At 69.9% G+C, this 115,343-nt stretch carries 98 protein-coding genes, 6 rRNA genes and 1 pseudogene (1 of these 105 cut by a window edge); 38 read left to right on the forward strand and 67 right to left on the reverse strand.

Annotated features, from left to right (window positions below; all coding sequences use genetic code 11):
• Window positions 1–724, forward strand: the 3' portion of a protein-coding gene (locus ACY3FI_RS13415; RefSeq protein ID WP_462548058.1) for an ABC transporter permease. 353 nt of this gene lie to the left of the window's left edge; 724 of the gene's 1,077 nt are visible here — the last part of the coding sequence; the start codon falls outside the window, past its left edge; it ends in the stop codon at window positions 722–724.
• A 25-nt stretch (window positions 725–749) separates the two neighbouring features.
• Here ACY3FI_RS13415 and ACY3FI_RS13420 read toward each other — a convergent pair whose 3' ends face one another.
• Window positions 750–1,802, reverse strand: coding sequence for a YeiH family protein (locus ACY3FI_RS13420; protein ID WP_462548059.1), 1,053 nt, complete (start codon window positions 1,800–1,802; stop codon window positions 750–752).
• A 201-nt stretch (window positions 1,803–2,003) separates the two neighbouring features.
• On the opposite strand from ACY3FI_RS13420, the gene ACY3FI_RS13425 reads away from it, so the two are divergent.
• From ACY3FI_RS13425 to ACY3FI_RS13435, 3 genes are all read left to right on the forward strand, one after another.
• Window positions 2,004–2,351: a hypothetical protein gene (locus tag ACY3FI_RS13425; protein WP_462548060.1), complete on the forward strand. Its 348-nt coding sequence runs from the start codon at window positions 2,004–2,006 to the stop codon at window positions 2,349–2,351.
• A gap of 151 nt (window positions 2,352–2,502) precedes the next feature.
• A complete protein-coding gene (locus ACY3FI_RS13430) occupies window positions 2,503–3,147 on the forward strand; it encodes a hypothetical protein (RefSeq protein WP_462548062.1) in 645 nt (214 codons plus the stop codon).
• A gap of 233 nt (window positions 3,148–3,380) precedes the next feature.
• Complete coding sequence (locus ACY3FI_RS13435; protein WP_462550366.1) at window positions 3,381–4,733, forward strand: flavin monoamine oxidase family protein; 1,353 nt, start codon at window positions 3,381–3,383, stop codon at window positions 4,731–4,733.
• Between the two features lie 27 nt (window positions 4,734–4,760).
• On the opposite strand, the gene ACY3FI_RS13440 is transcribed toward ACY3FI_RS13435, so the two are convergent.
• From ACY3FI_RS13440 to ACY3FI_RS13470, 7 genes are all read right to left on the reverse strand, one after another.
• Complete coding sequence (locus ACY3FI_RS13440) at window positions 4,761–6,128, reverse strand: MFS transporter (protein ID WP_462548063.1); 1,368 nt, start codon at window positions 6,126–6,128, stop codon at window positions 4,761–4,763.
• Between the two features lie 173 nt (window positions 6,129–6,301).
• Window positions 6,302–6,469, reverse strand: coding sequence for a hypothetical protein (locus tag ACY3FI_RS13445; protein ID WP_462548064.1), 168 nt, complete (start codon window positions 6,467–6,469; stop codon window positions 6,302–6,304).
• 107 nt (window positions 6,470–6,576) lie between these two features.
• Window positions 6,577–7,170, reverse strand: a complete 594-nt coding sequence (locus tag ACY3FI_RS13450; RefSeq protein ID WP_462548065.1) for a TetR/AcrR family transcriptional regulator — start codon at window positions 7,168–7,170, stop codon at window positions 6,577–6,579.
• A 131-nt stretch (window positions 7,171–7,301) separates the two neighbouring features.
• The gene (locus ACY3FI_RS13455) at window positions 7,302–8,237 is read right to left on the reverse strand and encodes a family 16 glycosylhydrolase (protein ID WP_462548066.1); all 936 of its coding nucleotides are present in this window, start codon (window positions 8,235–8,237) and stop codon (window positions 7,302–7,304) included.
• A 301-nt stretch (window positions 8,238–8,538) separates the two neighbouring features.
• Window positions 8,539–9,462 carry a hypothetical protein gene (locus tag ACY3FI_RS13460; RefSeq protein WP_462548067.1) on the reverse strand — a complete coding sequence of 308 codons (924 nt, stop codon included), beginning with the start codon at window positions 9,460–9,462 and terminating at the stop codon, window positions 8,539–8,541.
• The gene (locus ACY3FI_RS13465; protein ID WP_462548069.1) at window positions 9,459–10,013 is read right to left on the reverse strand and encodes an RNA polymerase sigma factor; all 555 of its coding nucleotides are present in this window, start codon (window positions 10,011–10,013) and stop codon (window positions 9,459–9,461) included. Before ACY3FI_RS13465 ends, ACY3FI_RS13460 begins: the two co-directional genes overlap by 4 nt.
• A 64-nt stretch (window positions 10,014–10,077) precedes the next feature.
• Window positions 10,078–10,296, reverse strand: a complete 219-nt coding sequence (locus tag ACY3FI_RS13470) for a hypothetical protein (protein ID WP_462548070.1) — start codon at window positions 10,294–10,296, stop codon at window positions 10,078–10,080.
• An 89-nt stretch (window positions 10,297–10,385) separates the two neighbouring features.
• Here ACY3FI_RS13470 and ACY3FI_RS13475 point away from each other — a divergent pair, with 89 nt between their 5' ends.
• Window positions 10,386–10,931: an RNA polymerase sigma factor gene (locus ACY3FI_RS13475; RefSeq protein WP_462548071.1), complete on the forward strand. Its 546-nt coding sequence runs from the start codon at window positions 10,386–10,388 to the stop codon at window positions 10,929–10,931.
• Between the two features lie 76 nt (window positions 10,932–11,007).
• Entirely contained in the window at window positions 11,008–11,733 is a 726-nt protein-coding gene (locus tag ACY3FI_RS13480) for a hypothetical protein (RefSeq protein ID WP_462548072.1), read from the forward strand.
• 9 nt (window positions 11,734–11,742) lie between these two features.
• On the opposite strand, the gene ACY3FI_RS13485 is transcribed toward ACY3FI_RS13480, so the two are convergent.
• Window positions 11,743–12,294 (reverse strand): hypothetical protein, encoded by a 552-nt coding sequence (locus tag ACY3FI_RS13485; protein ID WP_462548073.1) that lies wholly within the window; start codon window positions 12,292–12,294, stop codon window positions 11,743–11,745.
• Between ACY3FI_RS13485 and ACY3FI_RS13490 the strand changes: the two genes are divergently transcribed.
• Together ACY3FI_RS13490 and ACY3FI_RS13495 are read left to right on the forward strand one after the other, a co-directional pair.
• Entirely contained in the window at window positions 12,293–12,592 is a 300-nt protein-coding gene (locus ACY3FI_RS13490; RefSeq protein ID WP_462548074.1) for a hypothetical protein, read from the forward strand. The two genes, ACY3FI_RS13485 and ACY3FI_RS13490, sit on opposite strands and share 2 nt — an antisense overlap.
• Window positions 12,589–12,903: an SdpI family protein gene (locus ACY3FI_RS13495; RefSeq protein ID WP_462548075.1), complete on the forward strand. Its 315-nt coding sequence runs from the start codon at window positions 12,589–12,591 to the stop codon at window positions 12,901–12,903. The genes ACY3FI_RS13490 and ACY3FI_RS13495 overlap by 4 nt, the downstream gene beginning before the upstream one ends.
• A gap of 141 nt (window positions 12,904–13,044) precedes the next feature.
• On the opposite strand, the gene ACY3FI_RS13500 is transcribed toward ACY3FI_RS13495, so the two are convergent.
• Window positions 13,045–14,274 (reverse strand): endo-1,4-beta-xylanase, encoded by a 1,230-nt coding sequence (locus ACY3FI_RS13500; RefSeq protein WP_462548076.1) that lies wholly within the window; start codon window positions 14,272–14,274, stop codon window positions 13,045–13,047.
• Window positions 14,275–14,445: 171 nt separating this feature from the next.
• Between ACY3FI_RS13500 and ACY3FI_RS13505 the strand changes: the two genes are divergently transcribed.
• Window positions 14,446–16,509 carry a glycosyltransferase family 39 protein gene (locus ACY3FI_RS13505; RefSeq protein WP_462548077.1) on the forward strand — a complete coding sequence of 688 codons (2,064 nt, stop codon included), beginning with the start codon at window positions 14,446–14,448 and terminating at the stop codon, window positions 16,507–16,509.
• Between the two features lie 24 nt (window positions 16,510–16,533).
• Complete coding sequence (locus ACY3FI_RS13510) at window positions 16,534–16,917, forward strand: VOC family protein (RefSeq protein WP_462548078.1); 384 nt, start codon at window positions 16,534–16,536, stop codon at window positions 16,915–16,917.
• Window positions 16,918–16,974: 57 nt separating this feature from the next.
• Here ACY3FI_RS13510 and ACY3FI_RS13515 read toward each other — a convergent pair whose 3' ends face one another.
• Window positions 16,975–17,364 (reverse strand): hypothetical protein, encoded by a 390-nt coding sequence (locus ACY3FI_RS13515; protein ID WP_462548079.1) that lies wholly within the window; start codon window positions 17,362–17,364, stop codon window positions 16,975–16,977.
• Window positions 17,365–17,515: 151 nt separating this feature from the next.
• Between ACY3FI_RS13515 and ACY3FI_RS13520 the strand changes: the two genes are divergently transcribed.
• Both ACY3FI_RS13520 and ACY3FI_RS13525 read left to right on the forward strand, forming a co-directional pair.
• Window positions 17,516–18,970, forward strand: coding sequence for an MFS transporter (locus ACY3FI_RS13520; protein ID WP_462548080.1), 1,455 nt, complete (start codon window positions 17,516–17,518; stop codon window positions 18,968–18,970).
• Entirely contained in the window at window positions 18,963–19,949 is a 987-nt protein-coding gene (locus ACY3FI_RS13525) for an alpha/beta hydrolase (RefSeq protein WP_462548081.1), read from the forward strand. The genes ACY3FI_RS13520 and ACY3FI_RS13525 overlap by 8 nt, the downstream gene beginning before the upstream one ends.
• A 206-nt stretch (window positions 19,950–20,155) precedes the next feature.
• Here the strand turns inward: ACY3FI_RS13525 and ACY3FI_RS13530 are convergent, their stop codons facing one another.
• Complete coding sequence (locus ACY3FI_RS13530) at window positions 20,156–21,784, reverse strand: MFS transporter (RefSeq protein ID WP_462548082.1); 1,629 nt, start codon at window positions 21,782–21,784, stop codon at window positions 20,156–20,158.
• A gap of 139 nt (window positions 21,785–21,923) precedes the next feature.
• Here ACY3FI_RS13530 and ACY3FI_RS13535 point away from each other — a divergent pair, with 139 nt between their 5' ends.
• The 6 genes from ACY3FI_RS13535 (at window position 21,924) to ACY3FI_RS13560 (ending at window position 26,648) form a co-directional block, all read left to right on the forward strand.
• Window positions 21,924–23,516 carry a phospholipase D family protein gene (locus ACY3FI_RS13535; protein WP_462548083.1) on the forward strand — a complete coding sequence of 531 codons (1,593 nt, stop codon included), beginning with the start codon at window positions 21,924–21,926 and terminating at the stop codon, window positions 23,514–23,516.
• A 297-nt stretch (window positions 23,517–23,813) separates the two neighbouring features.
• Complete coding sequence (locus tag ACY3FI_RS13540; protein WP_462548084.1) at window positions 23,814–24,635, forward strand: ornithine carbamoyltransferase; 822 nt, start codon at window positions 23,814–23,816, stop codon at window positions 24,633–24,635.
• Between the two features lies 1 nt (window position 24,636).
• Window positions 24,637–25,419, forward strand: coding sequence for a hypothetical protein (locus ACY3FI_RS13545; protein WP_462548085.1), 783 nt, complete (start codon window positions 24,637–24,639; stop codon window positions 25,417–25,419).
• Window positions 25,420–25,428: 9 nt separating this feature from the next.
• Window positions 25,429–26,022 (forward strand): TetR/AcrR family transcriptional regulator, encoded by a 594-nt coding sequence (locus ACY3FI_RS13550; RefSeq protein WP_462548086.1) that lies wholly within the window; start codon window positions 25,429–25,431, stop codon window positions 26,020–26,022.
• Window positions 26,019–26,477 (forward strand): anthrone oxygenase family protein, encoded by a 459-nt coding sequence (locus ACY3FI_RS13555; RefSeq protein ID WP_462548087.1) that lies wholly within the window; start codon window positions 26,019–26,021, stop codon window positions 26,475–26,477. The genes ACY3FI_RS13550 and ACY3FI_RS13555 overlap by 4 nt, the downstream gene beginning before the upstream one ends.
• Window positions 26,478–26,501: 24 nt before the next feature.
• On the forward strand, window positions 26,502–26,648 hold the full coding sequence (locus ACY3FI_RS13560) for a hypothetical protein (protein ID WP_462548088.1): 147 nt from the start codon (window positions 26,502–26,504) through the stop codon (window positions 26,646–26,648).
• Between the two features lie 259 nt (window positions 26,649–26,907).
• Here ACY3FI_RS13560 and ACY3FI_RS13565 read toward each other — a convergent pair whose 3' ends face one another.
• Window positions 26,908–30,060 carry a CLIPPER-2 domain-containing protein gene (locus ACY3FI_RS13565; RefSeq protein WP_462548089.1) on the reverse strand — a complete coding sequence of 1,051 codons (3,153 nt, stop codon included), beginning with the start codon at window positions 30,058–30,060 and terminating at the stop codon, window positions 26,908–26,910.
• A gap of 333 nt (window positions 30,061–30,393) precedes the next feature.
• Between ACY3FI_RS13565 and ACY3FI_RS13570 the strand changes: the two genes are divergently transcribed.
• Complete coding sequence (locus ACY3FI_RS13570) at window positions 30,394–31,950, forward strand: helix-turn-helix transcriptional regulator (RefSeq protein WP_462548090.1); 1,557 nt, start codon at window positions 30,394–30,396, stop codon at window positions 31,948–31,950.
• Between the two features lie 299 nt (window positions 31,951–32,249).
• On the opposite strand, the gene ACY3FI_RS13575 is transcribed toward ACY3FI_RS13570, so the two are convergent.
• Window positions 32,250–33,191: a LysR family transcriptional regulator gene (locus ACY3FI_RS13575; protein ID WP_462548091.1), complete on the reverse strand. Its 942-nt coding sequence runs from the start codon at window positions 33,189–33,191 to the stop codon at window positions 32,250–32,252.
• Between the two features lie 119 nt (window positions 33,192–33,310).
• Between ACY3FI_RS13575 and ACY3FI_RS13580 the strand changes: the two genes are divergently transcribed.
• The 4 genes from ACY3FI_RS13580 to ACY3FI_RS13595 all read left to right on the forward strand — a co-directional run bounded on the left by ACY3FI_RS13580 (window position 33,311) and on the right by ACY3FI_RS13595 (window position 37,164).
• Window positions 33,311–34,315, forward strand: coding sequence for a putative oxygenase MesX (locus ACY3FI_RS13580; protein WP_462548092.1), 1,005 nt, complete (start codon window positions 33,311–33,313; stop codon window positions 34,313–34,315).
• 20 nt (window positions 34,316–34,335) lie between these two features.
• A complete protein-coding gene (locus tag ACY3FI_RS13585; RefSeq protein WP_462548093.1) occupies window positions 34,336–35,385 on the forward strand; it encodes a methionine synthase in 1,050 nt (349 codons plus the stop codon).
• A 227-nt stretch (window positions 35,386–35,612) separates the two neighbouring features.
• Window positions 35,613–36,602, forward strand: coding sequence for a carboxypeptidase-like regulatory domain-containing protein (locus ACY3FI_RS13590; protein ID WP_462548094.1), 990 nt, complete (start codon window positions 35,613–35,615; stop codon window positions 36,600–36,602).
• 136 nt (window positions 36,603–36,738) lie between these two features.
• Window positions 36,739–37,164, forward strand: a complete 426-nt coding sequence (locus ACY3FI_RS13595) for a PRC-barrel domain-containing protein (RefSeq protein ID WP_462548095.1) — start codon at window positions 36,739–36,741, stop codon at window positions 37,162–37,164.
• Window positions 37,165–37,286: 122 nt separating this feature from the next.
• On the opposite strand, the gene ACY3FI_RS13600 is transcribed toward ACY3FI_RS13595, so the two are convergent.
• A complete protein-coding gene (locus ACY3FI_RS13600; protein ID WP_462548096.1) occupies window positions 37,287–37,916 on the reverse strand; it encodes a TetR/AcrR family transcriptional regulator in 630 nt (209 codons plus the stop codon).
• A gap of 91 nt (window positions 37,917–38,007) precedes the next feature.
• Here ACY3FI_RS13600 and ACY3FI_RS13605 point away from each other — a divergent pair, with 91 nt between their 5' ends.
• The gene (locus ACY3FI_RS13605) at window positions 38,008–38,754 is read left to right on the forward strand and encodes an SDR family NAD(P)-dependent oxidoreductase (RefSeq protein ID WP_462548097.1); all 747 of its coding nucleotides are present in this window, start codon (window positions 38,008–38,010) and stop codon (window positions 38,752–38,754) included.
• A gap of 1,145 nt (window positions 38,755–39,899) precedes the next feature.
• On the opposite strand, the gene ACY3FI_RS13610 is transcribed toward ACY3FI_RS13605, so the two are convergent.
• The 7 genes and pseudogenes from ACY3FI_RS13610 to nrdH all read right to left on the reverse strand — a co-directional run bounded on the left by ACY3FI_RS13610 (window position 39,900) and on the right by nrdH (window position 46,304).
• The gene (locus ACY3FI_RS13610; RefSeq protein ID WP_462550401.1) at window positions 39,900–40,199 is read right to left on the reverse strand and encodes a hypothetical protein; all 300 of its coding nucleotides are present in this window, start codon (window positions 40,197–40,199) and stop codon (window positions 39,900–39,902) included.
• 27 nt (window positions 40,200–40,226) lie between these two features.
• Window positions 40,227–40,526 (reverse strand): annotated as a pseudogene (locus ACY3FI_RS13615) (HNH endonuclease); the annotation flags it as partial.
• Window positions 40,523–41,905, reverse strand: a complete 1,383-nt coding sequence (locus ACY3FI_RS13620) for an AAA family ATPase (protein ID WP_462548098.1) — start codon at window positions 41,903–41,905, stop codon at window positions 40,523–40,525. The pseudogene ACY3FI_RS13615 and the gene ACY3FI_RS13620, both read right to left, overlap by 4 nt.
• Before the next feature lie 442 nt (window positions 41,906–42,347).
• Window positions 42,348–43,349 (reverse strand): class 1b ribonucleoside-diphosphate reductase subunit beta, encoded by a 1,002-nt coding sequence (gene nrdF / locus ACY3FI_RS13625; RefSeq protein ID WP_462548099.1) that lies wholly within the window; start codon window positions 43,347–43,349, stop codon window positions 42,348–42,350.
• A gap of 94 nt (window positions 43,350–43,443) precedes the next feature.
• Window positions 43,444–45,549 (reverse strand): class 1b ribonucleoside-diphosphate reductase subunit alpha, encoded by a 2,106-nt coding sequence (gene nrdE / locus ACY3FI_RS13630; RefSeq protein ID WP_462548100.1) that lies wholly within the window; start codon window positions 45,547–45,549, stop codon window positions 43,444–43,446.
• Window positions 45,550–45,566: 17 nt separating this feature from the next.
• Entirely contained in the window at window positions 45,567–45,983 is a 417-nt protein-coding gene (gene nrdI / locus ACY3FI_RS13635) for a class Ib ribonucleoside-diphosphate reductase assembly flavoprotein NrdI (RefSeq protein ID WP_462548101.1), read from the reverse strand.
• An 87-nt stretch (window positions 45,984–46,070) separates the two neighbouring features.
• The gene (gene nrdH / locus ACY3FI_RS13640) at window positions 46,071–46,304 is read right to left on the reverse strand and encodes a glutaredoxin-like protein NrdH (RefSeq protein WP_058769310.1); all 234 of its coding nucleotides are present in this window, start codon (window positions 46,302–46,304) and stop codon (window positions 46,071–46,073) included.
• A 401-nt stretch (window positions 46,305–46,705) separates the two neighbouring features.
• Here nrdH and ACY3FI_RS13645 point away from each other — a divergent pair, with 401 nt between their 5' ends.
• Window positions 46,706–47,911, forward strand: a complete 1,206-nt coding sequence (locus tag ACY3FI_RS13645; RefSeq protein ID WP_462548102.1) for an MFS transporter — start codon at window positions 46,706–46,708, stop codon at window positions 47,909–47,911.
• On the opposite strand, the gene ACY3FI_RS13650 is transcribed toward ACY3FI_RS13645, so the two are convergent.
• Window positions 47,908–48,369 carry an SdpI family protein gene (locus ACY3FI_RS13650; protein WP_462548103.1) on the reverse strand — a complete coding sequence of 154 codons (462 nt, stop codon included), beginning with the start codon at window positions 48,367–48,369 and terminating at the stop codon, window positions 47,908–47,910. The genes ACY3FI_RS13645 and ACY3FI_RS13650 overlap by 4 nt on opposite strands.
• A gap of 53 nt (window positions 48,370–48,422) precedes the next feature.
• On the opposite strand from ACY3FI_RS13650, the gene ACY3FI_RS13655 reads away from it, so the two are divergent.
• Window positions 48,423–49,241: an aldo/keto reductase gene (locus ACY3FI_RS13655; RefSeq protein ID WP_462548104.1), complete on the forward strand. Its 819-nt coding sequence runs from the start codon at window positions 48,423–48,425 to the stop codon at window positions 49,239–49,241.
• 7 nt (window positions 49,242–49,248) lie between these two features.
• Here ACY3FI_RS13655 and ACY3FI_RS13660 read toward each other — a convergent pair whose 3' ends face one another.
• The gene (locus tag ACY3FI_RS13660) at window positions 49,249–49,587 is read right to left on the reverse strand and encodes a hypothetical protein (protein ID WP_462548105.1); all 339 of its coding nucleotides are present in this window, start codon (window positions 49,585–49,587) and stop codon (window positions 49,249–49,251) included.
• Window positions 49,588–49,682: 95 nt separating this feature from the next.
• Here ACY3FI_RS13660 and ACY3FI_RS13665 point away from each other — a divergent pair, with 95 nt between their 5' ends.
• A complete protein-coding gene (locus ACY3FI_RS13665) occupies window positions 49,683–50,513 on the forward strand; it encodes a hypothetical protein (protein WP_462548106.1) in 831 nt (276 codons plus the stop codon).
• 59 nt (window positions 50,514–50,572) lie between these two features.
• A complete protein-coding gene (locus ACY3FI_RS13670; RefSeq protein ID WP_462548107.1) occupies window positions 50,573–51,094 on the forward strand; it encodes a ribonuclease H family protein in 522 nt (173 codons plus the stop codon).
• 100 nt (window positions 51,095–51,194) lie between these two features.
• On the opposite strand, the gene ACY3FI_RS13675 is transcribed toward ACY3FI_RS13670, so the two are convergent.
• Genes ACY3FI_RS13675 through ACY3FI_RS13685 form a run of 3 tightly spaced genes read right to left on the reverse strand, consistent with a single transcriptional unit; the run spans window position 51,195 to window position 54,627 of the window.
• Window positions 51,195–51,446, reverse strand: a complete 252-nt coding sequence (locus ACY3FI_RS13675) for a DUF6458 family protein (RefSeq protein WP_462548108.1) — start codon at window positions 51,444–51,446, stop codon at window positions 51,195–51,197.
• Between the two features lie 59 nt (window positions 51,447–51,505).
• Window positions 51,506–52,030: a GNAT family N-acetyltransferase gene (locus tag ACY3FI_RS13680; protein ID WP_462548109.1), complete on the reverse strand. Its 525-nt coding sequence runs from the start codon at window positions 52,028–52,030 to the stop codon at window positions 51,506–51,508.
• Between the two features lie 41 nt (window positions 52,031–52,071).
• A complete protein-coding gene (locus ACY3FI_RS13685) occupies window positions 52,072–54,627 on the reverse strand; it encodes a DEAD/DEAH box helicase (protein WP_462548110.1) in 2,556 nt (851 codons plus the stop codon).
• Window positions 54,628–54,746: 119 nt separating this feature from the next.
• Here ACY3FI_RS13685 and ACY3FI_RS13690 point away from each other — a divergent pair, with 119 nt between their 5' ends.
• A complete protein-coding gene (locus ACY3FI_RS13690; RefSeq protein WP_462548111.1) occupies window positions 54,747–55,763 on the forward strand; it encodes an LLM class flavin-dependent oxidoreductase in 1,017 nt (338 codons plus the stop codon).
• 435 nt (window positions 55,764–56,198) lie between these two features.
• Here ACY3FI_RS13690 and ACY3FI_RS13695 read toward each other — a convergent pair whose 3' ends face one another.
• Complete coding sequence (locus tag ACY3FI_RS13695) at window positions 56,199–58,679, reverse strand: beta-glucosidase H (protein WP_462548112.1); 2,481 nt, start codon at window positions 58,677–58,679, stop codon at window positions 56,199–56,201.
• A gap of 150 nt (window positions 58,680–58,829) precedes the next feature.
• Between ACY3FI_RS13695 and ACY3FI_RS13700 the strand changes: the two genes are divergently transcribed.
• Window positions 58,830–59,420 carry a TetR/AcrR family transcriptional regulator gene (locus ACY3FI_RS13700; protein ID WP_462548113.1) on the forward strand — a complete coding sequence of 197 codons (591 nt, stop codon included), beginning with the start codon at window positions 58,830–58,832 and terminating at the stop codon, window positions 59,418–59,420.
• Here ACY3FI_RS13700 and ACY3FI_RS13705 read toward each other — a convergent pair.
• Complete coding sequence (locus ACY3FI_RS13705) at window positions 59,417–61,144, reverse strand: AMP-binding protein (protein ID WP_462548114.1); 1,728 nt, start codon at window positions 61,142–61,144, stop codon at window positions 59,417–59,419. The genes ACY3FI_RS13700 and ACY3FI_RS13705 overlap by 4 nt on opposite strands.
• Window positions 61,145–61,272: 128 nt before the next feature.
• Between ACY3FI_RS13705 and ACY3FI_RS13710 the strand changes: the two genes are divergently transcribed.
• Window positions 61,273–62,139 carry an NAD-dependent epimerase/dehydratase family protein gene (locus tag ACY3FI_RS13710; RefSeq protein ID WP_462548115.1) on the forward strand — a complete coding sequence of 289 codons (867 nt, stop codon included), beginning with the start codon at window positions 61,273–61,275 and terminating at the stop codon, window positions 62,137–62,139.
• Window positions 62,140–62,184: 45 nt separating this feature from the next.
• Here the strand turns inward: ACY3FI_RS13710 and ACY3FI_RS13715 are convergent, their stop codons facing one another.
• Together ACY3FI_RS13715 and ACY3FI_RS13720 are read right to left on the reverse strand one after the other, a co-directional pair.
• Window positions 62,185–63,762 carry a DUF7059 domain-containing protein gene (locus tag ACY3FI_RS13715; protein WP_462548116.1) on the reverse strand — a complete coding sequence of 526 codons (1,578 nt, stop codon included), beginning with the start codon at window positions 63,760–63,762 and terminating at the stop codon, window positions 62,185–62,187.
• Entirely contained in the window at window positions 63,759–64,124 is a 366-nt protein-coding gene (locus ACY3FI_RS13720) for an ArsR/SmtB family transcription factor (RefSeq protein ID WP_462548117.1), read from the reverse strand. Before ACY3FI_RS13720 ends, ACY3FI_RS13715 begins: the two co-directional genes overlap by 4 nt.
• Window positions 64,125–64,217: 93 nt before the next feature.
• Between ACY3FI_RS13720 and ACY3FI_RS13725 the strand changes: the two genes are divergently transcribed.
• Window positions 64,218–65,504 carry an MFS transporter gene (locus tag ACY3FI_RS13725; RefSeq protein WP_462548118.1) on the forward strand — a complete coding sequence of 429 codons (1,287 nt, stop codon included), beginning with the start codon at window positions 64,218–64,220 and terminating at the stop codon, window positions 65,502–65,504.
• Between the two features lie 17 nt (window positions 65,505–65,521).
• Here ACY3FI_RS13725 and ACY3FI_RS13730 read toward each other — a convergent pair whose 3' ends face one another.
• Complete coding sequence (locus ACY3FI_RS13730) at window positions 65,522–65,974, reverse strand: TIGR02611 family protein (protein WP_462548119.1); 453 nt, start codon at window positions 65,972–65,974, stop codon at window positions 65,522–65,524.
• Between the two features lie 195 nt (window positions 65,975–66,169).
• A complete protein-coding gene (locus ACY3FI_RS13735; RefSeq protein WP_462548120.1) occupies window positions 66,170–66,502 on the reverse strand; it encodes a TraR/DksA family transcriptional regulator in 333 nt (110 codons plus the stop codon).
• Between the two features lie 56 nt (window positions 66,503–66,558).
• Here ACY3FI_RS13735 and ACY3FI_RS13740 point away from each other — a divergent pair, with 56 nt between their 5' ends.
• Complete coding sequence (locus ACY3FI_RS13740) at window positions 66,559–67,590, forward strand: LLM class flavin-dependent oxidoreductase (RefSeq protein ID WP_462548121.1); 1,032 nt, start codon at window positions 66,559–66,561, stop codon at window positions 67,588–67,590.
• Window positions 67,591–67,629: 39 nt separating this feature from the next.
• Here ACY3FI_RS13740 and ACY3FI_RS13745 read toward each other — a convergent pair whose 3' ends face one another.
• Window positions 67,630–68,109, reverse strand: a complete 480-nt coding sequence (locus ACY3FI_RS13745) for an ASCH domain-containing protein (RefSeq protein WP_462548122.1) — start codon at window positions 68,107–68,109, stop codon at window positions 67,630–67,632.
• A gap of 135 nt (window positions 68,110–68,244) precedes the next feature.
• Here ACY3FI_RS13745 and ACY3FI_RS13750 point away from each other — a divergent pair, with 135 nt between their 5' ends.
• A complete protein-coding gene (locus tag ACY3FI_RS13750; protein ID WP_462548123.1) occupies window positions 68,245–68,691 on the forward strand; it encodes a DUF2510 domain-containing protein in 447 nt (148 codons plus the stop codon).
• Between the two features lie 7 nt (window positions 68,692–68,698).
• On the opposite strand, the gene ACY3FI_RS13755 is transcribed toward ACY3FI_RS13750, so the two are convergent.
• The 10 genes from ACY3FI_RS13755 to ACY3FI_RS13800 all read right to left on the reverse strand — a co-directional run bounded on the left by ACY3FI_RS13755 (window position 68,699) and on the right by ACY3FI_RS13800 (window position 79,021).
• Complete coding sequence (locus ACY3FI_RS13755; RefSeq protein WP_462550367.1) at window positions 68,699–69,694, reverse strand: site-specific tyrosine recombinase XerD; 996 nt, start codon at window positions 69,692–69,694, stop codon at window positions 68,699–68,701.
• Between the two features lie 130 nt (window positions 69,695–69,824).
• Window positions 69,825–70,424, reverse strand: coding sequence for a DUF1349 domain-containing protein (locus ACY3FI_RS13760; RefSeq protein WP_462548124.1), 600 nt, complete (start codon window positions 70,422–70,424; stop codon window positions 69,825–69,827).
• Window positions 70,421–71,020, reverse strand: coding sequence for an NUDIX domain-containing protein (locus tag ACY3FI_RS13765; protein WP_462548125.1), 600 nt, complete (start codon window positions 71,018–71,020; stop codon window positions 70,421–70,423). The genes ACY3FI_RS13760 and ACY3FI_RS13765 overlap by 4 nt, the downstream gene beginning before the upstream one ends.
• A 222-nt stretch (window positions 71,021–71,242) precedes the next feature.
• Window positions 71,243–72,964 carry a CTP synthase gene (gene pyrG / locus ACY3FI_RS13770; RefSeq protein ID WP_462548126.1) on the reverse strand — a complete coding sequence of 574 codons (1,722 nt, stop codon included), beginning with the start codon at window positions 72,962–72,964 and terminating at the stop codon, window positions 71,243–71,245.
• A gap of 542 nt (window positions 72,965–73,506) precedes the next feature.
• Window positions 73,507–75,198, reverse strand: a complete 1,692-nt coding sequence (recN, locus tag ACY3FI_RS13775; protein ID WP_462548127.1) for a DNA repair protein RecN — start codon at window positions 75,196–75,198, stop codon at window positions 73,507–73,509.
• A complete protein-coding gene (locus ACY3FI_RS13780) occupies window positions 75,195–76,115 on the reverse strand; it encodes an NAD kinase (RefSeq protein WP_462548128.1) in 921 nt (306 codons plus the stop codon). The genes recN and ACY3FI_RS13780 overlap by 4 nt, the downstream gene beginning before the upstream one ends.
• Window positions 76,112–76,921: a TlyA family RNA methyltransferase gene (locus ACY3FI_RS13785; RefSeq protein WP_462550368.1), complete on the reverse strand. Its 810-nt coding sequence runs from the start codon at window positions 76,919–76,921 to the stop codon at window positions 76,112–76,114. The genes ACY3FI_RS13780 and ACY3FI_RS13785 overlap by 4 nt, the downstream gene beginning before the upstream one ends.
• Window positions 76,922–76,970: 49 nt before the next feature.
• The gene (locus tag ACY3FI_RS13790; protein ID WP_462548129.1) at window positions 76,971–77,174 is read right to left on the reverse strand and encodes a hypothetical protein; all 204 of its coding nucleotides are present in this window, start codon (window positions 77,172–77,174) and stop codon (window positions 76,971–76,973) included.
• A 10-nt stretch (window positions 77,175–77,184) separates the two neighbouring features.
• The gene (locus ACY3FI_RS13795) at window positions 77,185–78,156 is read right to left on the reverse strand and encodes an HAD-IIA family hydrolase (protein WP_462548130.1); all 972 of its coding nucleotides are present in this window, start codon (window positions 78,154–78,156) and stop codon (window positions 77,185–77,187) included.
• Between the two features lie 31 nt (window positions 78,157–78,187).
• Window positions 78,188–79,021 carry a tetratricopeptide repeat protein gene (locus ACY3FI_RS13800; protein ID WP_462548131.1) on the reverse strand — a complete coding sequence of 278 codons (834 nt, stop codon included), beginning with the start codon at window positions 79,019–79,021 and terminating at the stop codon, window positions 78,188–78,190.
• Between ACY3FI_RS13800 and ACY3FI_RS13805 the strand changes: the two genes are divergently transcribed.
• Window positions 78,962–80,482: a hypothetical protein gene (locus tag ACY3FI_RS13805; protein ID WP_462548132.1), complete on the forward strand. Its 1,521-nt coding sequence runs from the start codon at window positions 78,962–78,964 to the stop codon at window positions 80,480–80,482. The genes ACY3FI_RS13800 and ACY3FI_RS13805 overlap by 60 nt on opposite strands.
• Here ACY3FI_RS13805 and rrf (ACY3FI_RS13810) read toward each other — a convergent pair.
• From rrf (ACY3FI_RS13810) to infC, 21 genes are all read right to left on the reverse strand, one after another.
• Window positions 80,483–80,599: ribosomal RNA gene (rrf, locus tag ACY3FI_RS13810) — 5S ribosomal RNA — on the reverse strand. It abuts the gene before it with no gap.
• 140 nt (window positions 80,600–80,739) lie between these two features.
• Window positions 80,740–83,868, reverse strand: a 23S ribosomal RNA gene (locus ACY3FI_RS13815).
• Between the two features lie 432 nt (window positions 83,869–84,300).
• Window positions 84,301–85,822: ribosomal RNA gene (locus tag ACY3FI_RS13820) — 16S ribosomal RNA — on the reverse strand.
• Window positions 85,823–87,669: 1,847 nt separating this feature from the next.
• Window positions 87,670–87,786: ribosomal RNA gene (gene rrf, locus ACY3FI_RS13825) — 5S ribosomal RNA — on the reverse strand.
• 140 nt (window positions 87,787–87,926) lie between these two features.
• A 23S ribosomal RNA gene (locus ACY3FI_RS13830) occupies window positions 87,927–91,055 on the reverse strand.
• 432 nt (window positions 91,056–91,487) lie between these two features.
• A 16S ribosomal RNA gene (locus ACY3FI_RS13835) occupies window positions 91,488–93,009 on the reverse strand.
• The 16S, 23S and 5S rRNA genes sit together here, the layout of an rRNA operon.
• A 566-nt stretch (window positions 93,010–93,575) precedes the next feature.
• The gene (gene tyrS / locus ACY3FI_RS13840) at window positions 93,576–94,889 is read right to left on the reverse strand and encodes a tyrosine--tRNA ligase (RefSeq protein ID WP_462548133.1); all 1,314 of its coding nucleotides are present in this window, start codon (window positions 94,887–94,889) and stop codon (window positions 93,576–93,578) included.
• Window positions 94,890–94,930: 41 nt separating this feature from the next.
• Window positions 94,931–95,623: a DNA-3-methyladenine glycosylase gene (locus tag ACY3FI_RS13845; protein ID WP_462548134.1), complete on the reverse strand. Its 693-nt coding sequence runs from the start codon at window positions 95,621–95,623 to the stop codon at window positions 94,931–94,933.
• Window positions 95,620–97,071 carry an argininosuccinate lyase gene (gene argH / locus ACY3FI_RS13850; protein ID WP_462548135.1) on the reverse strand — a complete coding sequence of 484 codons (1,452 nt, stop codon included), beginning with the start codon at window positions 97,069–97,071 and terminating at the stop codon, window positions 95,620–95,622. Before argH ends, ACY3FI_RS13845 begins: the two co-directional genes overlap by 4 nt.
• 125 nt (window positions 97,072–97,196) lie before the next feature.
• Entirely contained in the window at window positions 97,197–98,393 is a 1,197-nt protein-coding gene (locus ACY3FI_RS13855; RefSeq protein WP_462548136.1) for an argininosuccinate synthase, read from the reverse strand.
• A gap of 16 nt (window positions 98,394–98,409) precedes the next feature.
• A complete protein-coding gene (argF, locus tag ACY3FI_RS13860; RefSeq protein ID WP_462548137.1) occupies window positions 98,410–99,336 on the reverse strand; it encodes an ornithine carbamoyltransferase in 927 nt (308 codons plus the stop codon).
• Entirely contained in the window at window positions 99,333–100,586 is a 1,254-nt protein-coding gene (locus tag ACY3FI_RS13865; RefSeq protein ID WP_462548138.1) for an acetylornithine transaminase, read from the reverse strand. Before ACY3FI_RS13865 ends, argF begins: the two co-directional genes overlap by 4 nt.
• Window positions 100,583–101,608, reverse strand: a complete 1,026-nt coding sequence (gene argB / locus ACY3FI_RS13870) for an acetylglutamate kinase (RefSeq protein WP_462548139.1) — start codon at window positions 101,606–101,608, stop codon at window positions 100,583–100,585. Before argB ends, ACY3FI_RS13865 begins: the two co-directional genes overlap by 4 nt.
• On the reverse strand, window positions 101,608–102,807 hold the full coding sequence (gene argJ, locus ACY3FI_RS13875; RefSeq protein WP_462548141.1) for a bifunctional glutamate N-acetyltransferase/amino-acid acetyltransferase ArgJ: 1,200 nt from the start codon (window positions 102,805–102,807) through the stop codon (window positions 101,608–101,610). Before argJ ends, argB begins: the two co-directional genes overlap by 1 nt.
• Complete coding sequence (locus ACY3FI_RS13880) at window positions 102,804–103,901, reverse strand: N-acetyl-gamma-glutamyl-phosphate reductase (RefSeq protein WP_462548142.1); 1,098 nt, start codon at window positions 103,899–103,901, stop codon at window positions 102,804–102,806. Before ACY3FI_RS13880 ends, argJ begins: the two co-directional genes overlap by 4 nt.
• Before the next feature lie 77 nt (window positions 103,902–103,978).
• Complete coding sequence (gene pheT, locus ACY3FI_RS13885) at window positions 103,979–106,471, reverse strand: phenylalanine--tRNA ligase subunit beta (RefSeq protein ID WP_462548144.1); 2,493 nt, start codon at window positions 106,469–106,471, stop codon at window positions 103,979–103,981.
• Window positions 106,471–107,511 carry a phenylalanine--tRNA ligase subunit alpha gene (pheS, locus tag ACY3FI_RS13890; RefSeq protein WP_462548145.1) on the reverse strand — a complete coding sequence of 347 codons (1,041 nt, stop codon included), beginning with the start codon at window positions 107,509–107,511 and terminating at the stop codon, window positions 106,471–106,473. Before pheS ends, pheT begins: the two co-directional genes overlap by 1 nt.
• Before the next feature lie 89 nt (window positions 107,512–107,600).
• Window positions 107,601–108,446 carry a TrmH family RNA methyltransferase gene (locus ACY3FI_RS13895; protein WP_462548147.1) on the reverse strand — a complete coding sequence of 282 codons (846 nt, stop codon included), beginning with the start codon at window positions 108,444–108,446 and terminating at the stop codon, window positions 107,601–107,603.
• A 71-nt stretch (window positions 108,447–108,517) separates the two neighbouring features.
• On the reverse strand, window positions 108,518–108,901 hold the full coding sequence (gene rplT / locus ACY3FI_RS13900; RefSeq protein ID WP_462548148.1) for a 50S ribosomal protein L20: 384 nt from the start codon (window positions 108,899–108,901) through the stop codon (window positions 108,518–108,520).
• Between the two features lie 27 nt (window positions 108,902–108,928).
• Window positions 108,929–109,123, reverse strand: a complete 195-nt coding sequence (gene rpmI / locus ACY3FI_RS13905; RefSeq protein ID WP_022903519.1) for a 50S ribosomal protein L35 — start codon at window positions 109,121–109,123, stop codon at window positions 108,929–108,931.
• Between the two features lie 76 nt (window positions 109,124–109,199).
• Entirely contained in the window at window positions 109,200–109,859 is a 660-nt protein-coding gene (gene infC, locus ACY3FI_RS13910; RefSeq protein WP_462548150.1) for a translation initiation factor IF-3, read from the reverse strand.
• A gap of 282 nt (window positions 109,860–110,141) precedes the next feature.
• On the opposite strand from infC, the gene ACY3FI_RS13915 reads away from it, so the two are divergent.
• The gene (locus tag ACY3FI_RS13915; protein WP_462548151.1) at window positions 110,142–110,495 is read left to right on the forward strand and encodes a DUF1844 domain-containing protein; all 354 of its coding nucleotides are present in this window, start codon (window positions 110,142–110,144) and stop codon (window positions 110,493–110,495) included.
• Window positions 110,496–110,585: 90 nt separating this feature from the next.
• Here ACY3FI_RS13915 and ACY3FI_RS13920 read toward each other — a convergent pair whose 3' ends face one another.
• Window positions 110,586–111,848 (reverse strand): phosphotransferase, encoded by a 1,263-nt coding sequence (locus ACY3FI_RS13920; RefSeq protein WP_462548152.1) that lies wholly within the window; start codon window positions 111,846–111,848, stop codon window positions 110,586–110,588.
• A 108-nt stretch (window positions 111,849–111,956) separates the two neighbouring features.
• Between ACY3FI_RS13920 and ACY3FI_RS13925 the strand changes: the two genes are divergently transcribed.
• Both ACY3FI_RS13925 and ACY3FI_RS13930 read left to right on the forward strand, forming a co-directional pair.
• Window positions 111,957–112,412: a MaoC/PaaZ C-terminal domain-containing protein gene (locus ACY3FI_RS13925; protein WP_462548153.1), complete on the forward strand. Its 456-nt coding sequence runs from the start codon at window positions 111,957–111,959 to the stop codon at window positions 112,410–112,412.
• Between the two features lie 80 nt (window positions 112,413–112,492).
• On the forward strand, window positions 112,493–114,352 hold the full coding sequence (locus ACY3FI_RS13930) for a glycoside hydrolase family 2 protein (protein WP_462548154.1): 1,860 nt from the start codon (window positions 112,493–112,495) through the stop codon (window positions 114,350–114,352).
• Window positions 114,353–114,385: 33 nt separating this feature from the next.
• Here the strand turns inward: ACY3FI_RS13930 and ACY3FI_RS13935 are convergent, their stop codons facing one another.
• The gene (locus ACY3FI_RS13935; RefSeq protein ID WP_462548155.1) at window positions 114,386–115,234 is read right to left on the reverse strand and encodes an alpha/beta fold hydrolase; all 849 of its coding nucleotides are present in this window, start codon (window positions 115,232–115,234) and stop codon (window positions 114,386–114,388) included.
• Window positions 115,235–115,343: the final 109 nt, after the last annotated feature.

The raw sequence follows: 115,343 nt of genomic DNA on the forward strand, positions 1-115,343 counted from the left end.
CTCGGCGCTGAGCGTCACGCCGCGGGTCGACCTGCTCGATCCGGACGCGCTCCCCGGTGGACTCGTCTACCTCGTCGCGATCGCGTTCGGCGTCGTGTACTTCGCCTCGGCGGTGACGTTCGGACAGTCGATCGCGCAGAGCGTCGTCGAGGAGAAGTCGACCCGCGTGGTCGAGATCCTGATGGCGGCGATCCCCGCGCGGGCCCTGTTGGCCGGCAAGGTCCTCGGCAACAGCGTCATGGCGTTCGCGCAGATCGTGGCCGTCGCCGTGGCCGCGGCGGTCACCCTGGCGGTCACCGGGCAGGACAACATGTACTCGATGCTCGGGCCGAGCATGCTCTGGTTCATCGGCTTCTTCGCCGTGGGCTTCGTGCTCATCGCGGCCCTGTTCGCGGCCGCCGCGGTGCTGGTGTCCCGCCAGGAGGACGTCGGCAGCGTCACCACCCCGGTGATGATGCTCGTGATGATCCCCTACGTGCTGATCATCGTCGCGTACGACAACCCGACGATCCTCGGCGTCATGTCGTACGTGCCGTTCAGCGCGCCGATCGGCATGCCGATGCGGATCTTCCTGGGGACCGCCGAGTGGTGGGAACCGTTGCTCTCGCTCGTGGTCGTCGTGGCCTCGGTGGTCGTGGTCGTCCTCGTCGGCGCTCGCGTCTACGAGAACGCGCTGCTCCGCACCGGTGGGCGCGTGAAGCTCACCGAGGCGCTGCGCGGCTGAACCGCAGGCGGCGTCCGGGTGACCGTCAGAGGAGCCCGAACGCCGCCTGCGCCCCGAGGCTCGTCCCCGCGACCAGCACCCAGAGCGCGATGCCGAGCAGCATCGGCCGGAAGCCCGCCCGGCGGAGCGCACCGAAGTCCGTCGAGAGCCCGATCGCCGCGAGCGCGACCGTGATCAGGAAGGTTGCCGCCTCGGCGAGGCCGGGCGCGGCCGCCGCGGGCAGCACCCCGATCGTCCGCAGCAGCACGACGACCAGGAACCCGACCAGGAACCACGGGACCAACCGCAGCACACGGCCCACGCCCCCGGCGCGACCCGGCACCGGGGCGGCGGTGGGATCGGTGCGGGCGGTGCGGCGCGCCTCCAGACCGGCCAGGCCGACCACGATCGGGATGATCATCAGCGTCCGGACCAGCTTCACGACGACGGCGGTGTCGGTCGCCTGGCGACCGTAGACCGTCGCCGTGGCGACGACCGAGGACGTGTCGTTGACCGCGGTGCCCGCGAAGACGCCGAAGGCGTGCTGGCCGAGGCCGAGCGCGTGTCCGAGGAGGGGGAAGACCAAGACCGCCGCGATGTTGCAGAGGAAGATCGTCGACATCGCGTAGGCGACCTCCGCGCTCGCGGCCCCGATCACGGGCGTGACCGCGGCGATCGCGGAGGCGCCGCAGATGCCGGTGCCGACGCCGATCAGGGTGCGCAGGGCGCTCGAGACCCGGAGCAGCCGCCCGAGCCCCCACGCCGCCACGAGGCACACGACGAGGGTCGTCAGCATGACCGGGAGGGTCTCGCCGCCGATCCGGAGCACCTCGGCGATCGAGAGCTGCGCGCCGAGCAGGACCACGGCCGCCTGCAGGACGCGGCTCGACGCGAACTTCACGCCGGGCTGCAGCGCTCCGAGGCCGCCCTCGCCCCGCCGCCGCAGGAGCCAGCCGAGGACCCCGCCGAGCACGACGGCCGGCACCGGGCCGCCCACGACCGGGACGGCGCGACCGACGAGCGTGGCGACGAGCCCGACGAGGACGGCGAGCGCGACACCGGGCAGGGCCGACCGGACGGCCGGGACGGAGAGGGGCACCGCCCCAGCATCGCACCTCGGCGGCCCGCTCCCCCGCCCGCCAGCGCCCCGCACTCCGTACCGTCTGATCCGGGGGACGCGGTGTCCTGTGCGGCACGGGGCTCTCGGCGTACTCTGGGGTTCGGAAACAACGACGCTTCCCCACCAGGCCTCGTCGTGTTCCCTGCCACGGCGAGGGTGACCCGCGACCAAGAGCCTCACGTGTCTGAACACCTCATCGAGTACGTCGCCCGTGACCGGACGGGCATCACCGCCGTCGTCACCGAGACCAGCGTGATCGACGTCGACACCGTCATCCGTCACATCCGTGCCGGTCACGCCGGGTACTACGTGGCGGGCGACACGTGGAAGCGCACGCCGGTGCGGAGCATGTCGTTCGTCGGCGGCTCGTACCTCTTCGCGAACTGGGACGGGTCGAAGCGGAACATGCTGCACGACCTCGCCTTCCGGGCGCCGACCCGGGCGGTCGAGACCGTCGTGGCGCCGGAGTCCGGGTTGTCCCGGCTGCTCGGCGCGCTGTTCGGGCGGCGCCGGGCCGTCCGGCGCTGACGCGCGTCGCGGTGCGCGCCGCGCCGCGCGGTGCTGCGCCGAGTCTCGGCCTGGGCGACACTGCGCGCGCTCGCGGGCCCGTGATCCGTCGCTGAGCGCGAGACTCGGGCGATGCCGGCCCACCCGCCGGTCCGCCCGGCAGGATGGGCCGGTGGAGTACGCGGCTGACCGGTGGGTGCAACGGCTGCGCGACGGCGTGCCGCCGCGGCCCTGGCGGGTGATCGTCGGGAGCGTCGTCTCCGCAGCGATCGGCATCGTGGTCCTCGTCCTCGAGTTCACCACGCCCGGCTTCTTCGACCGGGTCACCGGCAGCCGGGCCCAGTCGAGCGCACTGCTCGGACCCGCGGTGCTCGTGTTCATCGGGATCGTCGCGCTCGTCGGCTCGTGGTCGAACGGTCGCCGTGACCGCCGCACCCTGGCCCGGATCCGGCAGAGTGGGACGACGCCGGCGTTCTTCCTCCCGGTGACCGGGACCGGCATCCGCGCCTCCGAGGACACCCCGAACCCGCACGCGACGATGTGGACCGTCGACGCGGACGGCCTGCACGAGTGGTCGCCGGAGCGTGCGACACCGACGCGGACGCTCGCGTGGTCCGCCATCGAGCGCATCGGCCTCGCCACGAGGGACGTCCAGGGGCAGCGGGTGGACTCCGCGCTCTGGCTCGACCTCACGGGCGGCGGCGTGCTCGTCCTCACGCCGCGCGCGGCGATCGGGCGTCCGTTCGAGGCCGGACAGACGAAGCTCGACGTCCTCATGCGTGTGCTGCGGTCCCTGCGGCGGGAGCTGCACCGCTGACGGACGGGAGGCGCGTGGCGGCCCTGTCCCGCGCCTCCCGTCCGCCCCGTGGCTGGCCCGGCTCACCGACCTGCGCCCGGGTTTCGGGCTCAGCGACAGTTCACGGGCCGAGCGGCGCGTGAACTGTCGCTGAGCCCGAGGATCGGGGCACCAACCGGGCCGCCCGGCCCGCCGGGCCGCCGGCCGGCCCGCCGGCGTGCGTGCGTGCGTGGCACGCTGGCACGGTGAGCGGGATCGAGGACACCGACGTCGTGGTCGTCGGCGCCGGCGTCGCCGGACTGACCGCAGCGCGCCTGCTGGTGGACGCCGGGCGCCGCGTCGTCGTGCTCGAGGCCCGCGACCGGATCGGCGGACGCGTGCACACCGACCGGTCCAGTGGCACCGTCGTGGACCTCGGCGCGTCGTGGATCCACGGCGTCGAGGACAGCCCCGTCGCCGCCGCTGCCGAGGCCTTCGGCATGCGGACGGTCGAGTTCACGGTGGGCGGGTACCAGGTCGACAGCCGCCCGATCGCCTACCGCGGCCCCGACGGCACCCGCCTGGACGCCGACGCCACCCGACGCTTCGCGACCGACGTGCGTGCCGTCGACCGGGTCCTCGTGCAACAGATCGAGCGGTCCGCGGCGGACGACACCTTCCGCGACGTCGTCGAGCGTGCCGTCGCCGTGCAGGACTGGGACCCGGAGCGCGCCGAGCGGGTGCTCGAGCACCTGGAGCACCGGAGCGAGGAGCAGTACGGCGTCCCCGCGGACGAGCTCGCGGCGCACGGCCTCGACGACGACGCGATCGCCGGCGACGAGGTGGTGTTCCCGGACGGCTACGACGTCCTGCCGGCGCGGCTGGCCGAGGGGCTCGACGTCCGCCTCGGGCACGTCGTCACCCTCGTCCGACTGGAGGAGGGCGGTGTCGCCGTGACGAGCGACCGCGGCACCGTCCGCGCCGAGGCGGCGGTCGTGACCGTGCCCGTCGGGGTCCTCCGGTCGGGCGACCTCGTGTTCGACCCGCCGCTGCCCGCCCGACACCGCGAGGCCCTCGGCCGCCTCCGGATGAACGCGTTCGAGAAGGTCGTGCTCCGCTTCCCCGAGCGGTTCTGGGACGAGGACGTGTACGCCGTCCGGCAGCTCGGGCCGGAGGGGCGGTGGTGGCACTCCTGGTACGACCTCACCCGGCTCGACGGTGTGCCGACGCTGCTGACCTTCGCCGCGGGACCGGCTGCACGGGCCATCAGGGGATGGAGCGATGCAGCGGTGTCCGACTCGGTGCTCGCGCAGCTCCGTCGCTTGTACGGCGATCATGTGCCCGCGCCGACCGCCGTACGGGTCACCCACTGGCAGGACGACCCGTTCGCTCGGGGCTCCTACGCGCACATGGCACCCGGGTCGGTGACCGCCGACCACGACGACCTCGCGGTGCCGGTCGGCGGCCGGCTCCACCTGGCGGGCGAGGCGACCTGGACGGACGACCCGGCCACGGTGACCGCGGCGCTGTGCTCCGGCCACCGGGCGGCGTGCGCGGTGCTGGGACACGTCGTCCCCGTCGAGCGGCTCTGGGCCGCTGCGACGGGGACGACGGTGGTCGAGCGCTGACGCTGCGTCAGCGCGGGCGGACGGCTGTCAGCGCACCTTCTTGATCGGCAGGATCACGAGCGCACCGAGGAGCACGGCGACGCCGGCACCCCAGAGCATGAGCGTGTAGTTCTGCCCGCCGCCGAGGCCGAGCAGGAACAGGCCGGCCGCCGGAGCGAGGGACTGCGGCAGGGCGTTGGCGATGTTGATCACGCCGAGGTCCTTGCCCGGACGCTCCGGGTCGGGCAGCACGTCCACGACGAGGGCGGTGTCGATGGCCGCGTAGATGCCGAAGGCGAACCCGAGGACGATCTCCGCGAAGTAGAACCCACCGACGCTGTCGACGTGCGCGAGGATCACGAGGCCGACCGCGGTGAGGGCAGTGGAGCCCCAGACGAACACCTTGCGGCGGCGGATCCGGTCGGACACCCAGCCGGAGATCGACGCGCTGACGAGCAGGGCGACCGTGTAGAGGAGCACGCCGAACGCCACGGCGGCGACGGCCTGCGCCTCGGGCAGGCCGATGCGGTCCTGCATGTAGAGGACCCGGTAGGTCGTGAACATGAACGTGCCGAACGTGATCAGGAAGCGACCCCACCAGGCGAGCCCGAAGTCCGGGTGCTTGACCGGGTTCGTCCAGAACGAGGCGATGAGGGTGGTCCAGCTGAAGGGCTTCGTCGGGGTCGACGGCAGCTCGTCGCGGGCGATGACCGAGTAGACGAGGATGACGACGACGGCCAGCACACCCGGGGCGATGAAGAGCACCGGCAGGTTGCCGACCAGGTACACCGCGAGGTAGAGACCCGCCAGGATCGCGATGTTCTGCGCGAGTGCGATCACGCTCGAGGCCTTGCCGCGCTGGAACTCCGGCACGTTGTCGGCGAAGCTCGCGGTCAGCGTCGCCAGGACGGCGTTCGCGGAGACCTGTGCGAGGACCCATGCGAGGGTGAGCTGGAGGACGTCCGGCGAGAACGCCAGCCAGGCGAGCGCGCCGATGAAGACGACCACACCGCCGATCATCCACGGGCGGCGGCGACCCCACCGGGTGCGGGTGCGGTCCGACAGGGCACCGAAGAGCGGATTGGCGAAGAGTGCGCCGAGCGCGCCGAACGGCAGGACCGAGCCGACGATCGTCTCGGGGCTCGTCGGGTTCAGCTCCTGCGCCTTGAGCGACATGCTCACGAACACTGGGGTGAGCAGGGCGGCGAAGAGCCCGAACTGGGCGAGGCTCAGCGCCCACATGTACTTCGGGCCGACCCGGACGGTGCTGACGGACTGTGTGAGGCCCTCGACCGAGAACGCACGCGATGCGGTCGCGGGGTCGGAGCTCGTCGCGCCGGCGGCCGCGGTGACCGGCGGGGTTGCGGTACCGGCGAGACCGGACTGCGGTTCTTCCTTCGACGTCGGTGTCGACATGACTCCTCCTCGAGCCATCGGGGGCGTGGGGCCCTCTGAATCCCTAGTGCTGCTAGGTGATGGGGACTGTAGCACCAGAAACCTGCCGTCGGAAGCTTTTCGACGAACGACGACGCTCCGGCTGTCCGAGCCTGTGCTCGAGCAGCCGGAGCGTCGTGGAGGACGAGGCGGGGTCACTCCTCGCCGGCGTCCTCCTCCGGGTTGAAGTGCGAGTCGTCGCCGACGTGCCCCGCGGCCAGGCCGTCGGGCTCGTTGGGGATCGTGCCGTCCTCGCCGAGGCCGTCCGGCTTCGGGGTGCCCTCGGGGTCGTTCTCGGGCGTGGGGTTCGTCGTGTCGCTCATGGCTGCTCCAGTGCAGAGGTCGACCCGGGACCGGCTGCCCCGGGGTGCTGGACCTCGGACGCTACGTGCCGCTGCTCGGAGATCCCCGGCAGCGGACGCGCAGCGGATCAGCGCGCCGAGCGCGTCGAACCCGCCAGCAGCGCCGTGACCGCGTCCACCACGGTCTGTCGACGTCGCGCCGGCGTGACCGCCGTGACGAGCGCCTCGTACTCGGGCGCCGCACCGTGCCACGTGCCGGTGAGCTGCAGCACGAGGCCGAGCAACACCGGGGCACGCATCGTCCGCGGCAGCACACCGGTGCGCTGCGCACGTTCGACGGACTCGGCCATGTCGCGGTACTCGTCGGCGAGGACGGTGAGGGGCGCCCCGTCGCCGCGCTCCAGCCGTCGCCACGCGAGCAGCCGCGGCAACCACGGCCGTTCGAGCGCTGCGTCGTGCAGGCGTCCGGCCCAGGCGGGCAGGTCGTCGGTGTCGATCGGCACGGCGTCGAGGAGGGCGCCGCACTCCTGCACGAGGACCGCGTCGAACAGGCCCTCCTTGCCGCCGAAGTAGTGGAAGACCTGCGCCTTGTTGCTGTCCGCTGCGGCGGCGAGACGCTCGACGCGCCCGCCGGCCAGGCCGACGGCGGCGAACTCGTCACGAGCCGCGAGCAGCAGGCGGGTGCGGACCGCATCCGCGGCGGGCGGCGTGAAGGGAGCCATGCCGTCCACGGTACCGGGCTGACGAGGACAGCTCGCGCCGTGCGGTGGGCGGGTACGACGACGGACTGGAGGCGCGGTGCCAGCCGGCACCGCGCCTCCAGTCCGTCAGTGGGTCACGTCGGACCCGACGCTCACTCGGTCGTGGAGACCCAGTCGATGAGCAGGTTGCCGGAGGCACCCCAGTTGCCTGTCTGGAACATGAAGCGGTGCGGCTTCGTCGGCACGTCGTGCGTGATGGTCTGCAGCACCTTGCCGTCGACCTTGTACGTCACCGACTTCCCCGGGTCCCAGTCGACCGTGTAGGTGTGCCAGTCACGCCACGAGACACCCGAGTCGATCTGCACGCGCTCGGCCTCGTTGCCCGGGGTCATCGAGTGGTGGAACGCGAACGGGTTCGACTCGAAGTTGCCCTCGGGGAAGTCGATCTCGCCGTCCGACCACACGTTCGAGGTCGGCCAGAGCATGAAGGCCGCGCCGTTGCCGTCGCCGCCCGTCGCCTTGGCGCGGACCGAGAACGAGCCGCCGACGTGGTTCCACGCACCGGCGGAGGTGCCGAAGGTACCCGCGGCACCCGCACCGCCGAGCTGCACGTCCATGACGCCGTCGTGGACGGAGACGGTCTTGCTCGGCTCGTAGATGCCGGACGTGCCGTCGGGGTAGGGCTGCCAGGCGTTGCCGTAGGCGTTGCCGAGGCGACCGACGGCCGCAGCGGTGTCGAAGTTCTCGACGAACGACGCACCGGAGGGTGCGGCGGACCCGTCGGCGACCGGGGCGGCCTCCTGCACGGGAGCGGGGGCGGGTGCCTCCTGCTCGGGTGCCGGGGTCGCCTCGATCGGGGCGGCGTCCTGGGTCGGCTCAGCCGTCGGCGTGGCCGTGGGCTCGTCCGCCGGGGTCGGGTCGGCCGTCGGCTCCTGGGTGGGAGTCGGGGTCGGGTCGGCCGGGGCGTGGTGCCCGTGCCGCCAGCCCCAGTCGCACCAGGATGCGGCGGAGGCGGCGGTCGGGACGCCGAGGACGAGGACGCCCGCGGTCAGCGCGACGAGCGTGGGACGGGAGAAGCGGGGGCTCATCGGGTACCGCCTTCGATCGAGGCGACCGACGAGACGCTGGCGGCCGTGCGGGCCGCCGCGTTCGCGGGGTTCGTGGGGATCGCGCGACGCAGGGCGCGCGGGGATGGGGTGTTGATGTCGTGCTCCTCGGGGGGCTCGGGTGGGGCTCGAGTCGGTGCTCGGAGAGGTGACGACACGTCCGGATTGGTGACGCGTCCCGGACATCATGCCTCATCTGTGCCCCGTTCGGGGGGTCTTCGCGGAGAACGGCATCTGAACGAGCGCGGAGACCGGGCCACCACGGGCCGGTCTCCGCCTCGGATCATCCGGCGGCGGGCGGCACGACCGGGTCGACCGGCGGGTCCTCCGGCTGCGGGTGCTCGGACTGCCAGATGCTGTCGACGTCGCTGAACTCGCGAGGGTAGCACTGGGTGTCGAACACCTCGCTGCCCTCGGAGGGCGTCGCGTAGAGGTACCACGGGCCGGTGCTGCCCGGTCGTGCGGACGGCACCCACAGCCCGTCGGCGTACCAGGTCAGCGGCACGTTCCCCATCGGCTGCTTCGCCTGCGCCTGGCACGCGAGGAGCCGGTTGAACGCCGTCGTGTACTCGACGAGGGTGATCGTGCCGTCGGCCGTCTCGGCGTCCTGCTGCGGCGAGGGCTCGGCGACGGACGCACCGCGGGCGTAGGTCGCCCACACCACGTAGTGCGCCCCGCCGGAACCGGTCACGGTGATGGTCGTCGCGTCGTGCCCGTCGGCCTCGATGCCCTGCAGGACCCAGTGGATCCCGCCGCCGGACGCCGCGTCGGTGTCCTCCGGCCCGCATGCGTCCAGGCCCTCGACGGCGGTGTCCCCGATGTGCACCGTCACCGACCCGGCGGTCGTGCACGCCCACGCGACCGAGACCCGGTCGGCGCCCGCAGGACGCGCGCCGAGTCGCAGCTCGCTCTCGTCGTGCCCGGCCGTTGCGCCGGGCGTACCGAGCACGACGCCGTAGTTCGCGTCCTCGACCATCGACCGCGAGTACGTGGACAGTTCGCCCTGCAGCACGGCATCCGGGTCCGAATCCGGCAGCGCCGCCGCCGTCAGTCCACCGGTCAGTCCGCCACCGACGAGGAAGGCCGCGACCACCGCAGCGACCGTGCCACGGCTGGGGCGGCGGCGCCGGACCACCGGAGCGGCGTCGACCTCGGCGACGAGCGCGTCGCGCATCGCGGTGAGTCGGGGAGAGAGGTCGTCGTTCACAGGGCACCTCCGAGGGGTGTCGTCGTCGCGGTGTAGCGCTGGTGGAGCCGGGTCTTCGCCCGGTGCAGTCGGGACTTCACGGTGCCGGGGGCGACGCCGAGCGCCGTCGCGGCCTCGCGCTCGCTGAGCCCCTCGATCACGCAGAGGGTGAGCACCCGCTGGTCGGCGACCCCGAGCGACCGGAGGGCCGAGACGGCGTCGCCGTCGGTGAAGCCGTCGGCCGGGTCGGGCGCGTGCCCGTCGACCGGGAACCGACCGAGGAAGAGCCGGTGCCGCCGGGTGGAACGCGAGGCGTTGTGCGCGGTGTTCGTCGCGGTGACGAGCAGCCACGGCAGCAGCGAGTCGTCGACGAAGCGGACGCGCTCGCGCTTCCGCCACGCCTCGAGGAAGGTGAGGCCGACGACGTCGTCGGCATCGTCCGGAGTCGGGACGAGTCCCGCCGCGTGCCGGCGGAGCCTCGGGGCGTGCCGGTCGAACACCCGGCCGAAGGCCCGCCCGTCCCCCGCGAGGACGAGGGCCCACTCGGCCCGGTCCCCCGTGATCTGGTTCATGCCTGTGATGTCCGCAGGCGGGCGATCGGTTCCCGCCCCGGCCGCTGTCGGCGTGTCGCGGCGGTCAGCGGCGGGAGCGCACCAGCCCGAGGCGCCCGTCCCGCAGCCCGACGGTGGTCATGATCGCGCCCGCGACCAGCCAGAACAGCGCCATCAGCGCGCGGAACCAGCTCGGGTCCGCCAGGGCCATGGCGAGCCAGACGACACCGAGCGCCACCCACACGATCCCCAACCACACCATCGGCCGTCCCCCGGTCCGCCGGGAGGCCCCCTCGTCGCTCATGCCGAGAGCCTACGGCGCGACACGCCCGAGGCGCATCCCTCTGTGAGGATGGGCGGTCGTCGCACACTGCTGCAAGTGAGGGGGTGGACATGCACCGGACACCGGAACCACCGGACGCGGCACTCGTCCGAGCAGCCGCGGACGGGGACCGTCGCGCGGTCACGACGTTGTTCGACCGGCATGCCGAGACGATGGCGCGCTACACCTGGGCACTCGTCGACGGACGCCGCATGGACGTCGAGGAGATCGTGCAGGACGCGTTCGTCACGCTGTGGCAGAAGGCGGACACCGTCGCGGTGCCGACCGAGTCGCTGCTGCCCTGGCTGCTCGTCGTCTGTCGGAACCACGCGGCGAACCTCCGGCGAGCGCGCCGCCGGCACGAGAGCGTCGAACTCCCGGAGGAGCTCGCCACGCCGGAGCGCGACGACGAGGCGCGGGACCGGCTGCGGTCGGTGCGAGCGGAGATCGACGCGCTCGCTCCCCTCGACCGCCAGGTGTGCGAACTCTGCCTCGTCGAAGGCCGGTCGTACGCCGAGGCAGCCGAGTTGCTCGGGTTGAGCGTCGGCGCCGTCACACAGCGGGTGTGGCGGTCTCGAGCACGCATCAGGAAGGCGGTGACGAACGGTGAACGCTGATCGATCGACGGGGCAGGGGCCCTCGTCCGGACCGCAGCCGCCCGCGGGCGACGACATGCGGCAGATGCTGAGCGGGATGCGCGCGAACGTGGAGTCGCGCCTGCACGACCGCCCACGTCCGGTCTCCGTCGGGCGTCGGGTCGGCATCGGGGTGGCGATCGTCGCCCTGCTCGGCCTCGGCACCGCGAGTGGCGCACTGGCCCTCGGCATGATCCCGCACCCCTTCGCCGCCGCTCCGGTGGCGTCGCCGACGGCCGCGCCTCCGGCGCCGACGACCTCGCCGTCGCCGTCGTCCGCGCGCATCACGCCGAAGCCGACACCGACGCCTGCCGCGACCGCGGCGACGACGGCGTCGATCCCGACCTCCTGCGCGGCGGCGGTGTCGGCGGGCGACGGTGCCCGGATCTTCGGCGACCTCGTGCGGACGCAGCACCGACCGGGCAACGACGAGTACTGGATCGACCCGGAGCAGCCGTTCAAGGAGGACGCCTCGCTCGTCTGCCGGTGGTCGGAGAGCGGGAGCACCGAGGACCCGGACAACCTGTTCCTCGAGGAGGGCACGGCCGACCCGGCGGCGCTCGCCGCACGACTCGACGTGCTCGCTGCCCGGGGCCAGTCGTGCAGCGACCGGCTCGGCGGCCGCGTCTGCCAGCTGACCGAACCGGGGAGGTACTACGACGAGGAGCTCTCGACCACGTTCACGTTCTTCGTCCGGGGCGACACCTACGTCGCGATCACCCAGACGAACATCCCCACCGAGGGCCTCCTCGCGGCGATCGTGCAGCAGACCTGGGGCGACTGAGGGTCCGACTCAGGACACGATCGACCCCTCGGGGTCGGTCGTGCCCTGCGTCTGCTCACGGCGACGCAGCTCGTCCCGCATGCCCTCGACCTTCCGCAGGCTCCGCGGCGTCGTCGCCAGGGTGAGCACGCCGAAGGCGACGAAGAGTGCCGCCATGGCCCACCACACCGGTTGGTCGGGCAGGGCGAGCCAGACGCTCAGCACGGTCATCAGCCCGAAGAAGGCCGGGCCGAACCAGCGGTTCAGCCGGAGTTGCCGGTGCTGCCGCTCGACGACCGCGGACCACGTCGGCAGGTCGGCGTCCGGCGGGACGACACCGGTCCGGTACGCCCGACGCATCCGTTCGAGCCCCTCCGGGCCACCAGCGCGGCGCCGAGCGCGCGCGATCAGGACGGCGAAGGCGGCTGCCATGCCGAGCGCGTAGGACACCGAGGCGACGAGCTGTCCGACCAGCGGCTGCTCCGGGTCGATCACCAGGCGCAGGGCGAAGAACAGCCCCCCGAACACGACGAACAGCACGGGAACGAGGGCCCAGATCGGGAGGGTGCGGAGGACGCGCATGACGAGAGCCTCCCAGATCGGGTGGGTCGGCTTCCAGGATGTCTCCGGCGTCGATATGCTGTACATCAGTGACAGGGAGGGGGTGCTGATGCACGGGTGGTCCGTGCGGAAGCGGGTGGTCCTACCGGTCTCGGCAACGCTCGTCGTCCTCGGGGTCTGGGGCTGGACAGCACTCTCGACCTCCGACTTCGCTTGGCTCGGGCACGTGATCCAGATCGCGTGCATGGTCGTGGCCTCGACGTGGAGCGGCACCGCCCTCCGGCCCGCGGGGAACGCCGATCGGAAGGATGCATCGTGATCACGATCCTGATCGTGGGCGCCGTCGTCGCCCTCGTCGTGACGGTCCTGCCGGCCCAGGGTCGGATGGGGCGGAACGCTCTCGCCGGCATCCGCACCCGCTCGACCATGCGCGACGACGAGTCCTGGCGCCGCGGGCACCAGGCCGCCCTGCTCCCCACCGCGATCGGGGCCGGCGTCACGATCGCCTGGTCGATCGTCGCGCTCGCGGTCGGACACGGCAACGACAGCGTGTGGATCCTGCTCGGCGCGGGGATCCTCGTCGCGGGGACGATCTGGGGCGTGTGGGCGGCGGAGCGCGCGCTCCGCTGATGCTCGGGCCGGACCGCCCGACGGGAGGCACGGTGCCGGCCCGCACCGCCACCCGCGCCCGCCGACGGGGCCGGCCCGCACCGCCGCCCGCGTGCGCCGACGGGGCCGGGCCGCACCGCGCCTCCAGACGGTGCAGGACGGCTAGGCGCCGATCCGCACCTCCGCCGGCACCGTCCCGACGGCGAACGCCGTCGACGCTCCGCGCACCGAGGCGACGTAGCCACCCCGGAACCCGCGCACCCGCACCTGCCCGCGCTCGTCGGTGGTGAACGTCGTCGGGGCCAGCCACCACTCCTCCTTGACGAGCCGGCGGAGCGCCTCGTACGACGGCTTCGGGCTTCCGTCGGCACGGACGAGCCCGATCGGCGCTCCGAGCCAGGCCCCCGCGTCGGTGATGCCCCAGTAGGTGATCGCCTCCACCGCCGGGTGCCCGACGAGACTGCGGTAGTGCCGCTCGACCTCGTCGGCCTGACGCGCCTCACCCTCGGGGGTCGAGGGCCACGAGGGAACCTGGAAGTCGTTGAGGTCGACGATGTCGGCGGGCATCAGGTCACCCGACACGAGCGAGGTCTCGGTGAGGTGGAGCGGCAGCCCGTAGCGGGCGAACCGGTCGACCATCGCGAGCATGGTCTCCTCACCCCAGTACCCCTGGTGCATGTGGGTCTGCAGGCCGATCGCGTCGATCTGCACGCCGGCCTCGAGCACGCCCTCGATCAGGCACTCGTACGCGCTCGACAGGTCGAAGTCGTTGAGCAGCAGGGTCGCACGGGGGTTGGTGGCCCGCGCTTCCTCGAACGCCATCCGGATCGTCGGGATGCGCCCCTTCGCCCGGGCGAGCGGCGTGATCGCGTTGTCGCCGTTGTCGAACACCGGCATGATGACGACCTCGTTGATGGCGTCCCACGTGTCGACGAGCCCGGCGAAGTCGCCGACCTCGCGCTGGATGCGCTCGCGCTGCAGCCGCTCCACCTCGTCGAGCGGCAGGTCGAGCAGCCAGTCGGGCTGCACGGTGTGCCAGACGAGCGGGTGCCCCTTCAGCGCCACGCCGCGGTCGCGGAACCAGCGCGCCGTGGTCTGCAGCCGTGCCGTGTCGGGTGCGCCCCGCTCCGGCTCGAAGCGTCCCCAGTAGAACGGCAGCGTCGCCGTGGTGAAGACGTCGCTGTAGAGGTCGGCGAGGTGCTCGGCAGCAGCCGCCTCGGCGCCCGACAGCTCGCCGTTCGCCAGCTCGATGAAGTCGAAGCCGATGTTGCCGAAGCCGAACGCGTGGCGGGTCTGTTCGACGGTGACCTCCACCCCGGCCTGCGGCTCCCCCGCGGCGTCCACGACGGTGATCGTCGTCTCGCCCTCGCGGTGCGTGGTGTCCTGCGTCATCGCATGCTCCTCGACGTCGTCGTCCGGATTTGTTGTGCGCCCGAACATAGCATTGCGCCGGCGGTGCGGAGCGGTTCAGCCGGAGACCGCGGCCCGCGCTCCTGAGCGGATCCGCTGCTGCTCCGACCTGTTCCCCGGCTGCTTCTTCGACGGAGCGACGAGTCTCCCGCCATGACCGACCACGACGGCCCGCTCCTGCGCTGGCGTACCCAGTCACGCGGACAGCGTGCGACCCTCGCCCTGGTGGTGCTCCTCGGTGCGGTGCTCACGAGCTGGAACCTCGCACGCGGCGGCGACTCGGACTTCTACGCCGCTGCTGCCCGCTCGATGTCCGAGTCGTGGCCGGCCTTCCTCAGCGGCTCGTTCGACCCCGGCGCCACCGTGACGCTCGACAAGCTCGCCGGGTTCGCGGTCCCCCAGGCGATCAGCGTCCACCTGTTCGGCATGTCCACCGCGGCGCTCGCGCTCCCCCAGGTGCTCGAGGGCGCGGTGACGACCCTCGCGGTCGCCGTCGTCGGGCTCCGCTGGGCGGGCCCGCGGGTCGGCCTGGTCGCAGCCGCCCTCGCCGCCGGCACCCCGATCTTCGTGTCGATGTTCGGCCACCCGATGGAGGACGGGCTCCTCACGATGTCCCTCGCCGTCGCCCTGGTCTGGTGGCAGCGCTCCGCGATCACCGGCGCGTGGTGGCCGCTCCTGCTCGCGGGTCTCGCCGTCGGGATCGGGTTCCAGGCGAAGATGCTCCAGGCCTGGTTGATCCTCCCCGCCCTCGTCGTGGGCACGGTCGTCGCCGCATCGGCAGAGCGGACCGGGCACCGCGGTCGTCGCGCGCTCCTCCACACGTCGGCCCTGCTCGGTTCCGCGCTCGTCGCGAGCCTCGCGTGGTCCGTCGTCGTCGACCTCCTGCCCGCGAGCGGCCACCCGTACGTGGACGGATCGACCGACGACGACGTCTTCGCGATGGTCTTCGGCTACAACGGCGTCGACCGCTTCCTGCCGGGCGCCTGGCCCGGCGCGGTCGGCGCCCTCGGCCGAGCGGTCGTGCACACCGGGACCCACGCCGCGCAGGCGTGGCGGAGCGTGTCCGGCGGACGCGGCACGCACGACTTCGCGCAGCTCTTCACCCCGCGGTACGCCTCGCAGGTCGGCTGGTCCTGGCCTGCTGCACTCGTCGGCATCGGGACCGGTGCGGTCCGCTGGTGGCGGGGTCGTGGCCGCTCCGGACTGGAGGCGCGGATCGCCGCCGCCACACTCCTCGCCGTCGTCGTGTGGCTGGCCACCGCGGTCGTGGTGCTGTCGGTCCTGCGGCTCCCGCACACCGCCTACGTCGCCGCCGTCGGCGTCCAGCTCGCGGTCCTCGCGGGGATCGGGTGGTCGGGCGCTACCGGCCTCGTCGACGCCGCGGATCACCGGCTCCGGCTCGTCCCCGTCGGGCTCCTCGTCGCGCAGGGCGTCTGGTGGGCCTGGCTCGCTCGCGCGTCCTCGGAACCGGTATTCCTCGGCACCGTCGCCGTCGGCGCCACGCTCGCCGCCCTGATCGCGCTCGTCGTGCGGTGGGGCGGCGCTGGCTCGCCGCGCGGTGCCGGCCCGGACGCCTCGGTCCGTGCCCGCCGGACCGCCGCGGCGCTGCTCGTCACCGCGGTCGTCGCCGGCCCGGCGTGCTTCTCGGTGCAGGTGCTCGACGCAGCTCGGGACGGCAGCGGCGGCGACGCCTCGGTCGGCCTCGGCACCGGGGCCTTCGCGGTCGACGGGCGCTCCCCGGCCCGGATGTTCGCTCTCGCTCGGTCCGGCGCCGGACCGGCCGCCGTCCCGTCGAGCACGTTCCACCTCTCCTCACCGGACTTCTGGGGCGGCCACACCCGGCTCCCGGCCGCCGAGGCGCAGCTCGTCGCCGATGCCGAACGCGCCGGCGGGGGTCGCGACGGCGCACCGCTCTTCCTCAGCGACTCGTGGCGGGTCTCCGCGGCGGTGATCGACGCCACCGGCCGCGAGGCCCTCACCGACGGCGGGTTCTCCGGGCAGGTGCCGGTCTTCACGACCGCACGGATCGAGGCGATGGTGCGCGCCGGGCAGGAGCGGTTGTTCGTCGTCGCCGCGAACGCTCCCGCCTCGGACCCGGTCCGGCGGGCGACGACGGCGCTCGACTGCTCGGTCGTGCAGTCGTGGGGCGCGCCCTCCACAAGGTCGTCCTGGGCCTTCGGCGGGAACCAGGCGTTCTCGCTCGAGCGCTGCGACTGACCCGTCGCCTGCGACGATGGAGCCGTGACCGACGCCCTCGAACCCGCCCTCGTGCCGGAGCTGCTCGTCGCGGACCTCGACCGGAGCACGGCCTTCTGGTGCGACCTCTGCGGCTTCGTCGTCCGCTACGACCGACCCGAGGAGCGATTCGCCTACCTGACGCTCGGCTCCGCGCACCTGATGCTCGAACAGGCCGGTGTCGGCCGGAACTGGGTGACCGGGCCGCTCGAGCACCCGCTCGGCCGGGGCGTGAACTTCCAGGTGTCCGTGCCGGATGCCGGTGCGCTCGCTGCCACGATGAACCGCGCCGGCGTGGAGCTCTTCATGCCGCTCGAGACGAAGTGGTACGGGGTCGTTGCCGAGCAGGCGGGTGTCGCGCAGTTCCTCGTGCAGGACCCGGACGGGTAGCTCGTGCGGTTCCAGTCCTCGATCGGACGCCGTCCCACCTCCCGAGACTGAGCGACCTCAGCCCGCCGGGTCGTCCTCGGCTCGCCCGACCCAGGACCGGTCGAACCCCCGAGCGTCGTACCGCGCGAGGAAGCGACTCGTGCCCGCGAGGAACGCCGGGAGCTCGGCCAAGGGCAGCCACGTGCCGTCGACCGGGACCGGCGCGAAGACCCCATCGTGGCCACCGCGCGTCAGCTCGTCGACCGGAGCACCTGACGGCTGGAAGGACTTCGACACGTGCACGTCACGGCCGCCGAGGGCACGGACCCGCTGCAACGCGTCGGCCTTGTCCACGGCGACGAGCACCACGGTCACGAGGAACGGGTCGTACACGGTGACCTCGACCGCCCGCCGGCCGTCCGGGAGCGCACACGAGTACTGCGAGAACGGCTTCCCCCGGCGTGACACGGCTCGATGGTAGCGACCAGGAGCACGCCGCACGGCGTGCGCCGGGCGTGCTACTGTCCGGGCAGAGGGAAAAATCCCGTCCTGCTCGCAGGGCGGAAGCGCGCACGCGGTCTCATGGGAGTCGCCACTTCTTCATCGAAGGAGTGCGCCCGTGTCCGCCTCACCCTCCCGTCTCCGGGACGCCTGGCTCGCCCTCGCCGGCCTGTCCGCGGTCTTCCTGTTCGAGATGCTCGACAACTCGGTCCTGAACGTCGCGCTGCCGACGATCGGTCGGGACCTCGCCGCGTCCACCGCCGCCCTGCAGTGGGTCTCGGGCGCCTACTCGGTCGCGTTCGGCGGCCTCATGCTGCTGTTCGGCGCGGTCGCCGACCGGTACGGACGCCGCCTGACGATGCTCGTCGGGCTCGCGCTCCTCGCGGTCGCGAGCGTCCTGACCGTCGGGGTGACCTCGGTCGGCGAGCTCATCGCCGTCCGGGCGCTGATGGGGGTCGCAGCGGCGATGACGACCCCGGGCTCGATGGCTCTCGCCTTCCGGCTCTTCGACACCGACGACCTCCGGGTCCGCGCCCTCACCGTGGTCTCGACGGCCGGGCTCGTCGGGCTCGCGGTGGCACCGACCATCGGCGGGTTCGTCCTCACCGTCGCCCCGTGGCAGGTGCTCGTCCTCGCGAACGCGCCGATCGCCGCGGTCGCATCCGTCGGCATCGTCGCCGGGATCGCAGCGGACCGACCCGACGACCTGCACCCGCACCCCGTCGACGTCCTCGGCGCGGTGCTCGGCACGGTGGGCACCGTCGGGGTGCTCGTCACGCCCACGCTCTTCGTCACCGCGGTCCCCGTGGGCACCGCCTGGGCAGCGGTGGGCGCGACCGTCCTCGCGGCTGCGGGCTTCGTCCTGCGTGAGCGCACCGCTCGGCACCCGCTCGTGGACCTCGGACTCGTCGCCCGACCGCTCGTCGCCAGCGGGCTCGCGTACAAGGCCGCTGCCGGACTCGCCACCGCGGGACTGTCCTACCTCGTCACCCTGCAGCTGCAGTCGGCGTGGGGGTGGCCGCCCGCCCTCGCCGCCGTCGGCGCCCTGCCGCAGGTCGTGGTGCTGCTCGCCGGCGGGCGCTTCGTCGGTCCGTTCGTCCGCCGGGTCGGCCTCGACCGCGCAGCGTGGACCAGCGCGGCCTCGGTCGTCGGTGGGATGATCGTGTTCGCCGCCCTCGGCCGGTACGGCTACCCGTTCGTCGCGGTCGCCCTCGTGCTGGTCGCGGCGGGCATGCGCGTCACCGGTGCGGTCGCCGGTGCCAACGTCCTCAAGGGGCTGCCCGAGGACCGCGTCTCGGTCGGCGCCGCCCTCGTCGACACCGCGAGCGAACTCGCCACCGCGCTCGGCATCGCGGCGTCCGGCACGATCCTCGCCGCCCTCGTCGCGGGGAGCGTCGCCGCCGGTGCGCGGACCGCGGCCGAGGTCGTGTCGCTCTCGTCCGGCCTCGCCGTCGCGGGGGCCGTCGTCGCCGCGGTCGCCGCCGCACTCGTCACGCTGGGAGCCCTCCGCGCGCGACCACGCACCACCACCACCACGTCCGTCACCCCCGTCCAGGAGCCCGCCGATGTCTGAGTCCACCGTCCGCCCGCCGTTCGACCCCGAGCTCGCCGTGTTCCTCACCGCGCTCGAAGCCCGTGGCCCCTTCACGCTCCGCACCGAGATGCTCCCGTGCATGCGCGCGCTCGAGGTCACCGAGGACGAGCTCGACGCCCGGCTCCGCGCACGCGGCTACGAGCGGCGCAGTGTCACCGTCCCCGGGCACCTCGGTGACCCGATCTCACTCGCCGTCGTCCAGCGCATCGGCCGCTCGGGACCGACGACCGGCGTCTACACGATCCACGGCGGCGGCATGATGTTCGGTCACCACCTCGGGAACCTCGACTCGTACGACGACTGGCTGCTCGACCACGACGTCGTCCTGGTCAGCGTCGACTACCGACTCGCCCCGGAGCACCCCGACCCGTACCCGGTGGAGGACTGCTACGCCGGCCTCGTCTGGGTCGCCGAGCACGCCGACGAACTCGGCATCGACCCGGAGCGGATCGTGCTCGCCGGACAGAGCGCCGGCGGCGGGCTCGCTGCCGGCACCGCGCTCCTCGCCCAGGACCGTCGTGGTCCGGCGATCCTCGCGCAGGTCCTCGTGTCCCCGATGCTCGACGACCGCGACGACACCGTGTCGACCAGGCAGATCGACGGCGTGGGCGTCGCCGACCGGCAGATGACCCGGTTCGGGTGGGACGCGTACCTCGGCGAGCGCCGCGGCACCGCGGACGTCTCGCCGTACGCCGCGCCTGCCCGGGCCAACGATCTGAGCGGCCTGCCGAGGACCTACGTCGACTGCGGCAGCGCCGAGGTGTTCCGGGACGAGACCGTCGCGTTCGCGAGCGCACTCTGGGCGGCGGGCGTCGACGCCGAACTCCACGTGTGGCCAGGGGCGTTCCACGGGTTCACGAGCATGGTGCCCGACGCCACGATCTCGCGGACGGCGGTCGCCGCCCTGGCCGACTGGACGACGCGCTTGCTCGGCGAGCCGGAGCCGGTCCGGCGGTGACGCCGGCGCGGTGAGCGGCGGGGTGGAGGTGCCCGCCCGCCCGTCGCTCGCGACGGGGCGGACCGGGCACCGCGCCTCCAGGCCGCCCGTCAACCCGTCGTTCGCGACGGGGCGGGACGGGCACCCCGCCTCCAGGCCGCCCGCCCGCTCGTCGTGGGAGACGAGGCGGGCGGGCACCGCGCCTCCAGGCAGGTGCCCACCGACCGTCAGACGGAGGCTTCGGTCCCCCGCACCTTGCCCACCACGACGTCGACGATGCCGGCGACCAGTGCCGCCGCGACGAACGCGAGCGACACACCCAGCGCGAGGGGCAGCCCCTCCGAGTAGTCGCCCTTCGAGCTGGCGAGCGACGAGTAGAAGACGCTGCCGACCGCCGCGATGCCGATCGCGGACCCGACCCGCGCGCCGACCTGGATGAGACCGCCCGCGGAGCCGCCCTGCTCGACCGGCACCTCGGAGAGCGTGAGGGTCTGGTTCGGCGAGATCGTCAGCCCGGAGCCGATGCCGGCGACGAGCAGCGGCAGCACCAACCACCAGCCGAGGTCCGACTCGTAGTGGTTCGCGACCACCCAGATGACGCCGCCCAGGCCGAGCAGCACCAGGACCGTGCCGACCACGATGAGCTGGCGACCGAACTTGTGCACGATCCGGCCACCGATCGTCGATGCGATGCCGGAGCCGACCGCGAACGACACCGACGACAGGCCTGCCAGGAGTGCCGAGTACTTCAGTCCGGACTGCAGGGCGAGCGTCAGGACGAAGAACAGCGGGGTGAAGCCCGCGAAGTACACCGTCGCCAGACCGACGCCGAGCGAGAACGACCGACGACGGAACAGCCGGAGGTCGATCACCGGCTCCTTCGTGCGCTGGTAGCGGCGCTCCCACAGCACGAACAGGACCGCGAACACCACCGCGGCGACGATGAGCCACCACTTCGCGTTGCTCTTCCACTGCTCCGACTGCACGAACGGCAGGAGCAGCGCGACCACCGCGGCGCCGAGCAGCGTGATCCCGACCGGGTCGAAGTCGTGGCGCTTGCTGCGGTCGGCCTTGGCCGTCGTCGGCAGGTAGCGGAAGGCCAGGAGGATCGTGACGAGTCCCACGGGCAGGTTCACGAAGAAGACGAAGCGCCAGCCGTTCTCGGTGCCGAACGCCGCGATGAGCAGACCGCCCACGAGCGGGCCGATCGCGGTCGCGATGCCGACCGTCGCGCCGAACAGCCCGAACGCCGTGCCCCGCTCCTTGCCGCGGAAGAGCTGCTGGATCAGTGCCGTCACCTGCGGGGTGAGGAGACCACCCGCCAGGCCCTGCACGAGGCGGGCGATCACCAGGACGATGCCGTTCGGGGCGAACCCGCAGAGCGCACTCGCCAGGGTGAACAGCGCGACGCCGACGACGAACATGCGACGGCGGCCGATGGCATCGCCGAGACGACCACCGGGGACGAGGAGCAGGCCGAAGGCGAGGGCGTAGCCGGAGAGGATCCACTGCACGGCCTCGGGTGAGGCGCCGGGGAGACCGCTCGAGATCGACTGCAGGGCGACGTTGACGATCGAGACGTCGAGCAGGACGATGCCGCCGCCGAGCAGGCAGATGACGAGGGCCTTCCAGCGGTTCGGGTCTGGCTGGTCGCCGCCACCGGAGTCGCGGCCGCCGCCACGGGCGTCGCGGTCGGTGCCCTCGCCCTGGCCGGCGCGGTCGCGCGGAGCGGCGTCGTGGTCTCGGTCGTGCTGCGTGCTCGGGGCTGCCTCGGTGGTGGCGGCGTGGTGCGCGCCGTGGTGTGCGACGGCGGGAGCCGCGTCGGGCTCGGCAGGCTTGCGGTGTTCGGCTGTCATGGCCCACCTCACGGTAGGCGCGGGCCGGTCGGTGTCGTGCAGGTGGGCGCGCTTCCTGTCCCCCGGCAGGTGAGGGGCCGTTCAGACCGGATCGCATCGTCGCCGAACCGGCCGCGCCGTCGCGCCGTAGTCTGCGACCGTGCCCACCGACCCGCGTCACTGGTTCCTGGCCCGCGACGAACGCGGCAACACCGCCACCACCGTGCACGCCGGTGCCGGTGCCGACGGCGACGACGACACCCCTGCCTGGTCGGCGGGCAACACCGTCCGCCCCCTCGTCCACGGCGCCCCGTACTTCGCCCGCCTGCACGAGGAGCTGTCGGCGCTCGGCCCCGGCGACCGCGTCTGGTTCACCGACTGGCGGGGCGACGCCGACGAGCGCCTCCTCCCCGACGGCCCGACGATCGGCGACCTCCTCGCCGACCGTGCCCGTGCCGGCGTCGAGGTGCGTGGGCTCATCTGGCGCTCACACGGCGAGCGCGTCTCGGCGTCCCTGAGCGCTCGGTCGAACGAGCTGCTCGGCCGGAAGATCAACGACGCCGGCGGTGAGGTCCTGCTCGACCAACGGGTCCGGGTGTTCGGTTCGCACCACCAGAAGTTCTTCGTGATCCAGCACCACGACGACCCCTCGCGTGACGTCGCGTACGTCGGCGGGATCGACCTCTGCCACAGTCGCCGCGACGACGCCGGACACGAGGGCGACCCGCAGCACGTCGCGATCGACCCCCGCTACGGCGAGCGCCCGGCCTGGCACGACGCGTCGATGGAGCTGCGCGGGCCGGTCGTCGCCGACGTCCTCGCGGTGTTCGCCGAACGGTGGGACGACCCGCACCCGCTGGACCGGAGCCTGCCGTACCGGATGCTCCTGCAGCGCCTGACCCGGATGCCCCGGCACCCCGAGGCACTGCCCGAGCGCACCGCCCCGCCGCCGCCCGCCGGCGACCACGCCGTGCAGCTCCTCCGCACTTACGGCGTGAAGCGCCCGCCGTTCCCGTTCGCCCCGCAGGGTGAGCGGAGCGTCGCGCGCGCCTACGCGAAGGCGTTCCGCAACGCCCGGTCCCTCATCTCCATCGAGGACCAGTACCTGTGGTCCCGCGAGGTCGCCTCCGGCATCGCGGACGCCCTCGAGCGCAACCCGGACCTGCACGTCATCGTGCTCGTCCCGCGGTACCCGAACTCCGACGGTCCACTCGGTGGCCCTCCGGCCCGGCTCGGGCAGATCGACGCGATCCGTGAGCTCCAGCGCACCGCGCCCGACCGGGTCGGTGTGTTCGACCTGGAACACGAGTCCGGCCGTCCGATCTACATCCACGCGAAGGTGTGCATCGTCGACGACACGTGGTTCACCATCGGGTCGGACAACTTCAACCGCCGCTCGTGGACGACCGACAGCGAGCTGACGTGCGCCGTGGTCGACGGTCGTGAGGGCGAGGGGTCGCTCGCGCGGGAACTCCGCCTCGAGCTGTGGGCGGAGCACCTCGCGACGACGCCGGACGACCCTCGGCTGCTCGGGTCAGGCGCGGAACTGCTCGCGCTGTGGAAGCAGCATGCGCGTGCGCTCGACCACTGGCACGAGGACGGCGAGCCCGGTCCGCGTCCGCCGGGTCGGATCCGGCAGCACGTGCCGGAGCCGGTGTCTGCGCTGCAGCGTCTGTGGGCGGCACCCGCGGCGCGGCTCGCGGTCGATCCGGACGGCAGGCCGCGTCGCCTCCGCGGGACCACCCGGTTCTGAACCGGGACGCGGACGAGCCGGCGCCCGATCGGTCAGCGGCGCCGTGCTCGCGCCAGGACCGCCACCACGACCAGCCCGAAGGCCACCGCTCCACCCCAGATGATCGCCGTCATGTCTCCCCCTCGTGCCACACTCGGCTCGCGGCGCCATCGCCGGAGCACGGCCAGTCTGCCATGCGGCTCACGGTCTGAGACGGGCGGCGGAGCGGACGGGAGGCGCGGGGCGGGCCCGCCCCGCGCCTCCCGAGCGCATCGAGCCGGTCCAGTGCGCGGGCCGCACCGCCCCTACGGTGTTGAGATGCGATCCCTCACGCGACTCCACGGCTGGACGGCCGACGACGTGCAGGCGGTCTTCGCGCTCGCCGACGCGTACCGCGAGGGCCGCGGCCCCGTGACCACGGGCGCGGCGGTGCTGTTCTTCCCGCCGACCAGCCTGCGTACCCGGGTGACGTTCGAGCGCGGCGCATCGCTGATGGGCCTGCAGCCGATCGTGTTCCCGGAGACGACGCTCGACAAGCCCGAGGCGCTGTCCGACGTCGCCGGCTACCTCGGGCTGTGGGCGGACCTGCTCGTCGTGCGACACCGGGAGCTCGGCGTGGTCGAAGCGTTGGCCGCGGCGAGCGCCGTCCCCGTCGTCAACGCGATGACCGACGAGAACCACCCGTGCGAGGTCCTCTCCGACCTGTACGCGCTCCGGCAGCGGGGCGACCTCGGGTCGCTGCGGTTCCTCTTCGTCGGCGCCGACGGCAACATCGCGCGGGCGTGGCAGGAGGCCGCCCGGGTGCTCGGGCTCGACCTCGCGCAGTGCTGCCCGGCCGGGCTCGAGACGTCAGGGGCGACGTGGACGGACGACCTCGTGGAGGCGATCCGATCGGCTGACGTGGTCCTCACCGACGGGCCTGGACAGCACGCGTCGGCGCTCGAGCCCTTCCGGATCACGGCGGCGTTGCTCGACACCGCTCCCCCCGGAGTGCAGTTCGCGCCGTGCCCGCCGTTCGTGCGCGAGCGCGAGGCGACTGCCGACGCGATCGAGCACCCGGCGTTCATGGGGTACGGGTTCAAGGCGGCGCTGTTGCCGGTGCAGCAGGGCGTGATGGCGCACTGCCTCGGGCTGGGCTGACGTGCCGACCGTCAGCGAGCTCGTCCGTCAGGCGGAGGAGACCGCGGACCCGGCGATCCTCCGCGAGCGCAGCGCGCACCGGTCGAAGACCGTCCGGTCCGCCGTCGCCGACAACCCCGCGGCCGACGACGGCACGATCGCCGCCCTGCTCGACGACCCGTCGTCCATCGTGCGCCTGGCCGCCGCCGGGAACCTCGCGGAGCGACCGGACCTGCACGAGCGCGCCGCGCGGTCGTCGGACGAATGGGTCCGGGCGATCACCGCGCACACGTACGCAGGTCAGGACGACCGGTCGCTGGCACTCGACGTGCAACGCATCCTCGCCGATGACTCGTTCGCCGAGACGAGGGGGCGCATCGCCGAGACGACGAACGACCTCGACCTGTTCGAGCACCTGATGCGGGACGGCTCTCCGAGGGTGCGCGGACGGTGCGCGTCGAACCCCCGCATCACCCACGGACAGATGGAGCGGCTCGTCTCGGACCGACGTCTCGAGGTGCGGGCAGCAGCGGCGGCGAACGGCCTGCGCTACCCCGACGACGAGCAGCTCCTCCGGCTCGCGCGCGACCGATCCTCCGAGGTCCGCTGGGCGGTGCTCTTCAACGGCGAAGGTGCGATCACATTCGCGCGGGCGGAGCGGGAACGCGTCGACCGCGTGCTGAGCTTCACAAGGAAGCGGACGACGCCGGGCGGCCCGCCTGACGGACTGGAGGCGCGGTGCCAGCCCGCCCCGCGCCTCCAGTCCGTCAGTCCTGTCCTTGCCTCCCTACCTACCGGTCGGTAGGTTTGCGGTATGATCCCTTCCCGCACGGGTTCGCGCCGGCCGGACACCCGACAGCGCGCCCGGCAGGTCGCGCTCGACCTGTTCACCCGACAGGGCTACGAGGCGACCTCGCTCCGACAGATCGCCGACGAGCTCGGCATCAACAAGGCCTCGCTGTACCACCACTTCGCCAGCAAGGAGGCGATCCTGCAGTCGCTCTTCGACGACCGCGGCACTGAGGCGTCGGACCTCCTCGACTGGCTCCGCGCACAGCCGTCGAGCCCGGCACTGGCCGAGGAGACCGTGCTCAGATGGGTGGACTCCTTCACCGGTGAGAAGCTCGCCGCGATCCGCTTCATGCTCGCCAACCCGATCGTCGTCCGACAGGTCGCCGACACGAGCGGGGACCGCATCGGCGCACCGCTCAACGCGATCGCCGACGAGCTCGTCACCCGCGTGCCGGATGCGTCCGGGCAGGACGTCGTGCTCGTCCGGATGGCCCTCCTCAGCATCAACGCCGCGGTGCAGGCCGCCGCGCAGACGGACGTCCCGGATGCCGAGGTCATCGCAGCAGCCCGACGAGCGGCACGGTCGCTCGTCAGTGCGATCGGCGGTGCCCGGTGAGCGTCCTCCTCGTGGTCCAGCTCGTCCTCGTCGGGCTGCTCGCGGGTGAGGAGTTCGTCGTCCGCTGGGGCGTCCAGCCCGCGATGGCGCGCCTGCCCGACGACGCCCACGTGCGGACGCGGATCGCGCTCGTCAAGTCGCTCAAGGTCGTCGTCCCGGTCCTGATGCTGCCGGCGGTGCTGGCATCGATCGCGCTGCTCGTCGTGCTCGGGACCGGCGACGGCTTCGCCTGGCGAGTGGCAGCGGTGGCCGCACTCGTGGTGTTCGTGCTGGCGTCGTTCCTCGGGACCGTGCCGATCAACATCGGTGTGAACGACTGGGACCCGGTCGATCCACCGGCGGATTGGAAGCGGGTCGTGGCGCGATGGGAGCGGATCGACGTGCTGCGATCCAGCGCGGCGGTGGTGGCGTTCGTGTTGTTCGTGGTCGCGACCGTGCAGCTCGTGGCGCCCTAGCGCCGGCGACCGCGGGACAGGATCGTGAGGAGTCGGTTCCCGAACAGCGCCGCAGCGCGCGCCATGGTGGCGTTCTCCGTGGCGAGCCGAGACCGGCTGCGGGCCGTCCGCAGTGGCCTCGACGAGCTCGAGCGCGCCGGGCACCTGTCGTACGAGACCAGTTGGCGCTGAGGGGTGCATCGCGGCGCGCGCCGGAGCTGCAGTGCGGTGCTCGTGGCGGGGACGGCCGCACCGCGGGTGACCTGACCGTCACCCGGACGGGCACCTTCCTCCGCCCGCTGCCACCGGCGGGATGACGGACGGGAGGCGCGGTGCCACCTGGCACCGCGCCTCCCGTCCGTCGATCGGTCGCCCTCACCGCACGACCGGCCTCCGCAGGCCCGGACCGGTCCGCCGCATGGTGCGACGGGCCGGTCCGACCCCAGACTCGCTACGCGTCGTCCAGCGACTCACCGTCCCGACGGCGCCGACGCACGATCAGCAGTCCCGCGCCGAGGACGAGGAGCAGAACCGCGACCACGATGCCGGGCGCGACGAGCGCCGTGCCCGTGAAGGCCAGCTGCCCGGGCCCCGGTGCGCCGGCAACGGGGGCTGCCGGCGGGTCGGCGCGGACCGTCGAGGTCGACGGGTCCGAGGTCAACGACCCACCACCGGGGACGTCACCGGTCACCGTGGCGGTGTTGGTGAGCTTCCCGGACCCGGCGGCGAGGTCGGCCGCGACCACCCGGTAGGTGGCGGTGCAGGTGACCGAGTCACCCGGATCGAGGGTGGTGTCGTCGGACGGGCAGGTGATCGCCGAGAGCGCGCCGTGGCCGGAGAAGTCGCCCTCCCGGACCGTGGGGTCGGTGACGGTCACGTTGCCGGTGTTGGTCACGAGGAACGAGTACGTCACCTCCTGGCCCACCGTCGTGATCGTCGTCACGTCGGCGGTCTTGAGGACGGACAGCGCCGGCTTCGGGTCGGTCACGACGACGACCGTCGACGGCGGCGTCGGGGGCAGGTCCGTCCCCGGCGGCGTGTCACCGGTGGCGGTCGCGGTGTTCGACAGCTTCCCGGAGTCCACGTCCGCCTGCGTCACCGCGTAGGTGGTCGTGTACGTCACCGACTGCCCCGGGCGGAGCGTCACCGTGTCCGGGTAGGTGATCGGCGCGAGCTGACCGGTCCCGGAGAAGGTGCCCTCGTCGACACGGGGGTCCGTGACCGTCACGTTGCCGGTGTTGGTCACCAGGAACGAGTAGGTGATCGTCTGACCGACGGCAGCGGCCTCGGCGTCGGAGCTCTTGACGATCGCGAGCCCCGGCGTGCGGACGATCGGGACGGTCGACCGGGACGGGGTGGACACGACGGGGTCGCCCGTCGGCGGGGTGCCGCCAGCGGTCGCCGTGTTCGTCAGCGCGCTCGCACCGTCGACGTCGGCCTGCGTGACCGTGTACTCGGCGGTGCAGGTCTCGGACAGGCCGGCCGCGAGGGTGGTCTCCGGGCAGGTGATCTCGCCGAGGGCGCCGGTGCCGGAGAAGTCGGAGTCGGTCACCACGATGTTTCGCATGGTGACGTTGCCGGTGTTCGTGACCTCGAACGAGTAGGTGACCTTCTGGCCGGCCTTCGTGATCTGTCGCACGTCGGCCGTCTTGTCGACCGACAGGCCGGGCTGCGGCGGGACGGGGATGGTGATCTCCGACGGCGGGGTGGTCACCGGCGGGGTGCCGTCTCCGGGCGGGTTGCCGGTGGCGGTCGCGGAGTTCCGGACGGAACCGGCGTCGACGTCTGCCGCGGTCAACGTGTAGGTCGCGTTGCAGACCATGTTCCGGCCTGCGGCGAGGGACGTCGCCGGGCACTCGACTGAAGAGAGGTCACCCGTGCCGGTGAAGTCGCCCTCGTCGATCGTGATGTCGTCCATCGGCAGGTTGCCGGTGTTCGTGACGGAGAAGCGGTAGGTGATGACCTGGCCCGGGCGGAAGCTCTCCGGACCGGACGGGTCGGCCGACTTCACGACCTGCAGGCCGGGACGAGCGGTCACCGCCGGCGTGTTCGTCGACGACGGCAGGGACGTCACCGTGCCACCGGTCGGGGACGTGCCGGTCGCGGTGGCGGTGTTGTCGACCGATCCGGACGCGGCGTCGGCCGCCGTGATCGTGTACGGGGAGTCCGCGGCGCAGGTGGTCGAGTCGCCCGGGGCGAGCGTCGTCGCGTCGCAGGTGACCGCACCGGCCTTCGCATCGTTGACTGCGATCCCGCTCACCGCGACGTCACCGCTGTTGGTGACGGTGAAGGTGTACTGGATCGTGTCCCCGGCGTCGGTGATGGTGTCGCCGTTGGCGTCCACCGGCGTGCCGGCCCGCTTGACGACCGTCAGCGCCGGACGCTCGAAGGTGACCGACGTCTCGCCGGGCGCGTTCAGGCCGTTCGTCGTCACGTTGTCGGGACCGTTGGTGTAGGTCCCGGCGGTGTCCGAGGTGACGGGGACCGTGATGGTGCAGGACGTCTCACCCGCGGTGAGGTTCCCGTTCGTGATCGCGAGCGTCCGCGTCCCGGCCGGTGCCGCGGTGTCCGCGTCACACGTGCCGCCGACGGCGCCGCCGGTGGCGGTGAGGCCCGCGGGCAGCGCGTCGGTGAAGCCCCAGCCGGCCTTGGAACCGAGCTCGCTGGTGTTCGTCACCGTGAAGGTCAGCGTCGCCGTGCCACCGGTCGCCACGACGGCCGGGCTGAACGACTTGTCCAGCTGCGGCGTCACGTCGAGGATCCGGATGTTGTCGAAGGCGTGGTCGTTGCCGAAGGAGTCGCCGACGACGTTGACCATCCGGATGCCGACCGAGGAACCCGAGAACAGCACCGCGCCGTTGGAGGTGTAGGTCCCGACGTTCGCCGTGGTCTCGGGCTGGTTGCCGAGGGCGGGCGTGGTGACGGCTCGTCCTGTCGCGCAGGCGTCGACGGGCGTGCCGGCGTTCGTCGCGGTCCCACCCTGGTCGAGGAGCTGGAACTGCAGCACCGGGTGTCCGGCGTTCGCGACGGTGCAGTTCACGGCGGCGACGTCGACGCTGAACGCGAGGAAGCGGTTGCTCGCGGTGAACGGCACGTTGGTCGTCGTCTGGAACTCGGTGAGGTTCGCCCCGACGTTCGGCGCGTTCGAGGTGTACGCGCTGTTGGCGAAGTTGTTCACGGACGCTGCGGCGGACTGCCCCTGGTAGAGGCCGAGCGACTGGGAGAGCTGCTGGGCCTTGTTCCAGTTGCCCTGGCTCGGCGCCCCGGTGTCCTGTGATCGACAGATCTGCAGCCCGCGCGCATCGGTCGTGGACTGCGCGGCGGACGCGATCAGGCCGTTGCAGTAGTCCAACCAGCCGGGCGCTGCGGTGTACCGCTGCCCCGTCGCGCCGGTGTACTGGTCCAGCGACTGCACCGGCGACACCGTCGCGTTCTGGAAGTCCTCTGTGAACACCGTCGTGCCCGCGGAGGGCGTGCCCGGGGTCCCGGGTGCAGCCTGCGCGGGGGCGGCGGGCCCGGCGAGCAGCGCCGTCGCCGTGAGCGTGGAGACCATCAGGGCGAGCGCCCCGATGCCGGCGACGACCCGCAGGGGCCGTGCGCGCAACGGCAGCACCCCCTTCCGCGCGGTCGTGCGTGTGGAGCGGCGTTCCGCTCCTGGCCAGTGCAGCTTCACTCTGATCCCCTCAGTGTGTCCGACGACCGCGTCCTCGCGGCACGCTCCGGTTCGAGCGCTCTTCCGCCTCATCCAAACCTGAGAGCAACCTCCGAACCAGGGGAGACGAGTGCTTTCCACCCCGGGCGCATCCGTTTCCACCCCGGCCGAGGCACAGCGCACCCCCCGGACGAGGGGGACGGCGGCACGGTGGCAACTCCTCGACGGAAGGCATCGGCCCTGGCACGCTGGTGGTGCGATGGACACGACGACAGGTGATGATCAGTGAAGCCCGCCGACCTCCCCGCCGCGGTGACGAGGACCGCCCGGACGGACAGCGCGGCGGCCGCCGCTGCGTTGGTCGAGGAGCACTGGGACACGGTCGCCGCGACCGCCCCCGAGCATCTCCTCGCGGCCCTCAAGGCGCTCCCCGGTGAGGCCTTCATGCGCAATCCGGGTCTGATCGTCGCGGCGACGCACCTCGAGCACGTCGTCGCCGGGGGTGATGCCGGCCGGGTCCATCCCGCCCTGCAGCACCCGCCGGTCACGCCGCCCGGGCAGTCGGCCATGCAGGACCTCATCCAGCTCACCGCCGACTCCGCCGCCGCTCGGACGCGCGACGACCCCGGAGAAGCGGCCAGGATCGCGCAGGACGCCCTCGCGCGAGCCGCGGCGGCCCCGTTGAACGAGGTGCCCGACGTCGCGAAGTCGATGGCGCACCTACGGATGCAGTGGGCCCGGTCCCTCGACGCCGCCGCGTCACCCGCTGCGGCAGTCGAGTACGAACGCGTCTACACGCTCGCCCGCGCCACCGGGCAGCCCTACGTCGCCCGTCGTGCCGCCGCGTCGGCCGGGTGGCTGCACGGCGAACGCGGCCGGACCGACCTCGCCCGCACCTGGGTCCAGCGAGCTCTCGACGAGGGCGTGACCGACAGCCGCTACGACGCCGTCCTCCTCGTCACCCGGGCGCTGCTGCACACCGACCGCGACGAGCTCGACGAGGCCGCAGCGCTCCTCGACCAGGCGGAGGAACTCGGGTTCGGCGAGTACTGGGCGCCGGCGATGTGGGTGCGGTCGCTGCACGCCCACAACGTCGCGGACGCCGCGGTCACCGAGTCCCGTCTCGAGCTGCACCTGCAGGCACACCCCGTCCTCGACTCCGCTGGCGTCGACGGTCGACTCGCACGCGCCGCCCGCGTCCGGGTGCAGCTGCTGCGCGGACGGATCGCCGACGACCTCGACGAGTTCACGGACCTCTCCGCATCGGACCGGGTCATCACGGCGGCGGTCGCCCACGTCCAGCGTCGGCACCGCGTAGCGCTCGACCTCAGCGAACCGGTCACGCACGACGGGATCGAGCCGCGTCTGCAGGCGAACGCCCTGCTCGTCCACGCGGCCGCCGCCCGGGCACTCGGCTACCCCGACACCGCCGCTCACGCGTTCCTGCGGGCGGACGCGCTGATCCAGCACGCCGGGCTCCACACCAGCTACGAAGCGATCGCCCCGGGCGAACTCGAGCAGCTCGTCGCAGCCACGGGCAGCGCGGCCCGAACCGCGACGCGGATCAGCTCCGTGCGGCGGGACCTCCCCCAGCTGACGAAGCGGGAGAACGACATCCTCGCACTCCTCACCACGGAGCTCACCGCGGCGGAGATCGCGTCGACGCTGTTCATCAGCACCAACACGATGAAGAGCATGACCCGGCTGCTCTACCGGAAGCTGCAGGTCAGCTCGAGGGCACAGGCCGTGGACCACGCCCGTCGGGCCGGCTTCCCGAGCAACAGAGCCGGCCAGGAGCACCGGCACGATTCCACCCCGCGACGGACGAGCTCCACCCCGTGAAGACCTCCGGCTGAGCCGGTGGTCGCCGTACGGTGGCTGACGGGGCCCTGCTCCCCTCCCGACCGGCGCCCCTGGGAGCCGTTCCCTGGTCGCAACCGGGGTCGCCGGTCCCGGCAGGGGGCGGACCGGCCGCATGGGGGGCGGACGGGAGGCGCGGCGCGGGCTGGCACCGCGCCTCCCGTCCGGCAGCCGGTCTCGACGCGAGGCGCGGGGCGAGCTGGCACCGCGCCTCCCGTCCGGCAGCCGGTGGGCGGCCCACCCAGCCGGTCCTGGCAGCGCCCTTCCCGACGGGGCGTTGCCTACCCGAGCGGCTCGACGCCGTAACTGCTGACCACCGCCCGCAACTCCTCCAGGTACGTCTGCGCCTGCACCGTCAGCGGTACCGAGGCGTGCGCGATCCAGCCGATCTCGATCCGCTCCTCGACGTCGAGCGGGATGGCGACGATCTCGGGGTCGAGGTCGTCGCTGATCAGCCCGGTCGAGATCGTGTACCCGCCGAGACCGATCATCAGGTTGAAGATCGTCGCCCGGTCCGAGACCCGGATCTCCCGCTTGCTCGACATCGTCGACAGGATCTCCTCGGCCAGGTAGAAGGAGTTGTTCGCGCCCTGGTCGAACGTCAGCCGGGGCAGGTCCGCGAGGTCCTCGAGCGTCGCGCGCTCTCGTGCGGCGAGAGGGTTCCGCCGGGCGACGAAGATGTGCGGCTGCGCGACGAACAGCGGCGTGAACACGACCCCGGCGTCACGCATCAGCTTCCCGAGCACCTGCCGGTTGAAGTCGTTGCGGTAGAGGATGCCGACCTCGCTCCGCAGGGTGCGGACGTCCTCGATGATGTCCCACGTCCGCGTCTCACGGAGCGAGAACTCGTACTCGTCCGCCGCCGCGCCCTCGACCATCCGGACGAAGGCCTCGACGGCGAACGAGTAGTGCTGGGCGGACACCCCGAGCAATCGCCGCGACGCCTGACGACCGACGTAGCGCTGCTCGAGGAGGGAGACCTGCTCGATGACCTGTCGGGCGTACCCGAGGAACTCGACGCCGTCGACGGTGAGCACGACCCCGCGGGCGGAGCGGGTGAAGAGCGGGCGTCCGATCCGCGTCTCGAGGTCCTTCATCGCGGCGGACATCGTCGGCTGCGAGACGTAGAGCAGGTCAGCCGCCGCGCTGATCGAGCCCTCCGACGCTACCTCGATGAAGTACCGGAGCTGCTGGAGGGTGATGTCGTTCGAGACCCGAGCCATAGGGCGAGGCTATACCGGCGCATAGCGTCTCGGTATTACCTGATGGCCTGCGTTCCCCGTCATGATCGAAGGACACCTCCCCCAGTGCCCACGGGCGCTCGACGTACGGACTGCGGACCATGGCGAACGACCCCACCTTCAGCGTCACCAGGACGCGCTTCGATGAGGACTACTCCCCCTCGGACAGCTCCCGGCTGACCACGAACTTCGCGAACCTGGCCCGCGGCGAGCACCGCCAACAGAACCTCCGCAACGCGCTCGCCCTGATCAACGACCGCTGCAACGACCTCGCGACCGGAGCGGACGGCGCAACCGGAGCGGACGAGACGAACGGCGACCGCTACCGCGTCGAACTCGACATCGTCTCCGTCACACTGCACTTCGAGGACGCCGGAGCGGCCGAGTCGTTCCCCCTGATCGAGGTGCTCGACGTCACGATCCTCGACCAGCACACCGGCGAGCGCCACCAGGGCATCCTCGGCAACAACTTCTCGTCGTACCTCCGCGACTACGACTTCGCGGTGCTGCTGCCGTCCCTCGACACGAGCGCCGGCATCCCGGACGACTTCGGGCAGCTCCACGGACAGCTCTTCCAGCGCTTCCTCGAGTCCCCGGCGTTCCAGGACCACTTCGCCGCGGAGCCCGTCGTCTGCATCAGCGTCTCCACGAGCCAGACCTACCGCCAGACGGAGTACGTCCACCCGGTCCTCGGCGCCGAGTACACGCACGAGCACTCCTCGCTCACCGATGACTACTTCGGCCGGATGGGGATGCGGGTCCGCTACTTCATGCCCCCGGGGTCGAAGGCGCCGCTCGCGTTCTACACGCGCGGTGACCTGACGAGCGACTACTCGAACCTCCAGCTGATCGGCACGATCAGCACCATGGAGACGTTCCAGAAGATCTACCGTCCGGAGATCTACAACGCGGACACCGTCGCGCCGAGCACCTTCCGACCGAGCCTCGATCAGACCGACTGGGCGTCGACCGGCATCGCCTACGACCGCGAGGAGCGCAGCCGCCTCGGCGTCACGCAGGGCCGCTACACCGAGGAACACCTCGTGCAGCCGCACCGTGCACTCCTCGAACGCTGGACCGCCGACCGCACCGCCCTCACCCACTGACCGACTGGACCTCCACGCGCATGAGCACCCTCCTCCCCACCTCGATCGTCGGCAGCCTGCCGAAGCCGTCCTGGCTCGCCGAGCCCGAGCGACTCTGGTCCCCCTGGCTGCTCGACGGCGACGCACTGGTCGAGGGCAAGCAGGATGCCCTGCGGTCGGCCGTCCACGAGCAGGAGCGCCACGGGATCGACATCGTCAGCGACGGCGAGCAGACCCGGCAGCACTTCGTCACGACGTTCATCGAGCACCTCGACGGCATCGACCAGGAGCGCAAGGAGACCGTCCGGATCCGCGACCGGTACGACGCCGCCGTCCCGACCGTCGTCGGTGCCGTCAGCCGCCCGAAGCCGGTGTTCGTCGAGGACGCGAAGTTCCTCCGCGCGCAGACCGACCGCCCGATCAAGTGGGCGCTCCCCGGCCCGATGACCATGATCGACACGCTCTCCGACCAGCACTACAAGAGCCGCGAGAAGCTGGCGTGGGAGTTCGCCACGATCCTCAACCAGGAGGCCCGGGAGCTCCAGGACGTCGGCGTCGACGTCATCCAGTTCGACGAGCCCGCCTTCACCGTCTTCCACGACGAGGTGCAGGACTGGGGCGTCGCCGCTCTCGAGCGTGCTGCCGAGGGTCTGCGCGCCGAGACCGCCGTCCACATCTGTTACGGCTACGGCATCGAGGCGAACAACAAGTGGAAGGAGACCCTCGGCGCCGAATGGCGGCAGTACGAGCAGTCCTTCCCGCTCCTGCAGCAGTCGTCGATCGACATCGTCTCGCTGGAGTGCATCCACTCCCACGTCCCGCTCGAACTCGTCGAGCTCATCCGTGGCAAGAAGGTCATGCTCGGCGCGATCGACGTCGCGACCGAGACCGTCGAGACGCCGGAGGAGGTCGCGGAGGTCCTCCGCCGCGCACTCGAGTTCGTCGACGCCGACAAGCTCATCCCCAGCTCCAACTGCGGCATGGCTCCCCTTGCGCGGCGTGCGGCGCTGGACAAGCTCGGCGCGTTGTCCGCTGGTGCGGACATCGTGCGGGCCGAGCTCGCCAGCGTCACCGTGCAGGTGTCGCGCTAGCCGCGCGGCTGCACAGGACGGCCCACCTCGACAACGGGGCGGGCCGTCTCCCGTGTCGCGTCCGCCGAGAGCTCGGGTCTCAGCCCGGCCTGGAGGCACGGGTCAGCCCCGCCAGGCACATCGCGTCGGCAGGGACGCACCCGTCGCGGGCCTGGCCCGCGGTCAGCAGTCCGCAGGACGCGTACAGTCCCAGCCAACGCACCACTGCCGGAGGATCGGGGAACGCGATGCGATTGATCACGGGGACGACACTGGTCGTCGCACTGGCAGCGGGAGCGCTGATCGGGCTCGCACCGCCCGCGACGGCGGCCGGCTCGGGAACGATCACCGTCCAGCTCACGACGCCGGACGGCACTCCGATCCGCCTGGCGGACGTCGAACTCGCGGCGAGCAACACAGACACCCTCGTCGGTGAAGTCACCACGGATGACGACGGCGCCGCGACGTTCAGCGGCATCCCGGCACCGGACACCATCACGGTGGGCACGCGGCGGTTGCCGCCGCACGGAACCGGGACCTACGCGCCCGCGCTCCGTTCAGGCATCGCGGTCCGCAGCGGTTCGACGGTCGTGGTCGACCTGCCGCTCGTGATCGGCGCCACCGTCCAGGGAGGCGTGGTCGACCCCACAGGACCCGCCGTCGGACGACTCATGTACGCATCGGACGTGGACACCGGCCGCGTTTTCCGCACGACGACCGACAGCGCCGGCCACTACCAGTTCGTCGGACTGAGCACCGGGAAGTACCGCATCGAGGCGTACGTCAGCGGGAACGCGTCACCGGCCGTCTGGAAGACCCGGGTCTACCAGCAGCGCGGGACGCTCCCGGCTTCGCAGGTGACGTTGTCACGGCACTACGCGCACGACGACTACGACCTGATCGTCTACGCCTCCGCGGCGTCCCGCGCCCCGTCGGCCCAGCTGAGCGGCGCGACCATCACGGTCGCGAACGTGACGACCGGAGCATCGTTCTCCACCCGGTTCTCCACGCTGCTCGACGACGAGCAGACAGCGCAGTTCCAGATCCCCTCCGGGCAGTACCTCGTGGAACTCCGCACGGCGCCGACGTCCGCGACACCCGCACGGCTGCTGTGGCTCGGACGTCCCGGTGGCGTGTACCGGTACGTCGCCGACCGGTCGAACGCCATCCCGGTGCAGGTCGTGTTCGGCGGTCACGAGTTCACGGGCGGGTCGTTCTCAGAGACGGCGTCCCGCTGAGTACCCCGAGGTCGCCGGACCCAGGCGGCTCGCCACGAGGGGGCGTGCGAGCTCCTGCTCCCGCCGACAGGGCTGGTGACGGCCTTCGCGCGACCACTGACACAAGCGGATCAGGCCAGGAGCGTTGACTACGCCCATGATCACCAAGAACACGATCCACGAGGTCGAGAACGCGACCGTCCGAGACCGCAACGGCGCCTCCGTCGGCAAGGTCGTACAGGTCTTTCCCTCCGACGAGGACGGCAGCGCCGCGTTCGTCAGCGTCGCGACGGGCCTCCTCGGTGGACATCCCGCGCTCGTCCCGGTCGAGGACGCCACCTTCGACGGAACGGACCTCCACGTCGGGTACACGAAGAGCGCGATCAAGGGCGCACCCTCCCCGGGAGCCGGGAACACGTTGTCCTCCACCGAGGTGAACGCCGTCCGCGGGCACTTCGGGCTCTCACCCGCCGGCAAGGCGACCGGCGACATGGGCGACCCGCACGAGAACCTCGACCAGGCCGGCACCGGTCCGGCTGGCGCAGACGACACCGAGGGCGCGGGAACGACGCCGCCGGCTTGAGCGGTCCCGGAGCGCGCCGTCGCGCCCGCTGGATGCGCGCCTCCAGACCCGTCCTGGAGGCGCGGCGACGGCCCGCCCCGCTGGTCACGTCGCCGCGGCGTCACCCTGGTGCGTGACGACGCTCAGTCCCAGGGACCGTCCGCGGTGCCGAGGTGCTCCTCACCGAGCGCGGTGATCGGCAGGGCCGCGAGGCTCGCGATCCCCACCTGCAGGAGCGCCGCCCGCGAGGTCCCGACGCGCCCGATCGCCCCCATCCCCTCGATGACCGCGCAGAAGTAGGTGCCGAGCGCATCGGCGTCGGCGTCTACCTCGACCTCACCAGCGGCCTGCGCGTCCTGGATGCAGGCCGTGTAGCCCGCGCGGATCGTGTCGAAGGCCTCGGAGACGGTGGCGGCGACCTCCGGGTCGCGGGCGGACAACTCCACCGCTGCGCGGAGCAGCAGGGAGGGCGCCCCCTGCGCCGCCCCGTGCTCGACCGCAACGGACACCAGCTGCGTCCGGATCCGGGCGATCGGGTGCTCGGAACTCCGCAGGACGCCCTGCACGACCTCGACGGCTTCGGCGGTGTCGCTGAGGAAGGCGCGCATGAAGAGTTCCTTCTTGCCGCCGAACGTGTTGTAGAGGCTCTGCCGCCCGATCCCCGTGGCCTCGAGCAAGTCGTCGAGGGACGTGCCGTCGAACCCGGACTCCGCGAAGGTGCGTCGGGCGCGCTCGACGACGTCGGCCTCGTCGAACTTGCGCGGTCGGGGCATGTGCACTCCTCGGAAGTCGTTGTTGACTGATCAGTCAAGCACGGAGTACCGTTCTGGACCAAGCAGTCAACAACAGTTCCAGGAGGACACCATGGTCGGAGCACTGCAGGACAAGACCGCGCTCGTCACGGGCGGGACGTCGGGCATCGGCCTCGCGGTCGTGCGCCGCTTCATCGACGAGGGCGCACACGTCTTCGTCACCGGTCGGCGCCAGGTTGCGCTCGACGCGCTGCGCGACGAGTTCGGCGACGCGGTCACGCCCATCCGTGCCGACGCCGCCGAGCCCTCCGACATCGCGACGCTCTTCGCCGCGGTCGCCGAGCGCGGTCGCGGGCTGGATGCGGTGCACGCGAACGCCGGCGGCGGGGAGTTCAAGCCCCTCGACGCCGTCACCGCCGAGGACTTCGAGGCGACCTTCGGCACCAACGTCCGCGGGACCACCCTCACTGTGCAGGGCGCGCTGCCGTTCCTGCACGAGGGGTCCGCCGTCGTCGTGAGCGGTTCGACGGCCGCGTCAGGCACCGAGCCGTCGTTCGGCCTGTACGGGGCGTCGAAGGCCGCGATCGCCGCACTCACCCGCACGTGGGCGGCCGAGCTCGCACCGCGCGGCGTCCGGATCAACACGGTCGTCCCCGGGCCTACCGAGACGCCGGGTCTCGCGGGCCTCGCCCCGGGCAACCCCGACGCGATGCTCGAGCAGATGGCGAGCGGGCTCCCGTTCGGCCGACTCCTGCGTCCCGACGAGGTCGCCGCCACGGTGCTCTTTCTCGTGACGGACCAGAGCTCGGGGATGACGGGGAGCGAGCTCCTCGTCGACGGCGGCAGCAGCATCGCCTGACCCTGCCGACATGTCCGGTCTCGCCCTCCCGCCCCGCCCCGCACGGCTCCCCCGACGGCGGCAGGCGCAGGATGGCGCGGTGACCATCCGACCCGAGCCGCCGGCCTCGACGCCCTGCATGAGTTCGTCCCGCACGCCGGCGCGGACTACCGCCGTGACCGCAGCCACGACCTCGGCCCCTCGCGGACGAATGTCTCCGGGCTGTCGCCGTACATCCGGCATCGCCTGGTCACCGAGCAGGAGGTCGTCGACGCCGTCCTCGCCCGACACGACCTGCACGCCGCGGAGAAGTTCGTGCAGTAGGTGTTCTGGCGCACCTACTGGAAGGGCTGGCTCGAGCAGCGGCCCGAGGTGTGGCGGCGGGTACCGCGGACGCGCTGCAAGCGCCTCACCGGGTGTCGGTTCCCGCTGGGCTCATGCCGCCGTGGCTTCGTGGGGCCCTGGCCGGTGGGTCATCGCCGGCATACCACCCGCCGGTCGTAGGTGCGGCGTCGTCGCTGGTCGAGGACCCGGGAGCTGCCAGGCCCCCCTCGCCGTTGCTCGCTGCCGGTCGCGCCTGGGTGTTATCGCGCCTGTCGCTGCTCGGCTCCAACCCGCGCGTGCTCGTCGACGGCGACCTGCACGGGTTGAATAGCATCGTCGGCGACGGACAGGTCACGGGGTTGATCGACTCTGCCGAGGCCGTGGCGCAGCCGGCGGACGTCGAGCTCGACGCGATCCTGCAAGGGTGTGCGCGGCCGGAAGAGTTCCCACCGACGTCCTCATCGCCCGGGCTCGATCCGGCGTCACTGGCTCCGGTGCCGGGATGGTTGGAGGAGGCGTATCCGAGCTGTTTGCGCGGCCGTCGCTTCCGGCGCGGCTGCCGTTCTACGACCTGTGGGTGGAGCTGGCGATCCTCAGGCGCCATCCCGATGCAGAAGTGTGTGCGGTGGCGAAGGGGCGGAATGTGCGGACGGCCGGCGGAGACGGCCGATAGGCCGCACCATAGTCAGGACGTCTCACCCGGCCTCAACGATTGCACTCATTGCCATTCGCACAGGGGTACTTGCTTCCCGGCCGCTGACAGCATCGCACAGGAACGCGAGGGACCGGGAAGGAAGCTCTGCCCTTGCGACTTTTCACTACACGGTGCACCTGTCGAATCCCTAGAGTTTGGAACGCAACACATTGGAGATGGCCTGAACGGACAAATCATCGCCCGCATCGGCACGATCGACTTGCTCCTCAAACTCGTCCTCTTCAACTGGATCTGGCCAACCGATGTTCAACTGCGCGAATCTCCCCAGATCGCACGCTTCTATCGTCCACTCACCTTTCTCCGATCCCTTCACGGCAGCATAGACTAGGCCCGCCACCACAATATGGTCAAAGTAGTAATCGAAATGCGGGTGAACAATCAGGAATTCAGACCCGGAGCTTGGGTAGACCAATGCGCTCGGATCCACCAGGGTTTCCTCATCTCGCTTAGGACCATTACAATCCGGGCACGATAACGCTAGATTCGCTGGTGTGAACATGAACTGAGGGTGAAGCCGCCTCGGGACGATATGCTCGGCATCCCAAGCTCGCATGTGTCTTATGGGAAAAACCTGTCGGCAGTAGCAACACTGGAAGCCTTGTGCTGCCTGGTAGTGACGCTTGATAGCGGCTCGAACTGGCTTCGCATCAACATGCGACCAGTACCGGTGATCGCTGGACCCACTCGAGTTGAACGAATCAACGACTTTGAGGACATCCCCACTATAGACAACCGGGGGTAGATAGCGTGTCAATTCACCTCCCTCGCTCGCGCCACAGCTGCGTCGAGGTCTTCGATCACACGCCTGACTCCTAATGAGAGGTCATCCGCCGTGAGAGCGCTCCTCAGGATCTCAAGAAGGTCGTCAAACTCTGTCCCCTCATAGGCCCCTCGCGTTGCAAGTCGGAGCGCCCGAACCAGCGTATGTTTGATGTACAAATTATCCGGGCCCGAAATGCGGAACGTATTAAGCAGCACAGCGTCGAGGGAACTCGCAGGGTCATCTACTTCGATAGCCGATGTCTCCACCGATGCCCCAGAGTCGCCCGGAGCAGGAGACTCGATCGCCTCGAGGGAAACGATCGAACCCAAATTCTTTCCCATACCAGCCACCAAGAGAGGCGAGTGCGTCGCAATAATAAAATGACATCCGGTGAATTCACTGAATGCGGCCCTCAGCCTCCCAATATATTGCGACTGCAGTTCGGGGTGTAGGCTAATCTCCGGCTCATCCACCAGTACCAGGCTTCCATCATCAATAGACGATGCAATACCAAGCATGGTTGTGATGAATGACAATTCGCCCGAACTTGCCGACTGCACGTCTATCGGGCTCTCGGCACCGATGGGGAATAAATCAACGCTCCTGATACGGATCATCCCAGCCCGCCTGAGTCTTTGAGCCGCGCGCAAATGCTCGACGCGAGTACTGACCTCCTCCGCGAAGTCTGCACGGAGGCGAATTGTCCCGCGCTCGACTACCTCCGCGATCAATGCAACTGCGGACTGGAGATTGTCAATCTGCTCGGTCGTTATCTCCTTCCAACTAGGGTCGAATCTTGCAGGAACCTCCTCGCTACGCAGTAGCGTCTCAAAAGCGACTCTGCCCGCAGCAGCTCCTGCTCCGAGCAACGCCCGCCCCATACTGGTCCAGTCATACAGAACCACCACACGAGGTTCGTATTTGAGATCAACAAACACGTCGCCGATTCTGCTCCTGCGATAGCTATCTTCGCCAAGGCTGTCGAAGATGGCTTCTAGACCCCTGTATAGGCCGGCGGTGCCTGATATACGGCCGCGAGAGTCCTTCAAGCCGAGATACCTGTAATTGGACATTTTTCTATCGAGGTTGTCGCTGTCTAGAACCCGTGGCAGTGCAAATTTATCGAACGCACTCGCAGTCGTTGCAATCACACGTCGTGGCCCAGGAGCTTGCGACGATCCGAGCCTGATCGTGTTCAGGTTATACGTAAGACGGCCTCGGTCAATCTCCGCATCGACGCTATAGCCGTTCACCTCAAAGTTGACGACGGCAGATATTCCTTTACGAGGGCGCTCGCCCCCTAGTGCTGCGAATACCGTAGCGATTGTTGCGAGGAGCCGAGATTTACCTACTCCGTTTCTGCCGGTCACTATAGTAAGGGAGTTGGCAGATCGGTCCCGCGCTCGCCCAAAGGCAACGCGGACTCCAGGAGCATCGTCCTGCTGCACGAATACGGAGCGGAGTCGAAACGAGTCGGGCACGCTCTGAGCTTATCCAGACCTGACCGGTTGGGAAGCGCACCGATGCAACTTCGAGTTGGAACGGGCCCGCGCCCAGCTGAATGAACCTATCGGGTCGCACCGAGAGAGCCGCCCCGCTTGCACGTTCGGATGTGTCGCGCTCGCGGACAGAGGAGGGAAGGGTCAGCTTTCAGTTGGATTGAGCGCCTGAAAAAAGCGCCGGCGCTGGAGGTCATCGGCGTATTAGCGCTTCCAACTCGCGCGATGCCGCCTACATCGGCCGCGTGCAGCAAAGCCTTATGACGCCCCGCCAGCCGAAGCCGACGGGGCGCCCCCACGAGTCAGACCAGACTCAGAAGTCCCAGTCCTCGTCCTCCGTCACGACGGCCTTGCCGATGACGTACGACGACCCCGACCCCGAGAAGAAGTCGTGGTTCTCGTCAGCGTTCGGCGACAGCGCCGACAGGATCGCCGGGTTCACGTCCGTCGTCTCCTTCGGGAACATCGGCTCGTAGCCCAGGTTCATCAGCGCCTTGTTGGCGTTGTAGTGCAGGAACTTCTTGACGTCCTCGGTCAGCCCGACACCGTCGTAGAGGTCCTGCGTGTACTGGATCTCGTTCTCGTAGAGCTCGAACAGCAGGTTGAACGTGTAGTCCTTGATCTCCTGCTTGCGCTCCTCGGAAGCGCCCTCGAGGCCCTTCTGGAACTTGTACCCGATGTAGTACCCGTGGACGGCTTCGTCGCGGATGATGAGGCGAATCAGGTCAGCGGTGTTCGTGAGCTTCGCACGCGAGGACCAGTACATCGGCAGGTAGAAGCCGGAGTAGAACAGGAACGACTCGAGCAGCGTCGACGCGACCTTGCGCTTCAGGGGGTCGTCGCCGGTGTAGTAGTCGAGGACGATCTGGGCCTTCTTCTGCAGGTTCACGTTCTCGGTGGACCAGCGGAAGGCGTCGTCGATCTCGGGCGTCGAGGCGAGCGTCGAGAAGATCGACGAGTAGCTCTTCGCGTGCACCGACTCCATGAACGCGATGTTCGTGTAGACGGCTTCTTCGTGCGGGGTGATCGCGTCGGGGATCAGGCTGATCGCGCCGACGGTGCCCTGGATGGTGTCGAGCAGCGTCAGGCCGGTGAAGACCCGCATGGTGAGCTGCTGCTCCTCCGGCGTGAGCGTGTTCCACGACTGCACGTCGTTCGACAGCGGCACCTTCTCTGGCAGCCAGAAGTTGTTGACCAGACGGTTCCAGACCTCGACGTCCTTGTCGTCCTGGATGCGGTTCCAGTTGATCGCACTGACCGCGCTGATCAGCGGGATGGACTTGCCCGTGGCGTGGACCGGGTCGGTGAGGGTCATGGGATTGTCTTCCGGATTCGAGATGGTGATCTGATGACGGTCTGGAGGCGCGGGGCGGGGCCCGCCCCGCGCCTCCAGGAAGAGAGCAGCGGCTCTACAGCATGCAGCTGACGCAGCCCTCGACCTCGGTGCCCTCGAGGGCGAGCTGGCGCAGACGGATGTAGTAGATCGTCTTGATGCCCTTGCGCCATGCGTAGATCTGCGCCTTGTTGATGTCGCGCGTCGTGGCGGTGTCCTTGAAGAACAGCGTCAGGGACAGGCCCTGGTCGACGTGCTGGGTCGCCGCGGCGTACGTGTCGATGATCTTCTCGGCACCGATCTCGTACGCGTCCTGGTAGTAGTCCAGGTTGTCGTTCGTCATGAACGGCGCCGGGTAGTAGACGCGGCCGAGCTTGCCTTCCTTGCGGATCTCGATCTTCGACGCGATCGGGTGGATCGACGACGTCGAGTGGTTGATGTACGAGATCGAGCCCGTCGGCGGGACAGCCTGCAGGTTCTGGTTGTAGATGCCGTACTGCTGGATGGACGCCTTCAGCGCCTTCCAGTCATCCTGCGTCGGGATCGTGATGTTCGCGTTGTCGAACAGCGACGCGACGCGCTGGGTCGCCGGCGTCCACGCCTGGTCGGTGTACTTGTCGAAGAACTCGCCCGACGCGTACTTCGAGTCGCGGAAGCCGTCGAAGGTCTCCCCCGTCTCGATCGCGATGTTGTTCGACGCTCGCAGGGCGTGGAACAGCACCGTGTAGAAGTAGATGTTTGTGAAGTCGATGCCCTCTTCGGAGCCGTAGTAGACGCGCTCACGAGCGAGGTAGCCGTGCAGGTTCATCTGGCCGAGGCCGATGGCGTGCGACTTGTCGTTGCCGTCCTCGACGGAGCGGACCGACGTGATGTGCGACATCTGCGACACCGAGGTCAGGCCGCGGATCGCCGTCTCGATCGTCTTGCCGAAGTCCGGCGAGTCCATCGTCAGCGCGATGTTGAGCGAGCCGAGGTTGCAGGAGATGTCCTTGCCGATCTCGTTGTACGAGAGGTCCTCGTTGAACGTGGTCGGGGTGTTGACCTGCAGGATCTCCGAGCAGAGGTTGGACATGTTGATCCGGCCCTTGATCGGGTTGGCCTTGTTCACCGTGTCCTCGAACACGATGTACGGGTAGCCCGACTCGAACTGGATCTCGGCGATCGTCGTGAAGAAGTCACGCGCCTTGATCTTCGTCTTCTTGATGCGCGGGTCGTCGACCATCGCGCGGTAGTTCTCGGAGATCGGCACGTCGCCGAAGGGCATGCCGTAGACCTTCTCGACGTCGTACGGCGAGAAGAGGTACATGTCCTCGTTGTTCTTCGCGAGCTCGAACGTGATGTCAGGCACGACGACGCCGAGGGACAGCGTCTTGATGCGGATCTTCTCGTCGGCGTTCTCACGCTTGGTGTCGAGGAACTTCATGATGTCGGGGTGGTGCGCCGACAGGTAGACGGCACCGGCACCCTGTCGCGCACCGAGCTGGTTCGCGTAGGAGAAGGAGTCTTCCAGCAGCTTCATCACGGGGATGATGCCCGAGGACTGGTTCTCGATCTGCTTGATCGGGGCGCCGGCCTCGCGGATGTTGGAGAGGAGCAGGGCCACGCCGCCGCCGCGCTTCGAGAGCTGCAGCGAGGAGTTGATGCCGCGCGAGATCGACTCCATGTTGTCCTCGATGCGGAGGAGGAAGCAGGAGACGAGCTCGCCGCGCTGGGCCTTCGCCGTGTTGAGGAACGTCGGGGTCGCGGGCTGGAAGCGGCCGGCGATGATCTCCTCGACCAGGTCGATCGCGAGCTGCTCGTTGCCCTGCGCCAGACCGAGGGCGGTCATCACGACGCGGTCCTCGAAGCGCTCGAGGTAGCGCTTGCCGTCGAACGTCTTGAGCGTGTAGCTCGTGTAGTACTTGAACGCACCGAGGAACGTCTGGAACCGGAACTTCTTCGAGTACGCCAGGTCGTTCAGACGCTGGATGAAGTCCATCGAGTACTGCTCGATCGTCGCCGCTTCGTAATACTCGTTCTCGACCAGGTAGTCGAGCCGCTCCTTCAGGTTGTGGAAGAAGACGGTGTTCTGGTTGACGTGCTGCAGGAAGAACTGCTTCGCGGCCTCACGGTCCTTGTCGAACTGGATGTTGCCGTCCGCGTCGTAGAGGTTGAGCATCGCGTTGAGGGAGTGGTAGTCCATCCCCGTCTGCGGCGACGTCAGATCGACGTCTGCAACTGCTGCGTCCAAAATGCTTCCAATCCAGTGGTGACTGCGTGCACGTCGTCCGGCGTGCCGAAGAGTTCGAAACGGTAGAGGACGGGGACGCCGCACTTCTGCGAGATGACGTCCCCCGCGAGACCGTAGGCCTCGCCGAAGTTCGTGTTGCCCCCGACGATCACACCGCGGATGAGCGAGCGGTTGCGTCCGTCGTTCAGGAACTTGATGACCTGCTTGGGGACCGCCCCCTGCCCGTTGCCGCCCCCGTAAGTGGGCAGGACGAGCACGTACGGCTCGTCCGCGTGCAGGAACGGATCGGTCGGGTAGAGCGGGATCCGGTCGGCCGGCAGTCCGAGCTTCTCGATGAAGCGGGCCGTGTAGCCGGACACGCTCGAGAAGTAGACGAGGCGACTCATGTGCGCTCCTGGGTCAGAGGTGCGGACAGCGGATCGGAGGTGTCGGTGTGTTCCCCGGCGGAGAGGCGGGGGAACACACCGACGACGTCACGCGAGTTCGGCGCTGAGCGTCGCGATCTTGTCGGGACGGAAGCCCGACCAGTGGTCGTCGTCGGTCACGACGACGGGGGCCTGCATGTAGCCGAGGCTCTTGACGTGCTCGAGCGCGGCCTCGTCCGTCGAGACGTCGTGCACCTCGTACTGGATGCCCTTGTTGTCGAGGGCCCGGTACGTCGCGGTGCACTGGACGCAGGACGGCTTGGTGTAGACGGTGACGGCCATGGTCTCCCCTGGTTTCTTGCTGGTTGGTACTGGCTCTGGAAGTGGTGCTGAGCCAGGTGTTGCTGATGCCTGTGCAGCCGGTTCCGGGAGGGGCCGCTGCGATGCCTCCACACTACATCTAGTGGCCGGTCGCGTCACCGACCACAAGAGGAAGTGTTACAGCCGTGTAGTTCTCCACAAGCTCTCCACAGTGTGAACAGCTGCGGGAGGCCCGTGATTCCGCCATTCTCCGGCCCACCACCGACACTTCCCCACACCCGTGGACAGGTTCGATCCACATGTGTGGAATCGGCGCATCGGCGTGTCGCGAGCAGTGTCCACAGGACCGCCCGAACACCCTCTCGTCCACACCACCCCCGGACGGGTGACGGCCCCGACCGGCCGGTCCGTACACTCGACACGTGAGTACGTACGGGCCCCTGCTGAAGACCCCCGGAGTCGGTCGCGTCATCGCCGCGCAGCTCACCGCACGCTTCCCGTTCGGCATGCTGTCGCTCGCCTACCTGCTGCACGTCGAGCACATCTTCGGCTCGTACGGCGCCGCCGGTCTGGTCCTCGCGACCACGAGCATCGGCCAGGCCATCGCGGGCCCGCTGACCAGCCGGTGGATGGGCAGCTGGGGCATGCGGCCCGTCCTCATCCTGACCAGCACCGTCGCACTGGTGAGCATGGGCGTCATCGCGTTCTTCGTGATGCCCCTGTGGGCGTACGTGGTCGTCGGGTTCCTCGGCGGCCTCGCCGTCCCGCCCGTGCAACCGGCCGTCCGCACGATCTACCCGAAGATGGTGACGTCGGCGCAGCTCACCCCGCTGTTCTCGCTCGACGCCAGCGCGCAGGAGCTCATCTGGGTCGCCGGCCCAGTCATCACCACCTTCGTCGCGACGCAGATCGGTACGGTCCAGGCGATCGTCGTCGCGATGGTGTTCCTCGTCGTCGGTGGCGTGTGGTTCATCGCCTCCCCCGAGCTCGGCCGCGTTCGCATCCCCCGCTCGAAGCGCGCGTTCGGCGTCGTGCTGAAGCGACCGTCAGTCGTCGTCGCCACCCTCACCGGCCTGCTCCTCATCGGCGCCTGCTCCGCCGTCGAGGCCAGCGTGACGAGCGTCTTCGGCGAGGGCAGCCCGAACGCCGGCATCGTGCTGGCGGTCTTCGCGGTCGGCTCACTCATCGGCGGCCTGGCCTTCGGTCACCGCCCGATCTCCCCGAACACCCTCTGGGCGCGGATGGCCGTCGTCTTCGTCGGCCTCGCTCTCGCGGTCGGCGGGACGGACTTCTGGTGGCTGTGCCTGGCCCTGCTCATCGCGGGCGGCGGCATCGCGCCGGCCCTCGCGGTGATGTTCGGCTCGGTGTCCGCGACGGTCAAGTTCTCCGACACCGCCGAGGCCTACGGCTGGATGGGCACCGGCCAGCTCATCGGCGCGGCCGGCGGGTCCGCCGTGGCCGGGTTCCTCATCGACGCCGAGGGCCCGACCGGCGGCCTGATGGTCGGCGCCGCGATGGCCGCTGCGGGCGTGGTGCTGCCGCTCGTCACGAAGCGCTGGCTCCCCGACCTGCGCGGTCGCGACGCGAGCCCCATCCCCGACACCGAACCGGTCAACATCCCCACCTAAGACGGCCGCTCCCCACCGGCGGGAGCGCTTCGCGGCGACCCCGCCTGCGCTCCTGCCGCGGCGTCGTCCGTGCGACCTGCCGCGCGATGTGCGACCACAGCTCCACTGATCAGGAGGAAGAGGCCGCTCGCCATCCCGATGAGGACGAACGGTTCAGCGATGCTCGGCGGCGCGAACATGTCCGACAGCCCCGCTCCGCAGAACCCCGCGGCCGCGCCGTGGAGCCACGGACGCGCCGCCCGATGGCCGGCTCTCCAGGTCGCCTCCGACCGCATGACGGACGAGATGCGGATGCCGACACCACCGTTCCGCCGCACGACCCCTAGCGATGCGAGCTCTCCGACGAGGGACACGATGACGCCACTGCAGGTCAGGGCGACTCCGGACAAGATCATGCCGAAAGCCAACAAGCCCGGCACGACCGTGTCAAGTACCAGATTGTGCATATCAGCAAACATTGCTCTGGCCTGGAGGCGCGACGCACGCCCGCCCCGCCCGGCAGGATGGGCGCATGGTCACCTCCATCCCCCTCCGCGACGGCCGCAGCATCCCCGCCGTCGGCTTCGGCGTCTACAAGGTCGACGACGACCAGGCGGCCACGGCGGTCGGCCTCGCGCTGGAGGCCGGGTACCGCCACGTGGACACGGCCGAGATGTACGGCAACGAGACCGGCGTCGGGAAGGCGATCCGCGCCTCCAGGCTGGAGCGTGACGACGTCTTCGTGACGACCAAGGTGTGGAACGACCACCAGGGGCGCGACGCGACCCTGCGGGCGTTCGACGCCAGCCTCGGCCGGCTGGGACTGGACGCGGTCGACCTCTACCTCATCCACTGGCCGGCCGCGGTGAACGACCGGTACGTCGAGACCTGGCGGACGCTCGTCGAACTGCGGGAGTCGGGCCGCGCACGGAGCGTGGGCGTCTCGAACTTCCAGGTGCCGCACCTCGAGCGGGTCATCGGCGAGACGGGCGAGGTGCCCGCGGTGAACCAGGTCGAGCGGCACCCGTGGCTGCCGCAGCACGAGCTGATGGCCTTCCACGCCGAGCACGGCATCGTGACCGCGGCGTGGTCGCCGCTCGGGCGCGGTCGGCTCGTCGACGAACCGGTCCTCGTCCGCATCGCCGAGGCGCACGGGGTGAGCGTGGCGCAGGTGCTCGTGCGGTGGAACGTGCAGCAGGGGGTCGTGGTGCTGCCGAAGTCGGTCACGCCCGAGCGGATCCGGTCGAACCTCGACGTGGGGGGTTTCGTGCTGACGGACGAGGACCTCGCGGCGATCGCGACGCTCGAGTCCGGGCAGCGGACGGGCTCGCACCCGGACTCGGTCGCGTAGTCGAGCGTCAGCCCCGGCGGTCCTCCTCGGACTGCCACGGCAGGTGCAGGTCGCCCGGCTCCGGCTCGACGTCGCCGGCGTCGTCGGCTCCGCCGGTCCCTGGTGCGGCGATCACCTTCGAGGGGTCGATGCCGTCGGCTTCGAGGTCGGCGTCGTCACGCTGCTCGGTCTGCGACGCCACCATCTCCCGCTCGCTCGACGGGCTGTAGGACGTGTCGGCGGCCCGCTGCTCGCGCTCGCTCACACCGTCGGTGCCCTCGTGGTGGGCCGCGTCGCGCAGGGCGTCGTTGCGTGCACGGTCATCGGACGGTTCGGGGCCGGGGGCCTGCGGGGTGTTGTCGCTCATGCCCCGGACAGTAGGCGGGGCACCCTGGTACCGGTTCGGTCACGCTCGCCCTGATCCGCTTCCCGCTCCCCTACGCTCACTCCGAGGGGGAACACATGCGCCACATCCGCACGACCACGACCACGACCGCCGCCACCGTCGGCACGATCGTCGCCGCGCTGCTGCTCACGGGTTGCACGGCCTTCGGTGGTGACGACACCGTGCCGGAGCCCAGCCGCACCGCGACCGCCGAATCGCGCACGCCGGTCGACGCGGACGCCGCGCCGGACACGACGGCCACGCCGACGAAGCAGCCCGTGCCCACCGGCACGGTCGTCGCCGAGACCGACGTGGTGTCGAAGAGCCGGAAGACGTCGATGCACGTCCGCGTCGTCGCGAACGAGGACGGCGGCTACGACGCGGCGTTCTCCGACTACCGCACGACCGACCCACAGCCGATGACCGTCGAGTTCCGCCGCTCCGCAGACTACGGCGACCCGCGGGACAGCGCGGTCGGTCAGGTCACGTGGACGAAGGACACCGATGTGCCTGCAGGGGTCGGGCTCTCGCAGGCGGGCGCGTACCCGGACTGGCTGCACGCCGTGGTGCTCGTCCCTGCTGCCTCCGCAGACGGTCAGAGCGACGCCGACCGCCCCTGGGTCGGCACGGTGCTCGCGCTGGGCACGCTGCGGTGGAACCTCCCCCAGCCGTACCCGGACCTGGAGGTGACGGCCGGCAAGGACCGGCCCGGCGCGTACGGCGCCGTGTCGGACCGCGCCGGGCGACCGGCCACCTACCGCGTGGTGGAGGGCGACGAGACGGCCACCGTGGCCGAGCGCTTCGGCATCACGCAGGACGAACTGCAGTGGCTCAACCCGACGCTCACCCTCACGGGCAGCCGGCTCTACGAGGGCAGCGCGCTCAACCTCGACCCCGCCGCGCGCTGACCCCGGGTCGCGGTCCGTTACGGTTGAGCCGCACACCGCACCACCCTGGAGGTCCTCCCGTGACGATCGTCGCCGCCGCAGACGGCTCCGCCCTCGGCAACCCCGGCCCGGCCGGTTGGGCCTGGTACGTCGACGACGACCGGTGGGCCGCCGGCGGCTGGCCGAGGGCCACGAACAACATCGGGGAGCTCACCGCCGTGCTGCAGCTCCTCCGCGCGACGAAGGACACCGGCGAACCGCTGCACATCCTGTGCGACAGCCAGTACGCGATCAAGGCGTGCACCGAGTGGCTCGCGGGCTGGAAGCGGAAGGGCTGGCGGAAGGCCGACGGCAAGCCGGTCCTCAACGTCGAGATCATCAAGGAGCTCGACGCCGAGCTGCAGGGCCGCGAGGTCACGTTCGAGTGGGTCCGTGGGCACGTGGGGCACGAGATGAACGAGGCGGCGGACGTCCGTGCCCGTGGCGCAGCGACCGCGTACCAGAACCGCACCGAGGTGCCGACCGGGCCGGGCTGGCCGGGCACGGACGTCGAGCCCGCACCGGAGCCCGTGCAGGTCGAGCCGCCCGCCACCCTGTTCTAGCGAGCGAGCGAGCGAGCGAGCACGCACGCACGGCAGCGAGCGAGCGAGTCCAACGACTACGGGCCCGGACGACATGTCGTCCGGGCCCGTCGTCGTTCGCTCAGTAGGTGCCGTCGCGGCGGTCCTGGCGGGTGATCTGCTCGCCCGACGCCGGGTCGACGCCGGAGCGCGTCGTCGTGGTGGTGCGGCGACCGCCGAACGCCACCGCGAGGCTGATGATGAGCAGCACGACACCGGCGGCCATCAGGATGTACCCGATCAGACGCAGGTCGATGCCAGCCACCTGGAAGTTCAACGCGAAGGCGACGATGGCGCCGATCACGATCAGCGCGATGCTGGATCCGATACGCATGGGGGTTCCTTCTCGACGTGCCCGGCCGGTCCGGGGCTGCCGTCGAACGTACCCGTCCGTCAGAGCGGGCGTTCCCACAGCGTGACGGTGGTGGTCAGTCGGGCGTACCGGTGGGGCTTCGTCTCGCCGGTCGGGGCGTACCCGAGCGCACGCCAGAAGGGCTCGGCGACCTCGGCGTTCGTCGCGACGATGCCCAGCCGGAGCCGCACGACCCCGGAGGCGGCAGCGGCACCGGCACCGGCACCGGCACCGGCACCGGCCGGCATCTCGCCCCGCAGCCACGCCACCACGGCCTCGTGCATCGCCCGCCCGAGTCCGCTCCCCTGCCGGTCGCCATGGACGACGAGCAGCCCGACGAACGCGCACGCCGCGTCCGGGTACCCGACGAGCACGTCGGCGAACGCCACGAGCACCTCGCCGTCCCACAGCCCGAGCCCGTGCTTCCCCGTCGGGTCGAACCCGTCCGGCACCGAGATGAGTGCGCTCAACCCGTCGGACGGCCCGGGCGGGTACCCCGTGATCCGCTCGGCGTAGGACGGCACCGACTCCAGCAGACCCTGCAGCGCGTCGACGTCGTCCGCCACCAAGGGCCGGAACGACGACGAGGACGACGAGGACGACACGATCAGTCCACGTCCACCTCGGACCAGCCGTCGAACCGGCCGATCTCGGTGACCCGGACGACGGCCTCGCCCGCCTCGTCGGAGGCATCGAGGTCGATCGTCGCCGAGAACCCGAAGTCCTTGTCCCCTTCCGGGTCGGCGAAGATCTGCCGCGCCCGCCACGTCCGCCCCTCCTCGGACAGCACCAGGTACTGCATCGACCGGGCGTCCGCGTCGGTGCCGATCGTGTCGTGCTCCTCGTAGTACTCCTCGAGCACGTCGTCCCACGCCGACCGGTCGAACCCGTGCACGGCGTCGAGCTGCCCGAGCCCGGTCGGGTCGTCCGCCGCCGCGAGGAGCACGCGCTGGAACAGGGCGTTCCGCACGAGCACGCGGAACGCCCGCGGGTTGCCGGTGAGCCGCGCGGGCTGCGGCGGTGCGATCTCCTCGTGTTCGGCCTCGGCACGAGCGACGTCGCCGTTGACCAGCGCCTCCCACTCGTCGACGAGCGAGGAGTCGGTCTGCCGGACGACCTCGCCGAGCCACTCGATCAGGTCGTCGAGCTCGGGGGTGCGTTGCTCGTCGGCGATGGTCTGCCGCATGGTCCGGTACGCGTCGGAGAGGTAGCGGAGGACGAGGCCCTCGGAGCGGGTGAGCTCGTAGAAGCGCACGAAGTCGCCGAACGTCATCGCCCGCTCGTACAGGTCACGGACGACGGCCTTCGGCGACAGCGCGAAGTCGAGCACCCACGGCTGTTCTGCCGCGTACGCCTCGTACGCGGCCTCGAGCAGTTCGGCCAGCGGCTTCGGCCAGGTGACCTCCTCGAGCAGCTCCATGCGCTCCTCGTACTCGATCCCCTCCTGCTTCATCCGTGCGACTGCCTCGCCGCGCTCCTTGAACTGCTGTTGCGCGAGGATCGCCCGCGGGTCGTCCAGGGTCGCCTCGACGATCGACACCATGTCCAGGGCGTAGGTCGGCGACTCCGGGTCGAGCAGCTCGAACGCCGCGAGCGCGAACGGCGACAGCGGCTGGTTGAGCGCGAAGTTCTGCTGCAGGTCGACGGCCAAGCGGTACACGCCGTCGACCTTCTCGATGACGCGCGCGTTGATCAGCGTCCGGGCGATCGTCAGCGCCCGTCGTGCCATCGCGAGCTGTCGTGCGCGGGATTCGTGGTTCTCGAACACGAGGGCACGGACGTCGTCGAACGGGGAGACCCCGCGCGCCACGACGGCGAGCACCATCGCGTGCGTGATCCGCATCCGCGACACCATCGGTTCCGGCTCGGCCGCGATGAGCCGCTCGAACGAGGCCTGCCCCCAGGACACGAAGCCCTCCGGTGCCTTCTTCCGCTTGATCTTGTTCTTCTTCTTCGGGTCGTCCCCGGCCTTGGCGACGGCCCGGGCGTTCTCGATGTCGTGCTCGGGGGCCTCGGCGACGACGTCACCCTCGGTGTCGTACCCGGCGCGGCCGGCCCGTCCGGCGATCTGGTGGAACTCGCGCGCCGAGAGCTGGCGCATCTTCGTGCCGTCGAACTTCGTCAGCCCGGTGAAGAGCACCGACCGGATCGGCACGTTGATCCCCACGCCGAGGGTGTCGGTCCCGCAGATGACGGGCAGGAGCCCGCGCTGTGCGAGCTGCTCGACGAGCCGCCGGTACTTGGGCAGCATGCCGGCGTGGTGGACGCCGATGCCGGCCCGGATGAGCTTCGACAGGATCTGCCCGAACCCGGCGCTGAACCGGAACCCGGCGATCGCCTCCGCGATCTCGTCGCGGCGCTCGCGACTCGCGACCTTCGCGGACAGCAGCGACTGCGCCCGTTCGAGCGCCGCCGCCTGGGCGAAGTGCACGATGTAGACGGGCGCCTTGCCCTCCTCGAGCAGGCGTTCGACGGTCTCCTGCACGGGCGTCATGACGTACTCGTAGGCGAGCGGCACCGGCCGGTTCACGCCGGTCACCCGGGCCGTGGGTCGGCCGGTGCGCCGCGACAGGTCGTCGGCGATCGTCGTCACGTCGCCGAGCGTCGCGGACATCAGGAGGAACTGCGCGCGCTCCAGCACGAGCAGCGGCACCTGCCACGCCCACCCGCGGTCGGGGTCGCCGTAGTAGTGGAACTCGTCCATCACGACGACGTCGACCTCGGCCTCCGGGCCCTGCCGGAGTGCGAGGTTCGCGAGGATCTCCGCCGTGCAGCAGACGATCGGCGCGTCCGCGTTGACACTCGAGTCGCCGGTCACCATGCCGACGTTCTGCGGGCCGAACAGGTCGACGAGCTGGAAGAACTTCTCGGAGACGAGCGCCTTGATCGGCGCCGTGTAGTAGCTGCGCTTCCCCTCGGCGAGCGCCGCGAAGTGCGCCGCCGCGGCGACGAGGGACTTGCCGGTGCCGGTCGGTGTGCTGAGCACGACGTTCGCGCCGGACACGAGCTCGATGAGCGCTTCGTCCTGCGCCGGGTAGAGCGGCCGGCCGCCGACCTCCGCCCAGTCGGCGAAGGCCTGGTAGACCGCGTCCGGGTCGACGGCGCCGTCGACGGCCGCCGGCAGGGCGGCGACGAGCGGCGGGGCGGTGGTGACGTCGGTCATGCCCCCATCCTCCCAGGTGGGTGGTGACCAGGAGACGGACGGGAGGCGCGTGGCCGGGCCGCCACGCGCCTCCCGTCCGTCCCCTGTCCCCTTTCAATGCATTCGCATACGATTGCGGTGTGCGCGAACTCGGCTTCCTCTCCTTCGTCCCGAACCACGGCGGCACCGCTGGTGCCGTGTCCGCGCTGGAGGACGGCCTGCGCCTCTTCGAGACCGCGGAGGCCCTCGGCTACGGCACCGGGTGGGTGCGCGGGCGACACTTCGAGCCGTACCTCACGAGCCCCATGACGTTCTTCGCCGCCGCGGCGCAGCGCACCAGCACGATCGGCTTCGGCACCGCCGTCCTCGGCATGCGGTACGAGGACCCGGTCCGCCTCGCCGAGGACGCCAGCACGGTCGACCTGCTCAGCGGCGGCCGCGTGCAGCTCGGCATCAGCACCGGGATCGCGGGCTACGGGCCGATCCTCGACCCGGTGTTCGGCGCGTCCGAGCGCAGCTTCCGCGACGAGGCCGAGGGCCGTGCCGCACGGCTCCTCGAGGTCCTCCGGGGCGAACCGCTCGGCACCTCCGGGAAGGGCTACGAGAGCATCCCCGGCGGCACCGACCTGACCCTGCAGCCGCTCAGCCCTGGCCTGCTCGACCGCGTGTGGTGGGGCGGCGGCAGCATGGGCACGGCGGTCCGGACCGCCGAGAAGGGCCTGCTGCTGCACTGCTCGACGCTGAACACCGAGGACACCGGGGCACCGTTCGCCGAGGCCCAGGCCGACCAGATCGCCGCCTACCGCGAGCGCTTCGCCGCACTGCACCCCCGGCGGACGGCGAAGGTCGCGGTGGGCCGGATCGTCGTGCCGCTGCTCGACGACCACGACCGCGCCGTGCACGAGGAGTTCCTCACCGGCTACGCGTCGGGCATGGACGACGAGGGCCGGCCGCTGTCGGGCACGCCGCCGTTCCGCTTCAGCAAGGTGGTTTCGGGCGAGCCGGCCGCGATCGCGGACGCCCTGGCTGCCGACCCGGCCGTCGTGGCAGCCGACGAGCTCGTGATCACCCTGCCGGCGAACGGCGACGCCGCATCGCACGAGCGCATCCTCCGGATCGTCGCCGAGGACGTCGCTCCGATGGTCCGCACGGCCTAGCGCGCGCTTCCTCGACGGCACGCACCTGGGCGACACTCCCCGAGGGCATCCGGTCGGGCTCGTACCGGGGTGGTGAGGCTCCGGGAGCCCCGACCGGATGACCATCTCGTCCCTGATCCGCACGGGATGGTGCACTCATCGTTCCACTCCGCCGAGGCGCTGTCACATCCGGTTGCGGGTTCTGGCCGAAATCGTTGACGGTCCTTCACTCACTCGTGCGGATCGGCCGGAGACGACGAATGCGCCCCCGCGCGGGCGCGGGGACGCATTCTGGACGCACCGGGGCCACCAGGGCTCCATCGGCCGGATCAGGAGACCGTTGTCGCTCACATGGCGACCCCGTCTCGGTGCGTGCGCCGACGGTAACCAGCCGCCTGGCGCAGATCGATGCTACTGAATGAACATCGCATCCGTGCGGAAACCGGAGGAATCACCTCACTCCAGTTCGAGGGTCGCCCTCCCGGCCTCGTCGACGACCGAGGCGCCGACGTGCAGCGTGAACGTGCCGGGCTCGTACGCCCACCGGCCGGACTGGTCGCCCTCCCAGTGCGCGAACGCCCGCGCCGGGACCTCGATCGACACCTCGGTGGACGTCCCCGCGTCGAGCCGGACCGGCGCGAAGCCGACGAGCCAGCGCACGGGTCGGTCGACGGAGGACGTCTCCCGCGAGGCGTAGACCTGCACGACGTGCTTGCCCCGGCGCTGCCCGGTGTTCGCGACCGTGGCGGTGACGATCACGGCGTCGCCCTCGCGGACGGAGGGCGTCGCGGCGACGCCGTCGATCGTCCACGTCGTGTAGCCGAGGCCGTGCCCGAACGGGTACGCCGGTGCCGTGCCCGCCCGCAGCCATGCCCGGTAGCCGACGTGCACGCCCTCGTCGTACGCCACCTTCCCGTCGACCGGGGTGACGTTCGCGACGGGGACGTCCGCGAGCGCGGCCGGCCAGGTGGTGGGGAGCCGACCGCCCGGCTCCTGCGCACCGGTCAGCACGTCGGCCAGGGCGTTGCCGTACTCCTGGCCGCCGAACCAGGTGAGGAGCACCGCTGCGACGTCGTCCCGCCACGGCATCTCGACCGGGGACCCGGCGTTGACGACCACGATCGTGTTCGGGTTCGCGGCGGCCACGGCACGGACGAGCTCGTCCTGGTGCCCGGGGAGCGCGAGCGAGGAGCGGTCGTAGCCCTCCGACTCGACCTTGCTGTTCGTCCCGACCACGACGACGGCGACGTCGGCGCCCGTGGCGGTCTCGACGGCCGCGGCGATGAGCTGCGCCGGGTCGTCGTCGCTCGGCTCGGTGCCGAACTGGTACGCGAGCACCCCGCCGAGCGTCTCGTCCTGCACGACGTCGTACTCGATGCGGACCTGGAGCTGCTGCCCCTCGGTGACCGACACCGGCACCGAGCGGGCCGGCGGGTTGAGGAACGCGGCGCCGAGCTGGTCGCCCTCGAAGCCGACGACCTCGTCGAGCACGAGCTCGCCGTCCACCCACATGCGGGAGTGCCCGGCGGCGCCGATGCCCATCCGGACGGTGCCGGTGCTGGGCGCGGTGTAGGTCGTGGTGATGTCGAGCCGGTCGGCCTCACGCGTCGGGGCGTCGCCGCCGAACCAGAACAGCGCGGTCGCCCGGCGGTCCTCGACGTACAGCTCCTCGCCGTCCTGCACGAACGCCACGCGGGCGCCGGGCTCGCCGGTCGCCGGGTTCGTGATGGTCGACAGCGGGTACTCGGCGATGCCCTCCTGCACGACCGCGCCGATCGCGTAGCTGATCGACGCGTCCGGGAACGCGGTCCGCAGACCGTCGAGCGGCGACACCACCGACGAGGGCACGACGGTCGCCGACCCGCCGCCCTGGGTCCGGGCCTGGTCGGCGTTGTGCCCGATGACGGCGATCCGCGACACGGCGGACGGGGCGAGCGGCAGCACACCCGTGTTGCGGACGAGCACGGTGCCCTCGGCCTCGGCCTCGCGTACGAACGCGACGCCGTCCTCGACGTGCACCGGCTGCGCGGCGACGGGCTCGAAGCCCTCGAGTGCGCCGACCCGGGCGGCCAGCGTCAGGATGCGCCGGACCTTCCGGTCGATCGCCGTCTCGGGTACCTCGCCGGAGCGCACGGCGGCGAGCAGCGGACCCTCGCTCCACCACGGGTTCGGCCCGGGCATCGCGACGTCCTGCGACGCCTTCGCCGAGTCGACCGAGCGCACGCCCGTCCAGTCCGAGACGACGATGCCGTCGAAGCCCCACTCGGTGTTCAGCGGCGTCTCGAGCAGGTCGTTCTCCGACGCCGTCACGCCGTTGATCGCGTTGTAGGACGACATGACGGCCCAGGCGTGCGCCTCGGTGACGGCCTTCTCGAACGCGAGCAGGTACAGCTCGCGGAGCGCCCGGTCGGACACCTCGGTCGACGCGGTGAAGCGGTCGGTCTCGTAGTCGTTCGCGATGAAGTGCTTCGGCGTCGCGGCGACACCGTTCTCCTGCACGCCGTCGACGTAGGCCGCCGCGAGGTCGCCGGTGAGCACGGGGTCCTCGCTGAACGCCTCGAAGTGCCGGCCGCCGAGGGGCGAGCGGTGCAGGTTGATGGTCGGGCCGAGCACGACGTCGACGCCCTTGCGCCGGGCCTCGACCGCGGCGGCGGCGCCGTAGCGCTTCGCGATCGCACGGTCCCAGCTGGCCGACAGGGCGGTGGCCGACGGCAGGTTCAGCGACGGGTCGCGCTCGTCCCAGACCTCGCCGCGGACACCGGACGGACCGTCCGACATGAGGATGCGCCGCAGCCCGATCTTCTCGATCGGCCAGGTCGTCCAGAAGTCACGGCCGGTGAGCAGCTGCACCTTCTCCTCGGTCGTCAGCTGCGCCAGGAGCGCCTCGATGCGCTCGGCCAGCGGCGACGCACTGGAGGCGCGGGTCGTCTCGTCCACGGTGGTCACGATGGTCGGTCCCTTCGGTCAGCGACGAGCGGCTGCGGCAGGACCTCCACACGCCCTCGTCGGCGGTGGCGCCAGCGTAGCACCAATACCTATCGTGAGTAGGTTTTCTTGCTCCCACCCGACGGGCGGTACGGTTCTCGCATGGCACGACGGGGTTCGTACGCGAAGGGCATCGCGAAGCGCGAGGAGATCCTCACCACCGCACTCGACCTCGTCGCCTCGCAGGGCTTCCGCCGGACGAGCATCAAGGACATCGCCGACGCGGTCGGGCTCACCCAGGCCGGACTGCTGCACTACTTCGACTCGAAGGACGAGCTCTGGGTGGAGATCCTCCGCCGCCGCGACGCCGTCGACCTCGCCCAGGACTGGCAGGCCGACGACCCGGGCGCCCTGCTCGCCGCGATCGTGCGGCACAACACCGAGGTCCCCGGGCTCGTGCAGATGTTCGTGAACCTGTCCGCAGCGGCCGCGACCGACGCCGAGCACCCCGCGCACGAGTACTTCCGCGAACGCTACGAACGCAGCCGGGCCGACTTCGCCGCCGACTTCCGGCTGATGCAGGAGGACGGGCGGCTCCGTGGCGACGTCGACCCCGATCAGCTCGCCAGCGTCCTGCTCGCCATCTCCGACGGCATGCAGATCCAGTGGCTGTACGACCCGACGCGGGACATGGCCGACCACGTCGAGCTCGTCGCGCGGCTGGCCATCGCCCAGACGGTGCGAACGGACTAGCTCCGGGGGCCCTGGGCTCCGCGCAGCTCGGGGAAGTCGCCCTCACGCCACTCGCCCTCGACCGGCGTCCCGCTCGCGGCTGCCTGCTCCTCGCGCTCCCGCAGCTCGACGCGGCGGATCTTGCCCGAGATCGTCTTCGGCAGCTCAGCGAACTCGACCCGGCGGACCCGGGCGTAGGCCGGCAGCGCCGTCCGGGCGTGCTCGAGCACGGCGCGGGCGGTGTCGGCGGTCGCCTCCCACCCGGCGGCGAGCGTGACGTACGCCTTGACGATGTTGAGCCGGGCGTCGTCCGGTGCCGGCACCACTGCGCTCTCGGCGACGGCCGGGTGCTGGAGCAGCGCGCTCTCCACCTCGAACGGCGAGACCTTGTAGTCCGAGGACTTGAACACGTCGTCGGTCCGGCCGATGAAGGTCAGCTGCCCGTCGGCGTCGCGCGCGGCGATGTCGCCGGTGTGGAACACCCCGTCGCGCATCGCGTCCGCCGTCCGCTCCGGGTCGCCGAGGTAGCCCGACATCAGGTTCACCGGCCGCTCGGTGAGGTCGAGGCAGACCTCGCCCTCGTCGGTCCGCTCGCCGGTCCGCGGGTCGAGGAGCACGACCGAGACGCCGGGCAGCGGCGTCCCCATCGCGCCGGGCGTCACCGGGTCCCCCGGGGCGTTGCCGATGATCGCGGTCGTCTCGGTCTGGCCGTAGCCGTCGCGGATCGTCAGGCCCCAGGCGGCCTCGACGCGCGCGATCACCTCGGGGTTGAGCGGCTCACCCGCCGACACGACCTCGCGCAGCGCACGCGGTCGCGGTCCGAGGTCGGCCTGCAGCATCATCCGCCACGCGGTGGGCGGCGCACAGAACGTGCTCACCTCGGCGGCGTCGAGCTGGGCGAGCAGTGCCGCCGGGTCGAAGCGCGGGGTGTTGTGCACGAAGACGGTGGCCTCGGCGATCCACGGCGAGAAGAAGCAGCTCCAGGCGTGCTTGCCCCAGCCCGGCGAGCTGATCGCCAGGTGCACGTCGCCGGGGCGCAGCCCGAGCCAGTGCATGGTGCTGAGGTGACCGACCGGGTAGGACACCTGCGAGTGCACGACCATCTTCGGCTTCGAGGTGGTGCCGGACGTGAAGTAGACCAGGCACGGGTCGTCGGTGCGCGTCGTCACGACCGGCCGACGCTCGTCCGCCGGTGCGGGCTCGCCGAGGTCGGTCGGGTACGCGGTCCAGCCCTCGGCCGCCCCACCGACGACGGTCCGCGTGAAGTGCCCGCGGACGCCGTCGTACTTCGTGGTGTCCCCGACGTTCGTCACCACGTGTGCCACCCCGCCGCGGTCCACGCGGTCCTGCAGGTCGGCGGTGTCGAGCATGGTCGACGTCGGCAGGATCACCGCGCCGAGCTTGATGACGGCGAGCATGGTCTCCCACAGCTCGAGCTGGTTGCCGAGCATGACGAGCACGTGGTCGCCCTTCCGGACGCCCTGCGCGTGCAGCCGCACGGCCAACCGGTCGGAGCGCGCCGCCATCTCGGCGTAGGTCAGGCGCTGCTCGGTGTCGCCCTCGACGATCCACAGCGCGATCCGGTCGTTGTCCGCGGCGATGACGTCGAACCAGTCGTCCGCCCAGTTGAACGTGTCGCCGAGGTCCGGCCACGTGAAGCCCGCTCGGGCGTCGGCAGCGGTCTCGGCGGCGAGGAGCTGGTCGCGGGCGGCACGGTAGGCGGCGGTCACGTTCGGGGAGGACACGGGTCGATCATGCCGCACGAGCCTGCGCCCGTCGGACAGGTACCGCCAGTGCCTGGTCCCGCGTCCGGCACCCGCGGCAGGATGGACGTGGCCGACCAGGCCGTCCGACGACGATGTGGAGTGACGCGATGACGCGTGTTGTGGTGACCGGAGGCAGCGGCAAGCTCGGACGGGCGGTCGTGCGTGACCTCGCCGAGCACGGGTACGACGTGGTCCTGGTGGACCGGGTGCCCTCCCCCGACCTCCCCGAGGGTGTCCAGTTCGTGCGGACCGACCTCACCGACCACGGCCAGGTCCTGAACGTCCTGCTCGGTGTCGACGACCGGTACGACCACGTCGACGCGGTGGTGCACCTCGCAGCGGTGCCCGCGCCGGGTCAGGTGCCCGACGTGGCCCTCATCACGAACAACGTGACCGCCTCGATCAACGTCTTCCACGCCGCCCGCGCCGCGCGGATCAAGAACGTGGTGTGGGCCTCGAGCGAGACCCTGCTCGGCATCCCGATGGGCGAGCACCACCCGCCCTACCTCCCCGTCGACGAGGAGTTCGCGGTCCGCCCGCAGTCGTCCTACTCGCTCGGCAAGGCCGTCGAGGAGGAGATGGCCCGCCACTTCACCCACTGGGACCCGGAGCTGAAGATGATCGGCCTCCGCTTCTCGAACGTGATGGACGAGACCGACTACCCGGCCTTCCCGTGGGACGCCTCCCCCGAGGCGAAGACGTTCAACCTGTGGTCGTACATCGACTCGCGGGACGGCGCGCAGGCGGTGCGGAAGTCGCTCGAGGCCGACCTCACCGGCTTCGAGGCGTTCGTCATCGCGAGCCCGGACACCGTGATGGACACGCCCACGATCGAGCTCGTCGAGCGCTTCGTGCCGGACATCGAGCGCCGCGCCGACATCGACGGCACGAGCTCCCTGCTGTCGAGCGAGAAGGCACGCGAGCTCCTCGGCTACGCCCCCGAGCACACCTGGCGCAACCACCGCACCAGCTGACCGGGCACGCTGGTCGCGTCGACCGGACGGGAGGCGCGGACCACCTCACGACGTCGGCGCGAGCAACAGGCCGTCCAGCACCAGGTCACGGGCGCGCGGCAGCAGGTCCTCGCGCAGCGCCTGCTCCGACGCTCCCGTGATCTGGGCGAGCGCGCCGACGATCGCCCCCACGGACAGGTCGCCGTCGCACGCCCCGACGAACGCGGCGAGCGCCGTGTCCGCGTCCACGCGCCGGCCGTAGCCGCCGCCCTGCACGAGGGTGATCACCGTCGGGTCGTCGTTACCGGGCCAGTAGTACCGCTCCTCGGTGACGTCCCCGGCGACCCGGAGGTGCGCCGCGGCGAGCGCCGCGTCGTCGGTCGCGGCCAGCCAGGCGGCCGCGTCGAGGACCCGCGCGACCGTCGCGCCGAGCCCCGCGGGGTTGGAGCCGAGCGTCTCGGGGACGCGCTCGAGACGACGGAGGTGCGCCGCGCCTCCCGGCTGTCCCTGCGCCTGCGCAGCTCGACGCACCACGACGTACCCAAAGCCGACGCCGGTCACGCGGCGCGAGGCGAAGTCGTCGAGCCAGGCGGTGACGAGCCGCTCGTGCTCCGGTGTGCCGGGCTTCGTGCCGCCGTCGCGGATCCACGTCTCGGCGTAGGCGTACGGGTCCTGCCGCTCGCGTTCGACGACCCACACGTCGAGGTCGGTGTCCGCGAACCAGCCGCGCACGCGGTCCAGGCCGTCCGCGCCCCAGTGGTACTCCCAGTTGCCGAGCAGCTGCGCGGTCCCGCCGGGCGCGAGGTGCTCGTCGAGCCCGCGCAGGACGGTCTCGACCAGGGCGTCGCCGACCATGCCGCCGTCGCGGTACTCGTAGGCGGGGACGCCCTCGGTGCGCGGGGTGATCACGAACGGCGGGTTCGAGACGATGCGGTCGAAGCGCTCCCCGGCAACGGGCTCGTACAGTGAGCCGAGACGGAACTCGACGCCCTCGATGCCGTTGAGCTGCGTGTTGAACCGGGCGATGTCGAGCGCGCGACGCGAGATGTCGGTGGCGATCACCTCGTCGGCGAAGCGCGAGGCGTGCATGGCCTGGATGCCGCACCCGGTGCCGAGGTCGAGCACCCGGCCGACGGGCACCGGCACCTGCAGCCCGGACAGCGTCGTGGTGGCGCCGCCGATGCCGAGCACGTGCTCCTCGTCGAGCGCGGTGCCGAGCGCCAGCTCGCCGAGGTCGGACACGATCCACCAGCTGCCGGCACCGAGGTCGTCGACGAAGCCGTACGGGCGGAGGTCCACCGTCGGCGCCACGCGGTCCCCCTCGACGCGGAGCAGACCGGCGTCGACCAGGGCCGGCACCCCGGTGGTGGGGAAGGCCGCGTCGGCGGCGTCCCGCGCGACGGGCAGGCCGAGCACGAAGAGCGTGGCGATCGTGTGCCGCGGCCGGAGCGCGTCGGTCAGCCGCTCACGGGCGGCCCGGACCGCCGCGGCCCGGTTCCCTCGGTGCAGTGCCGCGGCGGCGTCGGTGCCCCAGAGCGCGTCGACACCCTCGACCGTGAAGCCCGCTGCGTCGAGGTCCTGCCGGAGCGCGTCGGTGACGACCGCGTCCGCAGCGACGGTCGGCAGCGTGTGCGTGGCGCTCACGCGGGGACGTCCGCGCGCATGAGGGCCGCGGGGACGGGCCAGTCGAGCACGAGGTCGAGCAGTCCGGGGAACCGCTGCTGCACGTCCTCGACGCGGGCCCGGCTCGACCGCGTCAGGCCCTCCTGGTGCTGCTCGAGCAGCCCGGCCTCGCGCAGGACGCGGAAGTGGTGCGTCAGCGTGGACTTCGGTCGGTCGATGCCGACCCACCCGCAACTCCGGGTCCCGCCGGCCGCGTCGACGAGGTAGCGGTGCAGGATCGCCAGCCGGATCGGGTCGCTGAGGGCGTCCAGCACGACCGGCAGGTCCATCTCGTCGACGGTCGGCTGCGGCAGGCGTTCGGGGGCATCCACGTGCGCGGGCATGGACCGGACGCTACCACCGTTCACCCCGTAGTACGACTTGCGTCGTACTGGCAGGCTGCGGTACGAATGCAGTCGTACAGCGAGCACCGTCCGGTGCCCGACACCGAACGGAAGGAGCAGCCGATGGCGCAGTCAGCCCGCTCGGTCGCCGGGTTCTGGATCATCGCGGCGATGCTGCTCGCCTCCGTCGCCTCCTCGGCGGTCCCGTCCCCGATCTACCCCGTGTACGCGGCGGAGTGGCACCTCACCCCGCTCATGCTCACCGGCGTCTTCGCGATCTACGTCGCCGGGCTCCTCGTGAGCCTGCTGGTCGCCGGTCGTCTCTCCGACCACGTCGGCCGGAAGCCCGTGCTCGTCGTCGGCGGCCTCGGCGTCGCGCTGTCGCTCGGCCTGTTCGCCGTCGCCGACGGTGTCGGTGCGCTGATCGTCGACCGCATCGTGCAGGGCGTCTCCGTCGGCCTCCTCATCGGCGCCCTCGGTGCCGCGCTCATCGACCACTCCCTCGAGCGCCACCCCGCCCTCGCCGGCGTGCTCAACGGCGCCGTCCCGCCGATCGCCCTCGCCACCGGTGCCCTGTCGAGCGGCGCCCTCGTCGAGTGGGGTCCCGCGCCCGAACAGCTGGTGTACCTGGTCTTCGGGGCGCTCCTCGTCCTGATGGTCGTCGCCCTGGTGGTCGTCCCCGAGCGGGTCGTCCGCCGCCCCGGCGCCCTGCGGTCCCTCCGCCCGACCATCTCGGTGCCGCGGTCCTCGCGTCGGCTGTTCCGCAGCGTCGCCGGCTCCCTCGTCGCGAGCTGGGCGCTCGGCGGCCTCTTCCTGTCCCTCGTGCCGTCCGCCCTCGGCGCCGTGTTCGGCATCACGAACCACTTCGCCGCCGGCGCCCTGATCGCCGTCGTCACCGGCGTCGGCGCGCTGACCGGCCTCGCGATCCAGCGGATGGACACCCGGAAGGCCGTGCTGGTCGGGCTCGTGGCGCTCGTCGCCGGGCCGGTCGTCACGGTGTCCTTCCTCGCCGCGCACTCGCTGCCCGGCCTCGTCGTCGGCAGCGCGATCGCCGGCGTCGGCTTCGGCGCCGGGTTCCAGGCGCCGCTCCGGATGCTGCTCGCGACCGCCGCACCGACCCACCGGGCCGGGCTCCTGTCGACCATCTACGTCGTGAGCTACCTGGCGTTCGGGGTCCCCGCGGTGCTCGGCGGCCTGCTCGAACCCCTCGTCGGGCTCGTGCCGGTCATCGCCGGGTACGGCGCGTTCATCGTCCTCGCTGCCGTCGTGGCCCTCGTGCTGCAGGTCACGTCGAAGGAGGCAGCCACCGTCGAGGGGGCCGCGGCCGAGGTCGTCGAGCGCACCGCCACCGGGTCGATCCGGGTGGCCTCGGCCGAGTAGGGCCGCGCCCGCTCGGGTCAGTGCCCGGGTCGCGCCCGCTTCGGCCCGTGCGCGCGGACGCCCGTGCTCCGGTGCGCATCCGCATGGGCGGCGTCGACGTCCGCCTTGCCCCGGTCGGCGGCCTTCCGGAGCCACTGCGGGCCGTGCGCCTTCGCCCAGTCCCAGAAGCGGTGCAGCTGCGCGCGGAGCCACGTGATGATGCGGTGGAAGAAGTGGAACTCGCTCGCCAGGATCGTCAGGCCGATGAACACCACGAGCCACCCGGGTCCGGGGAGCGGCACGAGGATCAGCCCGATCACCACGACGAGGCCGCCGACGATCCCGACGAGCACCTTGTAGAACAGGTGCACGTGCGGCCGGGCGTGGATCCAGGCGCGGAGGTCGCGGAACCACTGGAAGCGTCGGCGCTGGCCGTCGGCGGGCTCGGCGTGCTGCAGCTCGCCGTGTCGGTCGTCGCTGTCGCCCTGCATGCCGGAACGGTAGGGCGCGCGGCTGGGAATCAGCGGCACAGGCGTTGGACGCGGGGTGCGCGGTCGGGAGGCGCGGCGCGGTGCCGCCACGCGCCTCCCGACCGCTCCGTGACCAGCTGTCGGACGGGAGGCGCGGGTCGGGTCCGTCCCTCCCCTCGTGCCGCACGCATCACGACCTGTCGGAACGCCGTCGCGTCACGCGTGGGCGACGCAGGTCGCCGCCCACGGGACGGCGGCGAGGCGCGCCTCCGGGATCGGTTCGCCGCCGACCGCGCACCGGCCGTAGGTGCCGCGGTCCAGCCGCGCGAGCGCGGCGTCCACCTGCCGGAGCCGCTCTCGAGCGCCGTCCCGCACCGCGCCGAGCGAGCCGCGCTCCCACGCGAGGGTCGCGCCCTCCGGGTCGTGCTCGTCGTCCGAGTTCGCGTCCTGCCGCGCATCGCTGACGTCGCGCATGCTCCGCTCGACGTCGGCCAGCAGGCGTTCGTTGCGCTCCCGCTCGGCGAGCAGTGCGGCGCGGGGGTCGTCCATGCCGGACACCGTAGTCCCCGCGGAATGCCGTCGAGCGGTCATGCGTTCCCGTCGACATGACCAAGATCGGGTTCCTGTCGTTCGGACACTGGCGCGACGTGCCGGGGTCCAAGGTGCGCAGCGGCCGCGAGGCCCTCGTCCAGGCGATCGACCTCGCCGTCGCCGCCGAGGAGGCGGGCGTCGACGGCGCCTACTTCCGCGTGCACCACTTCGCACCGCAGCAGGCCGCGCCGTTCCCGCTGCTCTCCGCCATCGCCGCGAAGACCAGCCGCATCGAGATCGGCACCGGCGTGATCGACATGCGCTACGAGAACCCGCTGTACATGGCGGAGGAGGCCGCGGCCGCCGACCTCATCTCCGGCGGTCGACTGCAGCTCGGTGTCTCCCGGGGCTCACCCGAGACCGCGCTCGCCGGGTACCAGCAGTTCGGCTACGTACCGGACGCCGGTGACGAGAACGGCGGCGACCTGGCCCGGGCACACACCTCGGTGTTCCGCCGGGCGATCGCCGGCGAGCCGATGGCGAACGCGAACCCGCAGATGACCGGCTCCGTCGGGTCGCTGGCGATCTCGCCGCTCTCCGACTCGCTCGGCGACCGCATCTGGTGGGGTGCCGGCACCCGCGCGACCGCCGAGTGGACCGCCGAGCAGGGCATGAACCTGATGTCGTCGACCCTGCTCACCGAGGACACCGGCGTGCCGTTCGACCAGCTGCAGGCCGAGCAGATCCAGCGCTTCCGCAACGTCTGGGAGTCGATGGGGTGGGAGCGGACGCCGCGAGTCTCGGTGTCCCGCAGCATCATCCCGATCATCGACGACGAGTCGCGGCACTACTTCGGGGTGCGGGCACAGGTCGAGGGGCAGGACCAGGTCGGGCACCTCGACGGTGGGCTGGCCCGCTTCGGCCGGTCGTACATCGGGTCGCCGGAGGACCTGGTGGCGGAGCTCGCCGCGGACGAGGCCGTCCGTGCTGCCGACACCGTGCTCGTGACCGTGCCGAACCAGCTCGGGGTGGACTTCAACGCGCGGCTGCTCGCGGCGGTCAAGGACGTCATGCGCGAGGTCGACGCGGCGCCCGTGCCCGCCTAGGTCGCGCAGCAGTCGACGCAGCGCCCTTCCCCGCCTGGATCAGGCGCTGGCGAGCGGTTCTGGCTGCAGCAGGCGGAACCGCTCGCACAGCACGGGCATGTCCGGCTCGAAGCCCCGCGGGTTCTCCGAGTGCGTCCGCCAGTACCGCTCGTGCGCCTCGCGCCAGTACGCCAGCGTCCGGTCCCCTTCGCCCTCGGCCCGCGCGTGCTCCTCGCCGACCTGGTCGAACGGCACCACGGCGAGCGCCGTCGTCTCGATGACCGCGCGCGGTTCGCCCTCGCCGTCGAGGATCACGCTCAACTCCCCGACCTCCGGCAGGGCGTCCCCCGTCGCCTCGTAGTCCCACATCGACGACGCCGTGCCGTCCTTGATCCCGCGCAGCACCAGGTCGAGCAGTTCGTCGGCGTGCTCCGGCGTCGCACCGAAGGCCCACGCGAGCGGGACGGCCTCGGGCAGAGCCGGGTCGTCGGCACGGCGGGCTTCCCAGAACACGGGCAGGGACGACGACGCGGCGATCACCCGACGACGGTAGCGCAGGAGGTCCGGGCAGCCACCGGTCCCCCTTCCTGCCGACACCCGGCCGGGGACTGTGGCGGCCGCCTCCGCTGCCGTAGCGTCGAGGGGTACCACCCGCGATCCGCTGAGGAGCACCCCGTGACACTGCCGGCCGCCGGCTGGTTCCCCGATCCGCAGGACCCGACCCGCCTCCGATGGTGGGACGGGGGCGCGTGGGGTGCTGCGACACGCGTGCTGCCGGACCGTGCGGAGCCCGTCGTGCCGGTCGTCGTCGCTCCCGTCGGGCCGTCCTTCTCGGTACAGACCGGCTCCGTACGCGCAGCGTCGTGGGCGTCGGGAGTCCCGGCGACCCACCGATTCAGCGTCGTCACCGCGGTGGCCGTCCTGTTCGCCGTGGCCTCGGTCGTGGTGAACCCGTGGGGCGTCCCGAGCGCGATCGCGGTCGCTGCGGCCGTCGTCGGCGTGGTCCGGCCGGGCGTCACCGGCGCGTGGAAGGTCGTCGCACGGAGCCTCGCGGCGAGCGCCCTCGTCCTCGGGGTCGCGACGGCCGCGGTGGCCGCCTCCGCCCAGTACCACCTGTTCTGAGCGGCTGCTAGCGCCGGGCCCGTGGGTGCGAGGTCTGGTAGACGTCGCGGAGCATGTCCGCCGTCACCATCGTGTAGATCTGCGTCGTGGAGACGCTCGCGTGCCCGAGCAGCTCCTGCACGACACGCACGTCGGCGCCGCCCTCGAGCAGGTGCGTCGCGAAGGAGTGCCGGAACGTGTGCGGGGAGACGTGCGCCGTCAGGTCCGCCCGCTCCGCGGCCGCCTGGATGACGAGCCAGGCGCTCTGCCGTGAGAGCCGACCGCCGCGTGCGCCGAGGAACAGCGCCGGTGATCCCGCTCCCCGCGCGGCGAACAGCGGACGGGCGCGGACGAGGTACGCGTCGATCGCGGCCCGCGCGAAGCTGCCGAGGGGGACGATGCGCTGCTTGTTGCCCTTGCCGGTGACCCGCACGACCGCGAGCCCGTCGCCGCCGGCGTCGTCCTCGTCCGGGTCGGACAGTGTGGTGACGTCGTCGACGCTCAACCCCACGGCCTCGGAGATCCGCGCTCCCGTGGCGTAGAGCAGTTCGAGGAGCGCCCGGTCCCGCAGCCGCACAGGGTCGTCGTCCCCACCGACCGCGGCGAGCAACCGCTCCATCTCGTGCACGCTGACGGCCTTCGGCAGCCGCATCGGGGCCTTCGGCGGTCGGACGGCCGCGCCCGGGTCGAGCTGCAGCCACCCCTCCCCGACCGCGAAGGCGGTGAACGACCGGACCGAGCTGAGCATCCGGGCGACGGACCGTGGCGCGAGCGGTCCCTCGGCCCGGGTCGTGAGGTGGGTGACGAAGCCCGCGAGGTCTGCACGGGCGATCCGCCCGACGTCGTCCAGCACCGCGCGGCCACCGGCGCGGTCCGCGCCCGCGGAGTCGACGGGCTCGCAGGTCGCGACCCACTCCCGGAACGCCGCGAGGTCGCGCCGGTACGCGGACAGGGTGTGCTGAGAGAGGCCCCGCTCGATGGCGATGTGCCGGAGGTAGGTCTCCGCGGCACGGTCGAACGGGATCACCCGACGAGGCTAACCGCCGAGCGGCATCGCGCCGTGCGACGCCCCGCACGGGCAGCACCTGCGCGCGCAGCAGCTGCGCGCACCGACCGGCACGCGCAGCACCTGCGCACCGACCGGCGCGTGCAGGTCAGTGCAGCGTCGCGTCCGGTTCCCCGACCCGGAACCCGGTGAACGTGACCGTCAGCCCCGCCCGGGTCGGCGCCGCACAGAAGAGTCCGGCCGACACCACCGCGTCTGCGTCGAGCGGCGCGACCCGCACCAGCCGAGGAGTCTCGTCGTCCGCCCAGGCCCGGACCGTCACCGCGTCACCGGCCCGGCTCGCCCGGACCGTCACCGTCCGCCCGACCCATTCCGTGACGGGCGCGACCGACCAGTCCGAGACCTCGCGCGTGACGACGGCCCCGAGCTGCGCCCGCCCGTCGGAGTGCTCCACACCGGCCTTGGTCCACGTGCGCTCGTCGACGCGGAGGAACACCCCCGCCTGATCGAACTGCTCCGCGAAGTCGAGCACGAAGGACACCTCGACCGAGAAGGGACCGTCGAACCGCTGCACGAGCGCGTGCTCGGAGTCGTGCACGAACCCGTACGAGGTCGTCCGCCACGCGTCACTGCCCTCGCCCGCCGTCACGCGGAGGATGTCACCGTCGAGCTCGGCGGTCAGCGGCTCGTGCGTCCACGTCCCTGCGGCGAGCAGACCAGCGAGCCCGGAGGCCCCCGCCGTGCTCACCGTCCGGCGCGCCGCTCGATGGTCTCGACCGCGAGCGTCGCCGCGACGAGCGCCGAGTTGTGCAGCCGCCCCTCGAGGATCGCGTCGACCAGTTCTTCGCGCGGCACCCACCGCGTCACGATGTCGGCTTCCTCGGCCTCGCGCTCGAACGCGCTCTCGGTCGCGCGGACGCCCCGGGCGCGGAAGATCTCGATGAACTCGTCGCTGCCGCCCGACGAGGTGTTGTACGTCAGGAGCGGCTCCCAGTGCTCCGCGACGAGGTCGGCCTCTTCGCCGAGCTCGCGCTGCGCCGCCGAGAGGTGGTCCTCGCCCTCCTGGTCGAGCAGCCCCGCCGGCAGCTCCCAGTCCCGCAGCTGCACCGGGTGCCGGTACTGCTGGATGACGAGCACGCGGCCTTCGTCGTCCTCGGCGTAGACGGCCACGGCACCTGTGTGGTCGATGTACTCGCGGACCATCTCGTGTCCGTCGTAGTCGACGGTGTCGCGGCGGACGTCCCAGACCGCTCCCTCGTACACGACCGTCGAGTCGGTGACCTCGTACGAGGCGTGGTCGTCGGCGATGGGGGCGTCGTCGATGGGGGCGTCAGCGGCAGTCATCGCCCCATCCTGGCACGCCCCTCCTTCGGAACCAGGTTCCGGACACAGCACCGCGCCCTTCCACGGTTCCGTGCCCGGAACCAGGTTCCGGGCAGGACCCGCAACGGACGGGAGGCGCGGCGCCAGCTGGCACCGTCCTCCCTCGCAGGCTCGGTCGGCGCGCCCCACGCGACGCTCCGCGTCACCGCTGAGCGGGGCGCGCCAGACCGTCGATCGGTCGCGTTACGCGACGACCTCCGCCTGCTCCTCGGCCGGGTCGAAGAGGCTCGACGCCTCGTGCCGCGCGATCGCGGCGTCGACCAGCCCGGCGAACAGCGGGTGCGCGTTCGTCGGCCGGGAGCGCAGCTCGGGGTGCGCCTGCGTGGCGATGTAGAACGGGTGCACGTCGCGCGGCAGCTCGACGTACTCGACGAGCGTGCCGTCGGGCGAGGTGCCCGAGAAGACGAGCCCGGCGTCCGCGATCTGCTCGCGGTACGTGTTGTTCACCTCGTAGCGGTGACGGTGCCGCTCAGACGCCTCGGGCGCACCGTAGAGCGACGCCGCGAGCGACCCGTCGGAGAACTTCGCCGGGTACAGGCCGAGGCGCATCGTGCCGCCCAGGTCGCCGCCGGCGATGATGTCGACCTGCTCGGCCATGGTCGCGATGACCGGCGTCGAGGTCTCCGGGTCGAACTCGGTGCTCGACGCGTCGATCAGGCCGGCCTCGTGGCGGGCGTACTCGATGACCATGCACTGCAGGCCGAGGCACAGGCCGAGCGTCGGGATGCCCTGCTCACGCGCGAACTTCAGCGCGCCGAGCTTGCCCTCGATGCCACGGACGCCGAAGCCGCCCGGCACGCAGATGCCGTCGACGTCGCCGAGGTGCTTCGCGGCGCCCTCGGGCGTGGTGCAGTCGTCCGACACGACCCACTTCAGCTTCACCTTGGCGTTGTGCGCGAAGCCGCCCGCACGGAGCGCCTCGGTCACCGACAGGTAGGCGTCCGGGAGGTCGATGTACTTGCCGACGAGGGCGATCGTGACCTCCTTCTTCGGCTCGTGCACCGCGCGGAGGACGCCGTCCCACCGGGACCAGTCGACACCGTCGGCCTCGAGCCGGAGCGCGTCGATGATGACCTGGTCGAGGCCCTGGTCGTGCAGCATCGTCGGGATGTCGTAGATCGACGGCACGTCCACCGCGTTCACCACGGCGTTCTCGTCGACGTCGCACATCAACGCGATCTTGCGCTTGTTCGACTCCGACACCGGGCGGTCGCTGCGGAGCACGAGGGCGTCCGGCTGGATGCCGATCGACCGCAGCTGCGCGACGGAGTGCTGCGTCGGCTTGGTCTTCTGTTCGCCGGACGCGTTCATGAACGGCACGAGCGAGACGTGCACGAAGAACACGTTGTTCCGGCCGAGCTCGTGACGCACCTGGCGGGCCGACTCGATGAACGGCTGCGACTCGATGTCGCCGACCGTGCCGCCGACCTCGGTGATGATGACGTCGGGCTGCGGGTCGTTCTCCGCCTGCTCCCGCATCCGACGCTTGATCTCGTCCGTGATGTGCGGGATGACCTGGACCGTGTCGCCGAGGTACTCGCCGCGACGCTCCTTGGCGATGACCGTCGAGTAGACCTGCCCGGTCGTGACGTTCGCCGACTGCGCGAGGTTGATGTCGAGGAAGCGCTCGTAGTGCCCGATGTCGAGGTCGGTCTCGGCGCCGTCGTCGGTCACGAAGACCTCGCCGTGCTGGAACGGGTTCATGGTGCCCGGGTCCACGTTGAGGTACGGATCGAGCTTCTGCATGACGACCTTGAGGCCGCGTGCCGTGAGCAGGTTGCCGAGGCTGGCCGCCGTCAGGCCCTTGCCGAGAGACGAGACGACCCCGCCGGTCACGAAGATCTGCTTCGTGACCTTCGGGGTCGAGGTCGAAGAAAGTGTTCCGCCGCTGAGAGTGTCCGCCACGGGGTTCCATCGTACGTCAGAACTGCCGGGAGGCGCGACCTCGGTTCGCCGTGGGCGTTGCGCCCGGTGGGTGGCGGGCGCTGGGCCCGCCTCGTGGCGCGTCCGCCACGGGCGGTTGCGCCCGGCGTCGCGCCCATCGATCCGTGCTCGCCGGTCCGGGTCGGCCAGCCCGGGTCCGGCAGCTGGGTCCGCTGGTCCGTGCCCGCCGGCCAGCTCCGCCGGTCCGTACCCATCCGCCAGCTCCGCCGGTCCGTGCCCGCCGGCCAGGTCCGCCGGTCCGTGCCCGCCGGCCAGGTCCGCCGGTCCGTGCCCGCCGGTCAGCTCCGCCCGTCCGCACCCCCCGGCCAGCTCCGCCCGTCCGCACCCCCCCGGCCTCCGCCCGTCCGCACCCCCCGGCCTCCGCCCGTCCGCACCCCCCGGCGAGCTCCGCCCGTCCGCACCCCCCGGCGAGCTCCGCCCGTCCGCACCCGCCGGTCCACGTCCGCCCGTCCGTACCCGCCGGTCCACCCGCGCTGGCTGGGTCGGCCCGGTCCGCCGTCGGGCTACGCGCGCTGGCCGGCGACGTCGAGCAGCTCGCGCGCGTGCTCCATGCCGCTCGCACTGTCCCCGAGCCCGGAGAGCAACCGCGCCATCTCCTGCAGCCGGTCCTCCCCCTCGAGCCGCCGGACGCTCGAGGAGGTCACCGCACCGCTGGCGTCCTTCACGACGTTGAGGTGGTTGTTCGCGAACGCCGCGACCTGCGCGAGGTGCGTCACGACGATGACCTGGGTCCGCTCTGCGAGCGCCGCGAGCCGCCGTCCGATCTCGATCGCCGCCGCACCGCCGACGCCGGCGTCCACCTCGTCGAACACGAACGTCGGCACCGTCGTAGTGCCTGCCATCACCACCTCGATCGCGAGCATCACACGCGAGAGCTCGCCGCCGGAGGCTCCCTTGCCGATCGGCCGAGGGTCCGTACCGGAGTGCGGCTGCAGCAGGATCGCCACCTGGTCGCGCCCGTGCCGTCGGTACTCGCCGGCGTCGGCCACCTCGACCACGAGGGTCGCACCGGCCATCGCGAGCGTCTTCAGCTCGGCGGTCACGCGCTTCGCGAGGTCCGCCGCGGCCTTCGTCCGAGCTGTGGTCAACGTCGACGCGGCCGCCGCGAGGGCCTGCTCGTCCTGCTCGACGGCCTGCTGCAGCGCCACGATGCGGTCGTCGTCGCCGTCGAGCTCGAGCAGACGGTCGCTCGCCCGCTGCCCGTACGCGATGACGTCGTCCACGGAGTCGCCGTACTTCCGAGTGAGGTTCGCGAGCAACGCGCGCCGCTCGTTGATGAGTTCGAGGTCGTGACCGGCGTCCGGCTCGAGCGAGCCGAGGTAGCTCGACAGGCTGGCGGATGCCTCGGACGCCTGGATGCCCAGCTCGGTGAGCTGCTCGAGCACCGGCTGCAGCGTCGCATCGGAGCCGGCGACCCGTTCCACCGCGCGACGGGCCGACTCGACGAGTCCGACGACGTCGACGCCGTCCAGCGACTCGCTCGACAGGGCCTCGTGGGCCAGGCCGGCGGACAGCCGGAGCTCCTCGAGGTTCCCGAGCCGCTCGGCTCGCTCGGCGAGTTCGACGTCCTCGCCGGGCTGCGGGTCGGCGGCCTCGATCTCGTCGGACGCGGCGCGGATGCGCTCGGCCTCGGCGACGCGGTCGTCCCGGTCGCGGACGAGGGTCTCGAGGTCGCCGCTGTGCTGCTGCCAGGTGTCGTACGCGGCGACGTACCGAGCGAGCGCCTTCTCGAGCGCGGCGCCGCCGAACCCGTCGAGGGCGGCACGCTGTGCGGTCGCAGAGGTCAGACGGATCTGGTCGGACTGGCCGTGCACGGTGACGAGCTGGTCGGCGAGTTCCCCGAGCACCGCGACCGGCGCGCTGCGTCCGCCGACCGTGGCGCGGCTGCGACCCTCGGCCGACACGGTGCGCGTCAGGATGAGTTCACCGTCCTCGACGGTGCCCCCGGCGTCCTCGACGCGTTCGGCGACGGCGGCGTGTTCCGGGACGTGCCACCGGCCCTCGACCACGGCGCTCGCTGCACCGCGGCGGACCGCGGCCGCGTCGGACCGGGCGCCGAGCAGCAGCCCGAGTGCCGTGACGATCATCGTCTTACCCGCGCCGGTCTCGCCGGTGACCACGGTGAAGCCGGGGCCGAGTTCGAGCGTGGTCTCACCGATGACGCCCAGGTCGGAGATCTGGATCTCCTCGATCACTGGTCGCCCTCCCGGTCCGGGCCCCGCCAGCCGGCGACCGGCAGACGGAACTTCGCGACGAGTCGGTCGGCGAAGGGCGCGTCCTTCAGCCGTGCCACACGGACCGGGTCCGCCGAGCGACGGACCTCGACCCGTGCACCCGGCGGCAGGTCGTGGGTGCGGCGGCCGTCGCACCACAGCACGCCGACGCCGCTCGTGCGCCGGAGGACCTCGACCGCGAGGACCCGGTCCGGACCGACCACGATCGGCCGCGAGAAGAGGGCGTGCGCGCTGAGCGGCACCATGAGCAGCGCGTCGACGTCGGGCCACACGATCGGGCCGCCGCCGGAGAAGGAGTAGGCGGTCGAGCCCGTGGGGGTGGCCACGACGACGCCGTCGCAGCCGAAGGAGGTGAGCGGACGGCCGTCGACCTCGGTCACGACCTCGAGCATGCGCTCGCGAGAGGCCTTCTCGATCGTCGCCTCGTTGAGCGCCCATGACGTGTAGACGACCTCGTTGCCGACCACCACGTCGACCTGCAGGGTCACGCGTTCCTCGACGTGGTACTCCCCCGAGAGGGCGCGCTCCACCGTGGCGCGCAGACCGTCCCGCTCGCTCTCCGCGAGGAAGCCGACGTGTCCGAGGTTCACGCCGACGATCGGCGCACCGGTGCCCCGGACCAACTCGGCGGCACGGAGGATCGTGCCGTCACCGCCGAGGACGATGACGATCTCGAGCTCGCTTGCCTGCACGTCCACCCCGAGGATGTCGACCTGGCCGACAGACGCCTCGGCGCGCCGCACGTCGGCGTACTCGTCGAAGGGCATGACGGGGTTCAGGCCGGCGGCGTGCAGCAGGTCACACACCTCGACCGCGGCGTCGATCGAGTCCTGGCGGCCCGTGTGGGACACGAGGAGGATGTGCCGATCGTCGCTCATGCAGCCCCTTCCGACAGTGCGCTCGCGCGGTCGATCCATTCTGTCGGATTGGTACCGACATCACGCTGGAAGCGCGCCAGGTACTCGTGATTACCGTGCGTGCCGACGATGGGCGACGCTGCCAGGCCACTCGTCCCGAGACCGAGGTCCCACGCCACCCAGAGCACGTTCATGAGCGCGTCGTGGCGGAGGCCCGCGTCGCGCACGATGCCCTCCCGCACGCCACCACGACCGACTTCGAACTGCGGCTTCACGAGCAGCACGAAGTCGTCCGCCGGTACCGCGGCAGCGAGGGCCGGCAGCACGAGCCGGAGGGAGATGAAGGAGAGGTCGCCGACCACCAGGCTCGTCTCGGGGGCAGCGTTATCGAGCGCCGCGTAGTCCTCGGCCGTCAGGTTCCGGGCGTTGACCCCCTCGACGACCGCGACCCGCGCGTCGATGGCGATCGTGGGGTCGAGCTGGCCGTGCCCGACGTCGAGTGCGACGACCCGGCGGGCCCCGCGCGCGAGCAGCACCTGCGTGAACCCACCCGTGCTCGCACCGACGTCGAGGACGACCCGTCCGGCGGGGTCCACGTCGAACGCGTCGAGCGCGGCGACGAGCTTGAGCGCCGCTCGGGACACCCACGCGTCCGCGGTGTCGACCACGATGTCCGCGGTCGGCAGGACCGGAGTCGACGCCTTCACGACTGCCACGCCGTCGATGGTCACGCGGCCGGCCTGGATCAGCTTCGCAGCGGCCGTCCGGGACCGGACCGTCCCCCTGGCCGCGAGCAGTGCGTCCAACCGGACGGGCGCGACGGACAGCGTCGTGGGAGCCGGCGTCTCCTCGGGGTGGGACGTGGGCGAGAGGTCGTCACGCACTCGCGCTGCCACCGCTCTCGAGCCGCGTCCGCAGTTCGTCGTGGAGCGCCGAGAACCCGTCGGCCCGGTCCTCGAGCGGACGGTCCTCGACCGCGGCCACGCGCTCGGCGAAGTCCTGGCCCTCCCCGTCGCTGCGACCGCCGTACCCGGACTCGCCGCCGCGGGGCGGCTGGGGCGTCGGGTGATCGGTCGGCACGTCGGTCACGCTACTCGCCGCCGTACAGCTTCGGGTCCACGTCGAGGCCGTAGATGGCCAGGCCGGACTCCCAGATCAGCGTCGCGCCGGCGCGGAGCACGTCGAGGCCGTCGCCCTCGTCGAGGACACGGACCACGTGCCCGCGCATCGCGACCGTCGCGTCGTTCATCGTCACGTAGCGTGTGCCGTCCGGGTCCTCGCGCCGCACCGCGACCGGGTACGGCTGGGACAGCCCCCGCAGGTCGCGCAGGATGTAGGTCGGACGCGAGCGCTGGTCCGCCGCGAGCACCTGCTTCTCCTTGTCGATCCCCGTCAGCACGAGCACGCTCGGGATGCCGGCGTCGTTCGCGCCCTTGATGTCGGTGTCGAGCCGGTCCCCGATGAACAGCGGGTGCTCTCCGCCGAAGCGAGCGATGGCCGCGTCGAAGATCGGCCGTTCGGGCTTGCCCGCCACCACCGGCATCCGGCCGACGGCCTGGTGCACGGCGGACACGAGCGTGCCGTTGCCCGGCGCGATCCCGCGCTCCACCGGGATCGACCAGTCCATGTTCGTGGCGACCCACGGCACGTCCGGATCCGCGAGCGCGAAGGACGCCTCTGCCAGGTGCGTCCACCCGAGGTCGGGCGAGAAGCCCTGGATGACGGCTGCCGGGGAGTCCTCGGCGCTCGACGTCACCGTGAAACCGGCTTCCTCCACGATCGCAGTGAGACCGATGCCACCCGTGACGAGCACGGTGGCACCGGCAGGCACGAGGGTCTCGAGGAGCCGCACCCCTGCCTGCGACGAGGTGACGACGTCGTCCGCCGACACCTCGAGCCCGTAGCGCTCGAGGTGCTCGGCGACGTCGGACGGCCGACGCGAGGCGTTGTTCGTGATGTACCCGACGCGGGCGGACAGCGACGCGCGCGTCAGTGCCTCGACCGCGTGCGGGATGGAGTTCCGCCCGCGGTAGACCACGCCGTCGAGGTCCGTGAGGACCACGTCGACGCCGTCCGTCGGCGCCCGCGGCGACTCAGTCGGCTGCGGATCCGTCGACGTCGACGGGGTTGTCGTCGTCGATCTCGCCGGGCTCGTCGCCGGGCTCGTCGTCTCCGGGCTGGCCGTCGCCGGGCTCGTCGAGTTCGTCGTCGCCGAGCTGGTCGGTGTCGTCGATGCCGTCGGCTCCGTGCGCAACGACGGCGGGGTCGACGACGTCGTCTCCGGGCTCTTCGACCTCGAGCGTTTCCTCGACCACATCAACTGTCTCCCAAGCGTTCTCGTCGGCGACCTCGGCGAGGGCCTCGGTGGCACGGTCCACCCGCGCCCACCACTCGTCGGCCTCGTCCTGGCGGCCGAGCTCCTCGAGCGTGGCCGCGTAAGCACTGTAGAGCGCCGGGGACCACGAGTACGCCGTGGAGGGGTCGAGCTGTGGAATCTCCAGCTCACCCAGTGCCGCTGTGGGATTCCCGAGGTCGAGGCGGGCGCCGGACATCGCGATCGCGAGCTCGACCTGCACGGGGATCTCAAGCGCCGCCCGTTCGACCGAGCGGCCGAGCTCGAGTGCCCGCTCGGGACGCCCGAGCCCACGCTCGCAGTCGACCATCATCGGGAGCTGGTCGTTCCGGCCCGAGATGCGTCGGTACGTCCGGAGTTCCCGGAGCGCCGTCGCGAAGTCGCCGAGGCGGTAGGCCGTGATGGCAGCGGTCTCCCGCACGACCCCGACGCGGCCGGCGCGACGAGCAGCGCTCAGCGCGTGCTGGTTCGCGAGCTCCGGGTCCTCGTCCACGAGCATCGCCGCAGCAACGAGGTGACGGGCGACCCAGTCGGCGTTGTCCTTGCTGAGCGTCTTCAGCTCCGAACGCGCCACCTTGTCGAGGTCGCGTGCGGTGATCTCCTCGGGGATCTCCGGGTCGTCGTGACGCGGGCGGATCGACTTCGTGCCGTAGGGGTCGCGGTCCTCCCAGTCGTCACGCGCAGCCTCGCCGAACCGAGCGCCGGCGTGCCGGCTGCCGTCACCGAAACGCTGCCGGTCGTCACGGCCGCCGCGCTCGTCGCGGCCGCCTCGGGTATCGCGGTCCGCACCGCCACGGAACGGACGGTCCCCGTCGCGACGCGGACGGTCGTCCCCGCCACGGAACGGACGGTCGGACGACGGGCGGAACGGACGGTCCCCATCACGGCGCGGACGGTCATCCCCGCCACGGAACGGGCGGTCCCCATCACGGCGCGGACGGTCATCCCCGCCACGGAACGGACGGTCCCCATCACGACGCGGACGGTCATCCCCGCCACGGAACGGACGATCACCATCACGACGCGGACGGTCATCCCCGCCACGGAACGGACGATCACCATCACGACGCGGACGGTCATCCCCGCCACGGAACGGACGATCACCATCACGGCGCGGCCGGTCATCCCCGCCACGGAACGGACGATCCGACGACGGGCGGAACGGACGATCACCATCACGACGCGGACGGTCATCCCCGCCACGGAACGGACGATCACCATCACGACGCGGACGGTCATCCCCGCCACGGAACGGGCGGTCCCCATCACGACGCGGACGGTCATCCCCGCCACGGAACGGACGATCACCATCACGACGCGGACGGTCATCCCCGCCACGGAACGGGCGGTCCCCATCACGACGCGGACGGTCATCCCCGCCAAGGAACGGGCGGTCCCCATCACGACGCGGCCGGTCGTCCCCGCCACGGAACGGACGATCCGACGACGGGCGGAACGGACGATCACCATCACGACGCGGACGATCTGCACCGCGCGGACCATCACCACGCGGCGGGCGTCCCGAATCGTCACGGTCACTCCGCCAGGCCGGCCGACGCCCGCCGTCACGGGACGAGCGGTCACCGTCGCGGAACGACCGGCCCTCGCGGGACGAGTCTCCGCGACGAGCCGGACGGCCGCTGTCGCGCTGCCCACCGTCACGCCGGTCGCCGTCCCGACGGTCGCCCTCGCGACGTTCGAAGTCGCGGGGCCCGGACGACCAGCGGCTTCCGCCGCCGTCACGACGAGGACGATCGCCGCGATCACCTCGATCGCCGTCGTTCCGCCGCTGCTCGTCGTCGTTCGCCACCGTAGCTCCTCATCGCGTGCCCAGCCTTCGCCGGGCGATCGTCCGCTGTGTCGTTGTAGTGCCGCACCGGTTGCCCGACGCGCGCCGCACCAGTCCACCACGGACCGGCGCGCGAGTCGAGCGACCTGCGGCAGAAACAGATGTAGCCACCGGTCTCCGCCGAGAACGAGGGTCTCCCCTACGAGTTCTCGATGGAGGGCCGATGGCCACATCTTTCTTGTTTGAGTCCGGCGGCGTCCTACTCTCCCACAAGGTCCCCCTTGCAGTACCATCGGCGCTGAGAGGCTTAGCTTCCGGGTTCGGAATGTGACCGGGCGTTTCCCTCTCGCTATGACCACCGGAACACCTTCGACTTGACCCTTGGATCAAGAAAGCTGTTCCCGCATGCATTGCGGTGTTCAGTTCTCGTGTTCCCGATCGTCTGTCGGGAACCACAAAGTGGACGCGAGCCCCACACCACGGATGGTGTGGGTAAAAAGTGTGTTGTCAAGTCTTCGGCTTATTAGTACCGGTCAGCTCCACGGGTCGTTAGTCCCCGCTTCCACATCCGGCCTATCAACCCAGTAGTCTGCTGGGAGCCTCTCACACTCAAGGTGCATGGAAATCTCATCTCGAAGACGGCTTCCCGCTTAGATGCTTTCAGCGGTTATCCGGTCCGAACGTAGCTAATCAGCGGTGCCCTTGGCAGAACAACTGACACACCAGAGGTTCGTCCATCCCGGTCCTCTCGTACTAGGGATAGATCTTCTCAAATTTCCAACGCGCGCAGCGGATAGGGACCGAACTGTCTCACGACGTTCTAAACCCAGCTCGCGTACCGCTTTAATGGGCGAACAGCCCAACCCTTGGGACCTACTCCAGCCCCAGGATGCGACGAGCCGACATCGAGGTGCCAAACCATGCCGTCGATATGGACTCTTGGGCAAGATCAGCCTGTTATCCCCGAGGTACCTTTTATCCGTTGAGCGACAGCGCTTCCACAAGCCACTGCCGGATCACTAGTCCCGACTTTCGTCCCTGCTCGACCTGTCAGTCTCACAGTCAAGCTCCCTTGTGCACTTACACTCGCCACCTGATTGCCAACCAGGTTGAGGGAACCTTTGGGCGCCTCCGTTACTCTTTGGGAGGCAACCGCCCCAGTTAAACTACCCACCAGGCACTGTCCATGAACCCGATCAGGGTCCTACGTTAGACATCCAGAGTGACCAGAGTGGTATTTCAACAATGACTCCACGAACACTAGCGTGCCCGCTTCACAGTCTCCCACCTATCCTACACAAGCCACACCGAACACCAATACCAAGCTGTAGTAAAGGTCACGGGGTCTTTCCGTCCTGCTGCGCGTAACGAGCATCTTTACTCGTAGTGCAATTTCGCCGAGTTCGCGGTTGAGACAGCTGGGAAGTCGTTACGCCATTCGTGCAGGTCGGAACTTACCCGACAAGGAATTTCGCTACCTTAGGATGGTTATAGTTACCACCGCCGTTTACTGGGGCTTAAATTCAGAGCTTCGCCCAAAGGCTAACCCCTCCTCTTAACCTTCCAGCACCGGGCAGGCGTCAGTCCGTATACATCGTCTTGCGACTTCGCACGGACCTGTGTTTTTAGTAAACAGTCGCTTCCCACTGGTCTCTGCGGCCTTCAACGCTCCACAACGAGAAGTCGTGTCACGTGTCCGGCCCCCCTTCTCCCGAAGTTACGGGGGCATTTTGCCGAGTTCCTTAACCACGATTATCTCGATCTCCTTGGTATTCTCTACCTGACCACCTGAGTCGGTTTCGGGTACGGGCGGCTGCAACCTCGCGTCGATGCTTTTCTCGGCAGCATAGGATCACTGATTTCCCCTTACGGGTACGCGTCGGGTCTCAGGCATATAGACGACGGATTTGCCTATCGTCAGCCCTACATCCTTACACCAGGTTCACCTTACGGATACCATCGCCTGGCTCAGCTACCTTCCTGCGTCACACCTGTTCATACGCTAGCCGCACCAGCATGGGGTCGAGCGTTAGACCGGCCACCATCACCCCGAAGGGATCCGGACAGTCCGGGTTAGGACTCTTAGCACCACTGGATTAGCTTGGGCGGTTGTTCGCCGGTACGGGAATATCAACCCGTTGTCCATCGACTACGCCTGTCGGCCTCGCCTTAGGTCCCGACTTACCCAGGGCGGATTAACCTGGCCCTGGAACCCTTGGTCTTTCGGAGGACGGGTTTCTCACCCGTCTTTCGCTACTCATGCCTGCATTCTCACTCGTGTGGCGTCCACGGCTGGATTACTCCGCCGCTTCACTCGCCATACGACGCTCTCCTACCACTCCGCACGACTGAACCACGAAGGCTTGTCTGTGTGCGAAATCTACAACTTCGGCGGTGTGCTTGAGCCCCGTTACATTGTCGGCGCGGAATCACTTGACCAGTGAGCTATTACGCACTCTTTCAAGGGTGGCTGCTTCTAAGCCAACCTCCTGGTTGTCTGTGCAACTCCACATCCTTTCCCACTTAGCACACGCTTAGGGGCCTTAGTTGGTAGTCTGGGTTGTTTCCCTCTCGACGATGAAGCTTATCCCCCACCGTCTCACTGCTGCGCTCTCACTCACCGGCATTCGGAGTTTGGCTGACGTCAGTAACCTGTTGAGGCCCATCGGCCATCCAGTAGCTCTACCTCCGGCGAGAAACACGCAACGCTGCACCTAAATGCATTTCGGAGAGAACCAGCTATCACGAAGTTTGATTGGCCTTTCACCCCTATCCACAGCTCATCCCCTCCATTTTCAACTGAAGTGGGTTCGGTCCTCCACGACGTCTTACCGTCGCTTCAACCTGGCCATGGATAGATCACTTCGCTTCGGGTCTAGGACATGCGACTGAATCGCCCTATTCAGACTCGCTTTCGCTACGGCTGCCCCACACGGGTTAACCTCGCCACATATCACTAACTCGCAGGCTCATTCTTCAAAAGGCACGCCGTCACATCAACAAGGATGCTCCGACGGTTTGTAAGCAAACGGTTTCAGGTACTATTTCACTCCCCTCCCGGGGTACTTTTCACCTTTCCCTCACGGTACTTGTCCGCTATCGGTCATCTGGGAGTATTTAGGCTTATCAGGTGGTCCTGACAGATTCACACGGGATTTCTCGGGCCCCGTGCTACTTGGGATACACATCCGGCCATAACACCATTTCGTCTACGGGGCTGGCACCCACTACGGCCCGGCTTTCAAACCGGTTCGACTATGATGCGCTGTAACCGCCCCAGTCCGGCAGAACTGAGCGACGTGTCCCACAACCCCGACCATGCAACGCCCGCCGGCTATCACACATGATCGGTTTAGCCTCATCCGCTTTCGCTCGCCACTACTCACGGAATCACATGTTGTTTTCTCTTCCTGTGGGTACTGAGATGTTTCACTTCCCCACGTTCCCTCTACCCGCCCTATATATTCAGGCGGGAGTCACCAGGTCACAAAAGCGCCCAGCGGGGTTTCCCCATTCGGAAATCCTCGGCTCACAGCTCGATTATCAGCTCCCCGAGGCTTATCGCAGATTTCTACGTCCTTCTTCGGCTCCAGATGCCAAGGCATCCACCGTTTGCTCTTAGAAACTTGACCACAAAGATTAAAATTGCGATCGACTCGAACAACAACAACCACCCCGAAAGGCGTCATCATCGTCACGAGCGATCTAAGATGCTCGCGTCCACTGTGTAGTTCTCAACATACGATCGGCACCACACTCCCCCGACACACAACGCGTCAGCTTCATGCAGCCCACCGAAGAACCCGCCAGGAAGATCAACTCCCCAACACGGCTCAACCCTCCCACCAACCGGCAGGAGAAGCCTGGTCCCTCAGGACCCAACAACGTGCACCAGCCGACCCGCTCACCCCGACCCGTTCCAACCCACCCCCGAAGAAGCAGACGTACTCAGGCCAGAAGCTACGCTCCCGACTGCACTGTCAATGTTCCACCCATGAGCTACCGGCGAGAACGTTCGTCTCGATCCGGCGCCTGGACACCAAACGGTGCCAGATGCTCCTTAGAAAGGAGGTGATCCAGCCGCACCTTCCGGTACGGCTACCTTGTTACGACTTAGTCCTAATCACCGATCCCACCTTCGACGGCTCCTTCCACAAGGGTTAGGCCACCGGCTTCGGGTGTTACCGACTTTCATGACTTGACGGGCGGTGTGTACAAGGCCCGGGAACGTATTCACCGCAGCGTTGCTGATCTGCGATTACTAGCGACTCCGACTTCATGAGGTCGAGTTGCAGACCTCAATCCGAACTGAGACCGGCTTTTTGGGATTCGCTCCACCTTACGGTATCGCAGCCCTTTGTACCGGCCATTGTAGCATGCGTGAAGCCCAAGACATAAGGGGCATGATGATTTGACGTCATCCCCACCTTCCTCCGAGTTGACCCCGGCAGTCTCCTATGAGTCCCCGCCATAACGCGCTGGCAACATAGAACGAGGGTTGCGCTCGTTGCGGGACTTAACCCAACATCTCACGACACGAGCTGACGACAACCATGCACCACCTGTACACCGACCACAAGGGGGCGACCATCTCTGGCCGTTTCCGGTGTATGTCAAGCCTTGGTAAGGTTCTTCGCGTTGCATCGAATTAATCCGCATGCTCCGCCGCTTGTGCGGGCCCCCGTCAATTCCTTTGAGTTTTAGCCTTGCGGCCGTACTCCCCAGGCGGGGCGCTTAATGCGTTAGCTACGACACAGAAACCGTGGAAAGGTCCCTACATCTAGCGCCCAACGTTTACGGCGTGGACTACCAGGGTATCTAATCCTGTTCGCTCCCCACGCTTTCGCTCCTCAGCGTCAGTTACGGCCCAGAGATCTGCCTTCGCCATCGGTGTTCCTCCTGATATCTGCGCATTCCACCGCTACACCAGGAATTCCAATCTCCCCTACCGCACTCTAGTCTGCCCGTACCCACTGCAAGCCCGAGGTTGAGCCTCGGGATTTCACAGCAGACGCGACAAACCGCCTACGAGCTCTTTACGCCCAATAATTCCGGACAACGCTTGCACCCTACGTATTACCGCGGCTGCTGGCACGTAGTTAGCCGGTGCTTTTTCTGCAGGTACCGTCACTTTCGCTTCTTCCCTACTAAAAGAGGTTTACAACCCGAAGGCCGTCATCCCTCACGCGGCGTTGCTGCATCAGGCTTTCGCCCATTGTGCAATATTCCCCACTGCTGCCTCCCGTAGGAGTCTGGGCCGTGTCTCAGTCCCAGTGTGGCCGGTCACCCTCTCAGGCCGGCTACCCGTCGTCGCCTTGGTGAGCCATTACCTCACCAACAAGCTGATAGGCCGCGAGTCCATCCCCAACCAAAAAATCTTTCCACCACCAGACCATGCGGCCAGTAGTCATATCCAGTATTAGACGTCGTTTCCAACGCTTATCCCAGAGTCAGGGGCAGGTTACTCACGTGTTACTCACCCGTTCGCCACTAATCACAGGAGCAAGCTCCTGATCATCGTTCGACTTGCATGTGTTAAGCACGCCGCCAGCGTTCGTCCTGAGCCAGGATCAAACTCTCCGTAAAAAAATTACAACCAACACCGAAGTGTCAGCGAGTTGAAACTGACTGTAAAGACTGTCTACTGACAATCAATTCAATCCAAAAGGAATTGTCTCCGACGACCACAACCAAAGCTGCGGTCGCACAGGGTCAATAAATTGGCATTGACAATGTGCACGCTGTTGAGTTCTCAAGGACCAGACGCACCCCCCACTCGACCCGAAACAGGTTCCGCCAGAGAGGCATTCGTTCTTGCATCCCGTCGCGACATGACCGGAATCAGTGTCTTGATCAGGGAGTTGGTTGCCGGTGCGGGACCCCGTCCGGACTGCATCCCCGTGGCTTGCACCTCGGTGACCGTCTCGGCCGTTCCGTTCTCCGCCTCAGCGGCAACGAGTGATTACTTTACGTGGAGGTGAACGAACGCGCGAACTGTCGTACATCCCGGGCGTGTCGTACCCCGTCTTCCCTGGATCTGCGCGGAAGCCGGGGTACCGGGAGCTCTGGCCAGCATCGGCCCGCTGCTGCGCAGAGACGGACCGTGGTGTCACTGCGGGCAAGGCGAGGAGCCGGCTGGCCCGAGGACGGTCTGTTGCGGCGCCACGACGGCCGCTGTGCGTCTCTCGGCGACTCCCGGCCGTGCGCACGGTGGCGGGGAGGTCGCGTCGGTCCGTCGATCCATGCTGACATCGGCTGCGACCGGTGCCCTGCCCCTGCGCATGCGCTCGCGCCTTGTCCCACTCCAGCGCATCTGACCGAGCGAACGAAGCCGTCGCGCCCGCAGCGCGGAGATCGTCAGTCGATCGGCCGGCTCCCGGCGGGAATGGGAGAGCTCGAGGAGCGGCCGCTCGGGGGGTGCTACACGGACCTCGCGGTGTCGACGTGTCCCGACGCCTTGCTCCGACGGTCCGCAAGCACGGCTCCCGGGCGAGCGACCCTGCTGAGGCTCCGCGATCGCGGCTTGCCCAGCTGCAGGACGGTACTGGACCGCGCAGTGGGAGACGCAGCGGCATCGCTCCCCGCCGGGAAGGCGTCTCCGCGCGCGACGGTGTCGAGATCAGGCGAACGAGCGGCGCGAGCTACCGTCGCAGCCGACCTTGCGAGCAGCCGAGGCCGCTGCCTTCCTCCGGACCCGATCGCAAGTACCCGCCGGGAACTCCCGGGGGTCGACTCCGTCCTGCCTCTGCGGGACGGCGCGCAACCGACCGGAGCGCTCAGGCTGCGGCGTCCGCGCAGCCCACTGCTCCCACCCCAGGCGCATCGGCGCACTTCGGTCGCGCAACAAGCCCGTCCTGGTCCAGGGAAACGCGGTGCGCCCAGCGATCATCGACGTCGCTGGCGTACCCGGCGTCCGCTCCTGACCAGACGATGGACAGCTCGGCGACGCACGAGCTCACAAGAGCTGATCGCGCTCGAGTCTGTCGCACCGAGGAAGCTCCTGCGTGCACCGTCCCGACCAGCAGCTCGCGTCATCCATCGGATCGCGCCCCACCACCGCTCCGGCGCCAGGAACTGCCCGCCTCACGAACGGGTCCTGCCACGGCCCGACGACCCCGATGCCAACGGGAGCGACGCCAGGCAGCCTTGTCGTCAACCTCAGCCGTCGCTGACATGGCGGATCCGTCGGAAGCTACGGCTATCCAGCTCCTGGTGAGCATCAGCAGAGTCTCTGCTTCCTCCGGCGCTCATCGGTGAGGGCACCAGCCCGGTGCAGCCGGCTAGGACGGAAAGGGTAGGTGCGTGCGGAGAACACCTACACTGAGCGGTTCTCGAGCCACCCAACGCCGGCACACCGAGGAGCACATCACTCCGGAACGCAGAAAACCCCTGACCGGTGCCGGTCAGGGGTTTCTTGGTGGTGCAATATTTGAGTCCGGCGGCGTCCTACTCTCCCACAAGGTCCCCCTTGCAGTACCATCGGCGCTGAGAGGCTTAGCTTCCGGGTTCGGAATGTGACCGGGCGTTTCCCTCTCGCTATGACCACCGGAACACCTTCGACTTGACCCTTGGATCAAGAAAGCTGTTCCCGCATGCATTGCGGTGTTCAGTTCTCGTGTTCCCGATCGTCTGTCGGGAACCACAAAGTGGACGCGAGCCCCACACCACGGATGGTGTGGGTAAAAAGTGTGTTGTCAAGTCTTCGGCTTATTAGTACCGGTCAGCTCCACGGGTCGTTAGTCCCCGCTTCCACATCCGGCCTATCAACCCAGTAGTCTGCTGGGAGCCTCTCACACTCAAGGTGCATGGAAATCTCATCTCGAAGACGGCTTCCCGCTTAGATGCTTTCAGCGGTTATCCGGTCCGAACGTAGCTAATCAGCGGTGCCCTTGGCAGAACAACTGACACACCAGAGGTTCGTCCATCCCGGTCCTCTCGTACTAGGGATAGATCTTCTCAAATTTCCAACGCGCGCAGCGGATAGGGACCGAACTGTCTCACGACGTTCTAAACCCAGCTCGCGTACCGCTTTAATGGGCGAACAGCCCAACCCTTGGGACCTACTCCAGCCCCAGGATGCGACGAGCCGACATCGAGGTGCCAAACCATGCCGTCGATATGGACTCTTGGGCAAGATCAGCCTGTTATCCCCGAGGTACCTTTTATCCGTTGAGCGACAGCGCTTCCACAAGCCACTGCCGGATCACTAGTCCCGACTTTCGTCCCTGCTCGACCTGTCAGTCTCACAGTCAAGCTCCCTTGTGCACTTACACTCGCCACCTGATTGCCAACCAGGTTGAGGGAACCTTTGGGCGCCTCCGTTACTCTTTGGGAGGCAACCGCCCCAGTTAAACTACCCACCAGGCACTGTCCATGAACCCGATCAGGGTCCTACGTTAGACATCCAGAGTGACCAGAGTGGTATTTCAACAATGACTCCACGAACACTAGCGTGCCCGCTTCACAGTCTCCCACCTATCCTACACAAGCCACACCGAACACCAATACCAAGCTGTAGTAAAGGTCACGGGGTCTTTCCGTCCTGCTGCGCGTAACGAGCATCTTTACTCGTAGTGCAATTTCGCCGAGTTCGCGGTTGAGACAGCTGGGAAGTCGTTACGCCATTCGTGCAGGTCGGAACTTACCCGACAAGGAATTTCGCTACCTTAGGATGGTTATAGTTACCACCGCCGTTTACTGGGGCTTAAATTCAGAGCTTCGCCCAAAGGCTAACCCCTCCTCTTAACCTTCCAGCACCGGGCAGGCGTCAGTCCGTATACATCGTCTTGCGACTTCGCACGGACCTGTGTTTTTAGTAAACAGTCGCTTCCCACTGGTCTCTGCGGCCTTCAACGCTCCACAACGAGAAGTCGTGTCACGTGTCCGGCCCCCCTTCTCCCGAAGTTACGGGGGCATTTTGCCGAGTTCCTTAACCACGATTATCTCGATCTCCTTGGTATTCTCTACCTGACCACCTGAGTCGGTTTCGGGTACGGGCGGCTGCAACCTCGCGTCGATGCTTTTCTCGGCAGCATAGGATCACTGATTTCCCCTTACGGGTACGCGTCGGGTCTCAGGCATATAGACGACGGATTTGCCTATCGTCAGCCCTACATCCTTACACCAGGTTCACCTTACGGATACCATCGCCTGGCTCAGCTACCTTCCTGCGTCACACCTGTTCATACGCTAGCCGCACCAGCATGGGGTCGAGCGTTAGACCGGCCACCATCACCCCGAAGGGATCCGGACAGTCCGGGTTAGGACTCTTAGCACCACTGGATTAGCTTGGGCGGTTGTTCGCCGGTACGGGAATATCAACCCGTTGTCCATCGACTACGCCTGTCGGCCTCGCCTTAGGTCCCGACTTACCCAGGGCGGATTAACCTGGCCCTGGAACCCTTGGTCTTTCGGAGGACGGGTTTCTCACCCGTCTTTCGCTACTCATGCCTGCATTCTCACTCGTGTGGCGTCCACGGCTGGATTACTCCGCCGCTTCACTCGCCACACGACGCTCTCCTACCACTCCGCACGACTGAACCACGAAGGCTTGTCTGTGTGCGAAATCTACAACTTCGGCGGTGTGCTTGAGCCCCGTTACATTGTCGGCGCGGAATCACTTGACCAGTGAGCTATTACGCACTCTTTCAAGGGTGGCTGCTTCTAAGCCAACCTCCTGGTTGTCTGTGCAACTCCACATCCTTTCCCACTTAGCACACGCTTAGGGGCCTTAGTTGGTAGTCTGGGTTGTTTCCCTCTCGACGATGAAGCTTATCCCCCACCGTCTCACTGCTGCGCTCTCACTCACCGGCATTCGGAGTTTGGCTGACGTCAGTAACCTGTTGAGGCCCATCGGCCATCCAGTAGCTCTACCTCCGGCGAGAAACACGCAACGCTGCACCTAAATGCATTTCGGAGAGAACCAGCTATCACGAAGTTTGATTGGCCTTTCACCCCTATCCACAGCTCATCCCCTCCATTTTCAACTGAAGTGGGTTCGGTCCTCCACGACGTCTTACCGTCGCTTCAACCTGGCCATGGATAGATCACTTCGCTTCGGGTCTAGGACATGCGACTGAATCGCCCTATTCAGACTCGCTTTCGCTACGGCTGCCCCACACGGGTTAACCTCGCCACATATCACTAACTCGCAGGCTCATTCTTCAAAAGGCACGCCGTCACATCAACAAGGATGCTCCGACGGTTTGTAAGCAAACGGTTTCAGGTACTATTTCACTCCCCTCCCGGGGTACTTTTCACCTTTCCCTCACGGTACTTGTCCGCTATCGGTCATCTGGGAGTATTTAGGCTTATCAGGTGGTCCTGACAGATTCACACGGGATTTCTCGGGCCCCGTGCTACTTGGGATACACATCCGGCCATAACACCATTTCGTCTACGGGGCTGGCACCCACTACGGCCCGGCTTTCAAACCGGTTCGACTATGATGCGCTGTAACCGCCCCAGTCCGGCAGAACTGAGCGACGTGTCCCACAACCCCGACCATGCAACGCCCGCCGGCTATCACACATGATCGGTTTAGCCTCATCCGCTTTCGCTCGCCACTACTCACGGAATCACATGTTGTTTTCTCTTCCTGTGGGTACTGAGATGTTTCACTTCCCCACGTTCCCTCTACCCGCCCTATATATTCAGGCGGGAGTCACCAGGTCACAAAAGCGCCCAGCGGGGTTTCCCCATTCGGAAATCCTCGGCTCACAGCTCGATTATCAGCTCCCCGAGGCTTATCGCAGATTTCTACGTCCTTCTTCGGCTCCAGATGCCAAGGCATCCACCGTTTGCTCTTAGAAACTTGACCACAAAGATTAAAATTGCGATCGACTCGAACAACAACAACCACCCCGAAAGGCGTCATCATCGTCACGAGCGATCTAAGATGCTCGCGTCCACTGTGTAGTTCTCAACATACGATCGGCACCACACTCCCCCGACACACAACGCGTCAGCTTCATGCAGCCCACCGAAGAACCCGCCAGGAAGATCAACTCCCCAACACGGCTCAACCCTCCCACCAACCGGCAGGAGAAGCCTGGTCCCTCAGGACCCAACAACGTGCACCAGCCGACCCGCTCACCCCGACCCGTTCCAACCCACCCCCGAAGAAGCAGACGTACTCAGGCCAGAAGCTACGCTCCCGACTGCACTGTCAATGTTCCACCCATGAGCTACCGGCGAGAACGTTCGTCTCGATCCGGCGCCTGGACACCAAACGGTGCCAGATGCTCCTTAGAAAGGAGGTGATCCAGCCGCACCTTCCGGTACGGCTACCTTGTTACGACTTAGTCCTAATCACCGATCCCACCTTCGACGGCTCCTTCCACAAGGGTTAGGCCACCGGCTTCGGGTGTTACCGACTTTCATGACTTGACGGGCGGTGTGTACAAGGCCCGGGAACGTATTCACCGCAGCGTTGCTGATCTGCGATTACTAGCGACTCCGACTTCATGAGGTCGAGTTGCAGACCTCAATCCGAACTGAGACCGGCTTTTTGGGATTCGCTCCACCTTACGGTATCGCAGCCCTTTGTACCGGCCATTGTAGCATGCGTGAAGCCCAAGACATAAGGGGCATGATGATTTGACGTCATCCCCACCTTCCTCCGAGTTGACCCCGGCAGTCTCCTATGAGTCCCCGCCATAACGCGCTGGCAACATAGAACGAGGGTTGCGCTCGTTGCGGGACTTAACCCAACATCTCACGACACGAGCTGACGACAACCATGCACCACCTGTACACCGACCACAAGGGGGCGACCATCTCTGGCCGTTTCCGGTGTATGTCAAGCCTTGGTAAGGTTCTTCGCGTTGCATCGAATTAATCCGCATGCTCCGCCGCTTGTGCGGGCCCCCGTCAATTCCTTTGAGTTTTAGCCTTGCGGCCGTACTCCCCAGGCGGGGCGCTTAATGCGTTAGCTACGACACAGAAACCGTGGAAAGGTCCCTACATCTAGCGCCCAACGTTTACGGCGTGGACTACCAGGGTATCTAATCCTGTTCGCTCCCCACGCTTTCGCTCCTCAGCGTCAGTTACGGCCCAGAGATCTGCCTTCGCCATCGGTGTTCCTCCTGATATCTGCGCATTCCACCGCTACACCAGGAATTCCAATCTCCCCTACCGCACTCTAGTCTGCCCGTACCCACTGCAAGCCCGAGGTTGAGCCTCGGGATTTCACAGCAGACGCGACAAACCGCCTACGAGCTCTTTACGCCCAATAATTCCGGACAACGCTTGCACCCTACGTATTACCGCGGCTGCTGGCACGTAGTTAGCCGGTGCTTTTTCTGCAGGTACCGTCACTTTCGCTTCTTCCCTACTAAAAGAGGTTTACAACCCGAAGGCCGTCATCCCTCACGCGGCGTTGCTGCATCAGGCTTTCGCCCATTGTGCAATATTCCCCACTGCTGCCTCCCGTAGGAGTCTGGGCCGTGTCTCAGTCCCAGTGTGGCCGGTCACCCTCTCAGGCCGGCTACCCGTCGTCGCCTTGGTGAGCCATTACCTCACCAACAAGCTGATAGGCCGCGAGTCCATCCCCAACCAAAAAATCTTTCCACCACCAGACCATGCGGCCAGTAGTCATATCCAGTATTAGACGTCGTTTCCAACGCTTATCCCAGAGTCAGGGGCAGGTTACTCACGTGTTACTCACCCGTTCGCCACTAATCACAGGAGCAAGCTCCTGATCATCGTTCGACTTGCATGTGTTAAGCACGCCGCCAGCGTTCGTCCTGAGCCAGGATCAAACTCTCCGTAAAAAAATTACAACCAACACCGAAGTGTCAGCGAGTTGAAACTGACTGTAAAGACTGTCTACTGACAATCAATTCAATCCAAAAGGAATTGTCTCCGACGACCACAACCAAAGCTGCGGTCGCACGGGGTCAATAAATTGGCATTGACAATGTGCACGCTGTTGAGTTCTCAAGGACCAGACGCACCCCCCACTCGACCCGAAACAGGTTCCGCCAGAGGGGCATTGTGTTCTTGGCACCACCGGCTGGGCGTCGGACCGAGGTCCTGTGGCTCATCCCGTAGGAGAGGGCCGGTGGAGTAGTCATCCTAAGCGTCGAAGCGATCCAGCACAAGGCCGGTGTCGAACTTCAGTGGAGGATCGTCCCCGCTTGAGGCCGGCAGGCTCTGGGCTTTCGCTCCAGCCGCTCCGCCGCACCTTTGGGGTGACGAGTAGGAACTCTACGTGGCGCGGACCGGCACCGCCAAGACGTGCAACATCCCGGGCGTGTCGCGTTCTGCAACACCAAGCCCCTGGACGGACTCGAGCCCGGTTCCCACACGGGAACCGGGCTCGAACGGGCGCCGACGATCAGACGATGGTCACGCCGGCGAGGGTCTTCTTGCCACGACGGAGCACGAGCACTCCCCCGGGCAGCGCGGCTGCCGACAGCGGTGCGGTCGCGTCCTCGACGCGGACGTTGTTCACGGAGACCCCGCCCTGGTCGACGGCGCGGCGGGCTTCGCCGAGCGACTTCACGAGTCCGGTCTCCACGAGGGCCCGGGCGACGTCGGCGTCACCGCCGAGCGTCACCGAGCCCGGGAGCTCCGCGATCGCCGACCGCAGGACGTCCGCGTCGAGCGCGCCCAGGTCGCCGTTGCCGAACAACGCCGCACTCGCGTCGATCACTGCGTTCGTGGCGTCGACACCGTGCACGACCGCGGTCACCTCGAAGGCGAGGGTGCGCTGGGCTTCGCGACGGAAGGGTTCGTCGGCCACCGCGCGCTCGAGCCGGTCGATCTCGTCGCGGGTCAGGAAGGTGAACTCGCGCAGGCGTGCCACGACGTCGGCGTCCGCGGTGTTGAGCCAGAACTGGTAGAAGGCGTACGGCGACGTCATCTCCGGGTCGAGCCAGATCGCGTTGCCCTCGCTCTTGCCGAACTTCGTGCCGTCCGAGTTCGTGATGAGCGGCGTGCCGAACGCGTGCACCGACTCTCCCTCGGTGCGACGGATGAGCTCCGTCCCCGAGGTCAGGTTCCCCCACTGGTCGGATCCGCCGGTCTGCAGCGTGCACCCGTACTGCCGGAAGAGCTCGCGGTAGTCGAGCCCCTGCAGGATCTGGTAGCTGAACTCGGTGTAGCTGATCCCCGCGTCGGAGTTGAGGCGCGCGGCGACGGCGTCCTTCTTGAGCATGGAGTTGACACGGAAGTACTTGCCGATGTCGCGGAGGAAGTCGATGGCGGACAGCGGAGCCGTCCAGTCCAGGTTGTTCACGAGCCGCACGCCGTTGTCGCCGTCGGGACTGAGGAAGCGCGACACCTGGCCCTGCAGCCTGGTCACCCACTCGGCCACCGTCTCCGGGGTGTTCAACGTGCGCTCGGCGGTCGGACGTGGGTCCCCGATGAGTCCGGTCGAGCCGCCGACGAGCGCGAGCGGCTTGTGCCCCGCGAGCTGGAGCCGACGCATGGTCAACAGCTGGAGCAGGTTGCCGCAGTGCAACGACGGTGCGGTCGGGTCGAACCCGCAGTAGTACGTGACCGGCTCGCCGTCGAGGGCCTCCTTGAGTGCGGTCTCGTCGGTCGAGACGTGCACCAGACCACGCCAGCGCAACTCGTCCCACACCGAGGCGAAGGCGGGGTCGTTCTGCTGGCGCGTCAGGACATCGAGCGCGGTATCACTGGACACCTCGACATCGTACCGGCGCGGGCCGGCCGTGACGGTGGGGATCAGTCGAGCGCGCCCTTGTGCCGGCGGTACGTCGAGACCGTCGGGTCGCCCGTCAGCCAGAACCGCCACGGGAAGCGTGCGCCGCCGGCGACGCCGCCGACGCCGGTGCGCGGACCGCGCGAGATGCGCGCGACCGGCGCGCCGTCGCGGCCCACCACGGTCTCCTGCAGCAGCTCCTCGACGACGCGGGCCGGTCCGTGGACGGCGATCCGCGCCTCCAGACCGGGTGCCAGGGTGAGCACGAACGGGCCGGATCCGTCGAGCAGCGAGGTGCCGTCGTCGGTGCCGAGCACCGCGCCGAGCGCCCCGCCGAGGTTGCCGGGACCGCGCGCCAACGCGACCTCGGGGACGGAGTCGCCGCGGCGGGCACGCGCCGTCGCGGCGCCGTCGACCACCTCGGCGGCACGGAGGAGCGAGCCGGACGAGGTGCCGTCCGGGCCGCTGACGACGTTGACGCAGGTGTGGATGCCGTACGAGCGGTAGGCGTACAGCGTGCCGGGAGGACCGAACAGGTGACGGTTGCGCGGTGTCGGACCACGGTGCCCGTGCGAGCCGGGGTCGGTCGCGCCGGAGTACGCCTCGACCTCGGTGATCCGCAGCGTCACGCCCCGCCCCGCGATCGTCGCACCGAGCAGGGCCGGAGCGCCGATCGGGGCGAGCTCGGAGAGCAGCGCCAACCTGCCGTCGGTCATCGGGCGGAGGGAGCGCCCTCGGCGAGGGTACGGATCCGCCCGGTCAGGTCGGCGAGCTGCTCGCGGACCCGCTCGGGAGCGGTCCCACCGACCCCCGAGCGCGAGGCGACACTGCCCTCGACGGTGAGGACCTCGCGGACGGCCGGCGTCAGGTGCTCCGACACCTTCCGGTACTCGTCGTCCGACGGGTCGTCGAGCTCGATGCCGCGCTCCTCGCAGTACCGGACGAGTGCACCGGAGATCTCGTGCGCGTCGCGGAACGGCACCCCCTGCCGGACCAGCCACTCGGCGACGTCGGTCGCGAGCGAGAAGCCCTGTGGCGCGAGCTCCGCCATCCGGTCGGTGTCGAAGGACAGCGTCGCGATCATGCCGGTGAACGCCGGTAGCAGGACCTCGAGCTGGGCGACGGAGTCGAAGACGGGCTCCTTGTCCTCCTGCAGGTCACGGTTGTAGGCCAGCGGCAGGCCCTTCAGCGTTGCGAGCAGACCGGTCAGGTTGCCGATCAGTCGCCCGGACTTGCCGCGCGCGAGCTCGGCGATGTCCGGGTTCTTCTTCTGCGGCATGATGCTCGAGCCGGTCGAGAACGCGTCGTGCAGCCGGACGAAACCGAACTCCTTCGTGTTCCAGAGGATGACCTCCTCGGCCAGGCGGGAGACGTCGATGCCGATCTGCGCGAGGACGAAGGCGAACTCGGCGACGACGTCACGCGCCGCGGTCGCGTCGATCGAGTTGTCGAGCGGGCGCGCGAAGCCGAGGTCGCGGGCGATCGCGGCCGGGTCGAGCCCGAGCGAGCTGCCCGCGAGGGCACCGGCACCGTAGGGGCTCACACTCGCGCGGTCGGCCCAGTCGCGCAGACGCTCGAGGTCGCGGACGAGCGGCCACGCGTGCGCGAGGAGGTGGTGGGCGAGCAGGACCGGCTGCGCGTGCTGCAGGTGGGTGCGCCCGGGCATGATCGCGTCCGGGTGCTCGGTCGCCTGCTGGGTGATCGCGTCGACGAGGTCGATGACGAGGTGCCCGATGCGGCGGCCGTGGTCGAGCATGTGCATCCGGCCGAGGGTCGCGATCTGGTCGTTCCGGCTACGGCCGGCGCGGAGCTTGCCGCCGAGTTCCGGGCCGACGTCCGCGATGAGCAGGCGTTCGAGGGCGCCGTGCACGTCCTCGTCGGAGGGGTCGGGGCGGAGCGAGCCGTCGGCGTGCGCGGCCTCCAGGCGGTCGAGGCCTGCGGTCATCCGGTCGAGCTCGTCGGCCGTCAGGTAGCCCGCGACCTGCAGGGCTCGGGCGTGTGCTCGGGACCCGGCGATGTCGTAGGGGGCGAGCTGCCAGTCGAACTGCGTCGACCGGGACAGCTCGGCGAGCTCGGCGCTCGGGCCGTCGGCGAAGCGGCCGCCCCAGAGGGCACCGGTGTTGGTGGCGTCGGTCTTGGCGGCGGGCTGGGTCGCGTCGGTCACGTCGGTGCCTTCTCGGTCGGTGGGGTGGGTGGTGCTGGTGTCGTGCGTCGTGCGTCGTGCGTCGTGCGTGGTGCTGGTGTCGTGCGTCGTGCTGGTGTCCTGCGTGGTGCTGGTGTCGTGCGTCGTCAGTTGGCGAGGTCACGCCGCGCGGCGACCCGTCCGGGGAGCGACCAGAGCCCGGCGAACCCGGAGGCGAGGCCGCGGTCGAACCCGTCGTCCCCCTCCTGCGTCGCGAGCTCGAAGTCGTAGAGGCTCTGCTCGGAGCGCCGCCCCGTGACGACCGCGCGGCCTCCGTGCAGCCGGAGCCGGACGTCGCCCGACACGTGCTGCTGGGTGTGCTCCACGAAGGCGTCGAGCGCCCGACGGAGTCCACCGAACCAGCGTCCGTCGTGCACGGCGTCCGCCCACTCGGCCTCGACCTGTCGCTTGACGCGCAGGACGTCCCGCTCGAGGGTCAGGCGCTCGAGTTCCTCGTGCGCGATCGTGAGGGCGGCCGCCGCCGGGACCTCGTAGACGCTGCGCGACTTGATGCCGACGAGCCGGTCGGCGACGACGTCGACGCGTCCGACGCCGTGCTTGCCCGCGACCGCGTTGAGCTCCTGCACGACGAGGAGTGGACTGAACCGCTGCCCGTCGAGCGCGACCGGGACGCCACGCTCGAAGGTGACGGTGACCTCGTCCGGCTCCTGCACGAGGGTCGGGTCCTGGGTCAGGGCGAAGCAGTCCGCCGGCGGCTCACCCCACGGGTCCTCGAGCTCGCCGGCCGTGACCGCACGACCCCACACGGTCTGGTCGACCGAGTACGACCCCGCGGCCAGGGAGTCCACCGGTAGCCCGCGCTCCGCGGCGGAGGCGGCAGCACCCGAACGGGACGCCCCCTCGTCGCGGACGGGCGCGAGACAGGTGAGCCCGGGAGCGAGTGCCGCGACCGCAGCCTCGAACCGGACCTGGTCGTCCCCCTTGCCCGCGCACCCGTGCGCCACGGCGTCCGCGCCGAACTGCCGTGCGGCCGTCGTCAGGTGCTCGGCCACGAGCGGACGGGCGAGGGCGGTGACGAGTGGGGACCGGCCGCGCAGGAGGGCGTTGGCGCGGAGGGCCGGGACCACGTGGCGGTCCGCGAACTCGTCCTTCGCGTCGACGACGACGGCCTCGACCGCGCCGCAGTCGAGCGCCCGCTGCCGGACGACGTCGAGGTCCTCGCCGCCCTGACCGAGGTCGACGGTCAGGGCGACGACGTCCTTGCCCGTGGCGGCACGCAGCCAGCCGATGCCGACGGAGGAGTCGAGTCCGCCGGAGTACGCGAGGACGACGCGGTCTGCCATGGTGCGGGTGCTCCGGTCAGGCGCTCGCGGCCAGGAGCCAGGCGAGGAGGGCCTTCTGCGCGTGCAGTCGGTTCTCCGCCTCGTCCCAGATGATGCTCCGCGGTCCGTCGATCACCTCGGCGGTCACCTCGAACCCGCGGTCGGCCGGCAGGCAGTGCATGAAGACCGCGTCGTCGGCAGCGTGGCCGAGGAGCTCGTCGTCCACCCGGTACCCGGCGAAGGTGTCGAGTCGCGCCTGCTTCTCGTCCTCCTTGCCCATCGACACCCAGGTGTCGGTGACGACGACGTCCGCGCCGGCGACCGCCGCCACGGGATCGGTCACGACGAGGACCGATCCGCCGGTCTCGGCAGCACGACGCTCGGCGTCCTCGACCACGGACTGCACCGGCGAGAACGACGCCGGGGCGGCGACGCGTACGTGCATGCCAGCGGTCGCACCGGCGAGCAGGTACGACTGCGCCATGTTGCTCGCGCCGTCACCGATGAAGGCCACGGTCTGCCCGGCGAGCGTGCCGCGGTGCTCGCGGATCGTCAGCAGGTCAGCCAGGAGCTGGCACGGGTGGAAGTCGTCCGACAGGGCGTTCACGACGGGGACGCTCGTGCCGGCGGCCATCTCCTCGAGCCCCGACTGCGCGTAGGTGCGCCAGACGATCGCCGACACCATCCGTTCGAGCACACGCGCGGTGTCCGACGGTGTCTCCTTGCCGCCGAGCTGGCTGTTCGCCGTCGTGATGACGAGCGGGCTGCCGCCCAGGTCGGAGATGCCGACGTGGAAGGACACGCGCGTCCGGGTGGACGACTTGTCGAAGATCACGGCGACGGACTGGGGGCCGGCCAGGGGCTTCTGGCCCCACCGGTCCGCCTTCATGCGGGCGGCGAGGTCGAGGATCGCGGACTGCTCGGCCTGCGTCAGGTCGTCGTCGCGGAGGAAGTGGCGGGTCATGCGGAGGTCTCCTGGGTGGGGGTGCCCTGCTCGGTGCCGGCGTGCTCGGCAGCGACTGCTGCCAGACTCTCGCGGAGGATCGACACGAACTCGTCGATCTCGGCGTCGGACACGATGAGCGGCGGCGCGATGCGCAGGCTCGACTCGTTCGGGGCGTTGATGATGAGGCCGCGCCGCAGGGCATCGGCGCTCACCGCGGCGGCGACCGGACCGGCCAGCCCGACGCCGATGAGCAGCCCGGTGCCCCGGACCTCCTCGACGAGGGGCGATCCGATGCTCGCGATCCCGGCACGGATGCGCTCGCCCTTCGTCACCGCACCGGCGACGAGGTCCGCGCGTTCGATCTCCTCGAGGACGGCGTTCGCCACGCGGGTGCCCAGCGGGTTGCCGCCGAAGGTCGACCCGTGCTGCCCCGCCGAGAAGAGCTCCGACGCCCACCCGAAGGTCACCAGGGCGCCGATCGGGAACCCACCGGCGATGCCCTTGGCGATGGTGACGGCGTCCGGGGTGAACCCGTGGCCCTGGAACGTGAACCAGTTGCCCGTGCGGCCGACCCCCGTCTGGATCTCGTCGAGGACGAACAGCGCGCCGTGCTCCTCGGTGAGGCGTCGGGCCGCGAGCAGGAAGCCCTCGGGCAGGTCGACCACGCCGGCCTCGCCCTTGATCGGCTCGACGATGAGCGCCGCGACGGTGTCGTCGATCGCTGTCTCGAGCGCCTCGACGGTGGAGTCGATGTGCTCGACGCCCGGCACCATCGGCAGGAAGTCCTGCTGCAGCGCGGGCTTGCCGGTGAGGGCGAGTGCGCCCATCGTCCGGCCGTGGAAGCCCTGCTTGAGCGCGAGGATCCGGGTCTTGCGACCGTCCTCGCCGCGGTTGAGGCGGGCGAGCTTGAAGGCTGCCTCGTTCGCCTCGGCACCGGAGTTGCCGAAGTACACGCGACCCGCGTCACCGGCGCCCGTGATGCGCTTGAGTCGCTCGGCGAGTTCGAGCTGCGGCGGCGTGGCGAAGTAGTTCGACACGTGCACGAGCTTGGCCGCCTGGTCGCTCACTGCCGCGACGAGCGCCGGGTGGGCGTGCCCGAGGGAGTTCACCGCGATGCCCGCGAGGAAGTCGAGGTACTCGTTGCCGTCGACGTCCCAGACACGGCAGCCCTCGCCGCGTTCGAGCATGATCTTCGGCGGGGTCAGGGATCGCATGAGCGACGCCCCGAACCGGTCGTTCCAGGTCTGGGTCTGCGTCTCGGTGCTCACTGCTCGTGCCCCTTCTCGGTCGTTGCTTCGTGCCGGCCCGCGCCGGAGGCGGCCACCGACGCTGCGACGCGTCGACCGATCTCCGCGTGGGTCATCTGGTTCTCGGTGCGGCGGCTCGGGTCCGGGATCACCTCGGTGCCCGCACCGCGGAGGGTGAACACCTCGAGCAGGATCGAGTGCGGGATCCGGCCGTCGATGATGGTGGCGCCACCGACCCCGCCGACCACGGCGTCGAGGCACGCGGTCATCTTCGGGATCATCCCCGACTCGAGCGACGGCAGCAGCTCGCGGAGTTCCTCGACCGCGATGAGGTCGACGATCGAGTCGCGGTCCGGCCAGTTGCGGTACAGGCCGGGGACGTCCGTGAGCATCATGAGCTTCGATGCCTTGAGCGCGATCGCGAGCGCACCGGCGGCCGCGTCGGCGTTCACGTTGAGTGCCTGGTCCGGGTGCTCGTCGTCGATCGCGATGCTCGACACGACGGGGATGCGCCCGGCCTCGATCGCGGCGAGGACACCGGATGGGTCGACGTGGGTGATGTCGCCGACGTGACCGAGGTCGAAGTGCTCGCCGTCCACGACGACGCCCTTCTTCTCGCCGGTGAAGAGCGAGCCGCCGTCACCGAAGACCCCGACGGCCAGGCCGTCGCCGTGCTCGTTCACCAGGTCGACGATCTCGCGGTTCACCTCGCCGGCGAGGACGTCGCGGACGACCGTGATCGCCTCGGTCGTCGTGACGCGGTACCCGCCGCGGAACTCGGACTCGATGCCCTGCTCCTTGAGCGCCGCCGAGATCTGCGGGCCGCCGCCGTGCACCACGACCGGGTGCAGGCCGGCGTACCGGAGGTAGACCATGTCCTCGGCGAACGCGCGCTTGAGGTCGTCGTTCACCATGGCGTTGCCGCCGAACTTCACGACGACGACCTTGCCCGAGTACCGCTTCAACCACGGCAGGGACTCGATGAGCGTCGCGGCCTTGACGGCGGCGAGCTCGTGCTCCTCTTGCTTCGTCAGATCGCTCATCAGCTGGAGTACGCGCTGTTCTCGTGCACGTAGTCGTGCGTGAGGTCGTTGGTGAGGATCGTCGCCGCGTACGGGCCGACGCCGAGGTCGATGTGCACGTGCGTGTCGCGCGGCGTCAGGTCGACCGCGTCGCTCGGCTGGTCCGGAGCGCCGGCGTGACAGACCCGGACGCCGTTCATCGAGACGTCGACCGCGTACGGGTCGAACGCGGCGTCGGTGGTGCCGATCGCCGCGAGCACCCGGCCCCAGTTCGGGTCGTTGCCGAACACGGCGGCCTTGAAGAGGTTGTTCCGGGCGACGCTGCGTCCGACGGTGACGGCGTCGTCCTCGGATGCCGCGCCGACCACCTCGATCGCGATGTCGTGGCTCGCGCCCTCGGCGTCCTGCTGGAGCTGCCGGGCGAGGTCCGCGCAGACCGCGGTCAACGCCTCCTGGAAGTCGCCGACCTCGGGCGTGACGCCACTCGCGCCGGACGACATCAGCACGACGGTGTCGTTCGTCGACATGCAGCCGTCCGAGTCGACGCGGTCGAACGTCACCCGGGTCGCCGCGCGCAGCGCCTGGTCGAGCTGGTCCGGCGTCTGCACGGCGTCCGTCGTGATGACGACCAGCATCGTCGCCAGGCCGGGTGCCAGCATGCCCGCGCCCTTCGCCATCCCGCCGATCGTCCAGCCGTCCTCGGTCGCCTCCGACTGCTTCGGCTTCGTGTCGGTCGTCATGATCGCGGTGGCCGCGTCCGGCCCGCCGTCGGCGTCGAGCGCCGCGGCAGCGAGGTCGACGCCGCGGAGCACGCCGTCACGGAACGTCTGGTCGCCGACCCCGATCAGGCCGGTCGAGCACACGACGACGTCGCCCGCTCCGATGCCGAGGGCGGCGCCCACCGCCTCGGCGGTGAGGTGCGTGGTCTGGAACCCGAACGGGCCCGTGAAGCAGTTCGCACCGCCCGAGTTGAGGACGACGGCCCGGGCGACGCCGTCGCCGACGACCTGGCGGGACCAGATCACGGGGTGTGCCTGCGCCCGGTTGCTCGTGAAGACGGCTGCGACCGCCGCGTCGGGGCCGTCGTTGACGACGAGCGCGACGTCGGGCTTGCCGCTCGCCTTGAGACCGGCCGTCACGCCGGTCGCGCGGAACCCCGCTGCCGCGGTGACGCCCTGGAGGCGCGACTCGCTCTGGGCGGTCGTGGTCACGTCGGTCACGGTGCGACTCCGTCCACGCTCAGGCCGAGGGTCTCCGGGAGGCCCAGGGCGATGTTGGCCGACTGCACCGCGGCGCCCGCGGTGCCCTTGGCGAGGTTGTCCAGCGCGCTGACCGCGACGACGCGGCCTGCGGCCTCGTCGACCGCGATGCCCACCAGGCAGGTGTTCGCCCCGATCGTGTCGGCGACCCGGGGGAACTCGCCCTCGGGCAGCAGGTGCACGAAGGGCTCGTCCGCGTAGGCCTGCTCCCAGGCGAGCCGGACGTCGCGCGCGCTCACCCCGGGGGCGAGCTTGGCGGTGGTGGTCGCCAGGATGCCACGCGCCATGGGCACGAGCATCGGCGTGAAGGACACGGTGACGTCCGCGGCACCGGCGACCTGCAGGTTCTGCTGGATCTCCGGCACGTGACGGTGGGTGCCGCCGACCGCGTAGGCGCTGGCGGAGCCCATGATCTCGGCCGCGAGGTAGGTCGTGGCGAGCTTCTTGCCGGCACCGCTCGGTCCGACGGCCAGCACTGCGACGATGTCGTCCGACTCGACGAGTCCGGCTTGGATGCCCGGCTGGATGCCGAGCGTCACCGCGGTGACGTTGCACCCGGGGACGGCGATCCGCTTCGTCCCGGCGAGCTCGGTCCGCTGACGGCCCTGCGCCGCGATGTCGTCGACGTCGCGCCACTCCTCCGCGGAGCCCGGCGCCGGCGCCGCGTGCAGGAGCTCCGGCAGGCCGTAGGTCCACGCCCCGTGGTACTCCCCGCCGTAGAACGCCTCCCACGCCGCCGGGTCCGTCAGCCGGTGGTCCGCCCCGCAGTCCACGACGAGCGCCTCGTCGCCGAGTTCCGCGGTGATGGCTCCGGACTGCCCGTGCGGCAGGGCCAGGAAGACCACGTCGTGTCCGCGCAGGTTGTCGGCCGTCGTCTCGACCAGCGTCAGGTGCGACAGCGAGCGGAGGTGCGGCTGCGTCGCGATGAGCGGCTGTCCGGCGTTCGAGAACGCCGTCACCGTCCTGACGTCGAACTCGGGATGGGCGGAGAGCACGCGCAGGAGCTCACCGCCCGCGTAGCCGGAGGCTCCCGCCACGGCGACGGATACGGACATGGGATTCCACCTTTGGTCGGACTGTTCGTCGAGGAGTCGGAGGCGGCGGCCCCGGGCGGTGCTGATCCCGATGTGGGTCAGTCGCGCAGGGTCGCCCCGAATCGCTCGCCGGCACGTCGGACGGCGCCGTCACGGGCCTCGGAGGCCTCGGCAGCGGTCAGCGTGCGGTCCGTGGCACGGAAGCGCAGCGCGAACGTCAGGGACTTCTGTCCCTCGTCCACGCCGGTGCCCCGGTAGTCGTCCACGAGCCGAGCATACTCCAGCAGGTCTCCGGCGCCAGAGCGGACCACGTCGAGCACGTCGCCCGCTGGGACGTCGGCCGAGACGACGAGGGAGAGGTCCTGCGTCGCCGCTGGGTACGAGACGATCGGCGCGACCGAGACGAGTTCGGGAGCGGCGGCCACCAGGGCATCGAGGTCGAGCTCGACGACGGCGACCACGCGCGGGAGCACCGCAGCCTCGGTCAGGACCGGCAGGAGCTCACCTGCGACACCCACGACGGTGTCGCCCACGAGGAGCGACGCCGCACGACCGGGGTGCAGGGAGGGGTGGCTCGTCTGCGCGACCCGGAGCTGCACGCCGACGGCCCAGGCCACCGCGCGGGCGACGTCGAGCGCGTCCGCGATGCCGTAGGGCTCGGGCTGCACGCCGGGCTGCTTGACGATGCGGTTGCCCGTGAGCAGCGCGGACAGGTGGAACGGCTGCGGCGGGAGGGCGGCGTCGAGGGCGGCGAGGGTCTCGGAGTCGGGCCGTGCGGCTCCGGCGGGCACTGACCCGGTGCCGAGCTGCACGCCCTCGGTCGGCAGGAAGACGCGAGAGGTCTCGTAGAGCGCGACGTCCACGAGGCCGCGGGACACGTTGCGACGCGCGGCGTCCACGAGCGCGGGCAGGCCGCTGCGCCGGAGCAGCGACTGCTCGCTGTCGAGGGCGTTGGCGAGCACGACGCTCGGGCCCCCGTCGCCGTCGATGCCGGGGTAGGCGTCCTGCGTGGCCTGCGAGACGAACGGCGCGGTCACGACCTCGACGAGGCCGTCCGCGGCGAGGGCGGCGGCCACCCGACGGCGGGCCTGCTGGTGGCGCGTCAGGCCGCGGCCGGGCGGAGCCACCGGCAGCACGCTCGGGATGCGGTCGTACCCGACGATGCGGGCGACCTCTTCGACGAGGGTGGTGTCGTCGGTGAGGTCCGGGCGCCAGCTCGGCGGCGTGACGACGAGCATCTCGCCGTCGGCCTCGACCGTCGCACCGATGGCCCGGAGCGTCTCGACCACCTCGGCGTCGGTGTACTCGACGCCGACGAGCTCGGCCGGGCGGGACGTGCGCATCGTGATCGTCGGGCGCGGCTCGGTGTCGACGAGGGTCGACCCGAGGGCGTCCGCCGTCCCACCGGCGAGCTCGACGAGCAGCTCGACGGCACGGTTCGCCGCGGCCTCGGCGACGAGCGGGTCGACGCCGCGCTCGAAGCGCTTGGACGCCTCGCTCGGGAGCTTGTGCCGCCGCGCGGTGCGGGCGATCGAGACCTGGTCGAAGCCGGCGGCCTCGATGAGGACGTCGGTCGTGGTGTCCGAGATCTCGGTGCGCGCGCCGCCCATCACACCGGCGAGGCCGACGGGGCCCTCGTCGTCGGTGATCACGAGGTCCTCGGGGTCGAGCACGCGAGCGACGTCGTCGAGCGTCGTCAGGGTCTCCCCGGCCGTGGCCCGACGCACGCCGAGCCCGCCGACGACCTCGGCGAGGTCGTAGCCGTGCAGTGGCTGACCGAGCTCGAACATGACGTAGTTCGTGATGTCGACCGGCAACGAGATGGACCGCACGCCCGCGAGCGCGAGCCGCGACACCATCCACGCGGGTGTCTTCCGCGTCGGGTCGATGCCGCGCACGACGCGCGTGACGAAGGTGTGCGCGCCGACCCGACCGCGGACCGGGGCCTGGTCGTCGACGGTGACCCGGAAGCCCTCGCCGCTGCGGGGCGTCACCCGCGCCGCCGGGTCGTGGAACGTTGCGCCCGTGGCGTGCGCGTACTCGCGGGCGACACCGCGCATGCTCATCACGTAGCCGCGGTCCGGGGTGACGTTGATCTCGACCGCGGCGTCGTCGAGGCCGAGCAGGGCGATGGCGTCGGCACCGACCTCGGGCTCCATGCCGAGGTCGGCGAAGCGGAGGATGCCGTCGTGCTCGTCGCCGAGGCCGAGCTCACGCGCCGAGGCGATCATGCCGTCGGACACGTGGCCGTAGGTCTTGCGTGCGGCGATCGGGAACGGACCGGGGAGCACGGCGCCGGGCAGTGTCACGACGACGAGGTCGCCCACGTCGAAGTTGTGCGCGCCGCAGACGATGCCACGGGGCTCGGACTCGCCGACGTCGACCTGGCACCAGTTGATCGTCTTGCCGTTCTTCTGCGGCTCGGGCTCGCGCTCGAGCACGCGGCCGACGACGATCGGGCCGGTGAGGTCGTAGGTGTGGACGTCCTCTTCCTCGAAGCCCACCGACACGAGCGCCGCGTGGACGTGCTCGAGGGAGACGTCGTCGGGGAGGTCGACGGACTCGCCGAGCCAACGGAGTGGGACGCGCATCAGACCACCGTTCCGAACTGCTGCGAGAAGCGGATGTCGCCCTCGAGGAAGTCACGCATGTCGTTCAGGCCGTTGCGGAACTGCAGCGTCCGCTCGATGCCCATGCCGAACGCGAAGCCCTGGTACTCGTCGGGGTCGATGCCCGCCGCCCGGAGCACGTTCGGGTTGACCATGCCGCACCCGCCCCACTCGACCCACCGCGCGCCGCCCTTGGCGTTCGGCTGCCAGACGTCCATCTCGGCGCTGGGCTCGGTGAAGGGGAAGTAGTTCGGGCGGAGGCGGATCTGCGCCTCGGCACCGAAGACCTGGCGGGCGAAGTGCTCGAGCGTGCCGCGCAGGTGCGCCATCGTCAGGCCCTTGTCGATCGCGATGCCCTCGACCTGGGTGAAGACCGGCAGGTGCGTCGCGTCGAGCTCGTCCGCGCGGTACACGCGACCCGGCGCGATGACGTACAGCGGGAGGTCGCGGGAGAGCAGCGAGCGCACCTGCACCGGGGAGGTGTGCGTCCGCATGACGAGGTGTCGGTCCACCGGCTCGACGAAGATCGTGTCGGCCATCGCCCGAGCAGGGTGGTCCGGGTCGAAGTTCAGGGCGTCGAAGTTGAACCACTCGTGCTCGAGCTCGGGGCCCTCCGCGACCTCCCACCCCATGCCGACGAAGATGTCGGCGACGGTCTCGTTGAGGACGGAGAGCGGGTGCCGGGACCCGGGCGTGCGGCGGACCGGCAGTGCGGTGACGTCCACGCGCTCGGCCTCGAGCCGGGCGCGTTCCTCGGCCTCGGCGAGGACGGACTCCTGCTCGGCGACGGCGGCGTTCACCCGGCCACGGGCCTGCCCGACGAGCTTGCCGGCCTCGGCCTTCTGCTCCTTCGGCACGCTGCGCATCGACGCGTTCATCCGGGCGAGCGTCGACTGCTCGCCGGTGTGCTCCGTCCGGGCCTGCTTCAGCTCGGCCACGGTCGTCGTCGCGCGGACCGCGGCGAGGGCCCGATCGACCGCGTCGGCGACGGCCGCTTCGCTGATCTCCACTGGTTCTGACACGAGGCCCAAGCCTACCGGCCCCTGGCATACCGCCGTCCTGCACTGGACGGACGGTCGGAGGCGCCGGGCGACGGTCCCCCTGTGCAGGACTACCGGGTGCGGTGCGCGAACGCCGACTCGTACAGGCAGACCGAGGCCGCCGTGGCCAGGTTCATCGACTCGGCCCTGCCGTAGATCGGCACCTTCACGGCGCGGTCGACGAGCGCGAGGTCCTCGTCGGTCAACCCGCGGGCCTCGTTGCCGAAGACCCACGCGGTCGGCCCGTCGAGCATGCCGTCGGCGCGGACGTCCGGGAGGTCGTCGCCGGACACGTCGGCCGCGAGCACCGTGTAGCCGAGCGACTTCGCACGCGAGACGGCGTCGGCGAGGGTCGCGCCGACCGACACCGGCACGTGGAACAGCGAACCCGTGGTCGACCGGACGACCTTCGGGTTGTACGGGTCGACGCTGCGCCCGGTGAGGACGACGGCGTCGGCGCCGGCGGCGTCGGCCGCCCGGATGATGGTGCCGGCGTTCCCCGGGTCGCGGACCTGCTCGAGGATCGCGACCAACCCGGGGAGCGCGCCCTCCGGGGCGGACGCGCCCCGCGCCTCCGGTCCGTGCACGTCGTCGGGGAACACGTCCTTCACCGACGTCGGGAACTGCTGGCACACGGCGACGACGCCCTGCGGGGTGACGGTGTCCGCCATCGCCTCGAGCACCTGCTCGGTCACGAACCAGGTGTCGACCGGCGCGTCGTCCAGCGCGTAGCGCGCGGCGGCGGTCGGCGTGACGTACAGCTCGCGGAGCAGCTCCGGCCGGTACTCGATCGCCTCGCGCACCGCCTGCGGCCCCTCGAGCAGGAACAGGCCGGTGTCGGCACGGACGTCCTTCTTCGCCAGGGCCGCGACGGCCTTCACACGTCCGGCCTTCGGGTTCTCGAGGAGATCGCTCACGCCTCAAGTGTCGCAGCATGCACGAAGCCCCCGCTCCGCGGACGGATCGGGGGCTTCGGGAGCTGGCGTGACTACGCGGCCTTCGGGGCCGAGGTGTCGGCCGGCAGCGCGTTCTTCGCGGTCGCGACGAGCGCGGCGAAGGTCTCGGGGTTGTTCACCGCGAGGTCCGCGAGGATGCGACGGTCGACCTCGACGCCGGCCAGGGACAGGCCCTGGATGAGGCGGTTGTAGGTCAGGCCGTTCGCACGGGACGCAGCGTTGATGCGCTGGATCCAGAGGCGACGGAACTCGCCCTTCTTCGCGTGACGGTCACGGTAGGCGTAGACGAGGGAGTGGGTGACCTGCTCCTTCGCCTTGCGGTACAGGCGCGAACGCTGACCGCGGTAGCCCTCGGCGCGCTCGAGGATGACCCGACGCTTCTTGGCGGCGTTGACCGCTCTCTTGACACGTGCCATTGATCTGTTCCTTTACGTTCCGCCGGCTCAGTGGCCGAGAAGCTTCTTGACGTTCTTGGCGTCGGCCTTCGCGAGGACCTGGTCCTCGTTGAGGCGGGCCTTGCGCTTGGCGCTCTTGACCTCGAGGTTGTGACGCATACCGGCCTGCTGCTTCATGATCTTGCCGCTGCCGGTGACCTTGAAGCGCTTCTTCGACCCGGAGTGGGTCTTCTGCTTGGGCATGGAGGTGCCTTTCCGTGGGATGGATGGGGAGCCGCGCCGTTGCGGTCTGGGGAACTGCGCGGGACGGTCCGGGGACCTATTCGGCCGGGGACTCCACCGGCGCGGACTCGGTGGCCTCGTCGGCCCCGCTGCCCTTCGCCGCGTGCTCCGACGCACGACGCTCGGCCTTCTGAGCAGCGCGCTTGGCGTTCTGCTCGCCCTTGACGTCGGACTTGTTCTTGAGCGGGGCGATGATCATCGTCATGTTGCGGCCGTCCTGGGTCGGACGCGACTCGACGACGCCGAACTCGGCGATCTCCTCGGCGAACTTCTGGAGGAGACGGACACCCTGCTCCGGACGCGACTGCTCGCGGCCACGGAAGAGGATCATCGCCTTCACCTTGTCGCCACCGAGGAGGAAGCCCTCGGCACGCTTGCGCTTGGTCTCGTAGTCGTGCACATCGATCTTCAGGCGGAAACGGACTTCCTTGAGGTCCGTGTTCACCTGGTTGCGACGGGCTTCCTTGGCCTTCTGAGCGGCCTCGTACTTGAACTTGCCGTAGTCCATGATCTTGGCCACGGGCGGCTTCGAGTTCGGCGCGACCTCGACCAGATCCAGCTCGGCTTCCTGCGCGAGGCGCAGTGCGACGGCGATGGGGACAACGCCGACCTGCTCGCCCTGGGGTCCGACAAGACGGACCTCGGGGACGCGGATTCGGTCGTTGGTACGGGGATCGGTGATGCGGAGCTCCTTCAATCAGGTGGTGGCCGTCCGGGGCTTCTGCCCTGGGCGACGGCACGAGAGAGGAGTTCTGACGCACGGATCGTGGACCCGTTCGGCAGCCGCCCGACGTCGTCCCGGTGGGACGGCCTACCGGCGCGAGCGCCGGTGGAGCGGTGTGGACCCGGTAGCCTGTGGTGCGCGGCCGCGGGTGGGAGAGACTCCTCTTCGTGACGCTGACCGGATGATCGGCCTCGTTCACACGAGTCCGGACACACCGACAGCATCTGCCGCAGGAGAGCCTAGCAGAGGAGCACCGTGACCGACACCCCGCCGAACGACGCCGTCGCAGCCGACGAAGCACGGGACATCTCGGAGGTCCCCGCCGTCGAGCTCATCAACACCGTCGCGGTCCACCTGCTGAGCGCCGCTGCGGTGAAGGTCGGACTCGCGGACGACCCGCAGGAGCAGACCGACCTCGACGAGGCGCGCAAGCTCATCACCGCGCTCGCCGGCCTCGTCACGGCCGCCGCCACCGAGATCGGCGACCACCACGCCCGGCCGCTGCGCGACGGCCTCCGCTCGGTGCAGCTCGCCTTCCGCGAGGCGTCGGCGATCCCGGACGCCCCGGGCAAGGGCCCGGGCGAGAAGTACACGGGGCCGGTCAACTAGCCCGGCTCGCGTCAGACGCGACCCCCTGACGGACGGGAGGCGCGGTGCGGGCCCGCACCGCGCCTCCCGTCCGTCACCGGGTCGCGCCGGTCAGGAGCCGTGCTGCGCGACGAGGCGCGTGACGGCCCCGAGCGGGATGCCGACCCAGGAGGGTCGGTTCCGCGCCTCGTAGACGACCTCGTACACCGCCTTGTCGAGCTCGAAGGCGTCGAGGAGTTGGCGGTGCGCCTCGAGGTCGACGCCCGTGCCGGTCCGGTAGCCGTCCAGGAAGGCCGTCCGCGCCGCTGCCGCCCACTCGGACGCGTCCGCCGGCTCCTCGTCCTGCGCGAGCGCGCCCGCGACGTAGTCGAAGGACCGCAGCATGCCCGCGACGTCGCGGAGGGTGACGTCGGGGAGCGAGCGCTCGGTGAGCGGCCGGAGGGGTTCACCCTCGAAGTCCAGGAACACCCAGCCGCGCGGCTGCCCGGCGGCGAGCACCTGCCCGAGGTGCAGGTCGCCGTGGATGCGCTGCAGGTCCGGCCACACCACGCCGGCTGCCCGGTCGTAGACGGCGCGCACGGCGTCGGCGTGCTCGGCGACGACGGGCGCCTCGCGGGCGGCCGCGTCGAGGCGCGCGTGCATCGTCGCGATCGCGGCGGCGCGGGCCGACTCGTCGGCGGGGACGGTCGGGAGTGCGGTGGCCAGGGTGCGGTGCACCTCGGCGAGCGCCGTCCCGAGCGCTTCGGCGTCGTCGGTGGCGGAGGTCCCGGACCGGGCGTCGCGGAGGGCGACGCGCCAGGCGTCCGCGAGCCCGGGGAGGAACTCCTGCGCGAACGCGAGGTGCCCGGAAGCGGTGCCGTCCGGTCGACCCGGGTCCGGCCAGGAGCCGCGGAGTGCGCCGTAGACGTTCGGCACGCGGTCACTGCCGGCGGCGGACAGGGCGAGCTGCGTGGTCACGTCGGGGTTGTCGCCGTGGTGCAGGACGCGGAAGACCTTCACGATGACCTGCGGACCGGCCTCGGTGTCGCAGATGATCGAGGTGTTCGACTGCTCGCCGGTGAGGACGCGGGCAGCCGTCACCCTGCCGATCGGCCGGAGGCTGTCCGGGTCGGCGTCGACGGCGGCGGCGAGGGCGCGGACCCACTCGAGGTCGCTCGTCGCGTCGACCGGACCCTCGGGGGTCGACAGCACGGGGGCCTGGTAGAGCACGGCCGCGGCGGCGTCGTCGGGCTCGTCGAGGACCAGCCGCGTGCCGGCCGTGCGCGCGATGGTGCGCAGGCGGGGGTCGCGGCCCTTCGCGGTGTACCAGCGTCGTTCCGCGATCCACCCCCCGAGGGTGCCGTCGCTGACGTCGTCCGGTGCCTCGTCGCTCATGCCCCGCACGGTACGCGTCCACCGCTGCGTCGTCCTCCACGCAGGGGTACGCCGGTCACGCCGGGGTGGTCGAGGGGCCGCGACGGACGGGTCTGGGAGGATGGGCCGGTGCCGCACTACCTCGAGGACCTCGCTGCCGGACAGACCTTCACGACCCCGGGTCGCACGATCACCGAGGCCGACGTCGTCTCCTTCGCTTCGTGGACGAACGACAACAACCAGGTGCACACCGACGCGGAGTTCGCGGCCGGCACCCGGTACGGCCGGCGGATCGTGCACGGCCTGCTCGGGACCTCGCTGTGCCTCGGGCTCATCTCGCGGACCGGGGTGTTCGAGGGCTCCGCGGTGGCCCTCCTCGGCATCGACCAGTGGCGGTTCACGGCGCCGGTGTTCATCGGCGACACCGTGACGTGCGAGGTCGAGATCCTCTCCACGCGGGCGACGAGCTCCGGGCGCACCGGGATCGTCGAGCGCCTGGTGTCGCTCCGGAACCAGGCCGGCGAGGTCGTGCAGCAGGGGCGTATGGACCTCATGGTCCTGACCCGCGACGCCGCGATCGGCTGAGCGAACGAACCCGGACCGACGCGTACGGTAATCGGTGCGTGCCTCTTTACAACGATGTACAGAGTCGGGAGCATGGAGGCATGAGCACGCTCGACGGCACCGTCGCCGCACCTGACACCGCTTCCCGCCCGACTCCTCCCCTGGCCTCGCGGCAGGACGGCACGTACCCCCGCCCGCAGCTGGTCCGCGCGCAGTGGGCCGACCTCGACGGCACGTGGTCCTTCCGGAACACCGGCGACGAGCCCGGCTGGTCGGCGGGCTTCCCGGACGCGCGGGACATCGTCGTGCCGTTCCCGCCCGAGTCCGTGGCGTCCGGCATCGACGAGCCCGGCTTCCACCCCGTCGTCTGGTACAGCCGCACCATCACGCGCGCCGAGCTCGACGCCGCAGGGTACGGCTCCGACGCCCCGCGCCTCGTCCTGCACTTCGGCGCCGTCGACCACCGCGCACGGGTCTGGATCGACGGCCGGTTCGTCGGCGAGCACGAGGGCGGCCACACGCCGTTCGCCCTCGACGTCACCGAATCGCTCGGCACCGACCCGGACGCCGAGCACGTGCTCGTGGTCCGTGCGGAGGACGACCCGCACGACCTGACCCAGCCGCGTGGCAAGCAGGATTGGCACGAGGACCCGCACGCCATCTGGTACCGCCGGACCACCGGCATCTGGCAGACCGTCTGGCTCGAGGCCGTGCCGTCGGTGTCCGTCGCCGCCCTGCGGTGGACGAACGTCGACCACGCCACGGTCCGGCTGACCGTCCGCGTCGCCGGCACCCGGAGCGGCGGCGAGCGCCTCCGGGTCGCGGTGTGGTGGGACGAGCGCGACGAGCACCTGGCGACCGTCGAGGTCGCGCTCGGGGACACCGGCGACGAGTTCGACCTCGTGCTGCCCATCGCGCGCCAGACGAACGGCCAGGCCGAGGACGAGCTGCACTGGACCCCGGAGACACCGCGACTCGTGGACGCGACGGTCGCGCTCCTCCCCCGCGACGGCGAGCCGCTCGACCTCGTCAGCTCGTACCTCGGGCTGCGCACCGTCGGCATCGACGGCGGCGCGTTCCTGCTCAACGGACGCGGGTACGACGTCCGGAGCGTCCTCAACCAGGGCTACTGGCCGGACTCCCACCTGACCGCGCCGTCCCGCGCGGCCCTGCGCCGCGAGGTCGAGCTGATCAAGGAGCTCGGCTTCAACGCCGCGCGGAACCACCAGAAGATCGAGGACCCGCGGTTCCTGTACTGGGCCGACCGGCTCGGCCTGCTCGTCTGGGGCGAGGCTCCCGGCGCGTACGCCTTCACCCCGCGGGCCGTACAGCGGCTGATGCGCGAGTGGATGGACGCCGTCGAACGCGACGCCTCGCACCCGTCGATCGTGACGTGGGTCCCCGCGAACGAGAGCTGGGGCGTGCAGCACATCGCGACGGACCCGGCACAGCAGGCCTACGCGCGGGCGCTCGCCGACGTGACCCGCGCCCTCGACCCGACACGACCGGTGATCTCGAACGACGGGTGGGAGCACGTCGAGTCGGACATCGTCACGGTCCACGACTACGAGGGCTCCGGGCCGCGCCTCGCCGCGACCTACGCCGACGACGCGGCCCGCACCGCGCTGCTCGGCGGTCGGGGTCCGGCCGACCGGCGCATCCTCGTCGGCGGCGCCGTCGACCGCGGACAGCCGGTCATGCTCACCGAGTTCGGGGGCGTGGACTACCAGCCGGGTGCGCAGCGCGAGGACGGCTGGGGCTACACCTCCGCGGTCGACGGCGACGACTGGATCGCGCGCATCACCGCCCTGTACGACGCGATCCGGGCGAGCACCTTCCTCGCCGGGTCCTGCTACACGCAGCTCACCGACACGATGCAGGAGACGAACGGCCTGCTGAACGCAGACCGCACCCCGAAGGTCCCGATCGAGCAGATCCGTCGTGCGGTGACGGGCGGCTGACCGGAGACCTCCGGGGTGCGAGGAGCGGGGCGGTCAGGACGCGAGGAAGCGGAGGACCGCCTCGTTCCACTCGTCGCGGTGCGAGGCCAACACGCCGTGCGGGCCGCCCTCGATCACGTGCGTCTGCGCGTTCGGGATCGCCTCGGCGGTGCGCTTGCCCGACACCTCGAAGGGCACGATCGCGTCCGAGTCGCCGTGGATGACGAGCGTCGGCACGTCGACCTTCGTCAGGTCGTCACGGAAGTCCGTCGTCGCGAACGCCACGGTGCAGTCCAGCGTGCCCTTCGGCGAGGCGAGTTCGGCGATCGCGAGGTCGTAGGCGCGCTGGTCCTCGCTGACGAGGGGCTTGTTGAGGAGCGACGGCTTGCCCGCCGTGTAGAACATGTCGACGAACTCGTGCAGGAACGCCGGGCGGTCACCCGTGATCCCGTTCGAGAACCAGTCGGCGAGGTCCTGGTCGACACCACCCTCGGGGTTGTCGTCCGACTTCCACAGGTACGGCGGGACGGCGCTCGCGAACACGAGCTTCGACACCTTGCCGGTGCCGTAGGTGGACACGTAGCGCGCGAGCTCGCCGCCGCCCATCGAGAAGCCGATGAGCGTCACGTCGGTCAGGCCGAGCTGGTCGACGAGCGTGTTCAGGTCCGCCGCGAAGGTGTCGTAGTCGTAGCCGTTCCACGGCTGCGAGGACTGCCCGAAGCCGCGACGGTCGTAGGCGATGACGCGGTGGCCGGCCTCGACGAGCGCCGGGACCTGGCCCTCCCACGAGCGGCCGGAGAGCGGCCAGCCGTGGATGAGGACGACCGGCGAGCCGGTGCCGAAGTCGTCGTAGTGCAGGTCGATGTCGTGCCCGTTCTCGGCGCCGACGGTGATGAACGGCATGTGGTTCCTCCAGTGCGTTCGTTCTCCAGGGACGACGCCGATCGAACGCCCGGTGGCTCCCGACGACCTGGGCGTGCACGCGGACCGGACAGGCGCTGCGCGCCGCACC

This window comes from Curtobacterium sp. RM9 (assembly GCF_054956955.1).

Coding starts and splice junctions, on each gene's coding strand:
- ACY3FI_RS13445 (WP_462548064.1), bottom strand. CDS start 6,469: ATGAGCGACACGACGAACCCCACGCCCGAGAACGACCCCGAGGGCACC.
- ACY3FI_RS13595 (WP_462548095.1), top strand. CDS start 36,739: ATGATCACCAAGAACACGATCCACGAGGTCGAGAACGCGACCGTCCGA.
- ACY3FI_RS13710 (WP_462548115.1), top strand. CDS start 61,273: ATGACGCGTGTTGTGGTGACCGGAGGCAGCGGCAAGCTCGGACGGGCG.
- ACY3FI_RS13675 (WP_462548108.1), bottom strand. CDS start 51,446: ATGCGTATCGGATCCAGCATCGCGCTGATCGTGATCGGCGCCATCGTC.
- ACY3FI_RS13700 (WP_462548113.1), top strand. CDS start 58,830: ATGGCACGACGGGGTTCGTACGCGAAGGGCATCGCGAAGCGCGAGGAG.
- ACY3FI_RS13490 (WP_462548074.1), top strand. CDS start 12,293: ATGACGAGAGCCTCCCAGATCGGGTGGGTCGGCTTCCAGGATGTCTCC.
- ACY3FI_RS13525 (WP_462548081.1), top strand. CDS start 18,963: ATGTCTGAGTCCACCGTCCGCCCGCCGTTCGACCCCGAGCTCGCCGTG.
- ACY3FI_RS13475 (WP_462548071.1), top strand. CDS start 10,386: ATGCACCGGACACCGGAACCACCGGACGCGGCACTCGTCCGAGCAGCC.
- nrdI (WP_462548101.1), bottom strand. CDS start 45,983: ATGAGTCGCCTCGTCTACTTCTCGAGCGTGTCCGGCTACACGGCCCGC.
- pheT (WP_462548144.1), bottom strand. CDS start 106,471: ATGCGCGTCCCACTCCGTTGGCTCGGCGAGTCCGTCGACCTCCCCGAC.
- ACY3FI_RS13580 (WP_462548092.1), top strand. CDS start 33,311: ATGGCGAACGACCCCACCTTCAGCGTCACCAGGACGCGCTTCGATGAG.
- ACY3FI_RS13530 (WP_462548082.1), bottom strand. CDS start 21,784: ATGACAGCCGAACACCGCAAGCCTGCCGAGCCCGACGCGGCTCCCGCC.
- ACY3FI_RS13500 (WP_462548076.1), bottom strand. CDS start 14,274: ATGACGCAGGACACCACGCACCGCGAGGGCGAGACGACGATCACCGTC.
- ACY3FI_RS13920 (WP_462548152.1), bottom strand. CDS start 111,848: ATGAGCGACGAGGCACCGGACGACGTCAGCGACGGCACCCTCGGGGGG.
- nrdH (WP_058769310.1), bottom strand. CDS start 46,304: ATGGCCGTCACCGTCTACACCAAGCCGTCCTGCGTCCAGTGCACCGCG.
- ACY3FI_RS13485 (WP_462548073.1), bottom strand. CDS start 12,294: ATGCGCGTCCTCCGCACCCTCCCGATCTGGGCCCTCGTTCCCGTGCTG.
- ACY3FI_RS13540 (WP_462548084.1), top strand. CDS start 23,814: ATGCGATCCCTCACGCGACTCCACGGCTGGACGGCCGACGACGTGCAG.
- nrdF (WP_462548099.1), bottom strand. CDS start 43,349: ATGACCCTCACCGACCCGGTCCACGCCACGGGCAAGTCCATCCCGCTG.
- ACY3FI_RS13880 (WP_462548142.1), bottom strand. CDS start 103,901: ATGTCCGTATCCGTCGCCGTGGCGGGAGCCTCCGGCTACGCGGGCGGT.
- ACY3FI_RS13930 (WP_462548154.1), top strand. CDS start 112,493: ATGAGCACGCTCGACGGCACCGTCGCCGCACCTGACACCGCTTCCCGC.
- rpmI (WP_022903519.1), bottom strand. CDS start 109,123: ATGCCCAAGCAGAAGACCCACTCCGGGTCGAAGAAGCGCTTCAAGGTC.
- ACY3FI_RS13585 (WP_462548093.1), top strand. CDS start 34,336: ATGAGCACCCTCCTCCCCACCTCGATCGTCGGCAGCCTGCCGAAGCCG.
- ACY3FI_RS13765 (WP_462548125.1), bottom strand. CDS start 71,020: ATGACTGCCGCTGACGCCCCCATCGACGACGCCCCCATCGCCGACGAC.
- ACY3FI_RS13455 (WP_462548066.1), bottom strand. CDS start 8,237: ATGAGCCCCCGCTTCTCCCGTCCCACGCTCGTCGCGCTGACCGCGGGC.
- ACY3FI_RS13605 (WP_462548097.1), top strand. CDS start 38,008: ATGGTCGGAGCACTGCAGGACAAGACCGCGCTCGTCACGGGCGGGACG.
- ACY3FI_RS13440 (WP_462548063.1), bottom strand. CDS start 6,128: ATGTCGACACCGACGTCGAAGGAAGAACCGCAGTCCGGTCTCGCCGGT.
- ACY3FI_RS13780 (WP_462548128.1), bottom strand. CDS start 76,115: ATGAGCGACGATCGGCACATCCTCCTCGTGTCCCACACGGGCCGCCAG.
- ACY3FI_RS13720 (WP_462548117.1), bottom strand. CDS start 64,124: ATGCCCGCGCACGTGGATGCCCCCGAACGCCTGCCGCAGCCGACCGTC.
- ACY3FI_RS13465 (WP_462548069.1), bottom strand. CDS start 10,013: ATGAACCAGATCACGGGGGACCGGGCCGAGTGGGCCCTCGTCCTCGCG.
- ACY3FI_RS13590 (WP_462548094.1), top strand. CDS start 35,613: ATGCGATTGATCACGGGGACGACACTGGTCGTCGCACTGGCAGCGGGA.
- ACY3FI_RS13450 (WP_462548065.1), bottom strand. CDS start 7,170: ATGGCTCCCTTCACGCCGCCCGCCGCGGATGCGGTCCGCACCCGCCTG.
- ACY3FI_RS13735 (WP_462548120.1), bottom strand. CDS start 66,502: ATGGACGACCCCCGCGCCGCACTGCTCGCCGAGCGGGAGCGCAACGAA.
- ACY3FI_RS13550 (WP_462548086.1), top strand. CDS start 25,429: ATGATCCCTTCCCGCACGGGTTCGCGCCGGCCGGACACCCGACAGCGC.
- ACY3FI_RS13655 (WP_462548104.1), top strand. CDS start 48,423: ATGGTCACCTCCATCCCCCTCCGCGACGGCCGCAGCATCCCCGCCGTC.
- ACY3FI_RS13505 (WP_462548077.1), top strand. CDS start 14,446: ATGACCGACCACGACGGCCCGCTCCTGCGCTGGCGTACCCAGTCACGC.
- ACY3FI_RS13575 (WP_462548091.1), bottom strand. CDS start 33,191: ATGGCTCGGGTCTCGAACGACATCACCCTCCAGCAGCTCCGGTACTTC.
- nrdE (WP_462548100.1), bottom strand. CDS start 45,549: ATGGACTACCACTCCCTCAACGCGATGCTCAACCTCTACGACGCGGAC.
- argB (WP_462548139.1), bottom strand. CDS start 101,608: ATGAGCGATCTGACGAAGCAAGAGGAGCACGAGCTCGCCGCCGTCAAG.
- ACY3FI_RS13685 (WP_462548110.1), bottom strand. CDS start 54,627: ATGACCGACGTCACCACCGCCCCGCCGCTCGTCGCCGCCCTGCCGGCG.
- ACY3FI_RS13855 (WP_462548136.1), bottom strand. CDS start 98,393: ATGGCAGACCGCGTCGTCCTCGCGTACTCCGGCGGACTCGACTCCTCC.
- ACY3FI_RS13730 (WP_462548119.1), bottom strand. CDS start 65,974: ATGCAGGGCGACAGCGACGACCGACACGGCGAGCTGCAGCACGCCGAG.
- ACY3FI_RS13740 (WP_462548121.1), top strand. CDS start 66,559: ATGACCAAGATCGGGTTCCTGTCGTTCGGACACTGGCGCGACGTGCCG.
- rplT (WP_462548148.1), bottom strand. CDS start 108,901: ATGGCACGTGTCAAGAGAGCGGTCAACGCCGCCAAGAAGCGTCGGGTC.
- argF (WP_462548137.1), bottom strand. CDS start 99,336: ATGACCCGCCACTTCCTCCGCGACGACGACCTGACGCAGGCCGAGCAG.
- ACY3FI_RS13935 (WP_462548155.1), bottom strand. CDS start 115,234: ATGCCGTTCATCACCGTCGGCGCCGAGAACGGGCACGACATCGACCTG.
- ACY3FI_RS13845 (WP_462548134.1), bottom strand. CDS start 95,623: ATGACCGACGGCAGGTTGGCGCTGCTCTCCGAGCTCGCCCCGATCGGC.
- ACY3FI_RS13470 (WP_462548070.1), bottom strand. CDS start 10,296: ATGAGCGACGAGGGGGCCTCCCGGCGGACCGGGGGACGGCCGATGGTG.
- ACY3FI_RS13480 (WP_462548072.1), top strand. CDS start 11,008: ATGCGCGCGAACGTGGAGTCGCGCCTGCACGACCGCCCACGTCCGGTC.
- ACY3FI_RS13650 (WP_462548103.1), bottom strand. CDS start 48,369: ATGTTTGCTGATATGCACAATCTGGTACTTGACACGGTCGTGCCGGGC.
- ACY3FI_RS13660 (WP_462548105.1), bottom strand. CDS start 49,587: ATGAGCGACAACACCCCGCAGGCCCCCGGCCCCGAACCGTCCGATGAC.
- ACY3FI_RS13665 (WP_462548106.1), top strand. CDS start 49,683: ATGCGCCACATCCGCACGACCACGACCACGACCGCCGCCACCGTCGGC.
- ACY3FI_RS13600 (WP_462548096.1), bottom strand. CDS start 37,916: ATGCCCCGACCGCGCAAGTTCGACGAGGCCGACGTCGTCGAGCGCGCC.